99 protein-coding genes, 2 tRNA genes and 1 pseudogene (1 of these 102 only partly in view) are annotated in these 115,343 nt (G+C 55.2%); 45 read left to right on the top strand and 57 right to left on the bottom strand.

What is annotated here, in order from left to right:
• Positions 1-176 precede the first annotated feature (176 nt).
• The 3 genes from wrbA (at position 177) to AAH446_RS04265 (ending at position 2,572) form a co-directional block, all read left to right on the top strand.
• Positions 177-776: an NAD(P)H:quinone oxidoreductase gene (gene wrbA, locus AAH446_RS04255; RefSeq protein ID WP_342905454.1), complete on the top strand. Its 600-nt coding sequence runs from the start codon at positions 177-179 to the stop codon at positions 774-776.
• 20 nt (positions 777-796) lie between these two features.
• A complete protein-coding gene (locus tag AAH446_RS04260) occupies positions 797-1,027 on the top strand; it encodes a YccJ family protein (RefSeq protein ID WP_342905455.1) in 231 nt (76 codons plus the stop codon).
• A gap of 171 nt (positions 1,028-1,198) precedes the next feature.
• Positions 1,199-2,572: an NAD-dependent succinate-semialdehyde dehydrogenase gene (locus AAH446_RS04265; protein ID WP_342905456.1), complete on the top strand. Its 1,374-nt coding sequence runs from the start codon at positions 1,199-1,201 to the stop codon at positions 2,570-2,572.
• 103 nt (positions 2,573-2,675) lie between these two features.
• Here the strand turns inward: AAH446_RS04265 and agp are convergent, their stop codons facing one another.
• The 3 genes from agp to AAH446_RS04280 form a co-directional block, all read right to left on the bottom strand.
• Positions 2,676-4,367, bottom strand: coding sequence for a bifunctional glucose-1-phosphatase/inositol phosphatase (gene agp / locus AAH446_RS04270; protein ID WP_342905457.1), 1,692 nt, complete (start codon positions 4,365-4,367; stop codon positions 2,676-2,678).
• A gap of 301 nt (positions 4,368-4,668) precedes the next feature.
• Positions 4,669-4,756 (bottom strand) — tRNA-Ser (locus tag AAH446_RS04275).
• A gap of 235 nt (positions 4,757-4,991) precedes the next feature.
• Positions 4,992-5,079: transfer RNA gene (locus AAH446_RS04280), tRNA-Ser, on the bottom strand.
• A gap of 217 nt (positions 5,080-5,296) precedes the next feature.
• On the opposite strand from AAH446_RS04280, the gene yccA reads away from it, so the two are divergent.
• Together yccA and tusE are read left to right on the top strand one after the other, a co-directional pair.
• The gene (yccA, locus tag AAH446_RS04285; protein ID WP_342905458.1) at positions 5,297-5,953 is read left to right on the top strand and encodes an FtsH protease modulator YccA; all 657 of its coding nucleotides are present in this window, start codon (positions 5,297-5,299) and stop codon (positions 5,951-5,953) included.
• Between the two features lie 100 nt (positions 5,954-6,053).
• Complete coding sequence (gene tusE / locus AAH446_RS04290) at positions 6,054-6,380, top strand: sulfurtransferase TusE (protein ID WP_342905459.1); 327 nt, start codon at positions 6,054-6,056, stop codon at positions 6,378-6,380.
• Positions 6,381-6,383: 3 nt separating this feature from the next.
• On the opposite strand, the gene yccX is transcribed toward tusE, so the two are convergent.
• On the bottom strand, positions 6,384-6,662 hold the full coding sequence (gene yccX, locus AAH446_RS04295; protein WP_342905460.1) for an acylphosphatase: 279 nt from the start codon (positions 6,660-6,662) through the stop codon (positions 6,384-6,386).
• 85 nt (positions 6,663-6,747) lie between these two features.
• Between yccX and rlmI the strand changes: the two genes are divergently transcribed.
• Both rlmI and hspQ read left to right on the top strand, forming a co-directional pair.
• On the top strand, positions 6,748-7,938 hold the full coding sequence (gene rlmI, locus AAH446_RS04300; RefSeq protein ID WP_342905461.1) for a 23S rRNA (cytosine(1962)-C(5))-methyltransferase RlmI: 1,191 nt from the start codon (positions 6,748-6,750) through the stop codon (positions 7,936-7,938).
• Between the two features lie 60 nt (positions 7,939-7,998).
• Positions 7,999-8,316 carry a heat shock protein HspQ gene (gene hspQ, locus AAH446_RS04305; protein WP_342905462.1) on the top strand — a complete coding sequence of 106 codons (318 nt, stop codon included), beginning with the start codon at positions 7,999-8,001 and terminating at the stop codon, positions 8,314-8,316.
• Between the two features lie 27 nt (positions 8,317-8,343).
• On the opposite strand, the gene AAH446_RS04310 is transcribed toward hspQ, so the two are convergent.
• Positions 8,344-8,760, bottom strand: a complete 417-nt coding sequence (locus AAH446_RS04310) for a CoA-binding protein (RefSeq protein WP_342905463.1) — start codon at positions 8,758-8,760, stop codon at positions 8,344-8,346.
• A gap of 188 nt (positions 8,761-8,948) precedes the next feature.
• Here AAH446_RS04310 and AAH446_RS04315 point away from each other — a divergent pair, with 188 nt between their 5' ends.
• Complete coding sequence (locus AAH446_RS04315) at positions 8,949-9,590, top strand: YccT family protein (protein WP_342905464.1); 642 nt, start codon at positions 8,949-8,951, stop codon at positions 9,588-9,590.
• Between the two features lie 70 nt (positions 9,591-9,660).
• A complete protein-coding gene (locus tag AAH446_RS04320; protein WP_342905465.1) occupies positions 9,661-10,119 on the top strand; it encodes a methylglyoxal synthase in 459 nt (152 codons plus the stop codon).
• A 34-nt stretch (positions 10,120-10,153) separates the two neighbouring features.
• Here AAH446_RS04320 and helD read toward each other — a convergent pair whose 3' ends face one another.
• Positions 10,154-12,208 (bottom strand): DNA helicase IV, encoded by a 2,055-nt coding sequence (gene helD, locus AAH446_RS04325; protein ID WP_342905466.1) that lies wholly within the window; start codon positions 12,206-12,208, stop codon positions 10,154-10,156.
• Positions 12,209-12,341: 133 nt separating this feature from the next.
• Between helD and AAH446_RS04330 the strand changes: the two genes are divergently transcribed.
• Complete coding sequence (locus AAH446_RS04330) at positions 12,342-12,788, top strand: YccF domain-containing protein (RefSeq protein ID WP_342905467.1); 447 nt, start codon at positions 12,342-12,344, stop codon at positions 12,786-12,788.
• Between the two features lie 8 nt (positions 12,789-12,796).
• The gene (gene yccS / locus AAH446_RS04335; RefSeq protein WP_463322767.1) at positions 12,797-14,947 is read left to right on the top strand and encodes a YccS family putative transporter; all 2,151 of its coding nucleotides are present in this window, start codon (positions 12,797-12,799) and stop codon (positions 14,945-14,947) included.
• Here the strand turns inward: yccS and AAH446_RS04340 are convergent.
• Positions 14,944-15,564 carry a TfoX/Sxy family DNA transformation protein gene (locus tag AAH446_RS04340; RefSeq protein ID WP_342905468.1) on the bottom strand — a complete coding sequence of 207 codons (621 nt, stop codon included), beginning with the start codon at positions 15,562-15,564 and terminating at the stop codon, positions 14,944-14,946. The two genes, yccS and AAH446_RS04340, sit on opposite strands and share 4 nt — an antisense overlap.
• A gap of 213 nt (positions 15,565-15,777) precedes the next feature.
• On the opposite strand from AAH446_RS04340, the gene sulA reads away from it, so the two are divergent.
• Together sulA and ompA are read left to right on the top strand one after the other, a co-directional pair.
• The gene (gene sulA, locus AAH446_RS04345) at positions 15,778-16,287 is read left to right on the top strand and encodes an SOS-induced cell division inhibitor SulA (RefSeq protein WP_342905469.1); all 510 of its coding nucleotides are present in this window, start codon (positions 15,778-15,780) and stop codon (positions 16,285-16,287) included.
• 347 nt (positions 16,288-16,634) lie between these two features.
• Positions 16,635-17,705, top strand: a complete 1,071-nt coding sequence (gene ompA / locus AAH446_RS04350; RefSeq protein WP_342905470.1) for a porin OmpA — start codon at positions 16,635-16,637, stop codon at positions 17,703-17,705.
• Positions 17,706-17,795: 90 nt separating this feature from the next.
• Here the strand turns inward: ompA and matP are convergent, their stop codons facing one another.
• Complete coding sequence (gene matP / locus AAH446_RS04355; protein ID WP_342905471.1) at positions 17,796-18,257, bottom strand: macrodomain Ter protein MatP; 462 nt, start codon at positions 18,255-18,257, stop codon at positions 17,796-17,798.
• A 185-nt stretch (positions 18,258-18,442) separates the two neighbouring features.
• On the opposite strand from matP, the gene AAH446_RS04360 reads away from it, so the two are divergent.
• On the top strand, positions 18,443-20,194 hold the full coding sequence (locus tag AAH446_RS04360; RefSeq protein WP_342905472.1) for a Lon protease family protein: 1,752 nt from the start codon (positions 18,443-18,445) through the stop codon (positions 20,192-20,194).
• A 68-nt stretch (positions 20,195-20,262) separates the two neighbouring features.
• On the top strand, positions 20,263-20,781 hold the full coding sequence (gene fabA / locus AAH446_RS04365) for a bifunctional 3-hydroxydecanoyl-ACP dehydratase/trans-2-decenoyl-ACP isomerase (protein WP_338562673.1): 519 nt from the start codon (positions 20,263-20,265) through the stop codon (positions 20,779-20,781).
• Between the two features lie 61 nt (positions 20,782-20,842).
• On the opposite strand, the gene rmf is transcribed toward fabA, so the two are convergent.
• From rmf to rlmKL, 6 genes are all read right to left on the bottom strand, one after another.
• Positions 20,843-21,010: a ribosome modulation factor gene (rmf, locus tag AAH446_RS04370; protein ID WP_071995449.1), complete on the bottom strand. Its 168-nt coding sequence runs from the start codon at positions 21,008-21,010 to the stop codon at positions 20,843-20,845.
• A gap of 281 nt (positions 21,011-21,291) precedes the next feature.
• The gene (pqiC, locus tag AAH446_RS04375) at positions 21,292-21,861 is read right to left on the bottom strand and encodes a membrane integrity-associated transporter subunit PqiC (RefSeq protein WP_342905473.1); all 570 of its coding nucleotides are present in this window, start codon (positions 21,859-21,861) and stop codon (positions 21,292-21,294) included.
• Positions 21,861-23,501, bottom strand: coding sequence for an intermembrane transport protein PqiB (pqiB, locus tag AAH446_RS04380; RefSeq protein WP_342905474.1), 1,641 nt, complete (start codon positions 23,499-23,501; stop codon positions 21,861-21,863). The genes pqiC and pqiB overlap by 1 nt, the downstream gene beginning before the upstream one ends.
• Entirely contained in the window at positions 23,488-24,756 is a 1,269-nt protein-coding gene (gene pqiA, locus AAH446_RS04385; protein ID WP_342905475.1) for a membrane integrity-associated transporter subunit PqiA, read from the bottom strand. Before pqiA ends, pqiB begins: the two co-directional genes overlap by 14 nt.
• A 17-nt stretch (positions 24,757-24,773) precedes the next feature.
• The gene (locus AAH446_RS04390) at positions 24,774-26,681 is read right to left on the bottom strand and encodes an ABC transporter ATP-binding protein (protein WP_342905476.1); all 1,908 of its coding nucleotides are present in this window, start codon (positions 26,679-26,681) and stop codon (positions 24,774-24,776) included.
• A 5-nt stretch (positions 26,682-26,686) separates the two neighbouring features.
• Positions 26,687-28,801 (bottom strand): bifunctional 23S rRNA (guanine(2069)-N(7))-methyltransferase RlmK/23S rRNA (guanine(2445)-N(2))-methyltransferase RlmL, encoded by a 2,115-nt coding sequence (rlmKL, locus tag AAH446_RS04395; protein WP_342905477.1) that lies wholly within the window; start codon positions 28,799-28,801, stop codon positions 26,687-26,689.
• 134 nt (positions 28,802-28,935) lie between these two features.
• Between rlmKL and AAH446_RS04400 the strand changes: the two genes are divergently transcribed.
• Positions 28,936-30,051 carry a YcbX family protein gene (locus tag AAH446_RS04400; protein WP_342905478.1) on the top strand — a complete coding sequence of 372 codons (1,116 nt, stop codon included), beginning with the start codon at positions 28,936-28,938 and terminating at the stop codon, positions 30,049-30,051.
• A 3-nt stretch (positions 30,052-30,054) separates the two neighbouring features.
• Here the strand turns inward: AAH446_RS04400 and AAH446_RS04405 are convergent, their stop codons facing one another.
• The 3 genes from AAH446_RS04405 to pepN form a co-directional block, all read right to left on the bottom strand.
• Positions 30,055-30,597: a cell division protein ZapC gene (locus AAH446_RS04405; RefSeq protein WP_342905479.1), complete on the bottom strand. Its 543-nt coding sequence runs from the start codon at positions 30,595-30,597 to the stop codon at positions 30,055-30,057.
• A 170-nt stretch (positions 30,598-30,767) separates the two neighbouring features.
• Positions 30,768-31,778, bottom strand: coding sequence for a quinone-dependent dihydroorotate dehydrogenase (pyrD, locus tag AAH446_RS04410; protein ID WP_342905480.1), 1,011 nt, complete (start codon positions 31,776-31,778; stop codon positions 30,768-30,770).
• A 245-nt stretch (positions 31,779-32,023) separates the two neighbouring features.
• A complete protein-coding gene (pepN, locus tag AAH446_RS04415; protein ID WP_342905481.1) occupies positions 32,024-34,639 on the bottom strand; it encodes an aminopeptidase N in 2,616 nt (871 codons plus the stop codon).
• Between the two features lie 248 nt (positions 34,640-34,887).
• Between pepN and pncB the strand changes: the two genes are divergently transcribed.
• From pncB to AAH446_RS04435, 4 genes are all read left to right on the top strand, one after another.
• On the top strand, positions 34,888-36,108 hold the full coding sequence (gene pncB, locus AAH446_RS04420) for a nicotinate phosphoribosyltransferase (protein ID WP_342905482.1): 1,221 nt from the start codon (positions 34,888-34,890) through the stop codon (positions 36,106-36,108).
• 177 nt (positions 36,109-36,285) lie between these two features.
• Positions 36,286-37,686, top strand: a complete 1,401-nt coding sequence (asnS, locus tag AAH446_RS04425; protein ID WP_342905483.1) for an asparagine--tRNA ligase — start codon at positions 36,286-36,288, stop codon at positions 37,684-37,686.
• 301 nt (positions 37,687-37,987) lie between these two features.
• Positions 37,988-39,109 carry a porin OmpF gene (ompF, locus tag AAH446_RS04430; protein ID WP_342905484.1) on the top strand — a complete coding sequence of 374 codons (1,122 nt, stop codon included), beginning with the start codon at positions 37,988-37,990 and terminating at the stop codon, positions 39,107-39,109.
• A gap of 208 nt (positions 39,110-39,317) precedes the next feature.
• Positions 39,318-40,505, top strand: coding sequence for an amino acid aminotransferase (locus tag AAH446_RS04435; protein ID WP_342905485.1), 1,188 nt, complete (start codon positions 39,318-39,320; stop codon positions 40,503-40,505).
• A 56-nt stretch (positions 40,506-40,561) separates the two neighbouring features.
• Here AAH446_RS04435 and AAH446_RS04440 read toward each other — a convergent pair whose 3' ends face one another.
• The 7 genes and pseudogenes from AAH446_RS04440 to cmoM form a co-directional block, all read right to left on the bottom strand.
• Entirely contained in the window at positions 40,562-41,191 is a 630-nt protein-coding gene (locus AAH446_RS04440) for an MBL fold metallo-hydrolase (protein ID WP_342905486.1), read from the bottom strand.
• A gap of 42 nt (positions 41,192-41,233) precedes the next feature.
• Positions 41,234-41,785 carry a YcbK family protein gene (locus AAH446_RS04445; protein WP_342905487.1) on the bottom strand — a complete coding sequence of 184 codons (552 nt, stop codon included), beginning with the start codon at positions 41,783-41,785 and terminating at the stop codon, positions 41,234-41,236.
• A 184-nt stretch (positions 41,786-41,969) separates the two neighbouring features.
• Positions 41,970-43,700 (bottom strand): annotated as a pseudogene (gene ldtD, locus AAH446_RS04450) (L,D-transpeptidase); the annotation flags it as partial.
• A gap of 250 nt (positions 43,701-43,950) precedes the next feature.
• A complete protein-coding gene (mukB, locus tag AAH446_RS04455; protein WP_342905489.1) occupies positions 43,951-48,414 on the bottom strand; it encodes a chromosome partition protein MukB in 4,464 nt (1,487 codons plus the stop codon).
• The gene (mukE, locus tag AAH446_RS04460; protein WP_342905490.1) at positions 48,411-49,139 is read right to left on the bottom strand and encodes a chromosome partition protein MukE; all 729 of its coding nucleotides are present in this window, start codon (positions 49,137-49,139) and stop codon (positions 48,411-48,413) included. The genes mukB and mukE overlap by 4 nt, the downstream gene beginning before the upstream one ends.
• Positions 49,120-50,442, bottom strand: a complete 1,323-nt coding sequence (mukF, locus tag AAH446_RS04465; protein WP_342905491.1) for a chromosome partition protein MukF — start codon at positions 50,440-50,442, stop codon at positions 49,120-49,122. Before mukF ends, mukE begins: the two co-directional genes overlap by 20 nt.
• Positions 50,435-51,223 (bottom strand): tRNA uridine 5-oxyacetic acid(34) methyltransferase CmoM, encoded by a 789-nt coding sequence (gene cmoM / locus AAH446_RS04470; RefSeq protein ID WP_342905492.1) that lies wholly within the window; start codon positions 51,221-51,223, stop codon positions 50,435-50,437. Before cmoM ends, mukF begins: the two co-directional genes overlap by 8 nt.
• A 127-nt stretch (positions 51,224-51,350) precedes the next feature.
• On the opposite strand from cmoM, the gene elyC reads away from it, so the two are divergent.
• Complete coding sequence (gene elyC / locus AAH446_RS04475) at positions 51,351-52,142, top strand: envelope biogenesis factor ElyC (protein WP_342905493.1); 792 nt, start codon at positions 51,351-51,353, stop codon at positions 52,140-52,142.
• Here the strand turns inward: elyC and AAH446_RS04480 are convergent.
• From AAH446_RS04480 to serC, 12 genes are all read right to left on the bottom strand, one after another.
• Positions 52,122-53,015 (bottom strand): YcbJ family phosphotransferase, encoded by an 894-nt coding sequence (locus AAH446_RS04480; RefSeq protein WP_342905494.1) that lies wholly within the window; start codon positions 53,013-53,015, stop codon positions 52,122-52,124. The two genes, elyC and AAH446_RS04480, sit on opposite strands and share 21 nt — an antisense overlap.
• A 114-nt stretch (positions 53,016-53,129) precedes the next feature.
• A complete protein-coding gene (kdsB, locus tag AAH446_RS04485; RefSeq protein ID WP_342905495.1) occupies positions 53,130-53,876 on the bottom strand; it encodes a 3-deoxy-manno-octulosonate cytidylyltransferase in 747 nt (248 codons plus the stop codon).
• The gene (locus tag AAH446_RS04490; RefSeq protein ID WP_024967624.1) at positions 53,873-54,055 is read right to left on the bottom strand and encodes a Trm112 family protein; all 183 of its coding nucleotides are present in this window, start codon (positions 54,053-54,055) and stop codon (positions 53,873-53,875) included. Before AAH446_RS04490 ends, kdsB begins: the two co-directional genes overlap by 4 nt.
• An 84-nt stretch (positions 54,056-54,139) precedes the next feature.
• Positions 54,140-55,348, bottom strand: a complete 1,209-nt coding sequence (locus AAH446_RS04495; protein WP_342905496.1) for a winged helix-turn-helix domain-containing protein — start codon at positions 55,346-55,348, stop codon at positions 54,140-54,142.
• A gap of 52 nt (positions 55,349-55,400) precedes the next feature.
• Positions 55,401-56,390 carry a tetraacyldisaccharide 4'-kinase gene (gene lpxK, locus AAH446_RS04500; RefSeq protein ID WP_342905497.1) on the bottom strand — a complete coding sequence of 330 codons (990 nt, stop codon included), beginning with the start codon at positions 56,388-56,390 and terminating at the stop codon, positions 55,401-55,403.
• On the bottom strand, positions 56,387-58,135 hold the full coding sequence (gene msbA / locus AAH446_RS04505; RefSeq protein ID WP_342905498.1) for a lipid A ABC transporter ATP-binding protein/permease MsbA: 1,749 nt from the start codon (positions 58,133-58,135) through the stop codon (positions 56,387-56,389). Before msbA ends, lpxK begins: the two co-directional genes overlap by 4 nt.
• 34 nt (positions 58,136-58,169) lie before the next feature.
• Positions 58,170-60,434 carry a ComEC family protein gene (locus AAH446_RS04510; protein WP_342905499.1) on the bottom strand — a complete coding sequence of 755 codons (2,265 nt, stop codon included), beginning with the start codon at positions 60,432-60,434 and terminating at the stop codon, positions 58,170-58,172.
• A gap of 252 nt (positions 60,435-60,686) precedes the next feature.
• Entirely contained in the window at positions 60,687-60,971 is a 285-nt protein-coding gene (ihfB, locus tag AAH446_RS04515) for an integration host factor subunit beta (RefSeq protein WP_013201528.1), read from the bottom strand.
• Positions 60,972-61,057: 86 nt separating this feature from the next.
• The gene (gene rpsA, locus AAH446_RS04520; RefSeq protein ID WP_342905500.1) at positions 61,058-62,731 is read right to left on the bottom strand and encodes a 30S ribosomal protein S1; all 1,674 of its coding nucleotides are present in this window, start codon (positions 62,729-62,731) and stop codon (positions 61,058-61,060) included.
• Between the two features lie 132 nt (positions 62,732-62,863).
• Positions 62,864-63,547: a (d)CMP kinase gene (cmk, locus tag AAH446_RS04525; protein WP_342905501.1), complete on the bottom strand. Its 684-nt coding sequence runs from the start codon at positions 63,545-63,547 to the stop codon at positions 62,864-62,866.
• Positions 63,548-63,760: 213 nt separating this feature from the next.
• Positions 63,761-65,047 (bottom strand): 3-phosphoshikimate 1-carboxyvinyltransferase, encoded by a 1,287-nt coding sequence (gene aroA, locus AAH446_RS04530; protein ID WP_342905502.1) that lies wholly within the window; start codon positions 65,045-65,047, stop codon positions 63,761-63,763.
• A 93-nt stretch (positions 65,048-65,140) separates the two neighbouring features.
• A complete protein-coding gene (serC, locus tag AAH446_RS04535; RefSeq protein ID WP_342905503.1) occupies positions 65,141-66,226 on the bottom strand; it encodes a 3-phosphoserine/phosphohydroxythreonine transaminase in 1,086 nt (361 codons plus the stop codon).
• A 194-nt stretch (positions 66,227-66,420) separates the two neighbouring features.
• On the opposite strand from serC, the gene ycaO reads away from it, so the two are divergent.
• From ycaO to pflA, 4 genes are all read left to right on the top strand, one after another.
• Entirely contained in the window at positions 66,421-68,178 is a 1,758-nt protein-coding gene (gene ycaO / locus AAH446_RS04540; protein ID WP_342905504.1) for a 30S ribosomal protein S12 methylthiotransferase accessory factor YcaO, read from the top strand.
• Between the two features lie 366 nt (positions 68,179-68,544).
• The gene (gene focA, locus AAH446_RS04545; RefSeq protein ID WP_342905505.1) at positions 68,545-69,402 is read left to right on the top strand and encodes a formate transporter FocA; all 858 of its coding nucleotides are present in this window, start codon (positions 68,545-68,547) and stop codon (positions 69,400-69,402) included.
• A gap of 82 nt (positions 69,403-69,484) precedes the next feature.
• Positions 69,485-71,767 (top strand): formate C-acetyltransferase, encoded by a 2,283-nt coding sequence (gene pflB, locus AAH446_RS04550; protein WP_342905506.1) that lies wholly within the window; start codon positions 69,485-69,487, stop codon positions 71,765-71,767.
• A 165-nt stretch (positions 71,768-71,932) separates the two neighbouring features.
• A complete protein-coding gene (pflA, locus tag AAH446_RS04555; RefSeq protein WP_342905507.1) occupies positions 71,933-72,673 on the top strand; it encodes a pyruvate formate lyase 1-activating protein in 741 nt (246 codons plus the stop codon).
• Positions 72,674-72,757: 84 nt separating this feature from the next.
• Here pflA and AAH446_RS04560 read toward each other — a convergent pair whose 3' ends face one another.
• The 6 genes from AAH446_RS04560 to lrp all read right to left on the bottom strand — a co-directional run bounded on the left by AAH446_RS04560 (position 72,758) and on the right by lrp (position 81,959).
• The gene (locus AAH446_RS04560) at positions 72,758-73,909 is read right to left on the bottom strand and encodes an MFS transporter (protein ID WP_342905508.1); all 1,152 of its coding nucleotides are present in this window, start codon (positions 73,907-73,909) and stop codon (positions 72,758-72,760) included.
• A gap of 337 nt (positions 73,910-74,246) precedes the next feature.
• Complete coding sequence (serS, locus tag AAH446_RS04565; RefSeq protein ID WP_342905509.1) at positions 74,247-75,539, bottom strand: serine--tRNA ligase; 1,293 nt, start codon at positions 75,537-75,539, stop codon at positions 74,247-74,249.
• A 98-nt stretch (positions 75,540-75,637) separates the two neighbouring features.
• On the bottom strand, positions 75,638-76,981 hold the full coding sequence (locus tag AAH446_RS04570; protein WP_342905510.1) for a replication-associated recombination protein A: 1,344 nt from the start codon (positions 76,979-76,981) through the stop codon (positions 75,638-75,640).
• A gap of 7 nt (positions 76,982-76,988) precedes the next feature.
• Positions 76,989-77,600, bottom strand: a complete 612-nt coding sequence (gene lolA, locus AAH446_RS04575; RefSeq protein WP_342905511.1) for an outer membrane lipoprotein periplasmic chaperone LolA — start codon at positions 77,598-77,600, stop codon at positions 76,989-76,991.
• A gap of 205 nt (positions 77,601-77,805) precedes the next feature.
• Complete coding sequence (locus AAH446_RS04580) at positions 77,806-81,345, bottom strand: DNA translocase FtsK 4TM domain-containing protein (protein WP_342905512.1); 3,540 nt, start codon at positions 81,343-81,345, stop codon at positions 77,806-77,808.
• 119 nt (positions 81,346-81,464) lie between these two features.
• Positions 81,465-81,959, bottom strand: coding sequence for a leucine-responsive transcriptional regulator Lrp (lrp, locus tag AAH446_RS04585; RefSeq protein ID WP_006118610.1), 495 nt, complete (start codon positions 81,957-81,959; stop codon positions 81,465-81,467).
• A gap of 524 nt (positions 81,960-82,483) precedes the next feature.
• On the opposite strand from lrp, the gene trxB reads away from it, so the two are divergent.
• From trxB to infA, 5 genes are all read left to right on the top strand, one after another.
• On the top strand, positions 82,484-83,452 hold the full coding sequence (gene trxB / locus AAH446_RS04590; RefSeq protein WP_342905513.1) for a thioredoxin-disulfide reductase: 969 nt from the start codon (positions 82,484-82,486) through the stop codon (positions 83,450-83,452).
• A 146-nt stretch (positions 83,453-83,598) separates the two neighbouring features.
• Positions 83,599-85,368 (top strand): heme ABC transporter permease/ATP-binding protein CydD, encoded by a 1,770-nt coding sequence (gene cydD, locus AAH446_RS04595; protein WP_342905514.1) that lies wholly within the window; start codon positions 83,599-83,601, stop codon positions 85,366-85,368.
• Entirely contained in the window at positions 85,365-87,092 is a 1,728-nt protein-coding gene (gene cydC / locus AAH446_RS04600; protein ID WP_342905515.1) for a heme ABC transporter ATP-binding protein/permease CydC, read from the top strand. The genes cydD and cydC overlap by 4 nt, the downstream gene beginning before the upstream one ends.
• 32 nt (positions 87,093-87,124) lie before the next feature.
• Positions 87,125-87,817, top strand: a complete 693-nt coding sequence (gene aat, locus AAH446_RS04605; RefSeq protein WP_342905516.1) for a leucyl/phenylalanyl-tRNA--protein transferase — start codon at positions 87,125-87,127, stop codon at positions 87,815-87,817.
• Between the two features lie 361 nt (positions 87,818-88,178).
• Entirely contained in the window at positions 88,179-88,397 is a 219-nt protein-coding gene (gene infA, locus AAH446_RS04610) for a translation initiation factor IF-1 (protein WP_002211347.1), read from the top strand.
• Positions 88,398-88,531: 134 nt separating this feature from the next.
• On the opposite strand, the gene clpA is transcribed toward infA, so the two are convergent.
• Together clpA and clpS are read right to left on the bottom strand one after the other, a co-directional pair.
• The gene (clpA, locus tag AAH446_RS04615; RefSeq protein ID WP_342905517.1) at positions 88,532-90,808 is read right to left on the bottom strand and encodes an ATP-dependent Clp protease ATP-binding subunit ClpA; all 2,277 of its coding nucleotides are present in this window, start codon (positions 90,806-90,808) and stop codon (positions 88,532-88,534) included.
• Positions 90,809-90,836: 28 nt separating this feature from the next.
• Positions 90,837-91,157: an ATP-dependent Clp protease adapter ClpS gene (gene clpS / locus AAH446_RS04620; protein ID WP_024967601.1), complete on the bottom strand. Its 321-nt coding sequence runs from the start codon at positions 91,155-91,157 to the stop codon at positions 90,837-90,839.
• 319 nt (positions 91,158-91,476) lie between these two features.
• On the opposite strand from clpS, the gene cspD reads away from it, so the two are divergent.
• The gene (gene cspD / locus AAH446_RS04625; RefSeq protein WP_342905518.1) at positions 91,477-91,704 is read left to right on the top strand and encodes a cold shock-like protein CspD; all 228 of its coding nucleotides are present in this window, start codon (positions 91,477-91,479) and stop codon (positions 91,702-91,704) included.
• Between the two features lie 132 nt (positions 91,705-91,836).
• Here cspD and AAH446_RS04630 read toward each other — a convergent pair whose 3' ends face one another.
• Complete coding sequence (locus tag AAH446_RS04630; protein WP_342905519.1) at positions 91,837-93,504, bottom strand: ATP-dependent endonuclease; 1,668 nt, start codon at positions 93,502-93,504, stop codon at positions 91,837-91,839.
• A gap of 137 nt (positions 93,505-93,641) precedes the next feature.
• Here AAH446_RS04630 and AAH446_RS04635 point away from each other — a divergent pair, with 137 nt between their 5' ends.
• The 4 genes from AAH446_RS04635 to ltaE all read left to right on the top strand — a co-directional run bounded on the left by AAH446_RS04635 (position 93,642) and on the right by ltaE (position 98,548).
• The gene (locus tag AAH446_RS04635; RefSeq protein WP_342905520.1) at positions 93,642-94,541 is read left to right on the top strand and encodes a LysO family transporter; all 900 of its coding nucleotides are present in this window, start codon (positions 93,642-93,644) and stop codon (positions 94,539-94,541) included.
• A 121-nt stretch (positions 94,542-94,662) separates the two neighbouring features.
• Complete coding sequence (gene hcp / locus AAH446_RS04640) at positions 94,663-96,309, top strand: hydroxylamine reductase (RefSeq protein ID WP_342905521.1); 1,647 nt, start codon at positions 94,663-94,665, stop codon at positions 96,307-96,309.
• A gap of 4 nt (positions 96,310-96,313) precedes the next feature.
• Complete coding sequence (gene hcr, locus AAH446_RS04645; RefSeq protein ID WP_342905817.1) at positions 96,314-97,306, top strand: NADH oxidoreductase; 993 nt, start codon at positions 96,314-96,316, stop codon at positions 97,304-97,306.
• Between the two features lie 234 nt (positions 97,307-97,540).
• On the top strand, positions 97,541-98,548 hold the full coding sequence (ltaE, locus tag AAH446_RS04650; protein WP_342905522.1) for a low-specificity L-threonine aldolase: 1,008 nt from the start codon (positions 97,541-97,543) through the stop codon (positions 98,546-98,548).
• Between the two features lie 39 nt (positions 98,549-98,587).
• Here the strand turns inward: ltaE and AAH446_RS04655 are convergent, their stop codons facing one another.
• The gene (locus AAH446_RS04655) at positions 98,588-99,424 is read right to left on the bottom strand and encodes an N-acetylmuramoyl-L-alanine amidase (protein WP_342905523.1); all 837 of its coding nucleotides are present in this window, start codon (positions 99,422-99,424) and stop codon (positions 98,588-98,590) included.
• Positions 99,424-99,747 (bottom strand): heavy metal-binding domain-containing protein, encoded by a 324-nt coding sequence (locus AAH446_RS04660; protein WP_342905524.1) that lies wholly within the window; start codon positions 99,745-99,747, stop codon positions 99,424-99,426. The genes AAH446_RS04655 and AAH446_RS04660 overlap by 1 nt, the downstream gene beginning before the upstream one ends.
• 104 nt (positions 99,748-99,851) lie before the next feature.
• Between AAH446_RS04660 and AAH446_RS04665 the strand changes: the two genes are divergently transcribed.
• The 6 genes from AAH446_RS04665 (at position 99,852) to AAH446_RS04690 (ending at position 104,325) form a co-directional block, all read left to right on the top strand.
• Complete coding sequence (locus AAH446_RS04665; RefSeq protein ID WP_342905525.1) at positions 99,852-100,394, top strand: lipoprotein; 543 nt, start codon at positions 99,852-99,854, stop codon at positions 100,392-100,394.
• Between the two features lie 195 nt (positions 100,395-100,589).
• Positions 100,590-101,318, top strand: coding sequence for an arginine ABC transporter ATP-binding protein ArtP (gene artP / locus AAH446_RS04670; protein ID WP_342905526.1), 729 nt, complete (start codon positions 100,590-100,592; stop codon positions 101,316-101,318).
• 14 nt (positions 101,319-101,332) lie between these two features.
• Positions 101,333-102,064: an arginine ABC transporter substrate-binding protein gene (artJ, locus tag AAH446_RS04675; protein ID WP_342905527.1), complete on the top strand. Its 732-nt coding sequence runs from the start codon at positions 101,333-101,335 to the stop codon at positions 102,062-102,064.
• A 7-nt stretch (positions 102,065-102,071) separates the two neighbouring features.
• A complete protein-coding gene (artQ, locus tag AAH446_RS04680; protein WP_342905528.1) occupies positions 102,072-102,788 on the top strand; it encodes an arginine ABC transporter permease ArtQ in 717 nt (238 codons plus the stop codon).
• Positions 102,788-103,456 (top strand): arginine ABC transporter permease ArtM, encoded by a 669-nt coding sequence (gene artM / locus AAH446_RS04685; RefSeq protein WP_342905529.1) that lies wholly within the window; start codon positions 102,788-102,790, stop codon positions 103,454-103,456. Before artQ ends, artM begins: the two co-directional genes overlap by 1 nt.
• Before the next feature lie 128 nt (positions 103,457-103,584).
• On the top strand, positions 103,585-104,325 hold the full coding sequence (locus AAH446_RS04690; protein WP_342905530.1) for a transporter substrate-binding domain-containing protein: 741 nt from the start codon (positions 103,585-103,587) through the stop codon (positions 104,323-104,325).
• 79 nt (positions 104,326-104,404) lie between these two features.
• Here AAH446_RS04690 and AAH446_RS04695 read toward each other — a convergent pair whose 3' ends face one another.
• Complete coding sequence (locus tag AAH446_RS04695; RefSeq protein ID WP_342905531.1) at positions 104,405-104,884, bottom strand: YbjO family protein; 480 nt, start codon at positions 104,882-104,884, stop codon at positions 104,405-104,407.
• 311 nt (positions 104,885-105,195) lie between these two features.
• Between AAH446_RS04695 and AAH446_RS04700 the strand changes: the two genes are divergently transcribed.
• From AAH446_RS04700 to AAH446_RS04710, 3 genes are read left to right on the top strand one after another with little or no spacing between them, the layout of a single operon-like run.
• Complete coding sequence (locus AAH446_RS04700) at positions 105,196-105,870, top strand: nucleoside recognition domain-containing protein (RefSeq protein WP_463322782.1); 675 nt, start codon at positions 105,196-105,198, stop codon at positions 105,868-105,870.
• Positions 105,860-106,333, top strand: coding sequence for a YjiG family protein (locus AAH446_RS04705; RefSeq protein WP_342905532.1), 474 nt, complete (start codon positions 105,860-105,862; stop codon positions 106,331-106,333). Before AAH446_RS04700 ends, AAH446_RS04705 begins: the two co-directional genes overlap by 11 nt.
• Positions 106,334-106,358: 25 nt before the next feature.
• Positions 106,359-107,462 (top strand): amidohydrolase, encoded by a 1,104-nt coding sequence (locus tag AAH446_RS04710; protein ID WP_342905533.1) that lies wholly within the window; start codon positions 106,359-106,361, stop codon positions 107,460-107,462.
• Between the two features lie 81 nt (positions 107,463-107,543).
• On the opposite strand, the gene potI is transcribed toward AAH446_RS04710, so the two are convergent.
• The 8 genes from potI to AAH446_RS04750 form a co-directional block, all read right to left on the bottom strand.
• The gene (gene potI / locus AAH446_RS04715) at positions 107,544-108,392 is read right to left on the bottom strand and encodes a putrescine ABC transporter permease PotI (protein ID WP_342905534.1); all 849 of its coding nucleotides are present in this window, start codon (positions 108,390-108,392) and stop codon (positions 107,544-107,546) included.
• Positions 108,389-109,354, bottom strand: coding sequence for a putrescine ABC transporter permease PotH (gene potH, locus AAH446_RS04720; protein WP_342905535.1), 966 nt, complete (start codon positions 109,352-109,354; stop codon positions 108,389-108,391). The genes potI and potH overlap by 4 nt, the downstream gene beginning before the upstream one ends.
• 10 nt (positions 109,355-109,364) lie before the next feature.
• Positions 109,365-110,498, bottom strand: a complete 1,134-nt coding sequence (potG, locus tag AAH446_RS04725) for a putrescine ABC transporter ATP-binding subunit PotG (RefSeq protein WP_342905819.1) — start codon at positions 110,496-110,498, stop codon at positions 109,365-109,367.
• A 120-nt stretch (positions 110,499-110,618) separates the two neighbouring features.
• Positions 110,619-111,728, bottom strand: a complete 1,110-nt coding sequence (gene potF / locus AAH446_RS04730) for a spermidine/putrescine ABC transporter substrate-binding protein PotF (RefSeq protein ID WP_342905536.1) — start codon at positions 111,726-111,728, stop codon at positions 110,619-110,621.
• Positions 111,729-112,294: 566 nt separating this feature from the next.
• Complete coding sequence (locus AAH446_RS04735; protein WP_342905537.1) at positions 112,295-112,774, bottom strand: YbjN domain-containing protein; 480 nt, start codon at positions 112,772-112,774, stop codon at positions 112,295-112,297.
• Positions 112,775-112,860: 86 nt separating this feature from the next.
• Entirely contained in the window at positions 112,861-113,763 is a 903-nt protein-coding gene (gene rimK / locus AAH446_RS04740; protein ID WP_342905538.1) for a 30S ribosomal protein S6--L-glutamate ligase, read from the bottom strand.
• An 18-nt stretch (positions 113,764-113,781) separates the two neighbouring features.
• Complete coding sequence (gene nfsA / locus AAH446_RS04745; protein ID WP_342905539.1) at positions 113,782-114,504, bottom strand: oxygen-insensitive NADPH nitroreductase; 723 nt, start codon at positions 114,502-114,504, stop codon at positions 113,782-113,784.
• Complete coding sequence (locus AAH446_RS04750) at positions 114,488-114,775, bottom strand: YbjC family protein (RefSeq protein ID WP_342905540.1); 288 nt, start codon at positions 114,773-114,775, stop codon at positions 114,488-114,490. Before AAH446_RS04750 ends, nfsA begins: the two co-directional genes overlap by 17 nt.
• Before the next feature lie 193 nt (positions 114,776-114,968).
• On the opposite strand from AAH446_RS04750, the gene AAH446_RS04755 reads away from it, so the two are divergent.
• A complete protein-coding gene (locus tag AAH446_RS04755) occupies positions 114,969-115,232 on the top strand; it encodes a GrxA family glutaredoxin (RefSeq protein ID WP_342905541.1) in 264 nt (87 codons plus the stop codon).
• 110 nt (positions 115,233-115,342) lie between these two features.
• Here AAH446_RS04755 and ybjM read toward each other — a convergent pair whose 3' ends face one another.
• A protein-coding gene (gene ybjM / locus AAH446_RS04760) for an inner membrane protein YbjM (RefSeq protein ID WP_342905542.1) crosses the window boundary here: on the bottom strand, position 115,343 shows a 1-nt sliver of it. Its footprint extends 365 nt past the window's final position; only 1 of the gene's 366 nt is visible here; the start codon falls outside the window, past its right edge — the gene reads right to left on this strand; its stop codon straddles the right edge of the window (only 1 of its three bases is visible, at position 115,343).

Raw genomic sequence — 115,343 nt, forward strand, 5'->3', positions numbered from 1 at the left:
AAAGCGCCCTGACGCTAAAGACGATCCGCGCAAGGCTCCGGAATCGGGTGATAAAATGCCCCCTAAAGCGCCGTCTGAACCGGCGAAAAAATCCTGATTTCTGGCGGGCGGTGGTCAGCAATTTGCGCGGCCGCCCTCACTGATTTAACAATATTTCTGACTCAGGGAGTGGACGGATGGCGAAAATTTTAGTGCTTTACTATTCCATGTATGGACATATCGAAACGATGGCCAACGCAGTCGCTGAGGGTGCCCGTGGCGTTAATGGTGCAGAAGTCACTATTAAACGAGTGCCGGAAACAATGGATCCGGAACGCTTTGCTCAGGTTGGCGGCAAAACAGACCAGCCTGCGGAGCAGGCAAAGCCAGAAGAACTGCCTCACTACGATGCAATTTTGTTTGGCACGCCAACGCGTTTCGGCAATATGTCCGGACAGATGCGAACGTTCCTCGACCGGACCGGCGGACTTTGGGCTTCTGGCGCGCTTTATGGCAAATTAGCCAGCGTCTTCGCTTCTACCGGCACGGGCGGTGGTCAGGAGCAGACCATTACGTCAACCTGGACCACCCTGGCCCACCACGGCATGATTATTGTTCCTTTGGGCTACGGTTCAAAAGAACTCTTCGACATTTCTGAAGTGCGTGGCGGAACGCCTTATGGTGCCACCACGCTTGCTGGCGGCGACGGCTCCCGTCAACCCAGCGCAGCCGAACTGGAAATAGCCCGCTTTCAGGGCGCGCATGTAGCGAGTCTCGCAGTAAAACTCAACGGATAAACTTATTACAGGAGAGCACTATGACAACCCAACAAGCCAAAAATCATAACGTTGGAGAGTGGGCCAGCATCCGCGCCACCTCGCCTGAAATCGCCGAAGCCATTTTTGAAGTGGCGAATTACGATGAGAAGCTCGCCGAAGAAATCTGGGAGCAGCAGGGAAATGATGAGGTCCTGTTTAAGGCCTTTGATAAGACCGATAAGGACGTACTGACCTGGGACAACAAGGTTGTTGAACGCAAAAACGTCTAGCGGATACATCAGCCTGAAAGGCGGGGAAACCCGCCTTTTTTTATGCTCCGGATACGGATTCGGAGTTATCGCATCAGGAGTAACGTTGTGAAACCGGTGTTACGTCTACTACGCTTAACTCTATGTGTTACAAGCCTGAACGTCAGGCAGCTGTCCCAAAAGGAGTGAAGTATGTCTTATCAGACAATTAATCCGGCAAACAATAAACTTATTAAAAACTGGCAGGATCATAGTGAGGCCGACGTTGAAAAGGCGCTTGCTACCGCGGATGACCTTTATCATTCAGACTGGTCTAAAGGACCCGTTCAGCCCCGCCTTCAGGTCCTGAAAAAGATGGCCGATCTGATCGACAGCCGGGCAGATGAACTGGCGAAAGCAGCCAGCGTTGAGATGGGAAAACTGATTAACCAGAGCCGTGCCGAAGTACAGCTCTGTGCACAGATTGCCCGCTACTACGCCGAGAATGCCGAGCGCTTTCTTGCGCCAACCAAATACCCTAGCGAGCTGGGCGAAGCCTGGGTCGAAAACCATCCTATCGGCGTGTTAGTGGCCGTTGAACCCTGGAATTTCCCGTATTACCAGCTGATGCGCGTACTGGCGCCTAACCTGGCAGCGGGTAATCCAGTGCTGGCAAAACATGCAGCAAACGTACCGCATTGCGCCACGCTGTTTGAAGAGCTTGTCCGTGAAGCCGGTGCGCCTGAGGGGGCATGGACCAACCTGTTTGTGAGCAGCGATCAGATTGCCTCGCTGATTGCCGACGATCGCGTACAGGGTGCGGCGCTAACCGGTTCTGAACGTGCCGGGAGCGCGGTTGCCCAGCAGGCAGGTAAATATCTGAAGAAAACCACGCTGGAACTCGGTGGTAATGACGTTTTTGTCGTGCTTGACGACTGCGATCTTGAAAAGGCCGTAAAGGCGGGAGTAGGCGCACGTCTCAGCAACTGCGGGCAGGTCTGTACGGCGGCCAAACGCTTTATTCTTCATGAAAAAGTGGCTGATGCCTTTCTTGAAAAATTCACTCAGGCCTTCCGGGAAGTTAAAACCGGCGATCCGCTGGATGAGAGTACCACTCTCGGCCCGCTCTCCTCAGCCAGCGCAAGGGATACCCTCGTGAAGCAGGTCGATAATGCCGTCGCTAAGGGTGCGAAGCTTCATCTTGGTGGTAAGGCCATTGAGGGTGAAGGCTGCTTCTTTGAGCCGACAATCCTGACCAATATTACGCGTGATAATCCGGCGTGGTTTGAAGAGTTCTTTGGCCCGGTCGCGCAGGTCTACGTGGTAAAAGATGACAACGAGGCGGTCACCCTGGCGAACGACTCGCATTATGGCCTTGGCGGCGCCATATTTTCCCGCGACATTGAACGCGCGAAGAAAATGGCCTCGCGTATCGAGACGGGAATGGTTTATATCAATTCTGCCAGCGATACCTCTGCCGAACTTCCTTTTGGCGGCGTAAAACGTTCAGGCTACGGGCGTGAACTTTCCGATCTTGGCATCAAAGAGTTTGTTAACCAGAAGCTGGTGGTCGTGAGCGGCGAATAGGCGCGATAACGGGTTTTCCCATACGGGTCCCCTCTGCCAAAGAGGGGAGCTGACAGCAAAAAGGCCGGATATTCCGGCCTTTTTTATCACGTTTTACTTATGTTCAGGGCGCGTCAGGCTTATCCTCAGCGGGCGCGGGCTGCGCCACTTTCGCTTTCTCCGCCCCTGCTTCCGCTGCGTTGGCTTTTGGAGCCTCTGCATTTCCCGTTGCGGCTTTCTCTTTGCTCGTCTGTTCTGCCTGGGCTTTATCCGCGGCCGCTTTCTCTCTGGCTGCCTGCTCAGCAGCAGCTTTCTCTTTGGCGGCCTGTTCAGCAACAGCTTTATCCGCGGCTACTTTCTCTTTGGCTGCCTGCTCGGCAGCAGCTTTATCCGCCGCCGCTTTTTCCGCAGAAGCCTTAGCCTGAGCGGCTTTATCAGCGGCAGCCTGGTCTGCTTTTGCCTTATTCTCAGCGGCCTGTTCTGCCGCTGACGCCTTGCTCTCTGCCGCAGGCTGCGCCGGGGCAGCTGGGGCCGGAGCGGCAGGTTGTGCGACTTTAGCCGCTACAGGTGTTCCCTGAATCGCCTTGTTCAGTACCTGTGTGAACTGATCCCATGGACAGAATCCGTTAGCATCAGTCTGACAGCCATTCATCGCCAGCGTCACGCGCTTTGGTGGCGTTTCCAGCGAAAGAGGCGTCGCCTCACGCAGCTGTGTGCTGCTCTGGTAAACATACTCAACCTTCACCAGCTCGCGATCGTTTTTCTTGTCGTGCCAGCGCTGAAACTGAATCATACCGCCAATGGGCGTACGCTCATTCTGTTCCGGGAGCTGATAATCCTTAAAATCCAGCGCCGTCAGCAGGGAGGCGATATTGGAGTCATGACCGACCATCAGCGTCACCTTAGGTGCACTGGCTTTATCTTCGTCCACCAGCAGGCTGCGGATATAGTCGACCAGCGGTGCCGCGACGTCACGCGCCACTTCTGGTGAGGTAAAGAGAGTATTCTGGTAACCATTCTTAATGGCTGAGAGCGTTTTCCACTGTTCGGGAGTTTTGATTTGTCCCCAGGCCACCTGATTCATCGGCAACCCTTCGTAATATTGCAGCGTAAAGGCATCCACCAGCGAATTTCCGACCTTCAGCGGGCCAGAAACACCCGGCTCTTTGCCATTTTCCGCACTAAATTTATTCTGGTTGCCGCTGGAGAGATCGCAACGCTTATTTTCCTTACAGGCAGGCGAATTTTTATAATCGATAATCTTTTCCAGCTGCTGAAACGCCGGCTTCAGCGTCAGCTTTTCGCTGGCGCTGTTCATCGCGGTCAGCGCCTGCTTATTAAAAGCCTCGCTGTCGTCAGTGATGACAGGATTAAATACCGGATCCATGGTGCCCATTTCATCCTGATGTGAAACAGGAATGTCGCAGCCAGGGAACGCACCAGTGATAAAATATTGTGCCGTCGCGACCGTGCGCTGGAGGCTGTTAGCGTAGGCATAGATTGCGTCACTCGAAGGGCATTCTCCTGCCTTAATCAAGCCCTGCTGAGCCAACCATTCCCGGGTGTAATGCCCCATATAGACTTCGAGCACGCCGCCTTTAGTGGTCAGGTGGCCACCCGGTACATCCCACTCCGGCCACGCCTTGTTGGTCGCCTGCCCCAGCACGCTGCCGTGGTCGGCCAGCGGCGCGCGCAGGTTGTGGCGGCTCATCATTAACACCTGCTCAAGCTGGTAATTGTCATCGGCGGCCCAGGCGGAAATACCCGGCAGCACTGAGCAAACCGCTAACGCGCAAAGACTAAACTTTCTAATCATGTGTTTATTCCATTGATTCAAGGAGATACCACCCAGCCATGGACACGGAGGAGAGGTTCAATTACATGCACAACTGCACGGCGCTGCGTCCCGGACAAGAGGCAGGCGCAGCCATCAGTCAGGTATGAAGAGACTATAGCAGAGTAGCGCTTTTGCGATAGAGACGCATCATGAGTTTGAAAAGTAAAGGGATGTTTCTGAGGATTTTAAGCGTTTTATCGTAGCGTCAGCAGATGAAAGCAGGAAAGCAGGAAAGCAGGAAAGCAAAACGGGCCAGCATCTGCTGACCCGTCGAATTTGATGGCGGAGGAGGAGAGATTCGAACTCTCGAACGGTTTCCCGTCGCCGGTTTTCAAGACCGGTGCCTTCAGCCACTCGGCCACCCCTCCGCACTTTTACCAGTCATACCTTAAGTTTTTGACAAAACTCACTGAGCAACTGATGGCGCACAGTATAGGAGAAGACGCGGCGTTTGCCAAGCATTAATTTTCGTAGTTTATTGAATTTATGCGCTTTTATAAGTTTTTTTTTCGGGGGGATGCATCTGGGGAGGGCGTCGATGAAAAAGCGAGCTGGCGCGTTGAAACGAAAACGGGCCAGCTTTCGCTGACCCGTTAAATTCGATGGCGGAGGAGGAGAGATTCGAACTCTCGAACGGTTTCCCGTCGCCGGTTTTCAAGACCGGTGCCTTCAGCCACTCGGCCACCCCTCCGCAATGAGGCGCACTATAATCATCCTCTCAGACGATGTAAAGTGGCTTTTGAATCATATGGCTTAAAAATAGCCAATCCACCCGCAACCGGTGTTAATTTCGCCAGCCTGCTCACACAAACAGCGGCTTAACGCGTAAAGAAGGGTAAAACGTCTTTCCCCGTTTCGCTCCCTTCCTTATTCTCACAGCTAATTTGGTGACCCTGAGAGGCATTTTTATGGATCGCATCGTTTCCGGCACACGCGAAAGCTCGTTAATTTCCACCCATAAGGTTCTGCGTAATACCTATTTCCTGTTGGGGTTAACGCTGGCCTTTTCCGCGCTGACTGCCACGCTCAGTACCGTATTTGCCCTGCCCGCTCCGGGCCTGATTATTATGCTGGTGGGTTTCTACGGACTGATGTTTCTGACTTTTCGCCTTGCTAACAGCCCGGCGGGGATTCTGGCAGCCTTTGCCTTTACCGGATTTTTAGGCTATTCCCTCGGCCCGATCCTGAATTCCCTGCTCTCTGCGGGAATGGGCGACGTGATTGGTCTGGCGCTGGGCGGTACCGCCCTTGTGTTCTTCTGCTGTTCAGCCTATGTGCTGACCACCCGCAAGGATATGTCTTTCCTGGGCGGAATGATGATGGCTGGCTTCGTCGTCCTGCTGGTCGCCGTTGTCGCTAACATTTTCCTGCAAATCCCGGCACTGCACCTGGCGATTAGCGTTATGTTTGTTCTGTTCTCCTCCGGCGCCATCCTGTGGGAAACCAGCAACATCATTCATGGCGGTGAAACCAACTATATCCGCGCCACGGTCAGCCTTTATGTTTCCATCTATAACATCTTTATCAGCCTGCTGAGCATTCTCGGTATGTCCCGCAGTAACTAAACGGATACGCTGTTTATAAAGCCCCGCCTGCGGGGCTTTATTTTTTGTCGCGGCGATATTTGCTAAACTGGCCGCTTTACGGCAAGTCTGAGGCGAAACGGTGTTACTCGAAGGTAAGGAAATTGAGCGCGATGCGCAGGGTTATCTGAAATCCAGCAGCGACTGGCAGGAAGCGATGGCCCCTTTACTGGCGGCAGAAGAAGGCATTACGCTGACCGACGCGCACTGGGAAGTGGTGCATTTTGTCCGGGCGTTTTATCTTGAATTTAACACCTCCCCCGCCGTGCGCATGCTGGTTAAAGCTATGGCGCAGAAATATGGCGAGGAGAAAGGCAACAGTCGCTATCTGTTCCGCCTTTTCCCTGATGGGCCGGCTAAGCAGGCCACCAAGATCGCTGGTCTGCCTAAACCGGTAAAATGTTTGTAGCCGTTATGAGGTAGTGAAGCTTTCTGGCTCCTCGCGCAGTGAATGTGGCTCGGCCAGTACCTTATCAACCTGTGCACTGCGGGGGCCGCCCGCTCTGAGCCATTCGAGCAGGCGTTTTACCTGGCTTTCGTCTCCGCAGGCCAGCACCTCCACGCTGCCGTCGTCCAGGTTTTTAGCATAGCCCTTCAGGCCCAGGGCCTTTGCTTCCTGCTGCGTACTGTAGCGGAATCCCACTCCCTGAACCCGCCCATGCACCCAGGCACGCGTGCAAATTGTTGTCATTTTTCCTCCTGCCGATACGAGATTGCAATTTTCCGGCCAGCACCGGACAATAACGCCTGTTTTCCTGACAGTAAGCATAGCAAATATGAGTGTTCGTTTGATTCTTGCCAAAGGGCGTGAGAAGTCCCTTCTTCGTCGCCATCCCTGGGTCTTTTCCGGCGCTATCGCCAGGATGGAAGGCCAGGCCCAGCCGGGCGAAACCCTGGACGTTTGTGACAGCAACGGCAACTGGCTCGCCCGCGCTGCCTGGTCCCCTTCTTCTCAGATCCGCGCCCGCGTATGGAGCTGGCAGCAGGATGAGTCCATCGATATCGATTTCTTTATCCGTCGCCTTCAGGCCGCCCAGCACCTGCGTGACTGGCTGGCTGAACGCGACGATCTGGACAGCTATCGTCTGATCGCGGGCGAATCCGATGGACTGCCGGGGATCACTATCGATCGTTTCGGTCGTTTTTTGGTACTGCAACTGCTCTCCGCAGGCGCAGAATATCAGCGTGCTGCTCTGATCTCAGCGCTGCAAAGCTGCTACCCGGAATGCGCCATATACGATCGTTCTGACGTTTCCGTGCGGAAAAAAGAAGGTCTGCCGCTGGCGCAGGGCGTGGTACTGGGTGAAACACCGCCGGAGCTGCTGCCCATTACCGAACATGGTATGAAGCTGCTGGTCGATATTCAGACCGGGCATAAAACCGGCTATTACCTCGATCAGCGCGACAGCCGTCTCGCCACGCGCCGCTACGCAAAAGATCGCCGCGTGCTGAACTGTTTTTCATACACCGGCGGCTTCGCGGTTTCCGCTCTGCTCGGTGGCTGTAAAGAAGTCATCAGCGTGGACACTTCACAGGCCGCACTGGACGTGGCCCGTCAGAACGTCGAGCTTAACGGCCTGGACCTGGCAAAAGCGGAATTCCTGCGTGACGATGTTTTCAAGCTTCTGCGTCGCTATCGTGACAGTGGCGAGAAATTCGATCTGATCGTTATGGATCCACCAAAGTTTGTTGAGAATAAAAATCAGCTGAACGGCGCCTGCCGCGGTTATAAAGATATCAATATGCTGGCCATGCAGTTGCTCAATCCCGGTGGGATGCTGCTGACTTACTCCTGTTCAGGCCTGATGCCAACCGACTTATTTCAGAAAATCATCGCCGATGCCGCGCTTGATGCCCAGCGTGATGTACAATTTATAGAGCAGTTCCGGCAGGCGGCCGATCACCCGGTGATCGCCAGCTATCCGGAAGGGATGTACCTGAAAGGGTTTGCCTGCCGCGTGCTGTGACTTGAAAACGACGTCCCTGCCCCCATTTCGGTAGCAGGGCATGTTTCTCAGGAGGTCACGATGATTGCCAGCAAATTTGGGCTTGGCCAGCAGGTGCGACACAAGCTGCTCGGTTTTTTAGGTGTGGTCGTGGATGTGGATCCGGAATACTCTCTGGACGATCCGCAGATCGATGATGTTGCTGAAAGCGACTCGCTGCGTGAGGCGCCCTGGTACCATGTCGTGATGATGAATGAGGAAGGCGAAGCAGTCCATACTTACCTCGCCGAAGCCCAGCTTTCATGGGAGCTACAGGGGGAACATCCCGAGCAGCCCTCACTGGATGAGCTGGCTGCCTCAATCCGCGAACAGCTTCAGGCACCCCGCCTCAGAAATTAACGGAACCCCGCCTGGCGGGGTTTTTTATTATCGCTTCTCCAGCCCTAATCGGGGAATTTCAATTTTCGGACAGCGATCCATCACCACCTGCAACCCCGATTCTCCCGCCAGCACCGCCGCCTGCTCATTCACCACGCCGATCTGAAACCAGAGCGACTTCGCGCCAATAGCAATCGCTTCCTGGGCAACGCCATAAGCCGCTTCCGCATTGCGGAATACGTCGACCATATCCACAGGCTCAGGGATCTCTTCCAGCTTGCCGTAGACAAGCTGCCCCAGTAGCGTCTGGCCTGCCAGTTTGGGGCTGACCGGCGTGACTTTGTAACCCTGTGCCAACAGATAAGCCATCACGCCATGGCTGGCGCGTGCCGGTTTATCACTGGCACCTACCAGCGCAATATGGTGAGTCGATGTCAGAATATCGGCGATCGTTTTATCTTGCATAGCCTTCTCCTCAGAATGTGATTTTATTAGTTTATGCGCCCGTTTTGCGTCTGGTTAAATGGACGGTAAAAAGAGTGCCGGCAAGGGAGGTATAGCACGATTAAGTATGTTAAAATGTTAATAAGCTGCCATACTGAAAGACTTTGATACATTAGGATTTTTCGCGTTCCTGCGCATCTGGAGAAATAATGAAGCTGCGTCTGGTTATCACAGGATTGATCGCGTTGCTGGCTGCGGCCACCGCCCAGGCTACCACACTGAAACTTGCCCCTGACATCGATTTGCTGGTCCTTGATGGCCGGAAAATTTCCGGTTCTTTGCTGAAGGGCGCTGAAGGTCTTGAACTTGAGCGCGGACAGCATCAGCTCCTGTTTCGCGTGGAAAAAAACCTGCATAAACACGGCCATCCCGCCACGGCCTGGATTTCCACGCCGCTGATCGTGACGTTTACCGCTCAGGCAAAATCGATCACTATCAGATATCCCTCTTTCACCACGCTACAGCAGGGTAAAGCCTTCAACAAAAAACCCGATTTTCAGCTGGTTGATGAGAAAGGGGTTACTGTAGATAGTCAGCAGGATCGCCTGCTAAGCATCCGTAGCGAAAACTATGAACAGGCGATGGCGATCTATAACCTGAAGGGCAACGCTGCCTCTGTGCCGCGCTTTGCACAGCCTCACACCAGCAGTTCGCCCGTTAACGACAGTCCGCCCAATCTGGTCAGCGATCGTCACCCTACAGGGCGGATATTGCAGCTCTGGTATCAGCAGGTCGATGCCGCCACCCGTCAGCGTTTCGGAACGCTGATGCAGGCGCTGCGTATCAGTTGATGTCGGTGGGTACTCCGCCTAAAATCGTAGCGCACCTCTCCCCTCTTTGACGTCAACTCAGGAAGCCGGAATGGATCAAACTACCCGTAAGATTCAGGAAAAGAAACATATCGCGCTGGTCGCGCACGATCACTGCAAAACATCGCTGATGCAGTGGGTCGATACCCATAAAGAGATTCTGAAAGCGCATACGCTATACGCCACCGGTACGACCGGAAACCTGATCCAGCGTGCGACCGGCCTGCCGGTCACGGCGATGCTGAGCGGCCCAATGGGCGGCGATCAGCAGGTTGGGGCCATGATTGCAGAAGCCAGAATTGACGTACTGTTCTTCTTCTGGGATCCGCTTAATGCGGTGCCTCACGATCCTGACGTCAAAGCGCTCCTGCGCCTGGCGACCGTATGGAATATCCCCGTCGCCACTAATCGCTCAACCGCCGATTTTATTATTCACTCTCCGCTGTTTTCGCAGCAGACTGAGATTACGATCCCTGATTACCAGCGTTATCTTCAGCAGCGTCTGAAGTAATTCCTTCTGATGAGCATGCAGGCCTGCGGGCTCATCAGGGTTTACGCAACAGAGGGACACCCATCTGCCTGAACTCCTCCACAAAGGGCGAAGGATTTTCTTTATCAAACAGGAGCCAGACTTGCTGTTTCGCCCGGGTGATCGCGACGTAGGCCAGCCTGCGCTCCTCCGCATCCGGGAAATCTTCCGGCTGAGGCAGGAGCGCCTCCTCCATTACCGATTCTCTGGCGGCAGCCGGAAAACCTTCCTTTCCCGCCTGCAGGCCCAGCAGCAGAACAAAATCAGCCTGCTGCCCTTTGCTGGCGTGAATAGTGGTGAATTCCACGTTGAGCTTTGGCCAGCGCGTTTTCGCCTTATCAAGCACCCCGGGCCGCAGGTAATGATAGCGGGCGAGAATCAATATCCGCTCCTCCGGCATGGCATATCCACTGATTTTATTGAGTAAGGCTTCCAGCTGCGCTTCCGGCAGAAGGGAGATCGCTTTTTTATTTCCTTTGCTCAGGCTGTTCAGCGGTTTCTTTAACTGGTGTGGGTTACGCTGAACAAACTGATTCGCGATTTCACCGATTCGCTCATTAAACCGGTAGGTGGTATCCAGCACCTCGCGGTCGCCCTCGCCAAAGTGGTGATGGAAAGCGGTGGTCAGCGTCATCTCCGCCCCGCTGAAGCGATAAATTGCCTGCCAGTCGTCACCGACCGCAAACAGGGCAGTTTGTTTATTCTGTCTTCTCAGGGCGGCCAGAAGCGCGGCTCTCTGCGGAGAGATATCCTGAAATTCATCAACCAGGATATGTTTCCATGGGGTAATAAAACGCCCTTTGTCGAGAATATTTACCGCCTGGTGGATCAGCCCGGAGAAATCCACCGCGCCCTCTTCTTTCAGTGCCGTTTTCCAGGCTTTCATCAGCGGCGCCATCAGCTTCACGCGTTTTGCGAAAAGATCGCGGCAGTTTTCAGGCGCGGAGGCGATCATCTCCGCCTGAGTGCCGCCATGCATCCGCATCAGCCCAAGCCAGCGCTCCAGACGCGCTGCCAGCCTTTTTGCCAGCCGGTCATCCTTCCAGTAGCTTCCTTCTTCAAGCGTCCATGCCAGCTCATCCTGAAGCCACTGTCGCCAGCCGTTAGCCTGGGCCTTTTTCCCTTCGCACTGCTCCCGCCAGGCATCAATAAGCAGTTGATGCCGTTGTACCGTATCGGACTCCAGCTTGCTTATCGCCGGGGCTTTATTGCTTCCCTGCTGAATAATTTTTAGCGCAAGAGCATGGAAGGTACTGGCCTGAATTCTTTCTCCGTTCAGCCGCTCACGGATGCGGTCGTTCATCTCTTCCGCAGCCTGACGGCCAAATGCCAGCAGCAGGATTTGTTCCGCCGTGGCCTGCTTGCGCATCATCAGCCATCCCGCTCTGGCCACCAGCACTGACGTTTTTCCACTGCCCGCGCCAGCCAGCACCAGCAGCGCATCTTCGCCGTTAACGACCGCTTTCGCCTGCGAGGCATTCAGGGGGGAGGTTTCTATGCCGCTGAAAAAATCCGCATGTTGCACCAGCATTTTGTCTGTCCACTGCGCGTTATGCTGCTGACGCTGCTCGTCGCTGTTTTCCAGCCAGCGAAGGCAGGTTTGATAAGACTCACGGCAGTTATCGAATTCGTTCAGCCGTTCAAGAGGCAGCGGGAGTGACGCAAAGGCGTTCTGAATCAGGGTGCGAAAACCTGCCATATCAGCGCGTCTAAGCCATTTGTCCTGATGTCCGGAAGCGTTAAGCCTGACGACCTGTTCATCCAGCACCTGGGCCGATACAAGGCTCATTTCTTCACTCCAGCGCTGCCATGCCTGATGAAGATAATGATAAAAGCGCTGCGTCTCTTGCCACTCAGTGCCGTGCAGCCGGACAACTTTCTCCTCTGGCAGAGAGAACTCAAGCTCGCCCCAGACCAGGCCGCGCTTACACCGGATAGCTAAAAGTTGATTAAACGGAATAAGGTACTCATGCTTTTCACCACTAACCTCAACGCCAGCGGCCAGTAGCCGCACCCGGTTGTAGGGATGTTGTGCCAGATGTTTACCCAGCGACGTTGATTTCAGTTCCATGATCTTACCCTGGCTGCCGTAGTCTTCTACAGGCTGTAGTTTACCTGGCAGGAGTGTACCGCTCCAGAGTTAAAACACGGTACAATCAACCGATTGACTTATACTTTTCCGCATACCAGAAGGATTTCGATTAATGCGTACGGTTCTGAACATTCTCAACTTTGTCCTGGGCGGATTTCTGACCACCTTCAGCTGGCTAATCGCCACGCTCGCCAGCATTGTTTTTATCTTTACGCTACCGCTGACGCGATCCTGCTGGGAGATAACCCGCCTGTCGCTGCTGCCCTACGGTAATGAAGCCGTACATGTTGATATGCTCAACCCCGATAAAAAAAGCGTCATCATGAATTCCGGCGGAACAGTGCTGAATCTGTTCTGGCTGATTTTCTTTGGCTGGTGGCTTTGCCTGATGCACATAATGACCGGTATCGCTCAGTGTATTACGCTGATTGGTATCCCGGTGGGCATTGCGAACTTCAAAATTGCCGCCATTGCACTCTGGCCAGTCGGACGCCGTGTCGTTTCTGTTGAAGTGGCTAAGGCCGCTCGTGAAGCGAACGCCCGTAGCCGCTTTAACTGAGTACCCTAATGTTAAAAATGCTTACGCCGGATCTCCGGCGCTACGCTTATAACAGCGCCCTCCTTTATAACCTGCGTATTTTTATTGCGCTGGCGGGTACGGCTGGTGTTCCCTGGTGGCTTGATCAGATCGCCTGGACCATTCCCCTGACGCTTGGCGTGGTCGCAGCGGCGCTGGCTGACCTTGACGATCGCCTGAGCGGGAGATTGCGTAATCTGTTTATAACGCTCCTCTGTTTCTGCATCGCGTCGGTTTCCGTGGAGCTGCTTTCACCCATGCCCTGGCTGTTTACCCTTGGGCTGGCACTGTCAACATGGGGATTTATTCTGCTGGGGGCGCTGGGGCAGCGCTATGCGACGATAGCGTTTGGTGCGCTCCTCATCGCTATCTATACGCTACTGGGGCTGGGGCTTTTTCAGCAGTGGTATCTTCAGCCTGCCCTGCTGCTGGCTGGTGCAATCTGGTACAACTTGCTGACGCTGGCGGGGCATATTCTCTTCCCCGTCCGTCCGCTTCAGGTCAATATTGCCCGCTGTTTTGAGGGGCTTGCCGCCTACCTGGATGCAAAAGCAGGCCTGTTCGATCCCGATATGGAAGATAACGATAATGCGTCGCTGATCGATGTAGCCATGACCAACAGTCAGCTTGTCGCCACGCTCAATCAGGCGAAAATTTCTATCCAGTCCCGCCTGAAAGGCGATCGAGGCCAGCGAGGCACGCGCCGTACGCTGCACTATTACTTTGTGGCTCAGGATATCCATGAGCGCGCAAGCTCCTCCCATGCCCGGTATCAGGTACTACGCCAGGAATATCGCTACAGCGATATCCTGTTCCGCTTCCAGCGGCTGCTGACCTTACAGGCCAGAGCCTGCCGTCAGCTCGCAAACTGCATCCTGATGCGGGAAATTTATCAGCATGATGCCAGGTTCGAACGCGCTTTCCAGCATCTGAACGCCGCTCTCGAAAAACTCAGCCAGGCACAGCCTGAAAGTCCCGATCTTAAGGCAATGCATTATCTGCTCAGCAATCTCAAAGCGATTGATGCGCAGCTGGCAACGATAGAATCTGAACAAGGCCTGGCGGATAGTGATGACGAGCGTAATCGCACTCTCTCCAGCGAGGGGCTGACCGGCTGGGCGGATATCCGGTTACGCATTATCGGACACCTGACGCCCGAATCCCCCCTGTTTCGTCACGCCGTCCGCATGTCACTCCTGCTCTGCACCGGCTATGCCTTTATTCAGATCACCGGACTTGAGCACGGCTACTGGATTTTGCTCACCAGCCTTTTTGTCTGCCAGCCTAATTATAATGCGACCAAACGCCGCCTGGCGCTGCGGATAGCCGGAACGGTTGCCGGCATCATCCTGGGCCTGCCGCTGCTCTGGCTGGTCCCCTCGGTTGAGGGACAGCTGATCCTGATTGTGGTCACTGGCGTACTGTTTTTTGCCTTCCGTCAGTCTCAGTATGCTCACGCCACCATGTTTATCACCCTGCTGGTCCTGTTCTGTTTTAATCTGCTGGGTGAAGGTTTCGAAGTGGCCGTGCCGCGTATCATCGATACGCTGCTGGGATGCGGAATCGCCTGGCTGGCAGTGGCGTTCATCTGGCCGGACTGGCGTTTTCGCCGCCTGTCTGCGGTGGCGAAGCGCACGCTTAACGCCAACTGCCGCTATCTCGATGCGATACTGGTGCAATACCATCAGGGCAAAGACAACCGGCTCGACTATCGTATCGCCAGGCGCGATGCCCACAACAGCGATGCGGAACTCGCCTCGGTCGTCTCCAACATCTCTGCTGAAAAAAATGCGGGTGTGGGACTGCGCGAGAAGGCGTTCCGGCTTCTCTGCCTGAATCACTCTTTTCTCAGCTACATTTCAGCGCTTGGCGCGCACCGCGAACAACTTTCCCGCCCAGCCATGTTGCAGCTGATGGATGATGCTGTCTGTTATGTCGACGATCTTCTCCATGCCGACAGCGTAAGTGAGCAAAAAGCGGAACAACGGCTGGCCAATATCGCTGAACGCATTGCAGTGATGGAAGCCGACCCGGCAACAAAAGAGCCGCTGGTGCTCCAGCAGGTCGGCTTGCTGGTGGGCCTGCTTCCGGAACTTGCCCTGCTGAAAAAACAAGTTTCAGCCAATAACCACGCCGCTTAGTCTGCAAGCTGGGAAGGCTGAGTTGCCGCCGTGTTGTACCAGCGGCGTAACTCATCCTTAACGCTTTCAGGTAATGCTTGCTGATGGCGGCCAAGGATGGCACCTTCCAGCGCGAAAAGGACATTAATACTGAGGTTCTTATTACTCTGCCGTAGCAGGAGCCAGCACGCTCTTGCCCCCTGCTCTTTCAGCTTATCCACGCTTTCTATACCGGCCCGTCTGAGCTGCAGCTCAAGCCGCATGGAAAGGTTGGGTAAATCTTTCAGGCGTCGGTTATTCTGATGATGATGCCGCTGGCGTTGCGCGCCCGCCAGACAGAGCTGGGACAGTGCTATCAGCTGTTCGGGTTGCTGCCATAACGTTTCGTCCACGCGGTAGTAGTCCATCTCCACCGGAATGCCTCGCTTGTTGAAATGAAGCATCGCCATCTGACGCTGAATAAAATAGGGCTTAACCTGTTCACATGCCCGTAAGTAGAGTTCCCCCTCCGCAACCAGGGCAAACACCACTTTTTCGACAGACAAGCTGTACCCGCCAAACTGGCTCCGGCTGCTTATCTCCCCCAGCGCGTTAAGATACTGCTTGGCTCGTTCAATTTTCCGCTTTGAGTCACGCATTGCTTTCTCCCTTTTTTAGGCCCGTACGCCGCATACTTCCGTTTCTGTGGTTGCTGCGAAAATAGGCATTAACCGTTACGCGTTCAATGAATAAATGACGTTGCGGTCGTTTACATTGTATTTTTGCGAAGCGTTTTCAGGAAAATAAGGTTGATCTTTAGCCTACCTCCATATACTGTACATCCATACAGTAACGCAGCGAGCGAAGCCATAATGCATACCCCTTCACTGAAACCTTCTTCTGTTTACCGCCGCTTTCGTCAGGCCTCCCATAGCGCCGCGACCCAGTGCGCGCCAGCGGCCGGACTTATCAGCGAACTGATCTATCGCGAGGATCAGCCTGGTTTAACGCAAATGCTGCTTCTGCCGCTGCTGCAACAGTTAGGAACGCAGTCGCGCTGGCAGCTGTGGCTGACGCCTCAGCAGAAACTGAGCCGTAGCTGGCTGGTGGCATCGGGCTTGCCGCTGGATAAAGTGATGCAGGTACATCAGTCAGGCGCAATTACCTGCGTCGAAGCGATGATAAAAGCCTTACAAACCGGTAATTACAGTGTCGTTTTGGGATGGTTGCCTGAAGAAATTTCAGAAGAAGATCGCCGCAACCTGGAAAAAGCGGCTTCGCGCGGCCAGGCCCTGGGGTTAATTATGCGCCCCGACCGGGTCAAAATTGCCTCCTCCAGACCCTGCCATGAGCTAAAAATTCATTCTAGTTTGTATCATTAAGTAAAAATGGGAATTTTCTCACGAGGGATTTCTTTCGGAACTGTGATAAGCCTCTGATTCTACTATGACGCGCTGAGACAATGGGTTAGCGATGTTTTTGAACTTCCGTTAACAGTTATATCTCGTTTAGAAATATGAAAATGTGTGTATGAACGGCTGTTTTTTTATCCTCTCGCCTCACATCATACTTGTAAGTTTGCTGGTACGTTGTAGACTTTACGTCGCCAGGGTGCTCAATATTCACCGTTTTTTGGATGAGTCACAGTGAGCTTCATAACCCGGCGAAGGATTAAATCAAAGAGCTAATGAAAGCTCATTGCCTATTTGGATGATAACGAGGCGCAAAAATGAAAAAGACAGCTATCGCAATTGCAGTGGCACTGGCTGGCTTCGCTACCGTAGCGCAGGCCGCCCCTAAAGATGACACCTGGTATACCGGTGCTAAACTGGGCTGGTCTCAGTACCATGACACGGGTTACTACGGTAATGGTTACACTAACAACGACGGCCCAACTCACGAAAGTCAGCTCGGCGCTGGTGCTTTTGTTGGTTATCAGGCTAACCAGTATCTGGGTTTTGAACTGGGTTATGACTGGCTGGGTCGTATGCCTAACAAAGGCAACGAAGTTAACGGCGCATTCAAAGCGCAGGGCGTTCAGCTGGCCGCTAAACTGAGCTACCCTGTCATGGACGATCTGGACGTGTACACGCGTCTGGGCGGCATGGTATGGCGTGCAGACTCCACTCAGCAGGTTACTGCTACCGGCAACCGCATCAGCGACCACGACACCGGCGTTTCTCCGCTGGCAGCCGTTGGTGTTGAATACGCGCTGACCAAAAACTGGGCAACTCGTCTGGACTACCAGTGGGTTAACAACATCGGTGATGCAAACACCGTTGGTACGCGTCCAGATAACGGCATGCTGAGCCTGGGTGTTTCCTACCGCTTTGGTCAGGACGACATGGCTCCAGCCCCTGCGCCAGCGCCAGCGCCAGCTCCAGTTGTTGAAACCAAGCGTTTCACCCTGAAGTCTGACGTACTGTTCACCTTCAACAAGGCTTCCCTGAAGTCTGAAGGCCAGCAGGCTCTGGACCAGCTGTACACCCAGCTGAGCTCAATGGATCCTAAAGACGGTTCCGTTGTTGTTCTGGGTTACACCGACCGTATCGGTTCCGAGCAGTACAACCAGAAGCTGTCTGAAAAACGCGCTCAGTCTGTTGTAGACTACCTCGTTTCTAAAGGCATCCCTGCTGACAAGATCTCTGCACGCGGTATGGGCGAATCTGACCCAGTTACCGGCAACACCTGTGACAGCGTGAAAGGCCGTAATGCCCTGATCGAATGTCTGGCACCGGATCGTCGCGTAGAAATCGAAGTTAAAGGCATCAAAGACGTTGTAACTCAGCCACAGGGCTAAGTTTCCTTTGATGAAAAAACCCCGCCCTGGCGGGGTTTTCTTTTTTCTGGACTGCTGTCAGGCAGCGAAGCAAAGTTTCACGGTTTCCCGTTATTCTGCTTCCGGTTTACCTAATATCGCCTGCAAATCTTCCCGCAGAGAAGACATCTGAGTGGCGTATTTCTCTTTGCGCTCCGCATCTTCAATCAGTTGAACCACCGTTTCAGAAAGAGTGCAGTTACGCCGCTGCGCCAGTCCCGCCAGCCTTTGCCAGACGAGATATTCAAGGTCGATCGATTTTTTACGCGTGTGCTGATGCTCAGCGTTGAAATGTCTTTTACGACGGGCCCGGATCGTCTGCTTCATCCGGTTTTCCAGCGCTGGATTAATATGCTTACCTATCCAGGAAAGCACATTTGCCGGATTATTTTCCATTGCGAGTAGCTCACTAACGGCCGCCTGCGCCGCGCTGTATTCCAGATAGCAGGTGATCGATTCTCCCTCCCGGTGTTTTTTCACCAGGTATTTCCATTTCCAACCGCTCTCAAGGTTTTCCAGCTGCTGATATTTCATCGGAATCTCATGCTGACTTCATAACGGCCTTAGAATAACAGCTTTTTTTAGCCCTGCGGCAGAGAAAACGGGGCGAATATCGCAATCCCTGCCTGAACATCAGGCGAAGTGCACGTCTGCGGTGCTTAAAAGACTGAATTATTGTATAATGCCGCTTTTATTCATTTCAGAAAAATACGATAACTTTGACCAACAACAGACTTGAATGGCATGCCCTACAGCCCGTTACCGACGGATTACAGCCCCCGAACGCACAGGCGCCTGATGCCGATATCAGCTGTTTTGCGGCTGTGCAATCGCGTCTGTATAACGGTCTGACTCTCCTGCTGCAAACGCCGGCTAAACGCCCCCTGATGCTGATAAAAATGCCTGAAAATGTAGAATATCAGGCTCTACTTCAGGATGTGATGGTTGAGCTTAACGACGAGGAAGAAGCCGTATTGACCGGCGGGGCTTACGATTTCAGCGGCACCGCCGTGGATTTACAACCCGCAACGTCAGAACAGGATAATTTTGCCAGCACGGGTGGTATCCATCGCGCGGACTGGATAGAGAACGAACAGCTGTTCGGCTGCGTACGCCTCTGGAAAGAAAACCTCGTACTGGAACCCGGCCTTGTTCATAAGGCTAATGGCGGTACGCTTATTCTTTCCCTGCGCGCACTGCTGGCACAACCACTACTCTGGCTACGGCTGAAGCAGATCCTTACTACCCAGCGATTTGACTGGCACTCTCCTGACGAGACGCGGCCTTTACCCGTCACTATTCCTTCATTACCCATGAAGTTCCGCCTGATCCTGACCGGTGAGCGCGATGCACTTGCTGATTTCCAGGAGATGGAGCCGGAGCTTGCCGAACAGGCGCTCTATTCCGAATTTGAAGAAAATATTCAAATCATCGATCGGGAAGCGCTCGGGCTGTGGATGCAGTGGGTACTGAAGGTTGCGGCCAGCGAAAATGCCGGCCCCATCGACGGGGATTTCTGGCCAGTGCTGATCCGCGAAGCAGTGCGCTATACCGGCGATCAGGATACTTTACCACTCTGCCCTGCCTGGCTTACCCGCCAGCTTCAGGACGCGGCGCTACACGGCGACGGCACACTGAGCGGGGAGAGCCTGGGCACGGCGCTGGAAACCCGTGAATGGCGCGAAGGTTTTCTGGCCGAACGCGTGCGTGATGAAATTCTGCTGGACCAGATTCTGATTGAAACTGAAGGCGAAATGGTCGGTCAGGTCAATGCACTCTCCGTGATCGAGTTCCCTGGCCATCCCCGCGCTTTCGGTGAGCCTTCCCGCATCAGCTGTGTGGTGCATATTGGTGACGGCGAGTTCACTGACGTGGAGCGTAAGGCTGAACTGGGCGGCAATATTCATGCAAAAGGCATGATGATTATGCAGGCCTGGCTCATTGCTGAACTTGAGCTTGACCAGCAGCTGCCCTTCTCAGCCTCTATCGTCTTTGAGCAGTCCTATTCAGAAGTGGATGGCGACAGCGCTTCTTTAGCCGAACTGTGCGCGCTGATCAGTGCGCTTTCGGGGCAGCCGCTGACGCAGCAAATTGCCGTTACGGGCTCGGTCGATCAGTTTGGGCGGGTTCAGCCTGTCGGCGGCCTGAATGAAAAGATTGAGGGCTTTTTCCATATTTGTCAGCAACGTAGTCTGAATGGCAGTCAGGGCATAATTATGCCGGCGGCCAATGTACGGCACCTCTCTCTCCAGCAGGAAGTGGTGGACGCCGTGCGTGAAGGAAAGTTCCACATATGGGCGGTTAGCAGCGTCGAAGAAGCTCTGCCACTCCTGACAGGGGCAGAGTGGGATCGGGAAACCGGCCCTTGTTTGCTAAAATTAATACAGGAGCGCATTGCGCAAATCACTCAGCAGGATGCACGTCACCGACCGTGGCCGCTGCGCTGGCTGAACTGGTTTAACCAGAGCTGATCGGACTTGTTCAGCTTACACCTGTTCGCTAACCTTCGTGATTCACTAAAATAAGGCTTATTAACAACATGGTAGATAAACGCGAATCCTATACGAAAGAAGACCTCATCGCCTCGGGCCGTGGAGAACTGTTCGGCGCTGAAGGCCCACCGTTACCCTCCGGTAACATGCTGATGATGGACCGCGTGGTGAAAATGACCGAAGACGGCGGTAACTACGGAAAAGGCTTTGTTGAAGCCGAACTGGATATTAATCCGGATCTGTGGTTCTTTGGCTGTCATTTTATCGGCGATCCGGTCATGCCGGGCTGCCTGGGTCTGGATGCCATGTGGCAGCTGGTTGGCTTCTATCTTGGCTGGTTAGGCGCTGAAGGTAAGGGCCGTGCGCTGGGCGTGGGTGAAGTGAAATTCACCGGTCAGGTTCTGCCAACCGCGAAAAAAGTCTCTTACCGTATCCACTTCAAGCGCGTGATTAACCGCAAGCTGGTGATGGGCGTGGCAGATGGCGAAGTGCTGGTAGATGGTCACGTTATCTATACCGCAACGGATCTGAAAGTGGGCCTGTTTAAGGACACCACCGCTTTTTAAGCATCAGAAATGAAAAACCTCCGCTCAGGCGGAGGTTCTCCCTTCAGAATGAACAGTCAGATTACGTGGTAACCGTCCTGTCCTCCATGGCTTGTCGCCAACCTCCCAACCAGTGAGACTTCGCATCTATCATTTGATAGGGACACATCTCTTTAGAGCGCCCGGTAATACCGGCCTGATAACCTCTTGAATGTGCCCGTTCGAGCCGATCTCGTTTCTGTCTCTTCATCATGCCTGTAATCCCCTCTTCAGGTCAGGTGGAATCTGGTGGAAAGAAATCAGTGGTCACAGAATATGCGGCCACTCATCATATTTAGCGCTATCCGTTTTAAAAATCAACGCGCAAATTTCACGCCAATGTCATATTTCCACATCATTATGAGAGGCTTCTTAAGCTGTTAATAAAATCCTCCTGGACATAACGTGTTGTTTGAAAAACAAAAAAGCCTCTGTCTGCTCGCAGATAGTATTCTGCGGCAGACAGAGGCCCGGTAAGAAACTTAAATATAATTAATTGATGGTACGGATAACCTGCGCCATTGCACCGGCTTCCTGCTGCCATCCTTTCGCCAGCGTTCTCACTAACGCCCCATAGCCATCTTCACTTTGCGGGAGCGTCAGCGAAAATGGACGCTTAGTAATTTTACCGTCATGCTCAAGCACCCAGTCCCCCCCAATCACCACCTGCCCGTCATAACGACCGTGAAAATGGGTAACGTTAACATTTAGTTTATCCTGCTGCTCGCCAAGCGGCATTGAGGAAACCAGCCAGCCTGGCAGGGCTTCGCTCAGATTAGCCACCAGCGTCTGCTGGAGCTGCTGATCGAGCGGACTGGCCCAGAGATTATTAGCGGCAATCACATACTGTACGTCGCTGCTTTGGTATACCACGCCGTTTCCGGCGAGGTAGTCAGGCACTGAGACATGTTCCACCCATACAGCGGGCCGCAAGGTATCAGCACTATTGCTGGTTGCCGCCGCCGCATTGCTGGCGGACGGAAGCTGGTAATAGTGGGTCTCGATCGTACTGCTACAGCCGCTGACGATCAGCGCCAGCGCAACGGGGATCCATCTCATCATTATTTCGCCCTCTTCGGCTGTGGGTCCTTACCGGGTTCTGCTTCGAATATCAGTGCATTGCTCTTACTGTTCAGCGTTTTCAGTACCGGCTGAAGTTCGCGCATGACCTGATCCAGGCGCTGCATATCGCCAACCAATTTGGTATAGGCCGGAGAGCCCGGCTGAAAACCTTTCATGCTGCGATTCAGTTCACGAAGCGTTTGCTGCATATCCTGCGGCAAATCCTTCATCGACTGACTGCCGGTAATCTGGTTGATATTATCCAGCGTTTTCTGCAGTTCCCGCAGGGTTCGCTGGCTTTCTTTCAGCGTTCCCGTCGCCTGGTTCAGCATCGGGTTCAGCGGCAGATTATTAATTTTATCCAGCGCATCCATCAGTTTCTGCTGAATCTGCGCCAGCCCACCACTCGTGGTCGGGATAAGTTCAAAGCCAGCGAAGGATGACGGCCCGGTAAACGGTTTCGCACTGCTGTTAAAATCGAGATCGATATAGAGTGACCCGGTCAGCAGATTGGCTGATTTTAGCGAAGCGCGCAGCCCCGATTTAATACCGTCCTTAAGGTGCTGTTCGAAGTCGAAATCTTTGCCGAGCATACTCTGGAAACGGTCCGGCTCAATACGGATCAACACGGGGATGCGGTAGTCAGTATCAAGACGCTGGGTGATATCCCGGGTCTTAAACGGCACTTCCGCCACGGTGCCGAGACGGATACCGCGGAACTCAACCGGCGCTCCTGGCTGCAGGCCGCGAATGGAGTCATCAAAGAACATCAGGTAATCTTTGTGTACCGTGTAAAGCGAATCCTGGATGCTGCGCTGATCGTCAAAGAGCTTATATTCCGCTTTATTCTGCGCAACCTGCCCCAGCTCCCAGCCATCCGGTACGTCAAAACTGACGCCACCGCTAAACAGCGTGGTCAGCGATCCCATTTCCACACGCATGCCGGAAGCGGACATGTCGACAGCGATGCCGCTGTCTTTCCAGAAACGGACGTTGGTGGTAACCAGACGATCGTAAGGCGCACCGATAAACAGTTGATAGGTCATCATGCGCTTATCAGCGTCAAAATTACTGGTCTCAACGGACCCTACCCGGTAACTACGGAACAGAACTGGATCGCCAGGCGTCAGCTGTCCGGCTTTATTACTGTCGAGCGTGATGCGGATCCCTTTTGCATCAGGTGGCGCCAGCGGTGGCGAATCCAGCAGATCGTATCGCTCCTTCTCCTCACCTTTAGTACCAGGCTGAAGCTCGATATAAGGACCGGATAAAAGCGTTCCTAACCCGGTCACACCCTCGCGGCCAATCGCCGGCTTTACCACCCAAAAGGCGCTGTCGCCCTTAAGCAATTTCTCCATACCAGAATTAAGCCGGGCGGTGATCTCAACGTGGTGCAGATCGTCAGTCAGTACCGCACTTTCGACAACACCAACGTCCACGCTGCGGCTTTTGATGGCCGTTTTACCGCCTTCAATACCTTCGGCATTGGTGGTGATTAGCGTCACCTGCGGTCCCTGATGGCTGAAATGATAAAACAGGATCCATGCGCCGATAAGTACGGTAATGATGGGGATGATCCAGACGGTTGACCAGCGTCTTATTTTATCAACCCTGGCGACATCGTGATTATTTTCCTTCAATGCTTGGCTCCTTAAAACTTTTATCAGATTCACGATCCCATGTCAGGCGGGGGTCGAATGTCATGGCGGCGAACATGGTAAGGATCACCACCATCGCAAACAGCAACGCGCCCGCTGCGGGATAGATACTCATCAGTTGGCCCATGCGCACCAGCGCAGAAAGCACGGCGATGACAAAAACATCAATCATTGACCAGCGGCCTACAAATTCAACCACCTCGTAAATTTTATGCATCTTTTCACTGTCGTGGCGCCCCCGGCCGTTTGCATCCCAGCATAGCCAGCCTATCGCCAGCATTTTCAGCGAAGGTACCATGATACTGGCAATAAAAATGACCAGCGCCACCGGATAGGAACCATCGCTCCAGAGCAGGATGACGCCACTCATAATCGTGGATTGCATTTTATCGCCCAGCGATTCTGTCACCATTATCGGCATCAGATTCGCGGGAATATAGAGAATGAGAGAGGTGACCAACAGAGCCATTGTCCATTGCAGGCTGTGCCTGCGCCGGACATGCCCTGCCGTTCCGCACCGGGGACAGATAAACTGGTCGGCCGCCAGCACTGCCGTACAGCAGCGACAGGAGCGTAAACCCTGTCTGAGTCCGCTTACGCCGGGCTCCGGCGCGGCAGGGAGCGGTGGCACAGGCGCAATCTGCTGCCACAGCAAGCGTCTGTCGACACACTGAAAAGCGCGCAGATGCAGGAGACAGAACAGGCACCAGGGGATAAAGCTGGTGCCAGTGCCGATATCGCCATAGGCCATCAGCTTGACGAAGCTGACCAGCACGCCGGCCAGAAAAATTTCGGCCATCGCCCAGCTCTTTATCTGGAACAGCAGCCTTGCCAGGCCACGCTTCAGGGAGTGTGGCAACGGGGCATTGTTTAAAAGCAGCAGGAGAGAGACCATGCAGAACGCGGGCACGGCCTGAACAAAGACAATAAACAGCGTGGCGAGGCTGCTGTAATCCTCGGAAACCATCACCTCAGGAATACGCCAGAGGCTGATTTCACTCTTCAGGCCGGCAACATGCATAGTGACAAACGGAAAAAGATTCGCCAGAAGCAGCATAAACAGGGCTGCCAGCGCATAGCCAGTAGGCCGCTTGCGCGGCTCTACCCAGCGCGATTCCAGCGTGGTTTCGCAGCGCGGGCAGCTGGCTTTGCTGCCCGGCTTCAGTTCCGGCAACTGCGTCATCAGATCACACTGCGGGCAAAGCATCCATCTTTCAGCCTGGTGCGACGAACACATAGGTCACCTCTGACTAATTAGTCATTTTTTAACGATTCGAGATATTCCCAACGCTCAAACGCGGCTTCCAGATCCTGCTCAGCCTGTGAAAGCGCATCCAGCACCGGTTGGGTCACCTCATGAGGCTGACTGAAGAAGTCGCCGTCGGCCACTTTTGCCTGGAGCGTTTCAAGATGACTTTCCAGCTGCTCCATTTTTTGCGGCAGCTGCTCCAGCTCCCGCTGCAAATTATAGCTCAGCTTGCTGGCAGACCGCCTGGCCGGTTCAGCTTTTGCGCTCTCCTGACGCGACGCGCTGCCCGCTTTTGCCGTACTGCGGGTTTGCTTCGATGCCGCCCGCTGAAGCTGGGCATCATGATAGCCGCCAACATAAGCGCCAATTTCGCCATTGCCTTCGAAAATCCAGCATTCCGTTACCGTGTTGTCCACGAACTGACGATCGTGGCTGACCAGCAGTACCGTACCCTGATAGCCATCGACCAGTTCTTCCAGCAGTTCCAGCGTTTCCACATCCAAATCGTTGGTAGGTTCATCGAGGATCAGCAGGTTGCTGGGCTTCAGGAACAGGCGCGCCAGCAGCAGGCGGTTACGCTCTCCGCCGGAGAGCGCGCGGACCGGCGTCATGGCGCGTTTTGGGTGGAACAGGAAGTCTTGCAGATAGCCCAGCACGTGCCGCGGTTTGCCGTTGACCAACACCTCCTGCTTGCCCTCCGCCAGGTTGTCCATCACTGTGCGATCGGGATCCAGCTCGGCGCGGTGCTGATCGAAGTAGGCCACTTCCAGTTTGGTGCCGATATGCACCCGCCCGCTGTCTGCCTTAAGCTGATCGAGCATCAGCTTGAGCAGCGTGGTTTTTCCGCAGCCGTTCGGGCCAATCAGAGCGATCTTGTCGCCGCGCTGTACCTGAGCGGAGAAATCGCTGACCAGCTGCTTTTCGCCAACGCGGTAGCTGACATTTTCCAGTTCGAAAACGATTTTGCCGGAGCGGCTCGCCTCCCCCACCTGCATATTGGCTTTGCCCATCACTTCACGACGCTCTGAACGTTCGTTACGTAAGGCCTTCAGCGCGCGGACTCGTCCTTCGTTACGGGTGCGTCGGGCTTTGATGCCCTGACGGATCCAGACCTCTTCCTGCGCCAGTTTGCGATCGAATTCGGCGTTCTGCATCTCCTCGACCCGCAGCGCTTCCTCTTTACCCACTAAGAACAGATCGTAATCGCCCGGCCAGGAAACCAGCTTGCCGCGATCGAGATCGACAATGCGGGTCGCCATATTGCGGATGAAGGAGCGGTCATGTGAGATAAAGATGATGCTGCCCTGGAAGGTTTTCAGGAACGTTTCCAGCCAGTCGATGGTCTCAATATCCAGGTGGTTCGTCGGCTCATCCAGCATCAGAACGCGTGGATTACTGACCAGCGCACGCCCCAGCGCGGCCTTACGCAGCCAGCCGCCGGAGAGCGACGACAGCGCCGCATCGCCGTCCAGGCCAATCTGCTTGAGCACGTCCTGAATACGCGTTTCCAGCTGCCAGAGGTTCTGGTGATCGAGAATACTTTGCAGACGCCCCATCTCATCAAGATTCTTTTCACTCGGATCGGTCATCACCAGATGAGAGATCGCGTGATAAGCCTTCAGGTACTCCGCCTGCTCGTTTACGCCTTCAGCAACGAAGTCATAAACCGATCCCTTTACATTACGCGGGGGATCCTGTTGCAGACGTGCAATGACCAGATCCTGCTCATAGATGATACGTCCATCATCAAGCGGCTGTTCACGGTTGATGATTTTCATCAGCGTCGATTTACCGGCGCCGTTGCGCCCGACCAGACAGACGCGCTCGTTTTCTTCAATATGAAGCTCAGTGTTATTCAACAGCGGCGCATCGCTGAATGACAGGTAAGCACCATGAATACTGATTAATGACATAAAACTTATTCCTTACCGGCGTGAGTAATCAGCCAGCAGTTGTGAATATGACGGTTACGGGCAAAATCCTGCGACTGGGTTTTGGCGGTAATTTCCTGCGCGACGAGCTTCAGGCCGGCAAGGCCTTCCAGATCCATTTTGAAACCGCGCTTGTTATTGGAGAACATGACGGTGCCGCCTTTACGCAGCAGTCGCTTAAGGTCCTTCATCAGCAGCAGATGATCGCGCTGTACGTCAAAGCTCTCCTCCATACGTTTTGAATTGGAGAACGTTGGCGGGTCAATAAAGATCAGATCGAACTGCTCGTCAGACTCGCGCAGCCAGCTCAGGCAGTCTGCCTGCATCAGGCGGTGCTGGCGACCGGTCAGGCCATTCAGGCGCAAATTGCGCTCAGCCCACTCCAGATAAGTCCGCGACATATCGACGGTGGTAGTGCTGCGTGCGCCGCCGAGGCCCGCATGGACGCTTGCCGTGCCGGTATAGGCAAACAGATTAAGGAAGTCTTTCCCTTTGCTCATCTGTCCCAGCATCTTACGCGCAATACGGTGATCGAGGAACAGGCCGGTATCGAGATAATCCGTCAGGTTCACCCACATCCGGGCGTTATATTCGGAGACCTCAAAGAAATCGCCTTTTTCGCCCATTTTTTCATACTGGCTTTTGCCTTTCTGACGTTCGCGGGTCTTCAGTACCAGCCGGTTGGCCGGTAGCTCCAGCACGCTCAGCGTGGCGGAAATAACGTCAAACAGCCGCTGACGGGCCTTCGCTGGCTCAATGGTTTTAGGCGGCGCATATTCCTGTACCACAACCCAGTCGCCGTAACGGTCAACCGCCACGTTGTAATCCGGCAGATCGGCATCATACAGACGGTAGCATTCAATCCCTTCCTGCCGTGCCCACTTCTCCAGCTTTTTAAGGTTCTTACGCAGGCGGTTAGCGTAGTCTTCCGCAATCTGAGCCACATTTGCCGCCGAGTTGGCCGCCAGCTGATAATTTTTCTGTACGCAGTCCAGCGGGCCGTTCTTCGCCTTAAACTGACGATCGGCGCGCAGCTGCAGGCAGCTCAGCAGCTCCGGTGAGGCACTGAACAGGGAAAGGTTCCAGCCGCCAAAGTGGCTTTTCATCAGACGCCCCAGCTGGCTGTGCAGCGCAATCAGTGCCGGTTCGCTTTCCAGGCGTTCGCCGTAAGGAGGGTTGCTCAGCACGGTGCCGGTCTCGCCTTCCGGCAGCGGATTCGTCAGCTTCAGCACATCCTGAACGGTAAAGCTGATAATTTCCGAGAGGCCAGCATGTCGCGCATTCGCACGCGCGCGCTCAATTACCCGTGAATCATTATCGTAGCCGTAAAAGCGGGCGCTATTCTCCTGCAGGCCGCGGCGCGCGCGCACCTGCGCTTCGCTGGAAACTTCCTTCCAGAGCTCATGATCGAATTTGCTCCAGCCGGTAAATCCCCAGCGGTTACGATGCAGGCCTGGCGCACGATCGCTGGCGATCATTGCCGCTTCGATCAGCAGCGTACCTGAACCACACATAGGATCGACCAGCGGCGTGCCCGCCTGCCAGCCAGAGCGCATGACAATCGCGGCGGCAAGGTTTTCCTTCAGCGGCGCCTGGCCGGTTTGCTGACGATAGCCACGCTGGTGCAGCCCTTCTCCGCTAAGATCGAGCGCAATACTGGCGGTTTCTTTATTCAGCCAGACGTTTACGCGGATATCAGGCTGCTCGCGATCCACGTCAGGACGCGGCAGATTCTTACGCGTGAAGCTGTCGACAATGGCATCTTTTACCTTCAGGGCGCCGTACTGGCTGTTACGGATCACCTCATTCAGGCCACTAAAATGGACGGCAAAGGTTTTATCACTGCCAAACATGGCCGGCCAGTCAATAGCCTGTACGCCCAGATAAAGATCCAGGTCGCTATAGACGCTGCACTCGGTCAGCGGTAACAGGATGCGTGAAGCCAGGCGGCTCCACATCAGGCTCTGGTACATCAGACGATCGTCGCCCTGATAATGCACGCCGCCCTGGACAATGTGGCACTCCTGCGCGCCCATCGCTTCCAGTTCAGTTTTCAACAGCTCTTCGAGCCCACGCGCCGTACTGGCAAACAGAGAATTCATAGCGTCACTTATCGTCTTCAGAAAATTGCTGCGCATTATAGCTAATCGCGGGCCTATGTCATAAAGTTAGCTTCTTTTCGACCGTCTCAATTGCGCTTTTTTTCTTTCCCGACCCTATTCTGCTGGAGAGCATCATGATCGGCCTGTCTCGTCTGTTTATTCACCCTGTGAAATCGATGCGGGGAACCCAGGTCTCACACGCGCAGGCGCTTGAAAGCGGACTCGCCTTTGACCGCGTTTTCATGATTACCGACCCTGATGGCACGTTTATTACCGCGCGCCAGTATCCTGAAATGGTGCTGTTTACGCCTGCGCTAACGCCCGACGGTCTTTTTCTTGCGGCACCGGACGGCAGCAGCGCCACTATCCGCCTTGCTGATTTTCAGCAGGACGCCTCGCCAACGGAAGTGTGGGGAAATCGCTTTACTTCGCAGATCGCACCGGCCGCAATCAATGAATGGCTGAGCGGCTTTTTCCCCCGCCCTGTTCAGCTCCGCTGGGTGGGGACAGAGATGACCCGCCGCGTGAAGCGCTTCGGACAAACCCCGCTGGGATTCGCTGATGGCTATCCCTTCCTGCTGATCAATGAAGCCTCGCTGCACGATCTGCGGCAGCGCTGTCCGGCAGGAACAAAATTAACGCAGTTTCGCCCTAATCTGGTGATCGATGGTGCGGCTCCCTGGGCAGAAGATAGTTGGGCCAGCGTACGTATTGGCGACATCATTTTTGACGTCCCTAAACCCTGTAGCCGCTGCGTACTGACTACCGTGAGTCCGCAATATGGCCGCAAGCATCCCTCTGGCGAACCTCTGGCTACGTTACAAAAATTCCGCAGCGCGACCGACGGCAGCGGTGATATCGACTTTGGACTGAATTTGATGGCCAGGAACAGCGGGATCCTTCGCGTTGGCGATGAACTAGAGGTTCTGGAAACGCAAAGCCCACGTCAGTATGGCGCTGCTGCCGTGACGGAAACGCTTGATGTACGCCGCGATGCCGAAGAGCGCGTTTCTGTTGCCTGGGAGGGTGAAGAGTTTAGCGGAAACAATCAGCAGGTGCTGCTGGAGCAGCTGGAGATGCAGGGGTACAAAATCCCCTATTCCTGCCGCGCGGGTATTTGTGGCAGCTGTAAGGTCAGGCTGATTTCCGGCGAGGTGCAGCCAATGAAGCAGGGCGCAGTACGCGATGACGGAACAATCCTCAGCTGTAGCTGTATTCCGGCGGGCGATCTCGTTCTGATGGCAAAATAGCGATCAGACGGCCGCTGCGAAGGAAAAGCGCTCTTCCCGGGCGAAAGGCTGAAGGCGGTCGTGCATGATTTTGATAGCATCCCCCAGCGCCATACTGCGTCCGGCGAGGCTCAGCTGAGGCTGCGCCAGCAGGCAAAGCGCGGCGTTTTCACCCGCTTCCACCACCAGCAGGCAGGCTGTTTCACCCGTTTCACACAGCGTTACGCTGACCAGCTCTCCGGCGGCGGGAGGATGGCCCGAAGGACGCGTTTCAAAATGCCAGCTTTTTGGCATCAGCGGTTTGAGAAAGCGGCTCGCAACCAGCGCATTCAGCACCAGTTCAGCCCGCTGATCGGCGTTCAGTTCGCAGCGACGGCAGCTCTCTTCAAAGCTGAAAAAGAGCGCGGCATCATCCACACAAAAGCCGGAAACGGTGAAGGCGTCCGGCGTCAGCATCTTGCGGGAGAAACGTGAGCGGAACAGCATCCCGTCAGCCAAATCAAGCATCATGCGGTCATATTCGGCGTCATAAAGCCAGCGCCAGCTGTCGTCGGGTTTAATCCTCATGATCTGTCCTGTTATCTGCAAGCCTGACTGCACGCTAATCCGCCATTCAGGCCAAATTTTACGGCGTTTCCCGGGAAATTATCCTGCTCAGGATAGTTTCCAAACAGGACAAAATATAAACGAGCCAGAGGCGAAAATAAAGCCCCTGGCATATTTATGTCGATACTGGCTCAGATATGGGTCACAATTTCTTTTATCAGCGGTGGCCCTTTATAAATAAAGCCGGAATATATTTGTACCAGCGAAGCACCTGCGGCTATTTTTTCCCGGGCGGAGACCAATGAGTCGATGCCGCCCACGCCTACGATCGGCAACCTGCCCTGGAGTTCGGCTGAGAGACGGCGAACGATCTCCGTACTGCGCGACTGCACGGGGCGACCACTTAATCCTCCCGCTTCTCCGGCATATTTAAGTCCACTGACAAGAGAACGATCAAGCGTCGTATTTGTGGCAATGACGCCATCAATTTTATGACGAACCAGACTATCGGCGATCTGTATCAGCTCTTCTTCAGAAAGATCGGGGGCAATTTTTACCGCCACGGGAACATATTTATGATGCAGCTGCTCGAGCGTCTGCTGTTTTTCCTTTATCGCCATCAGCAGATCATCAAGCGCTTCGCCATATTGCAGTGAGCGTAAACCAGGCGTATTAGGCGACGAAATATTCACCGCAATATAACCGGCATAAGGATAAATTTTTTCCATGCAGGTTAAATAATCATCTTTTCCCTGCTCTACCGGCGTGTCTTTATTTTTCCCAATATTAATACCCAGTATGCCGTCAAAATGTGAGCGCTTAACGTTTTCAACCAGGTTGTCCACGCCAAGATTATTAAATCCCATCCGGTTAATGATCCCTTCCGCTTCCAGTACGCGGAACATTCTGGGCTTATCATTACCAGGCTGGGGACGCGGCGTGACGGTGCCAACCTCCACGAAGCCAAACCCCATTGCGCCGAACGCATCAATGCATTCGCCATTTTTATCCAGACCGGCCGCCAGACCCAGCGGGTTTTTGAAGGTCAGCCCCATGCAGTTAACCGGCCTGAACGGCAGCGTCTGTCGTATCAGATGAATAAGCGGCGTACCGGAAATACGATGAAGCTGCTGTAGCGTAAGCTCATGCGCGCGCTCCGCATCGAGCTGGAAAAGCGCCTTTCGAACGAGGGGGTAATACATGAAGGCTCCTGAATGCCTGAAGGGATCGGGAATAACGTGGACAGAAAGGTAAAGTCCTTTTCCCAAAAAGTAAAAGGAATGACGTCAATTATCCCGCTTCATTGACTTCGATCCTGCTTTTCAGCCTGCTCTGAACGGTGGGCTGCCTGTGCTTTTAAGTGGCCGTTTTACCGCAGCGCATAAAAAAAGTGGGCTGAAATCGCCCACTTTTTGCCTTCACGCGTGGTTAAGCCCAGGCCTTAACGTCAGGCATTCAGCGCCTTGGTGATTTTCTCATAGAGATCGCCCGAGAGATTATCCAGCCCTTTCAGCTGCTCCAGCGCATCGCGCATCAGCGCCTGGCGGTTTGTATCGTAACGCTTGAGGCGGATCAGCGGTTCAATCAGCCTTGCCGCCACTTGTGGATTACGGGTATTGAGATCGGTCAGAATCTCCACTAAAAAGCGGTAGCCGCTGCCATCTTCTGCATGGAACGCGGAAGGATTAGCGGAGGCAAAAGCGCCGATCAGCGCACGGACGCGGTTCGGGTTGCTGAGGGTGAAGGAGCGGTGATTCATCAGCGCACGGATACGTTCCAGCACGTCGGCAGCCGGGCTGGTAGCCTGTAGCGCGAACCATTTGTCCATGACCAGACCATCCTGATGCCAGCGTTCGTCAAACGCTGCCATCAGCGCTTCCCGGCACGGCAGCTGCGCCGCTACCGCCGCAGACATGGCCGCCAGGGAGTCGGTCATATTATCTGCTTTAGCAAACTGCGCTTTCACCAGTTTGTCAGCCAGCGCCTCGTCGCCAAAGGCCAGGTAGCCGAGGCAGACATTTTTCAGGGCACGTTTGCCAATATCAGCATGTTCGATACGATATTCTTTGCACTGGTTTGCGTGATAAACCGCCAGCCATTCGTCGGCCAGTTCGGTTGCCAGCAAGCCGGTCAGCGCATGACGGACTTCAGCGATCGCCTGCGGATCGATCTGCTCAAAGAGTTCGGCAATTTCATTCTCGCCAGGCAGCGAGAGGATCAGCGCCATCAGGGCCGGATCGCTGTTCTCCTCCAGCAGCACGGCGCGGAACGCATCGGCAACGTGCAGCGGAACGGAGAGCGGTTGACCCTGCTGATAGCGGGCGATATTGAGTTTGATATGCGTTGCGAGCAGGCTTTGTGCCGCATCCCAGCGGGAGAAGTCGTTACGTGCGTGCCGCATCAGGAAGGTAAGCTGCGCATCGCTCCAGTTATAGTCCAGCTTCACCGGCGCGGAAAATTCACGCAGCAGAGAAGGGACCGGCTGGTAATAGACATTATCAAAGATGAAACTCTGGAACTCTTCAGTCACATTCAGCACGTTGTGAACAGGATGGCCGTTATGCTGTAAAGGAATGACGTTGCCTTCACCGTCATAAAGTTCGATATCCAGTGGGATATGCAGCGGACGCTTCTCTTTCTGATCGGCCGTTGGCGGCGTCATCTGCGTCACATGGAGCGTGTACTGCTCAAGTTCGGGATTATAATCATCACGAACGGAAAGCACAGGCGTGCCGGACTGGCTGTACCAGCGACGGAACTGGGAGAGATCGACGTTAGAGGCGTCTTCCATCGCCTGAACAAAGTCATCGCAGGTGGCCGCGCTGCCATCATGACGCTCAAAATAGAGCTGCATGCCTTTCTGGAAATTCTCTTCTCCCAGCAGCGTATGCAGCATGCGGATCACTTCAGAACCTTTCTCATACACCGTCAGAGTGTAGAAGTTGTTCATCTCAATGACCTGCTCAGGGCGGATAGGGTGCGCCATCGGGCTGGCATCTTCCGCGAACTGCGCGCCGCGCATAATGCGGACATTATCAATACGATTTACCGCTCGCGATCCGAGATCGGAGCTGAACTCCTGATCGCGGAACACGGTCAGGCCCTCTTTCAGGCTCAGCTGGAACCAGTCCCGGCAGGTAACGCGGTTACCGGTCCAGTTGTGGAAGTATTCATGCCCAATCACGGCTTCAATACCGAGATAGTCTTTGTCCGTGGCGGTTTCAGCCCGGGCTAAAACGTATTTAGAGTTAAACACGTTCAGACCTTTATTTTCCATCGCGCCCATATTAAAGAAATCGACGGCAACGATCATGAAGATATCAAGGTCATACTCCAGACCGAAACGCTCTTCATCCCACTTCATGCTGTTTTTCAGCGAGGTCATCGCCCAGTCGGCGCGATCGAGGTTACCGCGGTCGACAAAAATTTCCAGCGCCACGTCGCGGCCAGAGCGGGTAGTAAAGCTGTCGCGCAGCACATCAAAATCACCCGCGACCAGCGCAAAGAGATAGCAAGGTTTTGGAAAAGGATCTTCCCACTTCATCCAGTGGCGACCATCTTCCATCTGACCGCCATCAACCCGGTTACCGTTGGAGAGCAGATAAGGATAACGCGTCTGTTCAGCGATAATAGTGGTGGTAAAACGCGCCAGAACGTCAGGCCGATCGAGATACCAGGTAATATGGCGGAATCCTTCTGCCTCACACTGGGTACAGAGGGCTTCACCGGACTTATAGAGGCCTTCCAGCGCGGTGTTTTTATCAGGATGGATCTCGTTGACGATCTTCATCGTGAAGGTTTCAGGCAACTGCTCAATAATCAGAGCATCCTTTTCCAGCCGGTAGTGCTGCCAGGGCTGTTCGTCGATTTCCAGTGAAATCAGCGTCAGATCGCCGCCATCCAGACGGAGTACGGCATCCGCCGGGCCCAGACGTTTGACGCGGCTGATGGCGGTCACCTGCGTGGTGCTGGCATCCAGATTAAACGTCAGATCGATGTCGGTGATAGTGTAATCCGGCGCACGATAATCGTGGCGATTCTTGGCTTGTGGCAGTTGCGTCATAAGTCCTTCTCACGTCAGTAATTAGTTATCCGTTTCAAGTCTATTCCTGTTAGCGTTATGTTGCCACGTCGAATCGCACCGGGGCCGGGGAAAAGGCTAAAAAGCTACATTGCATTAACAAGCGCACAGATTGCCCTCGACCTGGCGCGCTGATGTATGCTGAGATCAAGTACAATCACACCGTATTCGAGTTATACTCCTGCGACTTTTTCTTTTATTTAACCAGGGATAACGCTCTTCGCCAGAGGATGCTGAAACGCACCATGACACGACATGCTACCCCGATACTGACCACGATGCTGGACACCGACGCCTATAAGCTTCATATGCAACAGGCGGTGTTTCATCGCTACCAGAAAGTCAATGTCGTAGCCGAGTTTCGCTGCCGGGGCGACGACCTGCTGGGCATCTATGCCGATGAGATAACGGCGCAGATCGCCATGATGCAGTCGCTGGCGCTGACGGACAACGAGGCGGACTATCTTGCCACCCTGCCCTTCTTCAAGGCTGACTATCTCACTTTCCTGCGTCAGTTCCGTTACGATCCGGCTCAGGTTGAGGTGCGCAATCATCAGGGAAAACTGGATATCCGCATCAGCGGACCCTGGCGTGAAGTGATCATGTGGGAAGTGCCGCTTCTCGCGCTGATCAGTGAAGTGGTTCATCGTCATCGTTCACCCCAAATTGGGTCCGGGATGGCCGTTGACCGGCTGCAAAGCAAGCTTGCTGACTTCAGCAAACTGACCGCCGATCTGGATATGTCACGCTTCAAGCTGATGGACTTCGGCACCCGCCGGCGCTTCTCGCGTGAAGTACAGAACGCCATTGTCACCACCCTGAAGCAGGATTTTCCCTGGCTTATCGGGTCAAGTAACTATGATATTGCCCGCCGCCTCAATATTGCGCCTGTCGGCACCCAGGCCCACGAATGGTTCCAGGCGCATCAGCAGATCAGCCCGGTGCTGGCAAACAGCCAGCGGGCAGCGCTTCAGGCCTGGCTGGAGGAGTATCCCGACAGTCTGGGGATAGCCCTGACCGACTGTATTACCATGGATGCCTTCCTGCGCGATTTCGGTCAGCATTTTGCCAGCAGCTATCAGGGGCTGCGCCATGACTCCGGCGATCCGGTTGAATGGGGAGAGAAAGCCATTGCCCATTACCAGACGCTCGGCATCGATCCGCAAACCAAAACCTTAGTCTTCTCTGACAATCTGGATCTGGATAAAGCGCTGGAGCTTTACCGTCATTTTGGTCAGAGAGCTAATGTCATTTTTGGGATCGGCACCCGCCTGACTTGTGATATTCCCGACGTTAAGCCGCTGAATATTGTTATTAAGCTGGTGGAGTGTAATGGCAAGCCGGTAGCGAAACTCTCCGACAGTCCGGGCAAAACCATCTGCCAGGATAAAGCCTTTGTCCGTGCGCTGCGTAAAGCCTTCGATCTGCCGCTGGTAAAAAAAGCCAGTTAGTCCCAGCTTTAAAAGAGAAGAGGCTAGCCCTCTTCTCTTCTTAACACGGCTCAATATCTGAATAAATCTCCCGCAGAACAACGAATTCTTCTTGTGTCTCGCCTGCCTGCAAGTAACATAGCACTACCCCGAATCCGGGGTAACATTTTCCATTCTGATTAATAGTGAGAGACTTTTATGAGCGTTGTGCCTGTAGCGGATGTACTGCACGGCCGTGTCGCGGTTGACAGTGAAGTTACCGTACGCGGCTGGGTTCGTACCCGAAGAGATTCAAAAGCCGGTATTTCTTTCATCGCCGTCTATGACGGTTCCTGCTTTAATCCCGTCCAGGCTGTCGTCAATAATTCTCTGAATAATTATCAGGATGAAGTGCTGCGCCTGACTACCGGCTGCTCGGTTGCTATTACCGGCAAGGTCGTGGAGTCGCCGGGTGAAGGCCAGAGCTTCGAAATTCAGGCCACCGCCGTTGAGGTAGTGGGCTGGGTTGACGATCCTGATACCTATCCTATGGCAGCCAAGCGTCACAGCATTGAATACCTCCGTGAAGTTGCTCACCTGCGTCCGCGCACGAACCTGATCGGTGCGGTCGCGCGCGTTCGTCATACGCTGGCACAGGCGCTGCATCGCTTCTTCGACGAACAGGGTTTCTTCTGGGTTTCCACACCGCTGATCACCGCATCAGACACCGAAGGCGCGGGCGAGATGTTCCGTGTCTCAACGCTGGATCTGGAAAACCTGCCGCGCACGCCGGAAGGTAAAATCAACTTTGATGAAGACTTCTTTGGCAAAGAGGCGTTTCTGACCGTTTCAGGTCAGCTGAACGGTGAGACGTACGCCAGCGCGATTTCTAAAATCTACACCTTTGGACCGACCTTCCGCGCCGAAAACTCCCATACCAGCCGTCACCTGGCGGAATTCTGGATGCTGGAGCCGGAAGTGGCCTTCGCCGATCTGGAAGATAATGCCGCCCTGGCGGAAGCGATGTTGAAATATGTGTTCAAAGCGGTGCTTGAAGAGCGCGCTGATGATATGGCCTTCTTTGCTGAACGCGTTGATAAAGATGCCGTCTCTCGTCTGGAACGTTTTGTGACGACGGATTTTGCCCAGGTGGACTACACCGATGCTATTGAGATCCTGAGCGCCTGCGGTGAAAAGTTCGAGAATGCGGTCTCCTGGGGTATCGATCTTTCTTCCGAACACGAGCGCTATCTGGCTGAGAAGCACTTCAAAGCCCCGGTCGTGGTAAAAAACTACCCGAAAGATATCAAGGCATTTTATATGCGCCTGAACGATGACGGTAAAACCGTTGCCGCCATGGACGTACTGGCGCCAGGCATCGGCGAAATTATCGGTGGATCGCAGCGTGAAGAGCGTCTGGATGTGCTGGATGCCCGCCTGGCTGAAATGGGGCTGAATAAAGAAGATTACTGGTGGTACCGCGATCTGCGCCGGTACGGCACCGTACCGCATTCCGGCTTTGGCTTAGGTTTTGAAAGGTTAATTGCCTACGTTACCGGCGTACAGAATGTCAGGGACGTTATCGCCTTCCCGCGGACGCCACGCAACGCCAGCTTCTGATTTATCGCATTAAATATAAGAAATTCATATATATATTAAAGGTCAGCTTAGCTGGCCTTTTTTTATTTTTGGAAATTATGAGGTATCTCACAAAGTTCCGTAATTTTTACATTTTGTAATACATATTTTCCTCCTGTAACCAGAATAAGAGATTAGTAGCATTTTCGGGCTAGATTAACGGCGCTACGAATGGAAAGATGCGTGCAGACACAGGAAGACACCAAACTCTCTTCAGGGTTCTGTAAAGAATTGTTGACGGCAGTGGCAGGTGTCCAAATAACTCCAATGAGGGTAATAAATAATGATGAAGCGCAACATTCTGGCACTGGTAATCCCAGCACTGTTAGCAGCTGGTGCAGCCAATGCAGCAGAAATTTATAATAAAGACGGCAACAAGCTGGACCTCTATGGTAAAGCCGTTGGTCTGCATTACTTCGCTGATAATGATGGTTACGCAACTGATGGCGACAAGTCATACGTGCGCTTTGGTTTCAAAGGTGAAACCCAGATTAACGATATGCTGACCGGTTACGGCCAGTGGGAATATAACGTTCAGGCTAACCACTCTGAAGGCGGAAATGACTATCAGGTTGGCAACAAAACCCGTCTGGGCTTTGCCGGTCTGAAATTCGGCGATGCCGGTTCTTTCGACTATGGTCGTAACTACGGTGTTGTTTATGATCCAATGAGCTGGACCGATATGCTGCCTGAGTTCGGCGGTGATGCTGCTTATTCAGATAACTTCTTTGTAGGTCGTGGTAACGGCTTCGCGACTTACCGTAACACCAACTTCTTTGGTCTGGTTGACGGTCTGGACTTCGCCGCACAGTACCAGGGTAAAAATGAAGACGGTGTTCAGGCAAACTCACGTAGCATCGACAAGGCAAATGGTGACGGCTACGCGATGTCCGCTACCTATACCCTGCCAGTTGGTATCGCTATCTCTGGTGCTTATGGCTCCAGCGACCGTACTAACGGCCAGGTGAACTCTTTCTTCGGTAACGGTGGAGACCGTGCTGAGCAGTGGGCGACCGCACTGAAATATGATGCCAACAATATCTATCTGGCAGCCATGTACAGCGAAACGCGTAACGCTACCTTCGTTGAAGATAATTCTGTAGGAAACCTGACTTCAGGTAGCGTCGGTTTTGCTAACAAAACTCAGCAGATTGAGCTGGTTGCACAGTACCAGTTCGACTTCGGTCTGCGTCCGTCCATCGCTTACGTGCAGTCTAAAGCGAAAGACATTGAGGGCGTGGGTGATGTTGACCTGACTAAATACTTTGAAGTGGGCGCAACCTACTACTTCAACAAAAACATGTCTACCTATGTTGACTACATCATCAACCAGATCGACGATGACAACCGTCTGGCTGTGAACTCTGGTGACACTGTAGCAGTTGGTCTGGTTTACCAGTTCTAATTGCCTGCCGGGGTGAGCCTTCACCCTCGCGCAATCCTGAAACGGGGCTTCGGCCCCGTTTTTGTTTTCAGCACTTCCCCTTCTCTTACTCCGTTGATCTTACCCCTGCTTTCACGCATTTTTTTAACGCAAACGGTTGGCAATTTGTGCGTCGTGGCGGTAACCTGAGGCTTCACTTCGCTTCAGATTACGCTAACGGACTTCGACTATGTTTGAACGCATTGCAGCAGCACCTGCCGACCCTATTCTTGGTTTAGCCGATCTTTTCCGCGCTGATGACCGCCCTCATAAGATTAATCTTGGCATCGGCGTCTATAAAGATGAAACCGGTCAGACGCCGGTGCTGACCAGCGTTAAAAAGGCTGAGCAGTATCTGCTGGAAAACGAAACGACCAAGAATTACCTGAGCATTGATGGTCTTGCGGACTTTGGCAAATGCACCCAGGCGCTGCTTTTTGGTCAGAATAATGCGATTAACGGTACGCGGGCGCGCACGGCCCAGACGCCTGGCGGCACGGGCGCACTGCGCGTTGCTGCCGACTTCATTGCCACCCAGACCAGCGCAAAACGCGTCTGGGTCAGCAATCCAAGCTGGCCAAACCATAAAAACGTCTTTGAGTCTGCTGGTCTGGAAGTGTGTGAATATCACTATTACGACGCGGCCAGCCATTCGCTGGACTTTGACGGCATGGTGAAGTCACTGGGTGAGGCTCAGGCAGGCGATATCGTGTTGTTCCACGGCTGCTGCCATAACCCAACCGGCGTTGACCCTTCTGCTGAGCAGTGGGCCGAACTTGCCAGGCTTTCACTGGCCAGCGGCTGGCTGCCGCTGTTTGATTTCGCCTATCAGGGCTTTGCCCGTGGGCTGGAAGAGGATGCTGAAGGACTGCGTATTTTTGCAGCAGCACATCAGGAACTGCTGGTGGCCAGCTCCTATTCAAAAAACTTCGGCCTGTATAATGAGCGCGTCGGGGCGCTGACTCTGGTCGCCGCTGACGCCAGCATTGCCGATAAGGCTTTCAGTCAGATTAAATACACCATCCGCGCCAACTACTCCAACCCACCCGCACACGGTGCGGCAGTAGTAGCCACTATTCTTGGTAACAGCGCACTGCGCGGCATCTGGGAGCAGGAGCTGACAGATATGCGTCAGCGTATTCAGCGTATGCGCCAGCTGTTCGTTAACACGCTGCAGGAAAAAGGCGCAAAAGGTGATTTCAGCTTCATCATTAATCAGAACGGTATGTTCTCATTCAGCGGCCTGACCAAAGATCAGGTGGTGCGTCTGCGTGAAGAGTTCGGCGTCTACGCCGTCAACTCGGGGCGCGTCAACGTCGCGGGAATGACACCGGACAATATGTCGCCGCTGTGCGAAGCTATTGTGGCCGTTCTGTAACGGTCATTCTGATAAAAAAAGCCTGCATACGCAGGCTTTTTTGTGGGTGCATCCGGTTACTGAAGAAAAGGATTGGAGATGCGTTCGCGACCCAGCGTGGAGGCAGGCCCATGTCCCGGCAGGAAAGCAACGTCATCGCCCAGCGGCAGTAATTTATGCTTAATCGCGTGGATCAAATCGCTGTGGCTGCCCTGAGGGAAATCGGTACGCCCCACTCCGCCGCTAAAAATAACGTCACCGGAAACCAGTAGCCGGTCAGCGCGACTGAAGAAGACGATATGTCCTGGCGTGTGGCCTGGGCAGAGCAGGATTTCGAACAGAATCTTGCCGACCTGGACGGTATCTCCTTCATTCAGCCAGCGATCCGGCGTAAGCGGCGCGCATTCCGCAAGTCCAAACATCCGGCTTTGTTCTGGCAGTCCTTCAAGCCAGAACGCATCGGCCTTGTGCGGTCCCACCACCGGCACAGCGTAAAACGCCGCCAGCTCAGCCGCCGCGCCTGCATGATCAAGGTGTCCGTGAGTCAGCAGGATCTGCGTTACCGTCACCGCCTTTTCGGCCACCTGCGCTTTGATTTTTTCCGCATCGCCACCGGGATCGACAATCGCGGCCTGCCCGGTTGCCGGGCACCAGATCAGGGAACAATTCTGGGCAAACGCCGTCACCGGTATAACTTGATATTCCATAACGCTCCGTTACCGGCTCGCTCTACGCTCACCGGGATTTCACTATGCCCAGCTGCGGACCGGGCCGGTATCTATGTGCACAAAGTTGCTGCGTGGATAGTATCCCACGCCGCCCGCCCGCAGCGAAAGGGCCGCTTTGCGTACATGACTCAAGGAGATACCTTCAATGTGAAAATCCATCGCCTGGCCCAGCGTATGGTAGCTGTGTTTGGCTACGCCGCTGCTGCGGGAACGAAGCGCGTTATTAGTGGCGAGGCAGCGGTAACCAGAAATAAGCTGAACGGGTTTGTGCGTCTCTAACATCGCCTGAAGACGGAAAAGCTGATCGAACAGATGAGGATCGATACTGGTGATCTTATTTGCCCGGTAATCACGGAAAAAATGGTTCAGACGCGACAGTTCAGCTTTGTCATACCGCTTGCCATCAAAGAACTCGGTTTTAAGCTTTTCACCGGTATGCAGGTTATTGAGCGTTAATACCCGGGGACGGGAGGTGGAACGTGAAGCGAAAGCCTGGCCTGGAAGGAGCGTGAGGCCGAGAGCAGCGCCACCCAGGGTAAGCAGCTTACGGCGGTGAGAATCGAAATTATCCATTAATCTGAGTTACCTGACGAAATGTTCATAAATGTACAAAAAAAATACTGTTGCGAACCTTAACCAGGTAAATATGCTGAGTCAACCCACCAGAAAGCGCGGGCGGGCGAAAAAATTAACCTGCCCGGCATTGGGGATTATCCGGGCAGGCTGTTTCACCAGGGAAAGGCAGATTAATCAATTGTTAGAGAAGCAACTTTCCTGCTTCAGTCAGAACCTGAGCGCCGGAACGGGCGGTGGCATCGTAATTGTAAATATCTGTACGATACTGCGGCTGACCGTCATCAGCGACCCAGGCGGTCAGATAATAAAGGTTAACGGGGATGCGGTGGCGGACCGGCACGTAACGGGTATTACCCTCTTTAAGCGTGCCGGAGATACGCGTGTCGTTCCATCCCGCATCCTGCAACAGCAGATTCGCCAGATCGGACGCTTTGTTGACGCGAACGCAGCCGGAGCTCAGCGCGCGAATGTCCTTCTGGAACAGATTATGGTTAGGGGTATCGTGAAGGTAGATGGCATCCGAACTGGGCATATTGAATTTGTAACGTCCCAGCGAGTTACCTGCTCCCGGCGCCTGCCGGATACGATAAGGAAAGGAGGCCGCCGAAACCATGCTCCAGTCAATCATGCTGGGGTCGATCACCTCGGCATCATTGCTCCAGCCGGACAAGAGCGTGTAGTTATGCTTGTAGAGATAGGTTGGATCCTGTTTCACCTTAGGCACAATATCCTTACGTACCAGGGTGGTTGGCACATTCCATGGCGGATTCAGAACCACATTATTAAGGGCGCTGCGCATCAGTGGCGTTTTCCGATCTGGCCGTCCCACAATCACCCGGGAGGAAAGGATCCGATCGCCGTTAAGGTAATAAATCAGCGAATAGTTGGGAATATTTACCATGATGCCGTTGTGCATATCATCCGGTAACAGGCGCAGCCGCTGAATATTTAACGCCAGCAACGCAGCGCGCAGCTGTGGCGAAACGTTAAGCCATTCCCGCGTGCGGGGGCCTATCGCGCCATCCGTTTCCAGCCCCTGCCAGTGCTGAAAGCGCTTCACGGCCTCAACCAGATCGGCAGAGTAGATAAGGGTTGGGTTAGCAGGCGCGGCGGTCACTTCTACGTTGCCGGCAATATCTGGCGTACTGGCCTCCGTACTGTCAGGCAGCGATGTCGCAGAAGGGCTGATGACAACAGCATCATTGTCCCTGGTAACAGGCAGACTGTTTCCTGCTATCACATCCTCATCAGGCGTGGGGGACGGCGTCTCCTGCGTCATCATCCCGGTGCGCTGAAGGATTTCTCTGAGAGCCGGAACGTCATCGCTCAGCTGGCCCGGACGCAGCGTCTGTTTATCAGTCAGCTGAGGCCATGGCTGCGTATCCGATAGCAGCCCCTTAAGCGCTTCGTGCATGCGGCTGTACTGCGGATGACGCGGTGCCAGCGAGGTGATAAAGGTGCTGGCGGCGCCCTGCTGAAGCGCGTTTTGCCACTGATTGATCACCGACATGGCGGGCAGTTCCAGCTTATAAGGCACGTTGCTGTAGAGCCAGGTTTCCCCTTTCGCAGGAACGGTTGAGACAAACTGCAGGTAACCAAGCATGGCGTCGGACAGCACGACATCACGCGCCAGTCCGGTCACGGCCGGATCGGTCAGCAGCCTGACCCACTGCGTAAACTGAGGCTGAACGCCGGAGATAGCCACTTCCGCCAGCTGCTGCTGAAACTGCTGCACCGCTGTCCGGTCCTGCCACATGGGCTGCATGTCGCGTGTCGCATAGAGCGAAGCCAGCGCAGTAAGATAATGGGGACGGTAGCCGTTGGGGAAAGCGGCTAGCAGCTGTGACTGTACCTGTTGAATCGTGGGCTTTACCGCCACTGGCGCTGAAACAGGAGGAATACCCGCCGCGGCCGGCACCGCCTGCCCAAGGGTCATGGCCAGAAAGCAGCCCGGAAGGATAATTTTTGCGAATTTCGAATTTGTCAGCAACATCCCTTGCCTCCTGTAAGTGACTGAACAGACGAAAGCCATCTGCCGACGGTCATTGTTATAAGTATAGAAAAGAAAACGGCATTAGCCTGTAAAGCAGCCAATGCCGTTGCGTAGAGTAATCCGCCACCGCTTATTTTTCCATATACGGCAGTGGATATTTTCGCTCAGCTCAGGATGAAATCTGCTGGGCTTCTTCCTCCGTCACGACGTTTGCCGCGACCGGATCGGCACCAAAGCCGCGCAGGCCAACGACGTGAACGTGCTCAACGTTGTTAACGACCTTACGGACCAGCTTATAGGTAGTGCCTTTTTCTGGGCTGATATTTTCCGGCGCCGCAATGATCAGCTGCATTTCAAGACGATCGCAGAGCTCAAACAGCGTGGCGATTGACTTGGCATCCAGGCGCGCCGCTTCATCAAGGAATAGCAGACGACATGGAGAAATATCCTTCCCGCGCAGCCGTCGTGACTCCTCTTCCCAGCTCTGCACGACCATCACCAGAATGGACATCCCGGTCCCGATCGCCTCACCGGTTGAAAGCGCGCCGCTTTCTGCACGCAGCCAGCCATCCGAGCCACGGTTAACCTCCACCTCCATCTCCAGATAGTTGCGGTAATCCAGCAGCTCTTCACCGATAGTTTGCGGCGTACGCTGCCCCATATCGATTTGCGGATTCAGGCGCTGATAGAGCTTAGCCAGCGCTTCAGAGAAGGTCAGACGGTTGCTGTTGAACAGATCCTGGTGCTGCTCATGCTGCTCAGAGAGCACATCCAGCAGCGTGGCGTGGGACTCGCGCACGTTGACATTGAGACGTACGCTTTTCACCTGGCCGAAGCTGACGGTCTGTAGTCCCTGGTTCAGCTGGCGGATACGGTTCTGCTCGCGCTGGATCGTTTTGCGGATGATGTTCGCCACGCTGCGGGTGCTTATCGCCAGCATCTGCTCACGGGCGGTAAGCTCCTCGGTCAGGCGACCCAGTTCAATCTCCATCTGTTCGATCGCCTCTACCGGATCGTCAGTGCGGATAATATCCTGGCGGATACGTTCGCGCAGATGCTGGTAGACGGCAATAAAGAACTGAATTTTACGCTCTGGTCGTTTCGGATCTTCCGATAAGCGCAGCACGTCGCGCAGGTGTTCGTTATCGGCCACCGCAAGACGCAGCGCCCCCAGCGCCTTATCCGACATTGAGCGCAGCTCATCGCCGCTGAGATAAGCAAATTCGCGCCGGTGCAGCCTGCGCTCCACGCCGTTATCTTTCACCAGACGAAGTACGGTCACCCATCCCGCCTTGGCATAAACAACCTGCTCACGGCTCTGGCGGTAATCACGCTCAACGCGCTTCAGTTTTTTCTGTAGCGCATCCATCTCGGCCTCGCAGAAGGTCAGCTGCTTCTCAAGCTGATTACGGCGGGCGCGGTTGTTGCTGAGCGCAGAATAGAGTTCATCGCGGCGCAGCCGGGCGCGCTCCTCCGCGCTGGCATCGGCCTGAACGCCAATATCCTGCATCTCCTGCTGAAGCTCTTTCAGCATGTCGCGTTTGGCATCCCAGGAGCTTTTCAGTGAGGCGAGCACCTGAGAATACTGGGTAAGCTGAGCCTGGTGAGAGCGCAACTTCTCGCGGGCGCGGGCGCGTTCAGCCCCGGCGTGCTCAAGACGCTGGCGCAGTTTTTCGTTCAGGTCGCTGTTGCCATCAAGCATCCCGGCGGAATCCACATAACCGAAATGGGCGCGGCGCTGGACGACTTCAGTAATGGCAAAAGCCTGCTGACGTGCATCACGCTGTGCCTGACGGGCCTGCTCATAATCGAGCTTAAGCTGCTCGTGCTGCTCAGGATCGCTTTGCAGCACGGCAACAATTGGCTCAAGTTTTATCAGCTGCTGTCCGTGCTGTTGCAGGAAGCGGGCGGCTTCCTGCGCTTCATCCAGTCTTTCCAGCAGTTCGTCATAGCGATCCTGCAAGGTTTCATCCTGCAGCAGGCTGACACGCGGCATTAGCCTGTTGAGCTGGGAGACGCCCTCTTTCGCCTGGTCAAACTGCTGACGCTGCTGCTGGTTTTCACTGTCATGCGCGCTGAGCGCCCGTTCCAGTTCGCCGCGGCGGCCATTAAGCTGGCGGATTTCCGCTTCCGGATCCGGCTCAAAGGCCACGCCCAGATGCGTACCGATAAAGCGGCTGAAGGATTGATGCAGACGCTGCGTTTTCTGGACATCAAACGACAGGGTTGCGTAGCGCTCCGCCAGCGTTTCCCGTTCGGCATGAAGCTTTTCCAGCTGATTTTCGCGCGCCGCACGGCCAAACAGAGGGACTTTCGGAAACCGGGAATAGCGCCACTGACGATCGCCCGATTTCACAACCACCGCTTTTTGCAGCTCTTCAACGTTGAACACGCTGTCATCAAAAGACTGCGGATCTCCCTCGATCAGGTAAAGATCCTCAGGGCACTCTTCGAGCCCGTCGAGGTGCTCGCGCACCAGCGACAGATCGGGCACAACGATAGCGTGACGCGATGGACCATAGAGCGCCGAGAAGTAAGGCGCATCGTCCAGGCTGACATCGTCGTAAATTTCAGAGAGCAGTACACCACCGAAACGCTCCGCCAGGGTGTTCAGGCGGGCGTCACCCGCGCCGCCCGGCTGGCTCAGACGCTCGATTTGCCTTTCCACGCTGCGCTTGCGGGCGGCGACTTCATCACGCTCGACGCTCGTTTCGCGCTCGCGCTCCAGCAGCAGCTGCATATATTCCGTTACCTGCTGACTGCTTTCCAGCGCCTGCCCGGTCTGTTCGCTCAGCTGACTGAGAATTTCCTGCGCCGCCAGCCAGTGAGGCGCCTGCCGGGTCAGAAGCGCAATGCGATCGCGGATCTGCTCCAGCTCCTGACGTAGCGCCATACGGCGCTCACCGGCGTCAGCGACGCTTTCGGAAAGCTGCTCAATCCGAGCTTCCAGTTCAATCTGTAGCGCTTCCAGCTCATCGGGATCGTACTGCTGCCCCTGCCGTTTGCAGAACTCATTCAGCAGGCGTTCGGCATCCTGCTGCTCCCTGAGACGCTGCTCCATTTCGGCAACACGCGAACGCAATGACTGAAGCTGTTCGGCGTGATAGCGCTGATTGCCCGCATCGCGCAGCAATTCACGTCCGGTCTGGTAAGCTTCGCTGCGGCTAACGGAACCGGCAATGCGGGTTACCAGCTCAAACGCCTGTTCGAACTGACCGTGCGCCGCGTCGGCCACGCTCATTTTCTGTTCGAGCATCAGCAGGCGCTCGGTCGCCTCCTGCTCTTTCGCCTGGAAAGTTTCCTGCCAGCTTTCGGCATTGTCACTGTTCAGATCGGGGATCTGGCAGAGCGCCTGAGCACGTTGCAGCGCCTGAAGTGCCTGCTGATACTGGATAGCACGCGTCTGCTGCACGTCCAGCGCCTGCTGGTAGTCCGCCAGCTGGCTTTTCAGCTCATCAACTTCCAGCTCGGCCGCTTCGGCACGGGCTTCATTCTCTTCGTGGATCTCACGCGCTTCCGCCACGACTTCGCTCTGCTCTTCCAGCCGGTAGGTAAGCTCCTCGATGTCACCTTCGTAACGTTCGATCTTCTCCTGCTGGCGCATCGCCGTCTGCACCAGGTTCAGATGATCGCTGGCGCTCTGGTAGTCGGTTTCAAGATCGCTTTCCGCGCCGCTGTGCTCAGCCAGCTCCCGCGCCATCTCGACGTGGCGATACTGCTCTACCGCCAGCTGTTTACGGCTTTCAAACAGATCGCTGCGATGAAGCATGGCGCCATCAAGATGAATCCGCCGCTCGTTGGCATGCCGCATATAGTCCGCGGCCACGTAGCTGGTGGCTTCAGAGATCAGATGCTTAAAGAGATCGCGATCGGACTGGGTAACGCGGATCGCCTCCAGCGTCATCCGGTTTTCGCGCAGCGCCGCTTCCATATCCTGGAAAGCTTTACGTACGCCGCTATTCTCCGGCAGCAGATAGTCACGCAGCGAGCGGGTGATAGCGCTGGAGATCCCGCCGTAGAGCGAAGCCTCGATCAGGCGATAGTATTTGCTGCGATCGGAAGCTGAACGCAGCCGGCGCGCCACGATGCCCAGGTCGAACATCAGCGAGTGGTAATCGGTGATGGAATTAAACTGTCTGAACTGGACGCTTTCCATCGCCTCGAACTTCTCTTTCAGTTCGCTGAGCGGCAGCACGCGCGCCTGTCGCGCATTCACGGTTTCAGTCAGAATTTCCGTTGGGTTGATGCTGGTTGGCAGGCCGTGAATACTGAATGGCTTGATGTCCACTTTGCGATCGCGGCCGGCAACCTGCTGCAGGCGTACGCCGACGATCACGCGCTGATGCAGCGAGTTGACCACGTCCAGCGCCGCATAGCAGACGCCCGGACGCAGTTTGCCGTGCAGGCCCTTATCCCGCGAGCCTGATGTCGCCCCCGCTTCCGTGGTATTACGGAAGTGCAGCAGCGTCAGATCGGGGATCAGCGCCGTAATAAATGCCGCCATGGTGGTAGATTTACCGGCGCCGTTTCCTCCGGAGAGCGTGGTCACCAGCTCATCCAGATCGAAAGTCCGGGCAAAAAAGCCGTTCCAGTTAATCAGCGTCAGCGAGCGAAATTTTCCGCGTTCAATCATGCCTGTTCATCCTCCGCGTTACCGGACGGGCCGCTTTGCGCCTCGCCCTCTTCTTCGCTTTCATCATTCAGCGCCAGGCCACTTTCCAGAGACATCGCCTCGCCATCCCTGATCATTCTTAGCTGTGCCTCAAGCGGATCGTCACCGCTACGCACGTCGGCGCCGAAACGGAACACCGATTCGATGATGCGGAACTTGCTGTTGTCATTGCCCATAAACCACACCATGCCAAGACGGCGCAGGCGATTCAGCGACGCGCGAATTTTTTCCTGAAGCTTCTGGTGGTCAAGGTCGGAACCGGTTGAACGCTGGTTTACCAGCTTCAGCAGCTTGTTCTCGTCAGCCAGAGAGAGCAGCTCATCGTAAAGCTCCTGCTGGGTGAAGATGCCTTCGTTCGCCAGTCTTTCCGGGCTGAGATAGAGATAGCAGAGAATTTTTCCCACCATCATATCCAGCTCGGAGAGCACCGATCGCGGGATCAGGGTCGTGGATCGCGGCCGCAGATAGAAAAACCCCTCCGGCGCGCGAATTAATTCCACATTGTAACGCGCATAAAATTCTTCCAGGAACTCCTGGTAATCCATCAGAAAAGCGTGATTATCCAGCTCTTCAATGCCCACGTGGCGGCCGGCGCGCAGCTGGCTATCCAGCGCCGGAAAAAGCGGATTAGCCAGCGCCTGTGCCAGCTTGACCGGCATCACTTGTTCAATATTTATCGATGACATGCGCCTGTACCTTGGCTCCGTAATCATTAATGACCTGCCACTCTGCGGGCAGGCCGGAGAAATCTGCTTCGGCCACGCCCAACCGCACGGCCTGATCGACAACGATGCGCGCCACGTCAAAATGACGCGCCCGCGGATACTGCGCCAGATAGTCACGCATCACGGCACCCAGATTGAGCGGCTTTTGCTGCGCTTTATAGATCGCCAGCGCTTCTTCAATCATCGCGGCAAGCTGCTCGCGAATTTCGTTAAACTCTTCATACTCCAGCTCGGCCGGCAGTTCGCCCGTCACCTCTTCGTTACGCAACGTCAGTTCTTCATCGCGCACGTCAAAAAGACGCTCTGCATTCGCATGGGTGAGCGTCCAGGGGTGATCAAAGTAGCTCTGCACAGACTGACGAAGACGCTGGGCAAACACCCGGTTTTTATCCATATCGATGGCGGTACGGATAAATTTATGCACGTGGCGATCGTAACCGATCCAGAGATCGATGGCCTGCTGTCCCCAGCTGATAATGCGGTCCAGCTTGTTTTGCAGGTCGAAAACCAGCTTATCGACAAAGCCCAGATCCGGGCTGGTCATGGTGGCGTCCTGAATGCGCAGCAGGTTTGCCTGAAGCTTGTCGCCAGCCGCCTCCAGCGTATCCTGCAGCTCGCGCAGCGTACCTGAGGTTTCGTTAAGCAGCAGCTCACAGCTTGAGATAGCCGCGCGCCAGTCTTTGTTCAGCAACTGCGCGATATCATCTTTTACCGCCTGCTGCTGCTCATCCATAATGCGCTGCGTAATATCGATGCTGTCAAAAATTTCCGCTACGGAGTACTTGAGCGGGGCAAAGACGTTGCGGTGCCAGTGGAACTCGTCACCGTTTTCCACGGCGGCATCTGCGGCACGCTTCAGCTCACCGGCCACGATGGAAAGTTGCATTGAAAGCCGCAACGTTGAGAATTCGCGCTGGCGGATATAGTAATCGGTGATGCCGATAGCCAGCGGCGTCAGACGATAGATGGCGTTGCCTTCAGAAAACTCACTGGTGAAGCGGTTGATCAGGCGCTGGCGCACCATGTCGTTGATGGCGTTGTTGGCTCGGATCAGAACGGTTTCGCTGGTTTGTTCAAACCCTTCACTGACGTGGCGGAAGGCGTCGATCAGTTCGCCTTCGCTCATTTCGCCATCCATGCGCTCCCCGTTTAGGGTGGCTATTGCCAGCAAGAACGCCAGACGTTCGGTGGGCAGCGAGACGGAAAAGTCATTTTTCCGTGCCCAAGCCACCAGTTCCGGTACGGTCTGGGAAAATTCACTCATGGTTCGTCCTGGTTATGGGCTTCCGCGCGGTAACGTGGATATATCGGCCCAAACTTAAAAATGGCTCCTGGCGACAGAAACGTTTCTCCAGCGCCAGAACTTCCTCAAAACGTTCAGTCTGCTTTTGCTTGTCGCGCATATAATCGTGGAATACGCGGATGCCTGCTTTGCGCTCAATCGTAAAACCTGTTTTCTCCAGCCAGCGGTAGACTTGATCCGGCTCGCGGGGGAAATCTGGCGAGAGCGTTTTTCGTTTCCGCTTGCGCAGGTCCGCCTGCATATAGCCAAAATTGCCCAATACCAGCGTCTGCATCATCAGGCCGTTGACGTTATAAAACATCAGGGAGAGCACGCCGCCAGGGGCCAGCGCGTCATACAGGGCCGCCAGCGCGGCTTCGGGGTCGGCGACCCACTCAAGCACCGCGTGAAACAATACCAGATCGGCAGGCTTATCCAAATGTTGCGCGGCCGATTGCGCGCTAATTTGTTTGAATTGCATGTTTTCGCTCACACCTTTTTCGGCGGCGTGCAGGCGGGCGCGCTGGAGCATTTCCTCAGAAAGATCGCACAGCAACACCTGATGCCCTTTAGCCGCAAGGCCGCAGCTGGTCTGCCCTTCACCCCCACCCGCATCCAGCACCTGTAACGGGCCTTCCGGCAAGGTCGCCAGAATCTCATCCAGCTCCTGCCAGACGATAGCCTGCCGGATACGGCCTTTAGTGGTACCGTAAATATTCTTTGCAAACTTCTCGGCGATATCATCAAAGTTGCGATCCTGCATCGTGCGGCTCCGGCTGGTCGGTGGGTGATTCCGGGCGCTATTTTGACATACACTGGAGGAGAATGAACCTTTCCGTCACCGCCTTGCTTTTGGGTGGCGTTTTTTCAGACAAAAGGAAGCCTTTCCCATGCTTTTCACCCTCAAAAAAACGCTTGGCGGGCTGCTGATGCCCCTGCCTCTCCTGCTTATTATTATGGCAGTGGGGCTTTTGCTGCTCTGGTTCAGCCGCTGGCAGAAAACGGGTAAAATAGCGATTTCCTGCGCCTGGCTTTTGTTGCTGTTACTGAGCCTGCAGCCCGTAGCCGATCGTCTTCTGGCACCCACAGAAAACCGTTTCCCTACATGGCAAAATCAGCAGAAAGTCCGTTACATCGTGGTACTTGGCGGGGGTTATACCTGGAACGATCGCTGGGCGCCCAGCTCAAATATGATCAATAACAGCCTGCCCCGGCTGACAGAGGGCGTCCGCTTATGGCGGGAGAATCCGGGCGCGAAAATGATTTTTACCGGGCGAGCGGTGGCAGATAACCCGCTCAGTTCAGCCGAAGTAACTTCACGCGTCGCCCAGTCGCTGGGCGTGCCGGCCACGGCGATTATTACGCTCACCAAACCAAGAGATACTGAACAGGAAGCGCGCGAGGTGGCAAAAGTGATTGGCGACCAGCCTTTTTTGCTGGTGACATCTGCCTCTCATCTTCCACGGGCCATGATCTTCTTTCAGCGTCAGGGGCTTCATCCTCTCCCTGCACCGGCTAACCAGCTGGCGATCACTTCTCCGCTGGGCTTTCTGGAGAAGGCGCTGCCCGCTGCATTCTGGCTGGGTCACAGTGAGCGGGCCATCTATGAATCACTGGGACGACTCTGGCAGCAGATCAAGCCTGCTGGCAAACCGCTGCCGTCAACAGAGCCAGGGAAGTAATGCCTGCGCTGCCGCCCGGAAACGGGCGTGTTCAAACTGGCCGCCGTTAATCAGCCGATCGATTTGCTCCCACATCAGGTAAAGCCAGCGCCGCGCGACGAAGCCCTCCGCGACCGGCGCCCGGCTGAGGTAGTGGTAAAGCAGCGATTCGGGGAGTCCGGGTTCAGAAAGGCGAAAAAGCTCATATTCACGCGGCGCCCAGAGAATAATGCCCGGATCGATCATCCCCAGCAGTTCGTCGCTCCGGACCGCTTTATGCATGCTTCTTAACGATAAATTACCGTGTATAAGGACGCAGGGATCGTTGAAATCCGCCAGCAGATTGCCAAGATTTTCCCTGCTGCGGTAGAGCACACGATGGTCCTCCATCGACAGGACTCGCGGGCGTAAAAAGCCCAGCGTAGACCAGAGCACCTCCACTTTTTGCGCATACCACGCCGGCCAGTGGTTTTCCTGCGTGCTGTCTACGGTACCGACCAGCCCGTGGCTCTCCAGCCGGTGCCAGCCCAGCAGCGCATCGACGATCTGATCCTGTAGCCTGAGCCAGTGCGCCGGCGTTCTTGAGGGGGCTTCAACCGGGATGCCGCCCATCCGTTCAATCAGCAATACTTCATGCTGCGGCAGCTGCTGGCTGATAACCAACCCGTAGACGGCGGGCAGACGGACGGCGCTGTCGCGCGCCAGCATGGAAATTTTAAAGGCTTCCTGAGCCGCCATGCCCCTGACGTTAAAATACTTCGCCACGACAGGCATAGCATGGCCTTTCCCGTCATAGAGGGAATAGAGACTGGCGTAAGGTTGCTCGCTGATGCATTCAAGGCGGCTCAGCGGTTCGCCAAGCACCAGGGAGAGTTCTGACTGAAGTTGTTCCATCTCCTCCTCCTTTACCGACTCTGATCATCATGGACCGGGGAGCAAGTTTTACCGCGAGTCAGATCAAAGTTGGTTAAGAAAAGCGAAACAGGGGCGAATTGGCCCCCGTAGAGATTACTTCATGGCTGCACGAACGCGCACGAGATCTTCCTGCGTATCAACGCCCACGCTCGGGATAGCCCGGGCAACGTCAACGTGGATTTTTTCGCCATACCAGAGCACCCGCAGCTGCTCCAGCAGTTCAATCTGCTCAAGCGGACTCGGCTCCCAGCTCACGTAGCGGCGGATAAAACCAGCCCGGTAACCGTAGATGCCAATATGGCGCAAAAAAGTTTCGCCGATGGTTTCGCGGGAGGTCGCAAAGCGTTCACGGTCCCACGGGATCGCAGCGCGTGAGAAATAGAGCGCATAGCCTCTGGCATCTCTGACCACCTTGACCGCGTTGGGATTAAAGGCTTCTTCCGCTGATTCGATCGGTACAGCCAGCGTGGCCATCCCCGCCTCGCTTTTCACCAGATTATCAGCCACCTGACGCACGATGACCGGTGGGATCATCGGCTCGTCGCCCTGCACGTTGACAATAATGGTCTCATCTGAAAACTGATAGCGTTCAATAACCTCAGCCAGCCGTTCAGTCCCGGAGTGATGATCGGCGCGGGTCATACAGACTTCGCCACCTGCAGCCCTGACCGCTTCCGCCACGGCTTCACTGTCGGTCGCCACAATCACGCGGTCGGCGCCCGACTCCAGCGCCCTTTCCATCACATGAACGACCATCGGTTTACCGTGGATATCAACCAGCGGTTTACCTGGCAGACGCGTGGAGGCAAAGCGTGCCGGGATGATGGCAACAAAATTCATGGGTGGCTCTCTTCAAGCGTCAGGGCCCGGGATTCTGTCTCCAGCAAGACGGGGATGCCGTCGCGGACAGGCCATGCCAGACCATCGGGTTTGCAGATAAGTTCCTGCTGATCTTTGATGTAATAGAGCTTGCCGTGGCAAACAGGACAGGCAACGATTTCAAGTAAACGATGATCCATGGTTTCTCCCTGGTGGACCCGGACAGACAGAGCAGTAGAATATCATAGCTCAGGCGAGAGCCGCTAACCCCCATGATAAGCTGCTTAAACGCGCCAGCCGTTTAGCCATATTTCGGCCAGTTCGACAGGTTGTTTATCAATCACCAGGCTTTCCGCGCCCTGCCAGCGGGCGAACCGGGTCAGCGCCAGCTGAACATCATCGGTAAAGCGCTGACTGACGCGTACTCCCGGCTCAAGCCAGATCTGCCGGATTTGCAGCACCTTCTCCTTGCGCTGCATTTTGGCATCCAGCCGCCCTTTCAGCGCGCCCCTGTGCAATAGCGGCAGGACAAAATAGCCATACTGCCGCTTTGCTTCTGGCGTATAGCATTCCAGGCGATAGTCGAAACCGAAAAGCTCCAGCGCACGCTTACGATCCCAGACCACGGGATCGAAGGGAGAGAGAATTGCCGTATGCGTAGCGGTGGGCATCTTTTCCAGGTAAGGCATCAGGGAACGGTGCAGATAGCATTTGCCCAGTGATTCCACTTCCGTGGCGATAACTTCGCCGCTTTCAAGCCAGCCCAGCACGGTCTCTTCTACCGGTGCCCGCTTAAGCCGGTAATAGTCTGACAGCCAGGCGGTGCGGAACAGACCAAGGCTCTGTGCGCTGTTCCGCAGCATATGCTGTACGGCCTCCTTCTCGTCAAGCGCATGAAGAGCGTCATCCCATTCCGGCAGTACACGCTGGCGAAGATCGTAGACCCGCTGAAAATTATGTCGCCCAATCACCATCAGTTCACCGGCGGAAAAAAGATTCTCCAGGTGCCGCTTGTGGGGTTTCCAGGCCCACCAGCCCGGTTTTTGTCCTGCAGGTGCCTTGAAATCAGCAGACCTGACCGGGCCATGCAGCTCAATATGCCTGAGCAGTGCCGCAATTTCCGCCTGCCAGGTGTGCATCCATGCCTCGTTATATTTCCAGCCAAGGTGCTGGGGATTGAGCATTCTGTGGCGCAGCAGCGGATAATCTTCTGTGGGAATGAAGCAGGCTTCATGTGCCCAGTACTCAAACAGCTCCCCGGCGGAAAGCGCCTCCTCCAGCCAGCGTTGGGGATAAGCGCCAAGGCGACTGAACAGCACCAGATAAGGACTGCGGGCAACAACATGGATAGTATCAATCTGTAACAGCGACATCTGACGGAGCGCGGCGAGCATATCCGCAAATTGTGCTTTACGCGCTGGCGGGCGCAGCAGACCCTGGGCTGCCAGATGAAGATGGCGGGCCTGCTTCAGCGAGAGTTGAGGTAAAGGCATGGTGCACCTTTTGAAGAAAGATGCAGTGAGTTTAGCGCGTTTTTTCTGCGCGCTAAGGACGCCGCTGGGAAATGAGCGAAGTAATACGCTCAAGCAACGCGCTGGCCTCCGGTTCAGGAAGCACCGCATCAACCGGCAGATACCACCAGTTTTCGTGCGCAAAGTGGCGGGCTTTAACCGCGTCTTTCTCCGTCATCAACAGCGTTTCACCCGGACCGGACAAACCGGCAAGCTGGGCTTCGCTGTAGTTCTGATGATCGGCGAAGGGAACTTCCCTGACTGGCCTGACCCCTAACTGCGTCAGGGTGGTAAAGAACCGCGGCGGATGGCCGATGCCGGCCATCGCCACCACATTATCAAGCGTGCTGACCGCACGGGTCTGGCCAGTTTTAAGGTTAACAGCCTCACCCGGCACCAGCCGCATCGGCAGTTCATTCTCTGCGGCGACACCGCCATTGGTGATTACCGCATCCACGCTTTTCAGCCTTTCAGCCCGCTCGCGCATCGGCCCGGCTGGGAGCCACCAGCCGTTGCCGAACCGGCGCACGCCGTCCACCACCACAATCTCAACATCCCTGGCGAGCGCGTAGTGCTGAAGTCCGTCGTCGGTGATGATGAGATCGATACCGCCCTTTTCCACCAGCGCCCTTACCGCATCGCCCCTGACGGGAGAGACGGCGACGGGAGCCCCGGTGCGCTGAGAGATGAGTACCGGTTCGTCTCCCGCCTCGCGCGGCAGGGTTTTATTATTCAGTACCAGCGGATAGCGCGCAGCACTGCCGCCGTAGCCCCGCGAGACGACGCCTGGCCGATAGCCGCGCTGCTGGAGCGCCTCAACCAGCCAGATAACCACCGGCGTTTTACCGTTTCCGCCTGCGGTAAGGTTGCCCACAACCACAACCGGCAGCGGCGAACGCCACGCTTTACGCCAGCCCCACCGGTAGCTGAGGCGGATCAGATTACTGATCGCCCCATACAGCCAGCTCAGCGGCAGCAGCAGCAGATAAAGCGGCGAGCGGCCGCTCCAGATGCGTTCAATCATTGACCAAACTGCATTTTATGCAGCTGCGCATAAGCGCCCCGCTGCGCCAGCAGATCGCTGTGGGTGCCGCGCTCAACGATATAGCCATCTTCCACCACCACGATTTCATCCGCTTTTTCTATGGTTGAAAGGCGGTGGGCGATAACCAGCGAGGTGCGGTTTTTCTGGAGTTCATCCAGCGCGGACTGTATCGCGCGTTCAGATTCCGTATCCAGCGCGGAAGTTGCCTCATCAAGGATCAAAATCGGGCAGTCGCGCAGCAGCGCGCGGGCAATGGCGATACGCTGTCGCTGGCCGCCGGAAAGCAGCACGCCGTTCTCCCCGATCATCGTGTCCAGGCCGTTATCCATTTTATTGATAAAGTCCATGGCGTGAGCCATTTCGGCCGCTTTTTCAATGTCTTCACGGCTGTACTGCTCACTGCGCGCGTAGGCGATATTGTTCGCAACAGTGTCGTTGAACAGATGTACATTTTGCGATACCAGTGCAACCTGGTTGCGCAGGGACCTGAGGGTATATTCCCGCAAATCATGACCATCCATCAAAATCTCACCCTGCTGAACGTCATAGAAGCGGGTCAGCAGGCTGGCAATAGTCGATTTACCTGACCCCGACCGTCCGACCAGCGCCACCGTTCTGCCTTCCGGAATCGATAAATTAATGTTATGCAGCGCAGGCGTATCACGTCCCGGGTAGGTAAAGGTCACGTTGCGGAATTCAATATTCCCTTTCGCACGTTCAATTACGCGGGTGCCTTTGTCCTCTTCCTGCTCGCTGTCAAGAATGGAAAACAGCGTCTGGCAGGCCGCCATTCCGCGCTGGAACTGCGCATTCACGTTGGTCAGGGACTTTAGCGGACGCATCAGCGCAATCATTGCCGAGAAAACAACGGTGATGGTACCGGCGGTCAGCGTTTCCATTACGCTCGGGAAGCTGGCGGCAAAGAGAACGAACGCCAGCGCCAGCGAGGCGATAAGCTGGATAATAGGATCGGAGATAGAGGAGGCGGAAACCAGCTTCATACCCTGCTGTCGCATGCGATTACTGACGCGGCTGAAGCGCTCGCTTTCCACGTCCTGACCGCCAAAGATCAGCACTTCTTTATGCCCTTTCAGCATCTGCTCTGCGCTGGTGGTGACGTGGCCCATCATGTTTTGCATGTTTTTGCTGATATTGCGAAAGCGCTTCGACACCAGGCGGATGGCAAAGGAGACGATGGGTGCCAGCACAATCAGGATCAGCGAGAGCTGCCAGCTGTAATAGAACATCATGATAAACAGGCCGATAATCGACGCGCCCTCGCGCACAACCGTCACCAGTGCGCTGGAGGAAGAAGAGGCGACCTGCTCAGAATCATAGGTAATGCGCGAAAGCAGCGTCCCGGTAGACTGCTGATCGAAGAAGGCGACCGGCATCCCCATCATATGGCTGAACAGACGGCGACGCATCCCCATGACCACGTTACCGGAAACCCAGGATATACAGTAGCTGGAGATATAGCTGGTGACGCCGCGAAGCAGCATCAGGCCGATAACGGCCAGCGGCATCCAGACCAGTACGGAAGAGTTCGCATTGCCGAAGCCTTCATCAAGCAGCGGTTTCAGCAGTGACAGCATGAAGGTATCACCCGCCGCGTTTATTACCAGCGCTATCGCTGCCACAATCAGACCCGTTCTGAATGGCACAATCATCGGCCAGAGTCGGCGGAATGTTTGCCAGGTGGAGAGATCTTTATCCTGATTCATTATTTACCAGCGTTGAATGAAATAGCCGCTCATTCTACCTGGAATCACGTGGGACGCCAAACCACTGATGGTACCATCGGGGCATTATTTCCCCTCTCATACCGCTAACCTGCCAGTTCTGCTGGTAAAATTTCACGCTGATCTGCCCCTCAACCGCGGTGTCATGCCATTTATAGTGATTTTCTCTGTAACGTTTGATTACCCTTAATGCGGGAAGCCGCCATGCGCTGTAGCGTGCGGCAGAAGCCAGTGCGGCCTGACCCGCCACGGCTCTGAGGAATGGCGGAGTTGAAGAGGTTCCACTGCCATGATGCGGAACCTGCACTATATCCGCACGCAGTTCATGCCGGTACAGCCTGACCAGTTCCAGCTCCGCCGGCGCTTCGATATCGCCGGTTAACAACACTCGCCAGCGTCCGTCGCTGACTGCGACAACACAGGACTGATTATTGCCGCTTTTTGTCTCCCCGCGTTCCGGCCACAATACCTGGAAAGTCAGGTTCTGCCAGCGCCAGTAATTTCCCCGCAGACAGGGCTGATTCGCCTTTACCCCTGCACTGCTGTGAATGACCGCTTTGGGAAAAGCAGCCTGCACGCTTTCCAGCCCGCCGATATGATCAAGATGGCCATGGCTGAGGATCAGATGCCTGACGCTCAGGCCCTGCCAGCTCAGCCAGGGAAGAATATAGCTTAAGGCCGCATCACCCCCTTGCCAGCGGTTGCCGGTATCGTAGATCACGGCCTCTCCTTGTCTGGAAATAACGACGGCCAGCCCATGTCCGACATCCAGCATATCCAGGCGCCATTCAGGTCGGGCAACATTGAGCCGCCAGCAAAACAGAGAGGCGCAAAGCGCCATAAGAGTGAAAGGTGACGTGCGGAACCAGGTAAGCCGCCAGGCGATGACTACCAGCCAGACCAGCAAACTGACCGCTGGTGCCAGCTGGTTGACGGCGATCCATCCGGAGGGAAGCGCTTCAAGCGGGAAAAACAGCAGCGCCAGCGTCCGGTCTACACACCACCAGATAAACTGGCCTGCCGGCGTAATAAAATTAAGTAACAGAGCGCAAAAAATAAGTGGAACGGTAAGCAGCGTAACGACAGGTACCGCCCATAAATTAGCCACCAACGCAGTAAAGCTGATGCCGTGAAAAATGAACATTTGTACCGGCATCAGTAGCAGCAACAGGCCGAGCTGGAGATGAAGGAGTCGCAGGATCAGCCAGCGTCTTTTATGTGTAAAGCGGGCCGGCAACGGAAAACACTGATACCAGAAAAGCAGACCCGCCACGGCTGTTGCAGAGAGCCAGAGGCTGTCTGAAAGCGCGCTCAGCGGGTCAAAAAACAGGATGGCACCAATGCAGAGGCTCCAGACCTGCCAGTGAGAGCAGCACCATCCTTTTAGCCGGATTGCGCTCCATACGCTCAAAGCCACTATTGCCCTTGTCGCAGGCGGATTGCCGCCGGAAAGCCAGCCATAGATCAACGCCACAAGCAGCCCCAGCGCGAGTGGGAAGCGGTAGCCAATCCAGCGGGCCGGGAAGAAGAGTTGTAACAGCCTGGCAATTAGCCAGCCCAGCGTGGCGGCCAGACCAGTATGCATGCCGGATATCGCCATCAGATGTGCCGTACCGGTTTCACGCAGTAGCTGAGTTATCTCCCGGCTCACCTCGTCACGTTCGCCAAATGCCAGTCCGGAGATCGGCGCCTGCCACGGCAATTCGCCATAGTTTTTCCGGCTGCTGCTGATGATACGATCCCGCCAGCTGCATGCCGGATTAAGCAGTACCGGCACACTCATCCTGCCAGCGAGCGGGGTCCGGGTGGCGATAGCGAAGCGCTGTGCGTCAAATCCCGCCTCATTTAACCGCGCATGAACCGGTTTCAGCCTGAGCGTCATTCGCCAGCGCTGACCACGGCAAACAGCGTCAGAGAACTTTTGGCCAGAGAGCAGCGCAAAAACGGGGGGGAAAACGGGCTTACCCGCCCGGCTGACAATACGCACCTTCACCCTTTCTGACTGCGGCAGAATTTGTTCGATACGCACTTCCGCCGTAACGGGCCCTGAAGAGAACAATGCTATCTGTTTTTCAGTCTGCCGCCCGGCCTCCACGCTCCAGAGAAACAGCAGCAGAACGACTGCGATATCCGTCGTAGCCCGTTGTCCGGCGATCAATAGCGCGCCCGCAACACAGAGGATCCCCAGGTTATATCCCACAGGGGGAAGATGAGTCAGAACATTCAGAGGCAACGCCGCCGCGATTGCGGCGATTGCCAGCCGGACAAGAGGGTAAGGCATGTCAGCTCTCCATTTTCTGCGGAGAGTGTGCCGTTAAATACCGTCTCTGACAGCAGGCAGGATTGAAAGTCCGGGGCAGTCCGGCAGACTTTCGCTGCAAGTTAATGGTTACCTGAATGCTTTGGAAGCAGGCCCGTAACTTTAGCGGAATGAGAGGGCGTGGCGGATGGCGATAATGTCAGAGGAATGCCTGCAAAAAAAGGGCAAAAAAAAACGACGCCGGAGCGTCGTTTTATTGCGTTCTGAACAGCCTTAACCGTAGATATTTGCACGGTCGCGCAGCTCTTTACCCGGCTTGAAGTGTGGAACATACTTTCCTTCCAACTCCACTTTGTCACCCGTTTTCGGGTTACGGCCGGTTCGGGGCGCACGGTAATGCAAAGAAAAACTGCCGAAGCCCCGGATTTCAATGCGTTCGCCCTGGGCCAAAGTGGTCGCCATGTGCTCAAGCATCTCTTTAACCGCATCCTCAACGACTTTCGCCGGAATATGAGAGTGCTGGCCAGCAAGTCTTTCAATCAGTTCTGACTTGGTCATAAATCCTCCGGTTATTTCCATCTGGAAAAACTTTGACAGTAACGGCAGCGTCAGGGCAGCTTACGCCGCCCTGACAGCAGGGGCTATTACTCGCCTTTAGCTGCTTTGAAAGCTTCAGCCATAGCGTTAGAGAAGTTGCCTTCTTCCTGCTTGGTGTTAACAGTGTTGATAGCTTCTTTCTCGTCAGCCTGGTCTTTAGCGCGAACAGACAGGCTTACAACGCGGTTCTTACGGTCAACGCCGGTGAACTTAGCTTCAACATCGTCGCCTACGTTCAGAACCAGAGTCGCATCTTCAACGCGGTCAATGGAAGCTTCTGAAGCACGCAGGTAACCTTCAACGCCGTCAGCCAGCTCAACGGTAGCACCTTTAGCATCAACAGCAGTCACTTTACCGTTAACGATAGCACCTTTCTTGTTCAGAGAGATGTAGTTGTTAAACGGATCTTCTGCCAGCTGCTTAACGCCCAGGGAGATACGCTCGCGCTCTGCGTCAACCTGCAGAACCACGGCTGCGATTTCGTCGCCTTTCTTGTATTCACGAACTGCGTCTTCTCCGGTAGCGTTCCAGGAGATGTCAGACAGGTGAACCAGGCCGTCGATACCGCCGTCCAGGCCGATGAAGATACCGAAGTCAGTGATTGACTTGATTTTACCTTCAACGCGGTCGCCCTTGTTGTGGGTTTCTGCGAACTGCTGCCATGGGTTAGATTTGCACTGCTTCAGACCCAGGGAGATACGACGACGTTCTTCGTCGATGTCCAGAACCATAACTTCAACAACATCGCCAACGTTAACAACTTTGGACGGATGGATGTTTTTATTGGTCCAGTCCATTTCTGAAACGTGTACCAGGCCTTCAACGCCTTCTTCGATTTCCACGAAGCAGCCGTAGTCGGTCAGGTTGGTTACACGGCCAGTCAGACGAGTGCCTTCTGGGTAGCGCTTAGCGATAGCGACCCATGGATCTTCGCCCAGCTGCTTCAGACCCAGAGAAACACGGGTACGCTCGCGGTCGAACTTCAGAACTTTAACGTTGATTTCATCGCCAACATTCACGATTTCGCTTGGATGCTTAACGCGTTTCCATGCCATATCAGTGATGTGCAGCAGGCCGTCAACGCCGCCCAGATCAACGAATGCACCGTAGTCAGTCAGGTTCTTAACGATACCTTTAACTTCCATGCCTTCCTGGAGGTTTTCCAGCAGCTGATCGCGCTCTGCGCTGTTCTCAGATTCGATAACAGCACGACGTGAAACAACAACGTTGTTGCGCTTCTGATCCAGCTTGATGACTTTGAACTCAAGCTCTTTGCCTTCCAGGTGCAGCGTGTCGCGCACTGGACGCACGTCAACCAGTGAACCTGGCAGGAACGCACGAATGCCGTTCAGCTCAACAGTGAAGCCGCCTTTAACTTTGCCGTTGATAACACCGGTAACGGTTTCAGCGTCTTCGTAAGCTTTTTCCAGCGTGATCCAAGCTTCGTGACGTTTAGCTTTCTCACGGGACAGCAGGGTCTCACCGAAGCCGTCTTCCACTGCATCCAGTGCAACGTCAACTTCGTCACCCACCTGGATTTCCAGCTCGCCGGCTGCGTTTTTGAACTGCTCTGCAGGAATTGCAGATTCAGATTTCAGGCCCGCATCAACCAGAACAACGTCTTTGTCGATAGAGACAACAACGCCGCGAACGATGGAACCCGGACGGGTTTCGATAGTTTTTAGGGATTCTTCAAATAGTTGAGCAAAAGATTCAGTCATATTGATAATCTTATGGATTCTTCAATTTAACGTCCACCTGACATCCTGACGGGTGGGGTTGTTTCACATGCCCCATGACATCCTTGTCACAGGGTTAATAAAAACAGTCGGGCCACGAAGGCCCGGTATCCGTTACGGCAGAGAAAGTTTTTCACGCGCATAATTGAGAGCAGTTTCAATCACTTCCTCAATTGACATGCTGGTCGAATCCAGCACCAGCGCGTCTTCTGCCGGTATTAACGGTGCGATGGCACGATTACGATCGCGCTCATCACGCTCCTTTATCTCAGATAAAAGGCGCTCAAAGTTAACACTAAAGCCTTTATCCTGCAACTGTAGCATACGGCGGTGGGCGCGCTCTTCCGAGCTGGCATCGAGGAAGATTTTTACCGGAGCGTCCGGAAAAACCACTGTCCCCATATCCCGTCCGTCAGCGATCAGGCCAGGCGCATCCCGGAAGCCGCGCTGACGTCGCAATAACGCCTCACGCACTCGCGGAAACGCGGCCACTTTTGACGCCGTATTACTGACATCCTGCGTACGGATTTCGCCCGAAACATCTTCCCCTTCGAGGATCACTTCCATTTCGCCATTGGTCGAGACGAAGCGAACGTCAAGGTGAGCAGCAATCGGCACCAAAGCCTCTTCCGAAGTGATATCCACCTGATGATGCAGTGCCGCCAGCGCCAGTACGCGATAGATCGCGCCGGAGTCCAGCAGATGCCACTGTAGCGCCTCAGCCATTGCTTTACACAAGGTCCCTTTACCGGCACCGCTTGGGCCATCAATCGTGATCACCGGGGCTATAGCCGTCATGTCGTTCTCCTGTCGGTAGGATGCCTGCAAAAAATCTGCGCAGACAAATATCGACGCACATTATACGCTGCTACAGCTTCGATCGTTACCCCTTAAGCATAGTCGGCCTGAATAAATTCAGCCATTTCAGACAAATTCCGGAAGGCGACTTCGGTAAAGAGCGTGACGTAACCGACAAATACCGCTGCGTTGTCACGCAGCGGGAATGTGGCTTCAGGCAGGCTGGCTAATGCGGGCGAGCTGTTCGAAATAGTCAGGGAAGGTTTTGGCGGTGCAGCCCGGATCGAGAATGGTTACCGGCGTACTGGAAAGGGCCACCAGCGAAAAGCACATCGCCATACGATGATCGTTATAGGTGCCAATCTCCGCGTACTGAATTTTCTCCGGAGGCGTGATGCGAATGTAATCATGCCCTTCTTCAACCTCAGCGCCAACTTTACGGAGTTCGTTCGCCATCGCCGCCAGACGATCGGTTTCTTTTACGCGCCAGTTATAGATGTTGCGCATAACCGTGGTGCCGTCAGCAAACAGCGCGGCCGTGGCAATCGTCATTGCCGCATCGGGAATATGGTTCATATCCAGGTCAACAGCCTTCAGCTCGCCTTTAGTGCAGGCGATGTAGTCATCACCCCACTCAATAACCGCGCCCATTTTTTCCAGCACGTCGGCAAAGCGGATGTCGCCCTGTACGCTGCTGCGTCCAATGCCGGTGACTTTTACCGTGCCGCCCTTAACGGCAGCGGCCGCAAGGAAATAAGAGGCGGAGGAAGCGTCGCCTTCTACCAGATAATCGCCCGGCGCACTATAGTGCTGGTTACCGGCAATACGGAACACGGCGTAATTGTCGTTTTCAACGGTGACGCCAAATTTCTGCATCAGGTTGAGAGTGATATCGATATAAGGTTTAGAAACAAGTTCGCCTTTAATCAGGATCTGCGTATCGTTTTGCGCCAGCGGTGCCGTCATCAGCAGCGCGGTGAGGAACTGGCTGGAGACGCTGCCATCGACCGTCACTTCGCCGCCGGTGAAACCGCCTTCCAGACGCAGCGGAGGGTAGTTTTCCTGCTCCAGATAGTGGATGACCGCCCCGCCCTGACGCAGCGCGTCCACCAGGTGCCCAATTGGACGCTCTTTCATCCTTGGCTCGCCGGTCAGCACGATATCATTCCTGCCCAGACAGAGCGCGGCAGCCAGCGGGCGCATCGCCGTGCCGGCGTTGCCGAGAAACAGTTCAAGGGTTTGCTCAGCATGCAGCGGACCGCCCTGCCCGGTGACTTCGCACACCGTCCGGTCGGCGGATAGCGTGTAGTGAACGCCCAGCGCCTGAAGCGCATTAAGCATATGGCGAACGTCATCGCTGTCCAGCAAGTTGGTCAGCCGGGTGGTGCCCCGGGCCATGGCGGCCAGCAGCAGTGCGCGGTTTGACACGCTTTTTGAGCCGGGCAGGTTAACGGTGCCGTCCACCAGGGCGACAGGTTGTAAGGTCAGGGAATCCTGCATCTGAAACATCTTCTCCAAAAAAAATTACAGTGAAACCCCGCAGCCCTGCAGGGTTTCAGTGGGTAAATTTATCTGCACCGCGTCACAACTTATTCAGCCGTGGCGGCGCTCAAAATCGGTCATAAAGTCGGTCAGCGCCTGCACGCCCTCAAGCGGCATCGCATTATAAATTGAAGCGCGCATCCCGCCCACCACACGGTGCCCCTTCAGCGCATGCAGCCCGGCCGCCAGCGACTCTTCCAGAAACAGGTTATCCAGCGCCGCATCAGCCAGCTGGAAAGGAACGTTCATGCGTGAACGGTTGCGGGGAGCGACTTCATTACGGTAGAAACTGCTCGTATCAATAGTGCGATAGAGCAGATCTGCCTTGGCCTGATTCCGTTTATCCAGTTCAGCAATCCCGCCCTGTTCTTTCAGCCATTTAAAGACCAGACCGGAAAGATACCAGGCGAACGTCGGCGGAGTATTAAACATGGAGTCATTGTCGCTCAGCACCTGATAATCCAGAATCGAGGGCAGCGCCTGCTGCGCTTTACCCAACAAATCTTCGCGCACTACGACCAGCGTCAGACCAGCAGGGCCGATGTTTTTCTGCGCGCCAGCATAGATGACGCCGTAGCGGCTGATATCGATCGGACGGGAGAGAATGGTGGATGAGAGATCGGCGACCACAACTTTGTCGCCAAAGTCGGGCTCTTCATCAATCGCAATACCGTCGATGGTTTCATTTGGGCAATAGTGCACATAGGCAGCCTGCTCCGAGAGCGTCCATTCGCTCATAGGCGTCAGCGCGCGCAAACCGTCAATCGTCGTTTTCGCATCAATAACGTTCGGCTGACAGTATTTCTGCGCTTCTTTAATGGCGCTATGCGCCCAGTAGCCGCCGTCAACGTAATCAGCGGTCGTTTTGTCGCCCAGGAGATTCATCGGGACTGCCGCAAACTGCCCGCGTGCGCCGCCGTGGCAAAAAAGGACTTTGTAGTTTGAGGGGATCTTCAGCAGGTCGCGAAAATCCTTTTCGGCTTCGCCAGCCACCTTGAGAAATTCTTTGCTGCGGTGGCTGATTTCCATCACCGAGGTACCTGAACCCTGCCAGTTGCACAGTTCCTGTTCCGCACGACGCAGTACTTCTGCCGGCAGCATCGCCGGGCCGGAGCTAAAATTGAAAACCTGACTCATTTCCCCTCACCACTCTCTGAATAATCGTTTCGATTCAGCTATCGGTTTTATCATTGCCACCCCTCTGCTGCAATGTTTTATCCTGTCAGCCGACCAGTGGGCAAACGCATGAAATTCCGGCAGCCGGATAGCGATTCAGAGAGAAACCCCGTATCATTGCGCCCTTTCGGCACAACCCCAACCGAGTGGGCCCTATGACGCAAACTTATATTCCAGGCAAAGATGCCGCGCTGGAAGATTCCATCTCACGCTTTCAGCAAAAATTGCAGGATCTGGGCTTCAATATTGAAGAAGCGTCCTGGCTGAATCCGGTTCCTAACGTCTGGTCCGTCCATATCCGTGACCGCGACTGCCCGCTGTGCTTTACCAACGGGAAAGGCGCCAGCAAGAAAGCCGCTCTGGCTTCGGCGCTGGGCGAGTACTTTGAACGTCTGTCGACCAACTATTTTTTCGCCGATTTCTGGCTGGGCAAGCAGATCGCCAACGGGGAGTTCGTCCACTATCCTGACGAAAAATGGTTCCCGTTGCCGGAAGATGACAGCTTGCCTGCCGGTATTCTCGATCCGCGCCTGAAGGACTTTTACGATCCGGAAAACGAAGTCAGCGCCAGCGATCTGATCGATCTTCAGTCCGGCAATGCCGATCGCGGCATCTGTGCCCTGCCCTTCACCCGTCAGTCCGATCGACAAACGGTCTATATCCCGATGAACATTATCGGAAACCTGTATGTTTCAAACGGCATGTCCGCTGGGAACACCTCTGACGAGGCGCGCGTACAGGGGTTGTCTGAAGTTTTCGAACGTTATATCAAAAACCGCATTATCGCCGAATCGATCAGTCTTCCTGCGATTCCACAGGCAGTACTGGATCGCTATCCGGGCGTAGTTGCTTCCATCGCCAGTCTGGAAGCGGAAGGTTTCCCGATCTTCTCTTATGACGCCTCGCTCGGCGGTAAGTATCCGGTTATCTGTGTGGTGCTGTTCAACCCGCAGAACGGCACCTGCTTTGCCTCTTTTGGCGCGCATCCGGACTTCGGCGTGGCGCTGGAAAGAACCGTGACCGAACTGCTCCAGGGCCGCAGCCTGAAAGATCTGGATGTTTTCACGCCGCCAACCTTTGATGATGAGGAAGTCGCTGAGCACGCCAATCTGGAAACACATTTCATCGACTCCAGCGGTCTGATCTCCTGGGATATGTTTAAAGACGATGCGGATTATCCTTTTGTGGACTGGCGTTTCGACGGCACCACCCAGGAAGAGTTCGCCACGCTGATGGACATCTTCAAAAAAGAAGATAAAGAAGTGTACATCGCTGACTACCAGCACCTTGATGTTTACGCTTGCCGTATTATTGTTCCCGGTATGTCTGACATCTATCCTGCGGAAGATCTGCTGCTGGCAAACAACAGCATGGGCGCCTACCTGCGCGAAACGCTGCTGTCGCTGCCGGAAAGCAGCTGGGAGAAAGCGGACTATCTGGCGCTGCTCGAACAGCTCGACGAAGATGGCCATGATGACTTTACGCGCGTACGCGAATTGCTTGGCCTGGCGACAGGCAAAGATAATGGCTGGTACACCCTGCGTATTGGCGAACTGAAAGCGATGCTCGCGCTGGCCGGTGGCGACACTGAGCAGGCCCTGATCTGGACTGAATGGACCATGGAGTTCAACGGTTCCCTCTTTACACCTGAGCGGGCTAATTACTATCGCTGCCTGCAAACGCTGCTGTTACTTAGCCAGGAAGAAGAGCGCGATCCGGTGCAGTACCATACCGCCTTTGTGCGGATGTATGGCCAGCAGGCGGTTGAAGCCGCTTCAGCCGCGATAAGTGGTGAAGCGCCTTTCTTCGGTCTGCAGGCCGTAGATGATGAACTGATGGCATTCCCGGCGCATCAGTCACTGCTGGCGGCTTATGAAAAGCTGCAGCAGGCTAAACGCACTAACTGGAAATAAATTATTGGGGTTTATCGCGCTTATTTCGGGCAGTAAACCCCTTATTTTCTTTCCGGGATGCAAAGATTTTTCTGGAAAGTTAAATAAAACGATCCATTAAAATTTCCTTTTAAAGGTTCGTCACAATTCTGATACAAACACCTGCCATAATTTACTTTCCCCCGCCGCCTCCCGTCCAACAATTCAAATGTTTTTTGGGCTTTTAAAAAATATTTAATCCTTTATTATCAAGAAGATGAATATAAAAACCCTATAAATTACAGTGCTTTAGCGGGGTTTAACCCGGCCATTTATGATCCATATCAAATTCTTCCCTATACTCCTTTGTTAGTATCACTCCGATGAAAAATTTTGGGAGACGTTAGTGTGAAAACTGGCAGCCCGTTTGACCTGCTTCTACCGTCGGAAATGGCTAAAGTAGCCGAAGAAGCCGGTGTCTATAAAGCAACTAAGCACCCCTTCACCACATTTTTCCTGGCCATTACCGCTGGGGTATTTATTTCCATTGCCTTTGTCTTTTATATCACCGCCACCACCGGCGCCGGAGCGCTCCCCTATGGGATGACTAAGCTGGTGGGCGGATTATGCTTTTCGCTGGGACTGATGCTGGTCGTGGTCTGCGGTGCCGATCTTTTTACTTCTACCGTGTTAACCATGGTCGCCAAGGCGAGCGGGCGCATTAGCTGGCGTCAGCTAACCTGTAACTGGATTAACGTTTATATCGGGAATTTTTTTGGCGCTATGTTCTTTATCGCGCTGATCTGGTTTGCAGGCCAACCTATGGCAGCGAATGGTGCATGGGGGTTAAATGTTCTGCAAACGGCTGACCATAAAATGCACCATACTTTTCTTGAAGCCGTCTGTCTTGGCATTCTGGCAAATCTGATGGTCTGCCTGGCGGTCTGGATGAGCTACTCCGGCCGTAGCCTGACGGATAAAATGTTTGCGATGGTGCTGCCGGTCGCCATGTTCGTTGCCAGCGGCTTCGAACACAGTATCGCTAACATGTTTATGATCCCGCTGGGCATCATCATTAAAGACTTCGCCTCTCCCGAATTCTGGCAGTTAACCGGCACCACTGCCGCGCAGTTTTCGCAACTGACCGTTAAGAACTTTGTTATTGATAATCTGATCCCTGTCACCCTGGGCAACATTATCGGTGGCGGATTGCTGGTAGGTTTGACGTACTGGGTGATCTATCTGCGGGACGGCGATCACCGTTAAGCCCCGCACTGCATTTGGCACCTGCGGCCGCTACAGGGTCGTGGGAACTGAAAGAACTCCACGTAATTAAGGTAGGTATCAAATGAGCGAGCACAATGAAAAACAGGCTGTTGCCTGGGCAGGCTTTGCAGAAGGCGAATGGCAGAACAGCATCAACGTTCGCGACTTCATTCAGAAGAACTACACCCCTTATGAAGGGGATGAATCGTTCCTGAGCGGCGCAACTGAAGCCACTACCGCCCTGTGGGACAAGGTTATGGAAGGCATCAAGCTGGAAAACCGCACCCATGCGCCGGTCGATTTTGATACCGACCTGGCCTCAACCATTACCTCTCACGATGCCGGCTACATTGATAAAAAACGCGAGACCATTGTTGGCCTCCAGACGGAAGCGCCGCTGAAACGCGCGCTGATCCCGTACGGCGGCATCAAAATGGTTGAAGGCTCCTGTAAAGTTTACGGTCGTGAACTGGATGCCGGCCTGAAAAAAGTCTTTACCGAATACCGTAAAACGCACAACCAGGGCGTGTTCGACGTTTACACCCCCGATATCCTGCGCTGCCGTAAATCTGGCGTGCTGACCGGCCTGCCGGACGCTTATGGTCGTGGTCGTATTATCGGCGACTACCGCCGCGTTGCGCTGTACGGCATCGATCTGCTGATGAAAGATAAGTTTGCCCAGTTCGCTTCACTGCAGAGCGATCTGGAAAACGGCGTCAACCTGGAAGCCACTATCCGTCTGCGTGAAGAGATCGCCGACCAGCATCGTGCGCTGGAGCAGATCAAAGAGATGGCGGCGAAATATGGCTGTGATATTTCCGGCCCGGCCAAAAATGCTCAGGAAGCCGTGCAGTGGACCTACTTTGGCTATCTGGCAGCGGTGAAATCCCAAAATGGTGCGGCCATGTCCTTTGGACGCGTCTCCACCTTCCTGGACGTTTATATTGAGCGTGACCTGCAGGCCGGTAACATTACCGAGCAGGACGCCCAGGAACTGATCGATCACCTGGTGATGAAACTGCGTATGGTTCGCTTCCTGCGTACGCCGGAATATGACGAACTCTTCTCCGGCGACCCAATCTGGGCCACCGAGTCACTTGCCGGTATGGGTGTCGATGGCCGTACGCTGGTGACCAAAACCAGCTTCCGTTTCCTGAATACGCTCTACACCATGGGGCCTTCACCAGAGCCAAACATGACCATCCTGTGGTCAGAGAAGCTGCCGCTGAACTTCAAAAAATACGCGGCGAAGGTCTCTATCGACACCTCATCCGTTCAGTATGAGAATGACGATCTGATGCGCCCTGACTTCAACAACGATGACTATGCCATCGCCTGCTGCGTCAGCCCGATGATCGTGGGTAAACAGATGCAGTTCTTTGGTGCGCGCGCCAACCTCGCGAAAACCATGCTTTATGCCATCAACGGCGGCGTGGATGAAAAACTGAAAATGCAGGTTGGCCCGAAAGAAGCGCCAATGATGGATGAGGTGCTGGATTACGATAAAGTGATGGCGCGTATGGATCACTTCATGGACTGGCTGGCCAAGCAGTATGTGACTGCGCTGAACGTTATCCATTACATGCACGATAAGTACAGCTATGAAGCGGCGCTGATGGCACTGCATGACCGCGACGTTTACCGCACAATGGCCTGCGGCATCGCCGGTCTTTCCGTTGCGGCTGACTCCCTGTCCGCCATCAAATATGCCAAAGTCTCCACCATTCGTGATGAAGATGGTCTGGCCGTTGACTTCAAAATTGAGGGTGAATATCCGCAGTTTGGTAACAATGATGCCCGCGTCGATGATATCGCCTGCGATCTGGTTGAACGCTTCATGAAAAAAATTCAGAAGCTGGAAACCTACCGCAATGCGGTACCAACGCAGTCCGTACTGACCATCACCTCTAACGTGGTTTACGGTAAGAAAACCGGTAATACCCCGGATGGTCGTCGTGCCGGCGCACCTTTCGGTCCGGGCGCTAACCCTATGCACGGACGCGATCAGAAAGGGGCCGTTGCCTCACTGACCTCGGTAGCCAAACTGCCGTTTGCCTACGCGAAAGACGGCATCTCCTATACTTTCTCCATCGTGCCGAACGCGCTGGGTAAAGATGATGACGTGCGTAAAGCTAATCTGGCAGGCCTGATGGACGGTTACTTCCACCATGAAGCCAGCATCGAAGGCGGTCAGCATCTGAACGTGAACGTGATGAATCGTGAAATGCTGCTGGATGCGATGGATAACCCGGAAAAATATCCGCAGTTAACCATCCGCGTCTCCGGCTACGCCGTTCGCTTCAACTCGCTCACTAAAGAGCAGCAGCAGGATGTGATTACGCGTACCTTCACAAGCGCCCTGTAAGCCCCTTCTGAGCCTGAAAGGCTCCGCTCTGGCGGAGCCTTTTTCCAGCCTCTTTTGCCAGCCACCTCCCTCTGCACTTCCCGGGCCGCTGGCAAAACAGACTTAACGCAGCTTAAAGACTGCGTCCTGCCAGCGCGGCAGGTCTACTATGGAGAATTCATCGCAATGTCAGTTAAAGGTCGCATTCACTCATTCGAATCCTGCGGGACCGTAGACGGCCCCGGCATCCGTTTTATCACCTTTTTTCAGGGCTGCCTGATGCGCTGCCTCTACTGCCATAACCGGGATACATGGGATACCCACGGCGGTAAAGAGATCACCGTTGAAGAACTGATGAAGGACGTGCTCTCTTACCGTCATTTTATCAACGCTTCCGGCGGCGGCGTGACGGCGTCCGGCGGCGAGGCGATACTCCAGGCAGAGTTTGTTCGCGACTGGTTTCGCGCCTGCCGCACTGAGGGCATTCATACCTGCCTGGATACCAATGGATTTGTGCGCCGCTACGATCCGGTCATTGATGAACTGCTGGAAGTGACCGATCTGGTCATGCTGGATCTTAAACAGATCAATGATGAGATACATCAGATTCTGGTTGGCGTCTCAAATCACCGGACGCTGGAGTTTGCCCGCTATCTGGCGAAGAAAAATATCCGCACCTGGATCCGCTTTGTGGTGGTGCCGGGCTATTCTGACGACGATGACTCTGCGCACCGGCTCGGTGAGTTTACCCGCGATATGGGCAACGTTGAAAAAATTGAGCTTCTCCCCTATCACGAGCTGGGTAAACATAAGTGGATAGCGATGGGAGAAGAGTACAAGCTGGAAGGCATTCACCCGCCTAAAGCGGAAACGATGGACAGGGTCAAAGGCATTCTTGAAAGCTACGGCCACAAAGTCATGTACTAAAAACAGCAATGCCGGTCAGAAGACCGGCATTTTTTTCGCTGTATACGCCGTCCAACGCGACGAACAATCTCCCCGACAATTTAATCAGGCGTGCGCCACCGGCGTTGCATGCCTGTCCGCCTTACGCAGCAGCATGACCAGATAAACAAATGCCACGGCGGCAATCATTAAAAACAGTACGCGATCGGAGTAGTTCTGCATCAGCATTGAGGTCATGGCCGGTCCGATCAGGCTACCGATGGTATAGCTGAGCAGCAGGGCCTGGTTCATGGCGACCAGCTCATGATGGGCAACGGTTTCACAGGCCCATGACATCGCCAGCGGATAGAGCGTAAACCCGGCGCAGCCGAGAATAAACAGCGCGGGAGCCATTGCGGCATTGCCCAGCATGGCAAGGGCGCCAAGGATCACCACAAATACCTGAACGCGCAAAACTAATAAGCGTCCGTAGCGATCGGCGAGACGCCCGACGGGCCACTGTCCGACAATACCGGCACTGACCAGCAGCGCCATCCAGTAGCCCACCGTGGCGTCACTCATACCCTGATGGGAGAGGTAAAGCGGCATCAGGCCATAAAGCGATCCCAGCAGAATACCGGAGATAATGCAGCCGTTAATCCCCAGACGCGCATTGCGGCGACGCAGCATCGGCCACATCCTTCCCGGCGCCGCCTCCTCATCATCCCCTTTCGCCGTGATCCGGGTAAACAGCAGCGGAAGAATGGCGCAGAGCACAATCGCCGTCGCCCAGGGCAGTACCTGCATCAGGCCGGTAGGGACTTTACTGACCAGCAGTTGCCCCGCGACCGTTCCCATATAATAAACGATCATATAGGCGGCAAGGAGCTGACCACGATTACGCAGCGTGCCGCTACACAGCAGCGCGCTTTCCACCACAACCCAAATCAGCGCGCAGCCAATCCCCGCCATAAAACGCCACAGGGTCCATGCCCAGAAGCCGCTTTCCAGCGCCAGCGCGGCAGAGGCCAGCGCAAAGACCAGTGAGGCGGCGTAGTAGCTTCGGTTAAAACCGAGGCGCTTAATCACTATACCGGCTACCAGGGTTCCCGCCAGATTTCCCGCATAGTAAGAGGAGCTGACCACGCCAACCTGCCAGGTAGGCAGTGCATCATGGGTAAGCCAGAGCGGAACCAGCGTATTTAGCGCGGCGATAGAAATCGTCATCAGCAAAAGGCCGCAGAGCAGCACGATAACAGGGCGGGACCAGGTGGACATGTGGGAGATGCAACCAAAAAAGGAAAGATTTTGCGCGCATATTGCCACCGGAATAATGAAAGTCAATGTCTCAAAAAAGCGCCCAGCACGATTTGCTGCGAAGCGATTAAAATTTTTTATCTACAAAGGGTTAGCGGAACAAACGAAACGGTAGCGCGCCGCATTATCTCTATGAAAAGTGACAACTTTACGCCTTAGCCCTCTCCTGCTCACGATAACTTTTATTTTTAGAAGTTTTCCTGACGGCGCAGCCAGAGTGAGTCCGCTTTCGGCCGTATGTGCGGGCGAAAAAAAACCTGCGGGGGAAGCCGCAGGTTCTGTAAGGAATGGATGGTGATTAACCGATAAATTCCAGTCCCTTCATGTAAGGGCGCAGCACCTCAGGGACGGCGATACGACCGTCAGCCTGCTGATAGTTTTCCAGCACGGCCACCAGCGTACGGCCAACAGCCAGTCCGGAACCGTTAAGGGTATGCACCAGGCGAGGTTTTTTCTCGGTCTTACTGCGGCAGCGGGCCTGCATGCGGCGCGCCTGAAAATCGCCCATATTGGAGCAGGAGGAGATTTCGCGATAGGTTTCCTGGGCGGGCAACCAGACTTCAAGATCGTAAGTTTTGGTTGAGCCAAAGCCCATATCGCCCGTGCAGAGCAGCATCTTGCGATAAGGCAGGTTCAGCAACTGCAGCACTTTCTCGGCGTGGCCTGCTAACTCTTCCAGCGCCTGCATGGAGTCTTCAGGACGGGTAATCTGCACCATTTCCACTTTGTCGAACTGATGCATACGGATCAGGCCGCGGGTATCGCGTCCATAGGCGCCCGCTTCAGAACGGAAGCAGGGAGTATGGGCGGTAAACTTCAGCGGCAGGGATTCCTCTTCCAGGATTTCATCCCGCACCAGATTGGTCAGCGGCACTTCTGAAGTCGGGATCAGCGCATAGTCGCTGCTGGAAGCTTCTTCTTCCAGAGGACGCGTGTGGAAAAGATCTTCGCCGAATTTAGGAAGCTGGCCCGTGCCATACAGTGAAGCATGGTTAACAAGGTAAGGCACGTAGGTTTCCAGATAACCATGCTGTTCAGTATGCAGATCGAGCATGAACTGGCTGAGCGCGCGATGCATCAGAGCAATCTGCCCTTTCATCACGACGAAGCGCGAACCGGTCAGCTTGGTGGCCGCAGCAAAATCGAGTCCGGCCGCCATTTCTCCCAGTTCAACGTGATCGCGTACCGCAAAATCATATTTTAACGGCTCACCCCAGCGGCTGACTTCCTGGTTATCGCTGTCATCTTTGCCCGCAGGCACTTCATCGGCAGGGATATTCGGGATCGACAGCGCCACGTCACGGATGGCGTTTTGCAACGTATCCAGTTCCGCTTTGGCGGCGTCAAGACGTTCACCCAGTGCGTTCACTTCCTGACGCAACGGCTCGATATCTTCCCCACGTGCCTTGGCCTGGCCGATAGATTTGGAGCGGGAGTTGCGTTCTGCCTGCAGCGTTTCAGTTTCGACCTGCAAGACTTTACGACGCTCTTCGTGAGCGCGCAGCGTATCAACGTCCAGCTTATAGCCCCGGCGTGCCAGTTTTTCAGCGACTGCGTCTGGCTCGTTACGCAGCAGATTGGGATCGAGCATGCTTGTCCTGTGCTTAGTATGATTGAGTGAATAAAGAGGGGACGCATCCGACCTGCGAATGCGTTGAATTCCTTGCTAACCTTACCGCAACGCCACTGTCAGCGATAGCGTTTTGTCGGGCTATTTTGATCCTGCGCGGCGAGCCAGGCGAGCTTTTCACCGATCTTTCCTTCCAGCCCCCGGGCGGTGGGTTGATAGTAGCGGGTATGCGCCATTTCGCCGGGGAAATAGCTCTCCCCCGCCGCGTAGGCATTCGGTTCATCGTGCGCATAGCGATATTCCGCCCCTAATCCCATCTCTTTCATCAGTTTGGTTGGGGCGTTACGCAGATGTTCCGGCACATCATAATCCGGGTTATCCCGCGCATCACGCATCGCGGCTTTAAAGGCGGTATAAACCGCGTTGCTCTTAGGCGCGCAGGCCAGGTAGACAATGGCCTGCGCAATAGCGCGCTCACCCTCGGCTGGCCCCACGCGGGTAAAGCAGTCCCAGGCAGCGAGGGCAACCTGCATACCCCGGGGGTCCGCATTGCCAACATCTTCCGATGCGATCGCCAGCAGCCGCCGGGCGACGTATAAAGGATCGCCGCCTGCGGTAATGATTCGGGCATACCAGTAAAGGGCGGCATCGGGTGCAGAACCGCGAACCGATTTATGCAGTGCTGAGATCAGATCGTAATAGCGGTCGCCTTTGTTATCAAACCTGGCGCTGCGCTCGCCGGAGACTTCATTCAGCAGCTGGCTCGTCAGCGCCCGCTTGCCGTCGCCGTTTACTTCCGCCATATCCGCCATCATTTCCAGCGTATTCAGCGCCCGACGGGCATCGCCGTTGACCAGTTCCGCAACCATCCTGCGGGTATTTTCCGGCAGGACAATATTGTCTTTACCGTAGCCGCGTTCGCCATCCTGCATCGCCTGATCCAGCACGCTCTCTATATCCTCGCTGGTTAACGACTTCAGAAGATATACGCGGGCGCGGGAGAGAAGTGCTGAGTTGAGCTCAAACGAAGGGTTTTCCGTTGTGGCACCGATAAAGGTGATGGTGCCATCTTCTATATGAGGCAGGAAGGCATCCTGCTGGCTCTTGTTAAAGCGATGGACCTCATCCACAAAAAGAATGGTCCGGCGGCCAGCGCTGCGGTTCTGCCGCGCCCGTTCAATCGCTTCGCGAATATCTTTTACGCCGGAGGTCACCGCTGAAATGCGCTCAACATCCGCCTTACCGTAGTGGCCAATAATTTCTGCCAGCGTGGTCTTTCCGGTGCCTGGCGGCCCCCAGAGGATCATGGAATGCAGATGGCCAGCCTCAATGGCGCGGGGCAAAGGTTTACCGGGTGCCAGCAGATGCTGCTGGCCGATATATTCGGCCAGCGTGCGTGGCCGCATACGGGCGGCCAGCGGTTGAAACTCGTTGTGGGAGAAATCCAGAGACAGATTACTCACGCTAACCTCACTTACGCTGATCGTCCAGCGTGACGCCCTGCGGCGGCGTGAATGTGAATTTGGCGGCATCAATGGTGCCATTCTGCTGGTTTTTCAGCGTATAGCTGCTGCGTTGACCGTCCTGCTCAATGGCGCTGAACTGGTTGATGGTGCCACTGGCCGAAACATTAAGCGTGAACTGCTTGAGGTTGCCGTCGGCAGACTTAGGCCTCAGCTCGAATTTATCACCCTGCTGGCTGATATTATACTGCTGCCAGTCACTACTCTGGTTACGGGCAATCAGCATAAAGGGCGTGTTGCTGGTGGCATCTTTCAGCCAGGTAGCGCTGACCTGCTCGACAAATGGATTGTAGAACCAGAGGGTTTTGCCGTCGGAAATCAGAATACTTTCGTCCGGGGCCGTCATATGCCAGTTGAAAAGATTTGGACGTTTAACCCAGAGCTCGCCTTCGCCTTCCTGAACGGACTGCCCGCTGCCGTCGGTCACCTTCTGGTCAAAGGTGGCATGAAAGCTTTTTACTTTGTCGAGACGCTGCTGCAAAGCGGATGAGGCGTCAGCCAGCGCACCGGCAGAGGTAAAAGCGGCAAGCAGACAGCAGGAGATCATTAATTTTTTCATTACGGCATCCTTATTGAAACTTTTTTATCCCGGGAAGCGGGGAAGCATTCATGGATAACTGTAGCCAGGCGACACCCCTGTCAACAGAAGATTAGGCTGAATAATGTGGCCAGTGATAAGAGATATGGGGATAAACCCTATAAAACTCAACGGGCCGGGTCGCCCCGGCCCGTCAGTAACGGTAATACTTTGTCAGGTTATGCCGCTACATTTCATGGGGCGGCGGTGAAAGCACCTCGCGGTTGCCGTTATGACCCGGCGGAGAGACAATGCTTTGCGCCTCCATCTGCTCAATGATCCGCGCCGCGCGGTTATAGCCTATGCGGAACTGACGCTGCACGCCCGAAATCGAAGCCCGTCGTTTTTCAACCACAAATAACACCGCCTGGTCGAAGAGCGGATCGAGCTCTTCATCACCATCCAGTCCCAGACTGCCGTTTTCGCTCTCTTCGCCCGCCGTGATGCTCTCAATATACTGAGGACGGCCACGCGCTTTCCAGTCCTGAACAACCGCATGGACTTCCTGATCGCGGACAAACGCACCGTGAACACGCACCGGCATTGAGGAGTTAGGCGGCATATAGAGCATGTCCCCCATTCCTAATAAGGATTCCGCCCCGGCCTGGTCGAGAATAGTGCGCGAATCGATTTTGCTGGATACGGTAAAGGCTATACGCGTCGGGATGTTGGCTTTAATCAGGCCGGTGATAACGTCAACCGATGGACGCTGCGTGGCCAGCACCAGATGGATCCCTGCCGCACGCGCCTTCTGCGCCAGTCGCGCAATAAGCTCTTCCACCTTTTTGCCCACCGCCATCATCAGATCGGCAAATTCGTCGACCAGCACCACAATGTAAGGCAGTTTTTCAAGCACCGGCGGCGAGGTTTCCATGCTGTCGCCTGGCTTCCAGAACGGGTCGGGAATAGGACGCCCCATCGCTTCCGCCATCTCCACTTTCTCGTTATAACCGGCGAGATTACGAACGCCCAGTGCCGACATCAGCTTGTAACGACGCTCCATCTCGCCCACGCTCCAGCGCAGAGCGTTAGCCGCGTCCTTCATATCAGTAACCACTTCCGTTAACAGATGAGGGATACCTTCATAGACGGACAGCTCCAGCATTTTTGGATCGATCATAATAAAGCGCACTTCTTCCGGCGTGGCTTTATAGAGCATGCTGATAATCATGGCGTTGACGCCGACCGACTTACCGGAACCGGTGGTACCGGCAACCAGCAGGTGTGGCATTTTCGCCAGATCGGCCACCACAGGCTGTCCGGCAATATCCTTACCTAACACCACGGCGAGAGGAGAAGGATTGTCACGGAACTGAGGGCACTCCAGCACTTCGCGCATATAAACGGTCTGGCGATGTTTATTAGGCAGCTCCAGCCCCACATAAGGTTTACCCGGGATCACTTCCACAATACGCACCGCTACCGCTGACAGGGAGCGCGCCAGATCGCGGGAAAGATTGGAAATACGTGCGGCTTTTACACCCGGTGCCAGATCCAGTTCAAAGCGGGTAATCACCGGGCCTGGCGAGATGCCCACCACTTCCGCCTTAACGCGGTAATCCGCCAGGCGTGATTCAACGAGGCGGGCCGTCTGCTCAAGCGCAAACATATCCACCGGTTCAGCCTCTTCCGGCGGCGCCGAGAGCAGATCCAGCGTCGGCAGCGGCGTAGTCGGCCGCTCCAGCGGCTGCTCATGGCGAACCAGGAAGGGATGGAACAGGCTGTCTGCGGCAGGCTGCGGTGGCTGCGGTGGCTGCGCAACGGTAGCCTGAGCAGGTTGTGCCGGTGCTGTATACTGGGAAGCTTGCTGTGGTGTGGCCGCCACCGGTGGTGCAACCGGCTCCGCCTGCCAGGGCGTTTGAGCAGCAGGCCCGGACGGTTGCTGCGGCGCCGGAACTGGTTCTGTCAGCCCCTGAGGCATTTCTTCCTGTATCGCGCCGGACGGCGCAAAGCTCGCCTGTGGCTGGCTGGCGTGTTCCTGCCAGGCTGGCGCTGTCACCGGAGGTGCAACCACATCCTGAGAGGGCTGGCTTTGCTGCCACTGCGGTTGAACCGGAGGTTGCTCAGGTTCAGGCGTGGCGGAAAGGGTAAACAGTGGTTCGCCCGGACCTTCATCAACCAGATCGTCCACAGGTGAAAAATTAAATGCGTCAGCTGTATTCAGCGTGAGCGATGGCGAGGCAGGCTGTTCCGGCTCTTCACCATAGCGCTGACTTTGCTGCGCGGCAAACTGCCGCGCCAGGCTGGCCTGCTGCAGCGCCTCTTCGTCCTCTTCAGCAAACTCTTCGCCATAGCGCGCCTGCTGTTGAGCCATAAAGGCTTCGCGGAGATGGGCTTCGTCCTGCGCTTCCCTTCCCTCATCCTGCCGTGTAGCAGCACGATCGTCAGAGGGCTGTTCCTGCTGACGAAGCTCTTCCTCTTTCGCTTTTTCTTCAGCCATACGCTGCGAAGGCAATTTAATTCCGTAAGAAGCCAGTTCGCGGCGGGTAGGAAGCTTAACCGGGTTAGGCCGCGGCAGCGCCGGGCCAATTCCCTGCTTCACCTGCGGGTTGGCGCTCTCCGGCGTAACGCCGGGTGCCAGCGCTGCCGTAGTGGCCGTGACTGCTGCCAGCCTGGCTGCGTCGCCGCCGGTCAGCGCGCCCGCCGCTTCTGCTGGCTGAGGTGACGATGGTGCGGCAGTGCCAAATGGCGACGACGTAGTGTTTTCCTGCCAGCTGACAGAACGCGGCATCGCCTCTTCTGTAACAGGCTGCTGAGCAGGTACAGGCGTTTCTGGCGGCATCTCAAAGTGGTAAAGCTCAGGCTTCTCCTGCGTTACTGCAGGTTCAGAAACCGCGGGTGCCGCAGAAACAAATTCTGGTGCAGGCGACGCTGCTGCGAAGGGCACTTCCTGAACGGCCACTTCAGGCGCAGCAGCAGGCTGCTGACGTGGTTCGGCCGCAGGCGAAGGCGTGACGTAAGAAGCGGGCTGGCTTAACAGCGGATCGAACTCTTCTTCGTGGGGCTTGTCTGTGCCTGCCAGCAGCACATCCTCTTCCCCAACTTCGGCGCTCTGCTTCAGATGGGGTTCGGCATACGTGGGTTCCTCATCCTGCCAGCGCTCCTCATTACGGGAGCGGTTGCTGGCAAAGGTCAGCACGCCCATCACAGCAGCGCCAATCTTCTCAGCGATCGTCAGCCAGGACCAGCCGGTATAGAGGGTCAGGCCGGCGGCCCAGATACAGAGCAGCGTCAGCGTGCCGCCAGCGCCGTTGAACCAGGGCGCCATCGCGTTGCTGAGCAAGCTGCCGATCACGCCGCCGGAGGCAAAGTACCAGATATCATCCGCGTTGAGCGCGGCAAGACCACAGGTGGTGACTACCAGCGCCAGTACGCCAATCAGCCGCAGCGACACGGCAAAATAGTCGATGTAGTCCTGCTCGTGACGCTGGCGGAACGTGATCCAGCACAGGCCCAGAATGACCGGAGGGATCGCATAAGCCATCACGCCGAAGACGAAAAACAGCGTATCCGCCAGCCAGGCGCCCACGCCGCCGCCGAGATTATGAATAGGCTCATGCCAGGCGGTCTGTGACCAGCTGGGATCGGAAGGATTGAAGCTCATCAGAGCGACCATCAGATAGACGGCGAACAGAGCAACAACAATCAGCAATGCTTCCAGCAGGCGACGCCCACTGCTCAGCGGTTGCAGGGAAACTTCTTTATCTTCTGTGTATTCCTGGCTCAAGAGTTCTCTCCAGGTGCCCGTAAACTATGAAGGCAACAGCGCCGGGCAAGCCCGACGCTGAACCTGTATGAATTCACAGGAGTGTACCCAAATCCATCAGGTTTTGCACCTGCCCTGTGTTACCGCGTTTTAATGACCAGGCGGTTGCTCTGTTTCACTTCTTCCATCACCACATAGGTCCGCGTATCGTTCACGCCCGGCAGGCGCAGCAGGGTCTCACCCAGCAGCTTACGGTAAGCGGACATATCCGGTACGCGCGTTTTCAGCAGATAGTCAAAATCGCCCGAAACAAGGTGACACTCTTGAGTTTCCTCAAGTTTTTGCACGGCGGCATTGAATTGCTCAAAGACGTCGGGCGCCCCGCGATTCAGAGTAATCTCAACGAATACCAGCAGAGAAGCATCAAGATAGTGCGGATTCAGCTGCGCGGTATAGCCAAGGATAAAGCCCTGTCTTTCAAGACGGCGGACGCGCTCCAGGCAGGGCGTTGGCGACAACCCTACCCGTTTGGAAAGCTCAACGTTGGAAATGCGACCATCCTTTTGCAGTTCGTTCAGGATGTTGCGATCGATTCTGTCGAGATCTTTACCCGGTCGTTTCTTATTGTCTACCATTATTATTGTCTCTCTTAATGCCTTCCCTTTACCTGCCATACCCTGAACCGGTTCAATGTTACAGGACTGATTGAGGTGAAGTCTTAAGCCTGCTGCGGTTTGAAACGCCCATCCGTCTGACGCATGTTGTCTGTCCACACCATGCGTCATGACCAATGACAGACCGAGTTTATCCGTACGAATGCGCAAAGCCGGTTAAAAAACCTGCTCTGGTCGCCTGAATACGCTCTGCTTCCCACACTGTTTTCGCAAAAGACCAGCCGATTGTCAAAGCAAAACAATCAAAATCAGTACAACATGCCAGAAGTGTCGCTGCGTGACTGTTTTTAAATGACTATTTTCCCTTATCTGCACGCTCAGGCAGCAGCCTTGCCCCATTTTAGCGCAGCCGGTTTACCTCATGTTGAGGGTGATCAATTGGTCAGACCGCTTGAAGATATTGTTAACAACATTGGAGAACGCTTTTTTTGCGTCAGCAAATTCCCTACAATCACACAAAAGTTGCCAGTAAAAACGAGGGTGTCATGGACACGGTCAAACACAGTAAATTACTCATTCTGGGCTCAGGTCCAGCAGGCTATACCGCTGCTGTCTATGCAGCACGCGCTAACCTGAACCCGGTTCTGATTACCGGCCTTGAAAAAGGGGGTCAGCTGACCACCACCACCGACGTGGAAAACTGGCCGGGCGACCCGCACGATCTGACCGGACCCGGACTGATGGATCGTATGCAGGAGCATGCCGAGAAATTTAATACGGAAATTATTTTTGACCACATCCATACCGTCGATCTGCAAAACCGGCCGTTCCGGCTGACCGGCGACAGCGGTGAATACACGGCGGATGCGCTGATTATCGCAACCGGCGCCTCCGCACGTTACCTCGGGCTGCCATCCGAAGAGGCATTCAAGGGCCGTGGCGTTTCCGCCTGTGCAACCTGCGACGGTTTCTTCTACCGCAATCAAAAAGTGGCGGTGATTGGCGGCGGCAATACGGCGGTGGAAGAAGCGCTTTATCTCGCCAACATCGCCTCTGAAGTTCATCTTATTCACCGTCGCGACAGCTTCCGTGCAGAAAAAATTCTGATCGATCGGCTGATGGAAAAAGTGCGCAGTGGAAATATCGTGCTGCATACTAACCATACGCTGGATGAAGTAATGGGCGACCAGATGGGCGTAAGCTGCCTGCGCCTGCGCTCTGCGCTGGATAACGAGCAGACAAAAGAGCTGGAAGTTGCCGGTCTGTTTGTCGCGATTGGCCACAGCCCGAACACCGCCATTTTCAAAGATCAGCTGGCGCTGGAGAATGGCTATATCAAGGTGCAGTCCGGCCTGCATGGTAATGCCACCCAGACCAGCATACCTGGCGTGTTTGCTGCTGGTGACGTAATGGATCATATCTATCGTCAGGCTATCACTTCTGCCGGCACGGGCTGTATGGCCGCGCTGGATGCGGAACGCTATCTGGATGGTTTAGTTAAAAACTCTCAGTAACTTGTTAAAACATTGAGTTAATCTCGCCAAAGGCGGCCTTCACAGGTCGCCTTTTTGCATTTCGCAGGGTAACATTCCCGCTAAATTCTCCCACTGAAGGCAGGGATGTTGTGGCCAGGCCATATCTCCCCTGGGTAATGGCGGCTATGGACAAAACACGGCAACAACAGTTACTTCGCTGGCTGAAAAGCCAGAATATTCAGGGTAAGCGCTGGCTCCGGCTCTCGCAGGGCCTGGGCATGCTGAGCGCCGTGATGATTCTCCTCCAGGCCTGGCTGCTGGCTTCGCTGTTACAGGCGCTTATCGTTAACAACACGCCGCGTGAAGCCCTGCTCCCCTCGTTTATTCTGCTGTTTCTCTGTTTTGCGGTACGCGCTCTGCTTGCCTGGCTACGCGAAAAGGTCGGCTTTGAATATGGCAAGGCGATTCGCCTCGCGCTGCGCCGGACGGTACTGGACAGGCTAAATGCGCTCGGCCCGGCGTGGATTCAGGGCAAACCGGCGGGAAGCTGGGCAACTCTGCTGCTTGAGCAGGTTGAAGATATGCAGGACTATTACGCGCGCTATCAGCCACAGATGATGCTGGCCGCCTTTATTCCGGGCCTGATTTTACTGACCCTTTTTCCCGTCAACTGGGCGGCAGCACTGATCCTGCTGGTGACAGCCCCGCTAATCCCGCTGTTTATGGCGCTGGTAGGGATGGGTGCTGCCGATGCCAACCGGCGCAATTTTAAGGCGCTGGCCCGCCTGAGTGGTCACTTTCTCGATCGCCTGCGCGGACTGGAAACGCTGCGGCTGTTTCATCGCGCCGGCGCTGAGACAGAAGCTATCCGCCAGGCGTCTGAAGATTTTCGCAGCCGCACGATGGAGGTGCTGCGTCTGGCCTTCCTTTCCTCGGCCGTACTGGAATTTTTTGCTTCGCTCTCCATCGCCGTTGTGGCGGTTTACTTCGGTTTTTCCTATCTCGGGGAACTTAATTTCGGCCACTATGGCGCTGGCGTGACGCTTTTCGCCGGTTTTCTCGCGCTGATCCTGGCACCGGAGTTCTTTCAGCCGCTGCGTGATATGGGGGCGTTTTACCACGCCAAAGCGCAGGCCGTCGGTGGCGCTGACGCACTGGAGGCATTTCTGAATGGCGCAGGGGAGCCCCCCCCGCAGGCTGGCGAACAGACGATTGATACAGCTCAGGGCGTGACGATTTGTGCCGAAGCGCTTTTTGTCACCAGCATAAGCGGAACCGTGCTGGCTGGGCCGTTAGACTTTACGCTTAAGCCAGGCATGCGCGTTGCGCTGGTCGGACAGAGCGGCGCGGGTAAAACTTCGCTGCTTAATGTTCTGCTGGGCAATCTGCCTTATCAGGGATCGCTGCGGGTGAATGGCGTTGAACTCCGGGAGCTACAGCCTGACTTCTGGCACCAGCAGCTGGCATGGGTTGGACAAAACCCGCATCTTCCTGCCCGGACCCTGCGGGAAAATATCGTGATGAACGGCAACGATTCCCTCCAACAGCTTGAACAGGTAATGACGCTTGCTGGCGTGACGGAGTTTGCCTCACGCCTTCCTCAGGGGCTGGAGAGTGAAACCAATGAACAGGCGGGGAACCTTTCTGTCGGACAGGCACAGCGTATTGCGGTGGCGCGTGCGCTTTACCGGCGCTGTAAACTGCTGTTGCTTGATGAACCCGGAGCCAGCCTCGACAGCCAGAGCGAACAGCGCGTTGACGAAGCGCTGCTGAAGGCGTCGTTCAGTCAGACCACCCTGCTGGTTACCCACCAGCTCGACCGCCTGGAGAGCTGGGATGAAATCTGGCTGATGCGCGAAGGAAAAATTATTCAGCGTGGCCCCTATACCAGACTGCGCAGCGAACCCGGCGCATTTGCAGAACTGGCGTCCCGCCGGCTGGAGAGAGTTGAATGAAAATTCTTGCCCCCTATTTAGCCCTCTACCGCCGCCACATCTGGCGGTTGTCACTTGGCGTTGTGCTGGCGATTGTCACTCTGCTGGCCAGTATTGGCCTGCTGACCCTGTCAGGCTGGTTTCTTGCCGCCTCCTCACTGGCTGGCGTAGCGGGTCTTTACAGCTTCAATTATATGCTTCCTGCGGCTGGCGTACGCGGTGCGGCGATTATCCGCACCGCCGCCCGCTACTTTGAGCGGCTGGTCAGCCACGATGGGACTTTCCGTGTGCTTGAGCATCTGCGCGTTTTCACCTTCAGCCGGCTTATTCCACTCTCTCCCGCGGGTCTCGCGCAATATCAACAGGGCGATCTGCTTAACCGTCTTGTCGCCGATGTGGACACGCTCGATCATCTTTACCTGCGGGTCATCTCCCCGCTGGCCGGCGCGCTGGTCGTGATCGTTACGGTAACCCTGGGCCTGAGCTGGCTTGACTGGCAGCTTGCTGTCACGCTGGGGGGACTGATGCTGCTGACTTTACTCCTGTTGCCGCCGCTATTTTATCGCGCGGGCCGTCCTGCTGGTGAAGCCCTGACGGCACTGCGTGGGCAATACCGTATCCTGTTGACCGCCTGGCTGCGGGGGCAGGCAGAGCTGAAACTTTACGGCACGGAGGCACGTTATCGCGCGGCGCTGGATGAGACGGAGGCGCAGTGGCAACGGGCACAGCGGCGACAGGCCAGCCTGACCGGCTTTTCGCAGGGACTGCTGATGCTGATTACCGGCTTCACCGTCGTGCTTATCCTGTGGCTCAGCGCGAGCGGGCTGGGGGCAGATACCCACCCCGGCGCGCTGATTGCGCTTTTCGTCTTCTGTGCGCTCGCCGCGTTTGAGGCGCTGGCGCCCGTTGGCGGCGCTTTCCAGCATCTTGGCCAGGTATTGGCCTCGGCCAGCCGGGTTACGCAAATAGTGCAACAGCAGCCAGCCGTGCGCTTCTCTGAAGCAAAAATTCATCCCGGCAAAAATATTTCTCTGAGTATTAAAAATCTCAGTTTCAGCTACGGTAGCGGCGACCCGGTACTGCATAATTTTTCACTTGAGGTTGCAGCTGGTGAACATATCGCGCTGCTGGGACGGACAGGCTGTGGAAAGTCGACGCTGCTACAGCTGCTTACCCGCGCATGGGATCCGCAGGCGGGTGAGATTGCTTTTAATGATATACCGCTGAAAAGCTGGGATGAGGCTTCCCTGCGGGCAGCCACCAGCGTCGTCACCCAGCGTGTGCATCTGTTCAGCGGTACGCTTCGCGATAATTTACTGCTTGCGGCACCGCAGGCCAGCGAGGAGCGCCTTGCACAAGCGCTGCGCCAGGTAGGTCTGGAGAAGCTACTCGATGACGGCCAGGGGCTGAACGCCTGGCTGGGCGAAGGCGGCCGTCAGCTTTCAGGCGGTGAACTGCGGCGGCTGGCGATTGCAAGGGCCGTGCTGCATGAAGGGCCGCTGATGCTGCTTGACGAGCCGACCGAAGGGCTGGATGCGGAAACGGAGCAGCATATCCTTGCGCTGCTGCGCCAGGTCGGCCAGGGAAAAACGGTAATCGTGGTCACCCACCGTCTGCGGGGACTGAGCGACTTTGATAAAATTTGCATTATGGACGGCGGACAAATTACCGAGCAGGGACGCCATGCCGAATTAATCTCAAAACGCGGTCGCTACTGGTCTTTTCACCAGCGGTTTACGCTATAGTCATAGCCTCGCGATCGAGAGAGATTGTAAACATGCGTTTGATTCAACTCGCCAGAGATTCCCTGCTTTTCCCGCCGCCGGAAATGGCGCTGAGAGAGCCGAATGGGCTACTGGCCATGGGGGGCGATCTCAGTCCCGCACGCCTGCTCAGCGCCTATCACCGCGGTATTTTCCCGTGGTTTTCGTCCGGCGATCCTATTCTCTGGTGGTCTCCCGATCCGCGGGCGGTACTCTACCCTGAGAAATTTCATCTCAGCCGCAGCATGAAGCGCTTTCATCAGCGTTCACCCTATCGCGTGACGCTGAATCAAAGCTTTCAGGAAGTCATTGAAGGCTGCGCCAGCGATCGTGAAGAGGGAACCTGGATTACCAATGAAGTTAAGCGCGCCTGGCTGCAACTTTACGACGCCGGGCACGCCCAGTCGGTTGAGGTCTGGCTTGGTCAGACGCTGGTGGGAGGGATTTACGGACTGGCGCTGGGTCAGATCTTCTGTGGGGAATCGATGTTCAGCCGCAGTGAAAATGCCTCCAAGACCGCTCTGCTGGTCTTCAGCCACTATTTTAAGCGACAGGGCGGCAAACTTATCGACTGCCAGGTGCTGAATCCGCATACGGCCTCGCTGGGCGCGGAGGAGATTGCGAGGGCAGATTATCTTAATCAGGTGAATTTGCTCGCTTCCCAGGCACTCCCTCCCCAGTGCTGGCAACAACAAACCCTTTTTTAGCGCTATTTTTGATGTTTTCCACGCAAGAAAGCTTAAGAGTGATATAATATGCGCGTTTGGTAAGTCGTCCGCCCTTCGCCCTCTGTTACGGGCGAGCCGGGATTGGCCTGGCTGGGAATATTACGCACCTTGTTACTCTGGTTTTGATCGCGCATGAGCGGATTGTAAACCCATTCTTAGCCCACAATCCCCCACGCGTTGACGTCATTACACTACTCGTTTTAAACGTGAGCCCCTCTGCGCTGTACGCGTAATAGAGGGTCTGATGCTGGTGAAATCACCAACAATTCTTTACATAATACTTGAAATTCGGCATTATCTTGCCGGTTCAAAACTAAGGTTGTAACACCTAGAGGATTCGATGGCCAAAGAAGACAATATTGAAATGCAGGGTACCGTACTGGATACGTTGCCTAACACCATGTTCCGCGTTGAACTTGAAAACGGTCACGTGGTTACCGCTCACATCTCCGGTAAAATGCGCAAAAACTATATCCGCATCCTGACGGGCGACAAAGTCACTGTAGAGCTGACCCCGTACGACCTGAGCAAAGGCCGCATTGTCTTCCGTAGTCGCTAAATAGCATTCTGCCGTGCTGCCGCTTCTGCCGCAGCATCTGTAAAAAAGGCCGGAGAATATTCTCCGGCCTTTCGCATTTTACGACGCCTGCTCTGCCCTGACGTTCAGCAGATTGAACGCCAGAGGTAGAGAGATTAATGCACCGTACCTTCCGTCTTACGCTTCGCCGCGCTCAGAAACTGATAGGTAAGCTGGTTATTTTCTTTATCCAGCGCTACCGACACGGACCCGCCGTCCACCAGTGAACCAAACAGCAGTTCGTTCGCCAGCGGTTTTTTCAGGCTTTCCTGCACGGTACGCGCCATCGGACGGGCACCCATCGCTTTGTCGTAGCCTTTCTCCGCCAGCCAGTCGCGCGCTTCGTCGCTGACTTCCAGCGAAACGCCCTTCGCATCCAACTGCGCCTGGAGTTCGACAATAAACTTGTCCACTACCTGATGAATCACCTCAGTATCAAGGTGTTTGAACCAGATAATATTGTCGAGACGGTTACGGAACTCAGGCGTAAAGATCTTCTTGATCTCTTCCATCGCATCGGTGCTGTTATCCTGATGTATCAGGCCGATAGACTTGCGTTCGGTTTCCCTTACGCCCGCATTGGTGGTCATGACGACAACCACATTGCGGAAATCGGCTTTACGACCGTTATTGTCGGTCAGCATGCCGTTATCCATCACCTGCAACAGAAGGTTAAAGACATCCGGGTGCGCTTTTTCGATCTCATCCAGCAGGACGACGGCATGAGGATGTTTGATAACCGCATCCGTCAGCAGACCGCCCTGATCGAAGCCGACATAGCCCGGAGGCGCACCGATCAGGCGGCTGACGGTATGACGCTCCATATACTCCGACATATCGAAACGCAGCAGCTCAATGCCAAGCGCTTTCGCCAGCTGAACCGTCACCTCCGTTTTACCCACGCCCGTTGGTCCGGCAAACAGGAATGAGCCGACAGGTTTACGATCCTGTCCCAGACCGGCACGGCTCATTTTGATCGCTTCCGTCAGCGCTTCAATCGCATTGTCCTGACCAAACACCAGCATTTTTAGGCGATCGCCCAGCGTTTTCAGCGTGTCACGATCGGTGGCGGAGACGCTCTGCTCCGGAATACGCGCAATACGCGCGACCACAGATTCGATATCCGCCACGTTGATGGTCTTCTTACGCTTGCTGACCGGCATCAGACGCGCCCGCGCCCCGGCCTCATCAATCACGTCAATGGCTTTATCCGGAAGATGGCGATCGTTAATGTACTTAACCGCCAGCTCGACCGCAGCGCGTACCGCTTTCGCGGTATAGCGCACGTCATGATGTGCCTCATACTTCGGCTTCAGCCCGTTCAGGATCTGCACCGTTTCATCAACGGAAGGCTCAGTGATATCGATTTTCTGGAAACGACGCGCCAGGGCGCGATCCTTTTCAAAGATATTGCTGAACTCCTGATAGGTGGTGGAGCCCATCACGCGAATTTTGCCGCTGGAAAGCAGCGGTTTAATCAGGTTAGCCGCATCAACCTGGCCGCCTGAGGCGGCGCCAGCGCCGATAATAGTGTGGATCTCATCAATAAACAGGATGCTGCTGTTATCCTGCTCCAGCTGCTTCAGCAGGGCCTTGAAGCGCTTCTCGAAGTCGCCACGGTATTTGGTACCGGCCAGCAGCGAACCAATATCCAGTGAATAGATGGTGGCATCTTTCATCACTTCAGGGACGTCGCCCTGCACGATGCGCCAGGCAAGCCCTTCAGCGATGGCGGTTTTCCCCACGCCGGACTCACCCACCAGCAGAGGGTTATTTTTACGGCGACGGCAGAGCACCTGAACGGTGCGTTCCAGCTCTTTGTCGCGCCCAATCAGCGGATCGATTCCGCCGACGCGAGCAAGCTGATTGAGATTGGTGGTGAAGTTTTCCATACGTTCCTCCCCGCCTGCTTGCTCTTCGTTAACCGGATTTTCCGATCCTGATGCAGGACCGGGTTCATCTTTACGCGTGCCGTGGGAAATAAAGTTAACCACGTCAAGGCGGCTGACCTCATGCTTACGCAGCAGATAGGCGGCCTGGGATTCCTGCTCGCTGAAAATAGCGACCAGCACGTTTGCGCCTGCCACTTCACTGCGACCCGATGACTGCACATGGAATACGGCACGTTGCAGAACGCGTTGGAAACTGAGCGTAGGTTGCGTATCACGCTCTTCTTCGCTGACCGGCAAGACCGGGGTGGTTTGTTCGATGAAGGCTTCGAGCTCCTGCCGGAGAGCCACGATATCTACGGTACAGGCTTCCAGTGCCTCTCTGGCCGACGGGTTACTGAGCAGCGCCAGTAACAGATGCTCGACGGTCATAAACTCATGACGGTGCTCGCGCGCTCTGGCGAAAGCCATGTTTAAACTGAGTTCCAGTTCCTGATTGAGCATTGGCACCTCCCCAAATAGATCGCCTTATTCAGACTTTTTCCAGCGTACACAGCAACGGATGCGCATTCTCCCTCGCGTACTTATTTACATGAGCGACCTTGGTTTCTGCCACTTCGGCAGTAAACACTCCGCAGATCGCCTTTCCCTGGTAATGAACAGTAAGCATCAGTTGCGTTGCACGTTCAACATCATAAGAAAAGAACTTTTGCAGTACGTCAATAACAAATTCCATAGGTGTATAATCGTCATTATTTAAAATAACTTTATACATTGAAGGCGGCTTGAGTCCTTCACGCAATTTGTCATCTGCAAGTTGTTCAAAATTAAGCCAGTCGTTAGTGTTTCCCATACGTACCCAGTTTGAAAACGTTACCGTGCTGCGTCAGTCTGGCTTCTTTAAGCGTATGTTTAATACGACCAGAATGTGGACTCACGCCGATGAAATTTTGCTGCAAACTGTTGCTACGCGACCTTCATCACAAAATTTGCAATAGCGTTAACTGCCTCAAATTTTGATGATTTTCTCGCCACACGGCGCGCCCAATAGCTTGACGCTTGATGCCATTTCTTTACAGTACGTGCATAAGCTGATGGCGTTTTAACCAGCTTAGAGGCTATACGCCTCGTCACCTCACTCAATTTGAATGTCTTGCGAGGGATGTAGAAGCATGGAGACGGGTACTGTTAAATGGTTCAATAATGCCAAGGGCTTCGGCTTTATCTGTCCTGTTGATGGCGGTGAAGATATCTTCGCCCACTACTCAACAATTCAGATGGATGGCTACAGAACGCTGAAAGCCGGGCAGCAAGTCCAGTTTGATGTGCATCAGGGACCGAAAGGCAATCATGCCAGTCTTATCGTTCCTGTGGAAATGGCAATGGCCGTCAGTGCCTGACCTTTCCTTCACTCATTCTGACCAACCCTACTGCAAAATGCCAGCCACGCAAGCTGGCATTTTTATGGTTTTCCGTGACGATACCAGTAAGATTGGGCTGCGCGCCCGATTTTCAAGCGGTCGAAATCAGAATTACGCCCCGCTTCGCCGGGCGAGTTCCTGCAGGCGATGAAACATTTCTCTCAGCAACGGCGGTACGGATGCCACACCCCGTTCTGCCGCTTCGGTTGCCACGGCCACAGCCAGCTCCGGTTTCGATGAATGCTGGATCGCTTTGGCGATAATGCGCCGCATATTCATTGGCACCTTTGACGGCAGACGTGCAGTACGATGATAAACCTCTGCGAATCCCTGCTTGTACAGAAAATGCTCCATATCCAGTGCGGGTAACTGCGTCAGACGATCGCGCTCATCTGGCGACCCCGAGCGCAGCTGGCTTTTCGCCGTTGCGGCATATTTGTTTCCCGCCTCGTCCCCATCGGTCAGCACGTGCCACTCAATCCCCATTCTTTGCGCAAATTTCAGCAGCGGCCTCAGCCCCGACTGGGCAAACTCCACCACTTTGATCCCCTCAGCCGCAAAATGGCAGCCGCACTGCCGGGCAAGTTCATTCATCACCCAGACCTCCGTTTCGCCTTCGACCAGCAGCCAGCAGCGCGCAAAGAGCGCAGAGGGACGGTTAACGCAGATATGAAAGGCTATCCGGCGGCTCTCATCGGCACTCATCCCTGACGGCCCCAGCCGCCATACGTCCACGCGATTTTCCTGCCTGATCAGCCGGCAAACGTCACCCACCGGCACCTGTGAAAGAAGTTCGCCCGAATTGGTTGTAGTGATTTTTTGCAGCGGCAGCAGAGTGAGGAGCCCCCATGCCACCGATAACATTATGGGATGTAGCCGGGTTTCCGGGTCCTCAATCAGCAGCAGAGGCCGGGCAAGCGGATCAAGCTGATAAGCCCCTCTTGCCTGCACCAGCAGCGCAAACATCCGCAGCAGGATAAGCTGCCTGCTCTCACTATCCGCCGCCGCAATAAGATGATTGAGGCTATCCAGATAGCGCCAGCCTTTTGGCGACTGCCGGCGGGCGGGATCCGATCTCTCCGCAGGCGTCAGCCGGGCCGAAGGCTGTACGGAAAAATAGTGCTCAAGCAGTTGCTGCATCGTCTGCAACCCCTGCCGGATTGCCGGCTGAGCGAGCCGCTGAGGCCTGGACGTCAAATCGCGCGTCAGTTCATCAATCTGACTGACCAGCGATGCCAGTTCGTTATCATTGGGGGTGTTACGCGCTTGTGGGGATAGCCGCTGGCTGAAACGCGCGTCGCGCAGCCGCAGTACCGGTTGAAGCCGCGTCAGCATAGTAGCGAGAATCGTCTGTTCATCTGCCCCCGCAGGTCCGGCTTCAGACAGGGGAAAGTGCCAGCGCGTCTTAACAGGTCTGTCATTTACTCGTACCCCTTCAACCCGGCAGACGAGCTGAGAATAGCCCTGGGTACTCTGATGCCAGAGCGCCGCCAGCGGCAGAAGGCGGGGTGTGCGCGCTTCATCAACTTCACTTTCGCGAAAGGTAAACTCTACAGAGAGACGTTGCCGGCGATCCTCTGCAGCGCCGGAAGGGCTATGAAAATCCTGCGGCACAAACTGGTAGAGCGTTTCCGCTGGGGTCAGCAGCAGCGTCAGGGCATCCAGGAGCGTTGATTTCCCCCAGGTATTTTCGCCAATCAGTACGTTACCCTGCTCCAGCGGCAGAGAAAGCTGGCTGATGCCGCGAAAACCGCTAATGGCGATATGCTCCAGTATCATCAGGATTTCCTGTGGTTTTTATTGAGAATGGCCCGCATACCCACAACGGTCAAGCGGCGGACGGGAAGAGCGCTTTACTAAGGTTGAATATTTCGCTAGCTTGTCGCCTCAACTTTTGCCCATGGACGACCCGCCACATGTATTCAGGACTGTTGATCATTATCTTACCGCTGATTGCTGGCTATCTTTTGCCTGCCAAAGCCCCCTCGCTGCAAAGAGCGGTCAACAAACTGCTGAGCTGGATGGTCTACGTCATCCTCTTTTTTATGGGCATCAGCCTGGCGTTTCTGGACGACCTGGGGCGCAATCTCCTTTCGATAGTAAACTACAGCCTGATCAGCGCAGCCTGCATTCTTATCGGTAATTTGCTGGCGCTGCGCCTGCTGGAGCATCTCTATCCCTGGACGCATAACCACCGCCAGCAGAAGCTGCCTTCACGATTGCATATGGCACTGGAGTCGCTGAAGCTTTGTGGCGTGGTGATTGCCGGCTTCCTGCTCGGTCTCAGCCACTGGCCGCCGCTGAAGTTTGCCAGTGAAGCGGGTGAGTATGCGCTGCTGTTTCTGCTCTTCCTCGTCGGCCTGCAGCTGCGCGGCAGCGGCATGACGCTGCGTCAGATCCTGATTAACCGTCGCGGCATGATGGTGGCCTTCGTGGTATTTATCAGCGCGCTGGCTGGCGGCGCTATCGCCGCTCTGATCCTGGGACTGCCGTTAAAAACCGGTCTGGCAATGGCTTCCGGTTTCGGCTGGTATTCCCTTTCCGGCATCCTGATGACGGAATCTTTTGGTCCGGTGATAGGCAGTGCAGCCTTCTTTAACGACCTGCTACGTGAGCTGCTGGCCATTATGCTTATCCCGGCGCTGATAGCCCGCCACCGCTCAACGGCGCTCGGGCTGTGCGGCGCCACCTCAATGGATTTCACCCTGCCCGTCCTTCAGCGCAGCGGCGGCACGGAAATCGTTCCCGCCGCTATTGTCCACGGCTTTATGCTGAGCCTGCTCGCCCCCATTCTGATCGCTTTTTTCGCTGCCTGAGGGCAGCATGTTTGCGTCAGATCAATGAACACTGCGTTTTAAAGCACAACGTCTTTGCAACCCTCGCCTTTGCTCTTAGCATAAAGATGTATTTTAAATGCAACTTTAAAAAGGCCGTGCTATGTTCTGTATTCAATGTGAGCAAACTCTTCACACGCCAGCCGCAAACGGCTGCGCCTATGCCCAGGGCATGTGTGGTAAAACCGCCGAAACCTCCGATCTTCAGGATTTGCTGATTGCCGCCCTTCAGGGGCTGTCTGCCTGGGCCGTTGAAGCGCGCAGGCACAATATCATCGAGCACAAAATTGACAGCTTCGCCCCGCTTGCGTTCTTTTCAACGCTGACCAACGTTAACTTCGACTCGGAACGCATTGTCGACTATGCCCGTACTGCCATTGCATACCGTGACCAGCTGAAAGCACGCTGCCTTCAGGCGCAGTGCCCGCTTTCTCTCGCTCATCCGCTGGCCGATCTGACGCTGGCGAGTGACGATATCGCTACGCTTCAGGCGCAGGCCGCTGATTTCGCGTTAAACCGGGGCGATGATAATGAAGATATTCTTGGCGTCCGTCTGCTTTGCCTGTATGGCCTGAAAGGCGCGGCGGCCTATATGGAGCACGCCCATGTCCATGGACGCTTCGATAACGGCGTGTATCAGCAGTATCATGAGATCATGGCGTGGCTGGGAACGCAGCCAAACGAGATGAACGATCTGCTGGAGAAAGCCATGCAGATCGGCAAAATGAACTTCACTATTATGGCGATGCTGGATGAAGCCCAGACCACCACCTACGGTAATCCGCAGCCGGTCGCCGTTAACGTCCGTCCCGTCGCCGGCAAAGCTATTCTGATCTCAGGTCACGACCTGAAAGATCTGCAAATGCTGCTTGAGCAGACCGCCGGCATGGATATTCATGTTTATACCCATGGTGAAATGCTGCCGGCTCACGGCTATCCGCTGCTGAAACAGTATCCACATCTGATCGGTAACTACGGCAGCGGCTGGCAGAACCAGCAGGAAGAGTTTGCCCGTTTCCCTGGGCCAGTAGTGATGACATCCAACTGCATCATCGACCCTTTCGTCGGCAATTATCAGGATCGTATCTGGACACGCAGTATCGTCGGCTGGCCCGGCGTCAACCATCTGGAAAACGATGACTTTTCGCCCGTTATTGCTCAGGCACAGGCGCTACCCGGCTTCCCGTGGAGTGAGATCCCGCATGAGATCACCGTCGGCTTTGGCCGTCAGGTTTTACAGGATGCCAGCGATACCATCATTGATCTGGTGGCGGCGAAAAAGCTGCGCCACGTTTTCCTGATCGGTGGCTGCGACGGCAGCCGTGAAAAACGCAGTTACTTTACCGACCTGGCCACTTCTGTGCCGAAAGACTGCATGATTCTGACGCTCGCCTGCGGCAAATATCGTTTCAATAAACTCGATTTTGGCACGCTGGAAGGACTGCCGCGATTGCTGGATGCGGGACAGTGTAACGACAGCTACTCCGCCATTATGCTGGCCGTGAAGCTGGCAGAAAAACTGGAGTGTGGCGTGAACGATCTGCCGCTGTCGCTGGTGCTTTCCTGGTTTGAGCAGAAGGCTATCGTCGTCCTGCTGACGCTGCTGGCGCTCGGCGTAAAAAATATCCGCACCGGCCCGACGCCGCCGGCATTCCTGAGCGAAAACGTGCTGGCGCTGCTGCAAAGCGAATTTGGCCTGCAGCCTGTCACAACTGTCGAAAACGATCTCGACGCTATGCTGCTCGCCTGAGGAGATAACCATGCAGACAAACCCATTATGTTCCTGGCGGATGCAGGTTCATCACGTTACGCAGGAGACGCCCGACGTCTGGACTATCGCGTTAATTAACCATGATTTCTACCGCTGGCAGGCGGGCCAGTTTGCGCTGGTGCAGATTGGAAAATCGGCGCAGCTTCGCGCCTACACGCTCTCTTCAACGCCTGGTCAGAGCGAATTTATAACGCTGACCGTACGCTATATCGACGGGGGACAGGGCTCTGGCTGGCTGACCCGGCAGGTGAAACCGGGCGACTATGTCTGGCTTTCCGATCCGCAGGGCGAATTCAGCTGCGAACAGCATCCCGCAGAGCGTTATCTGATGATGGCGGCTGGCTGCGGTATTACTCCCGTCATTTCAATGTGTCGCTGGCTGGCGATCCATCGCCGTGAATGCAGCGTGACGCTCTGTTACAGCGTACGATCGCACCAGGAGGTGATTTTTGCCGCAGAGCTGGCTGCGCTACAGCCCTGGCTGAATTTGGTTATCGTGGCCGAGGACAGCCCCACGGCGGAAATGCCAGACGGGCGGCTGACGCTTGAAAAACTCAGCGCCCTGGTGCCCGATATGGCCAGCCGTACCGTCATGATTTGCGGGCCTGAAGGCTATATGCAGCAGGTTGAAGGATTTGCCCGAGCGCTGGGTGCGCAGGATCTGTGGAAAGAGCAGTTCACGCCCATGCAGGCTACGGATACTTCGGACCAGGGTCAGCCGTTTGCCCTGCGCGTCAGCGGCGCGAAGAAGGCAGGCACTTTCACATCCGGCTCGACGCTGCTTGAGGCGATGGAGAAAAATGCGGTTGATATCGTCGCCGCCTGTCGTTCCGGCGTATGCGGCTGCTGTAAAACCCGGATAGTAAGCGGTGACTACACTACCAGCAGTCTTCAGACGCTGAGTAAGGAAGAGATCGCCGCTGGCTACGTACTGGCATGCAGCTGCAAACCCGTCAGCGATATTGTCCTCGCCTGATCCTTCGTCCGTGCGGGAGGCCCGATCCCTGCCGCACGGTTTTCCCGAAGCCCTCTTTCCAGCCCGCATTATCCTTTTCCCTCCGCCTGTAATGTACGATTAGCGCAGATATATCCGCCATCTTCAGGGCATATAACGATCGCCTCCTGCGCTGGTAAAACCGCATGGGCTGCGGTAAAACATCTCAAAGACATTGACGACGCTGGGGCGTTTTCAGAGAAAAGGAGCGCAAGTGTGATTGATTTACGCAGTGATACTGTAACCCGGCCAGGTGCCGCCATGCTCACAGCCATGATGTCAGCCGACACCGGCGATGATGTCTATGGTGACGACCCGACGGTCAATGCGCTGGAAGCCGAAGCCGCCCGCCTCAGTGGTAAGGAGGCTGCCCTCTTTCTGCCCACCGGCACCCAGGCTAATCTGGTCGCGCTGCTTTGCCACTGCCAGCGCGGGGAGGAGTATATTGTTGGGCAGCAGGCGCATAACTATAAGTATGAAGCTGGCGGCGCGGCGGTGCTGGGCAGCATTCAGCCTCAGCCTATTCCGGCTGCGGCTGACGGCACGCTGCCGCTCGACCTGGTCGCCCAGTTTATCAAGCCTGACGATTTTCATTTCGCGATCACGCGTCTGCTCAGCCTGGAGAATACTCATAATGGCAAAGTATTGCCGTTAAGCTATCTGGCGGAAGCCTGGGATTTCACGCGGGAGCGTGGCCTGGCGCTGCATATCGATGGTGCCCGCATTTTCAACGCCGCCGTGGCGCTTAACGTTGAGCTGGAGGCGATTGCCCGCTACTGCGACACGCTGACGATTTGCCTCTCTAAAGGGCTGGGCGCGCCGGTTGGTTCGCTGCTTTGCGGCAGCGCGGAGTATATTCAGCGCGCCCGCCGCTGGCGTAAAATGACCGGTGGGGCGATGCGCCAGGCGGGCATTCTGGCGGCGGCAGGACAGTATGCGCTGCAGCATAACGTGGCGCGCCTGCAGGACGATCACGATAACGCCGCCTGGCTGGCTGACCAGCTGCGTCAGATTGATGTGGATGTCTCAAGGCAGGATACCAACATGGTCTTTGTCCGCGTGCCGGAAGCGGAGATCGGGCCGCTGAAAGCCTGGATGCATGAGCGCGACATTTTACTGAGCACCGGTCCGGTAACGCGATTAGTCACGCACCTTGACGCCGATCGCCATGCGCTGGAAACGCTGGTATCGCACTGGAAAGATTTTTTGCACGCCCGTCACTAACCACGTTTTCCCGCCTTACTGAGAGCTTCAGTAAGGCGATTACCCTGCATCCTGGCGGGAGCCATATTTCTCAAGCAGCGCCTGTGCAACGGCTTCGCTCCCGGCATCCGCCAGGCCCCGGTAGTCTGCCGGCCGGAAATGCATCTGAAAGGCAGCTATTACCTTCTGCTGCTGCTCACTACTCATCCCCGGTGACACCTCATAACCATAGCGCGACAGCAAACTCAGCAGTTTTTTGCTCTCCACCGCAAGGCCCGGCGGCCTGCCCGCCAGATAAAAAGCGACACGCGCCTCGTCAGGCCAGGCACCCACGCCCTGCTCCGCCAGCCAGCGCCAGGGAAACAGCGGACCGGGATCCTGCTTACGCTGAGGGGCAATGTCGCTGTGACCAACCACGTTCTGCGCAGGGATCGCGTAACGCTGGACGATATCACGGGCCAGCGGCCTGAGCGCCGCCATCTGTTGAGCAGTGAAGGGGTACCATGTCCGCCCGCCCGCCGTCCGCGTGTATCCCGGATTCTCAAGCTCGATGCCGACGGAGGTGTCATTCAGCCGGGTGGCGCCGCGCCAGAAGCTGGGACCGGCGTGCCAGGCCAGTTGAGACTCCGGCACCAGCCTGAACAGGGTGGGACGCTCGCTTTTCTCAAGCGGCACGGCGGGGATGAGATAGTGGGCGCTAACCTCGCGTGCAGTGAGCGTGGCAAGCGCCTCAGGAAATTCCTCCGCCGTATAGTGGATAACAAGCACCTTAACGCGCGGCCTTGCACCCCAGGCAGCATGCTGCGTATCCACTACATAACCCTCGTGCCGTTCAAAGCCGGACGACGTACAGGCGCTGAGCAGCAGCGCTGCGGCGGCAGCTCCCAGCCTGCGCATCAGCCGCGAATTTTAACGGCGGTGCCGGTAACGCTGACCATCAACATGCTGGCATCTTTACCGACGGTCTCATAATCAATATCAATGCCCACCACGGCATTCGCGCCCAGCGCCTTCGCCTGCTCTTCCAGTTCTTTAAAGGCGATCTGCCGGGCTTTACGCAGTTCCTTCTCATAGGCTCCCGAGCGGCCACCGACGATATCGCGGATGCCCGCAAAGAAATCACGAAAAATATTGGCGCCAAGAATGGCCTCGCCCGTTACCACACCGCAATAGTCGGTGATAACCTGTCCTTCAAGCGTTGGGGTCGTTGAAAATTTCATTCGGTTCTCCTTCGCTGCCCTTTGCGGATGCAGCTTTAGCAGCTAACGTGATTGATAGGGGTTTATGCTAAAATAGATCATCCAGAAACAATAAGGAAATCAAGATGAAATACCAAGCGATTGCTGCACTGGCTCCACTGGCACTGCTGTTAAGCGCCTGTACCACGGTAGAACCCGCCTATAAGGATATCGGTACGCGTATCGGCCCCTGCGTTGAAGGCGGTCCGGACTCTGTTGCGCAGCAATTTTACGATCTTCATATTGAACAGCCTTCCAGTGGCATCCCTGACGCCACTTTGCTGGCCAAATACCGTCCCTACCTCAGCGAGAAACTTTACCAGACGCTGCTGAAGGCGAACGCCAATACGGATCAAGAACCTGCGCTCCGCCAGGGCGATATTTTTTCAAGCCTGGCTGCAGGTCCGACCTCTGCCAGCGTGGCAGATTCCTCAACGATCCCAAATACGGATGCCCGCAACATTCCACTGCGCGTGAAGTTAACCCGCGAGGGCGACAAAACAGCGGAATGGCAGGATGAGATATTAATGGTGCGCGAAGGCACCTGCTGGACCGTCGATGACGTCCGCTACCTGAGTCAGACTCCGCATCTGAACGGCGGCTCCCTGATCCAGCTGCTGCTTCGCTAGGGTTTTCGTGCCGCCAGCGTGCGGCACGCTTTATCTCAACGGCGGCCTTAACCCAAATTAGCGGTTAAGCCGCGATATGTTGTGCCGTCATTTCACTAATATGCCGCATCTGGACTCATTTTCACGCACGATGATTGCATAACTATGCCGTCAACGTTAAGATTCGCGGCATCAATTGCTATTCACTTTTTGCGCATGAGTATTCAACTTAACGCTATTAACTGCTTTTACGGCGCCCATCAGGCGCTGTTCGATATCCAACTGGCGTGCCCCGAGGGCGAGACGCTGGTTCTGCTGGGGCCAAGCGGCGCCGGTAAGAGCTCGCTGCTGCGCGTACTCAACCTGCTGGAGATGCCGCGTTCCGGCACGCTGAGCATCGCAGGCAAGCAGTTCGACTTCAGCAAGACGCCATCAGACGCGGCCATCCGCGAGCTGCGGCAGAACGTGGGTATGGTCTTTCAGCAGTATAATCTCTGGCCGCACCTCACCGTCAGGCAGAATCTGATTGAAGCGCCCTGTCGCGTTCTCGGTCTCAGTAAAGATCAAGCGCACGCCAGGGCGGACAAGCTGCTGGAGCGCCTGCGCCTGACCGCCTTTGATGACCGCTTTCCGCTGCACCTTTCCGGCGGGCAGCAGCAGCGCGTCGCCATCGCCCGGGCGCTGATGATGGAGCCGGCCGTCCTGCTGTTTGACGAACCGACCGCCGCGCTCGATCCGGAAATCACCGCCCAGATCGTGGCGATCATTCGTGAACTGGCGCAGACGAATATCACTCAGGTTATCGTCACCCATGAAGTGGAAGTGGCACGGAAAACCGCAAGCCGTGTGGTCTATATGGAAAACGGATACATCGTCGAACAGGGTGATGCCAGCCGCTTTACACAGCCGCAAACCGACGCGTTTGCCAATTATCTCTCGCACTAACGCAGGATATCCTCATGAAAAAACTCGTACTTGCCGCACTGCTGGCCAGCCTTAGCCTGAGTGCAACCGCCGCGCAAACTATCCGCTTTGCCACGGAAGCGTCCTATCCGCCGTTCGAGTTTGTCGATTCGGATAACAAGATCCAGGGTTTTGATGTCGATCTGGCGAATGCGCTGTGCCGCGAAATGAATGCGACCTGTACCTTTACCAACCAGGCCTTCGACAGCCTGATCCCCAGCCTGAAATTCCGTCGCTTCGACGCGGTAATGGCCGGCATGGATATCACGCCTGAGCGTGAAAAGCAGGTGCTGTTCTCTAAAGCCTACTACGATAATTCCGCCCTGTTCATCACCCAGAAAGACAAAGTAAGCTCGGTTGCGGCGCTGAAAGGAAAGCGGGTTGGCGTTCAGAACGGCACCACGCATCAGAAATACCTGTCTGAGAAACTGAAAGACGTGACCACCGTGCCTTACGACAGCTATCAGAACGCCATCCTCGATCTGAAAAATGGCCGTATCGATGCCGTTTTTGGTGACACTGCCGTGGTCAACGAGTGGCTGAAGCAGAACGCCAACCTTGCCCCGCTCGGCGAGAAAGTGACCGATAAAGCCTACTTCGGCACCGGTCTCGGCATTGCGGTGCGTAAAGGCAATACCGAGCTACAGAGCCAGTTCAACGCCGCGCTGGATAAAGTGAAAGCGGATGGCACCCTGGAAAAAATCTACGGCAAATGGTTTCAGCAGTAATTAACCAATGAGCGAACTTTATCCTCTTGCAAGCGCCGCCGGAATGACCGTCGGCCTTGCCCTTTGTGCGCTGGTGGCGGGGCTGATTCTGGCCATGATTTTTGCTGGCTGGGAGTCGGCGCGCTGGCGGCCGCTGGCCTGGGTCGCTACCGGTCTGGTGACCCTGTTTCGCGGCCTGCCGGAGATTCTGGTGGTGCTGTTCGTCTATTTTGGCGCCTCGCAGCTGCTGCTGACCTTGTCCGACGGCTTCTCCCTTAATTTCGGCCTGTTCGCCATTCCGGTGCAGATCGATATTGAAAATTTTGACGTCAGCCCGTTTCTGTGCGGCGTGATTGCGCTTTCGGTGCTTTACGCTTCTTACGCGTCGCAGACGCTACGCGGCGCGCTGCAGGCGGTACCGGTGGGACAGTGGGAATCTGGCCAGGCGCTGGGCATGAAAAAAACGGCGATCTTCTTCCGGCTGATTATGCCGCAGATGTGGCGCCATGCGCTGCCGGGTCTGGGCAACCAGTGGCTGGTACTGCTGAAAGATACCGCCCTGGTCTCGCTGATTAGCGTAAACGATATTATGTTGCAGACCAAAAGCATTGCCGCGCGGACTCAGGAGCCTTTCACCTGGTATATGATCGCAGCGGCTATCTATCTGGTTATCACCCTGCTGAGCCAGCAGGTCCTGAAGCACATTGAGTCCCGCACGACCCGCTTTGAGCAGGGGAATCACTGATGCTGAGCTATCTACCCGAACTTTTAAAAGGGCTGCATACCAGCCTGACGCTGACGCTAGCTTCGCTGCTGCTGGCTCTGGTACTTTCGCTGCTGTTTACCGTGATTCTGTCGCTGAAAGTGGCGGTGCTGAGCCAGCTCGTTCGCGTCTACATCACGCTTTTTACCGGCACGCCGCTACTGGTACAGATTTTTTTGATCTACTACGGGCCGGGGCAGTTTCCGGCCATTCAGGCGGTTCCGTGGCTGTGGCATCTGCTTTCTCAGCCCTGGCTCTGCGCGCTGCTGGCCCTGTCGCTGAACAGCGCCGCTTACACCACCCTGCTTTTTTACGGGGCCGTGCGGGCCATTCCTGCCGGACAGTGGCAATCCTGCTCGGCGCTGGGCATGGATCGCAAAAGCACACTGCGTATTCTGCTGCCCTACGCATTCAAGCGCGCCCTCTCCTCTTACTCCAATGAGGTGGTGCTGGTTTTCAAAAGCACCTCGCTGGCCTATACCATCACGCTGATGGAGGTGATGGGACACGGACAGCTGCTTTATGGTCAGACCTATGATGCTGCCGTTTTTGCTGCGGCTGGCCTGATCTACCTCTGCGTAAATGGTCTGCTAACGGTGATGATGCGTCTGGTAGAGCGGCGGGCGCTGGCTTTTGAAAGACGTAGCTGATTGACCGGCGGAGGGTCGCTCCGCCGGGATCCCGAAGAGAGAGCCCTTGTTTTGCAGCTAATCTGCGGATAGACGTGCGTCACATCACTGGATAATAGGCCGGTTATCTGACGCAAGGATTGTCTGTCATGCTCATGCCTCTGTTTTTTGTTTTACTCTCCAGCCTCAGCCTCAATGCTCTGGCAGCTGAGCCGCTTCGCTTTGCGACCACGGCCAATAATCCCCCTTTTGAGTTTTATAATGCCCGTAACGAAATGGTCGGTTTTGATATCGACCTGGCGAAAACGCTCTGCAAAAGGCTGCAAAGAGAGTGTGTTATCACCAATAACAGCTTTGAAATGCTGCTGCCTTCGCTAAAGTTTCTTCGCTACGATGCGGTTATTTCCAGCCTGAATATTACGGCTGAACGCAAAAAGCTGGTTGATTTCACCGATCCTTATCAGTCCAGTTCCAGCCTGATGGCGGTGACAAAAGGCCGCTACGATGAGATTGAGCAGCTGAAAGGTAAGCGCGTGGGCGTGGGCACGGCAACGACCCAGCAGGCCTGGTTAAACGCAGTCTGGCCCGGCATTGTCGCCGTGACCTATGATAATTATCAGAATGCGTTGCTGGATATGCGTAGCAGCCGCCTGGACGGAATTTTTGGCGATACGCTCGCCGTGCAGGCGCTGCTACAATCCCATCCGCAGCTGGAAAAGATCGGTAGCCCGGTCAAAGACAGTCGGTATTTTGGCAATGGGCTGGCTATTGCGGTGCGCAAAGGCAACAGCGAGCTGAAAGCGCAGTTCAATGAGGCGCTGAAGGTTATGCAAGCTGACGGTACGCTGGAGACGCTTAGGGCGCGCTGGTTCGGCCCTGATGATAGCTGAACGGTACAGCAGTATAACTCCCCGGCAGGCGCTCTGCCTGCATCCTGCCGGCCGCGCGCGCCAAATCATCACGCCATTATTAACGCGGATGATAAAAGCGACGGCTGCTTGCGGGCACAAACAGCAGCAATACTATTATCAGGTCAGGCAGTTTTTGCACCATGAGCTGGTGGAAAATATGCATATTGTTGGCACCGCTAACGCTGAATATTTCCGGATAAATCCAGCCCATAGAGGCAATACTCATATAAATCAGCACCACCAACTGTGACAGTGCGTACCCCACCCGGCCCCAGTTTTTACCGCGCATTAGCGCAATGGCACAGCGCAACTCAATAAAAAACAGCAGCTGGCTGGCAATAAATATGAGCGTGGAGTCCCAGGCTTGCGCGCTGCGGTGAAGGAAATTCCTCAGCTCTTCAAAACCTAACTCATGAATTTGTAAAGCAACACTCAGACAGCGGATTGCAATGATTGCGATACCCGCCACCAGAACCGGAACGGGGATCGCTGACGGCGATTGCAGGACAGCCCGTCCTTCTCTGAGCACTTCTGACATGGCCCTTACCCTCCCTGATACATTTCCGCTTCATTATAGTGCAGCCGCGCCAGTCTGGGGTACCAGCATAAACCGCCCTCAAAAACACCGGCTAATTAATAAACACTATTGCGTTGGTGAATGGCAACTCCGCAATTAAAACCGCGCCAGTTCATAACGCAGGCTGAATAACAGAATTCCCCGTCATTGATACAGCCTGGCACGATCCCTGCAACTGTTACAGCGAGCCATGTGCTTTCGATTAAGGCCAGTCAGGGGAATTCGTTATCCCCGATACGCTTATTGCTTCGTTTTTTTATTATGGGGAGGCTATTTTGATTCATGAAAGCGAAACCAGTTCGGACAGAAAGTGGTCGCCGGGACCGGGGGCTTATCTGGCGCTGATTGTGGCCATTCTCTTTTTTTCCGGTTTATTCTTTAAACGGGAGGGGATGGCCTGGCTCGGCGCGTTCGACTTCACCACGCTCGGCGGCCAGTTCGGGAGCATTACCGACGCGGCAAACAGCACCTTTGTCGGCAAAGGCGGCCTTGGCGCGAAGGCGGGTTTCCTGTTTGCCCTGTCGCTGGTTCCCACGGTTATGCTGGCGCTTGGGCTGCTGGAGATCTTTACCCACTACGGCGCTATACGTGCCGCACACCGGCTGCTGACGCCGCTACTGCGACCCATTTTAGGCATTCCGGGCCGTACCGGCCTGGCGCTGATAACCGATCTGCAAAGTACCGACGCCGGTGCAGCCCTGACGAAAGAGCTGTATGACGATAAGCAAATAACCAAAAAGGAAGTGGTGATTATGGCCGCCTGGCAATATTCCGGTGCCGGCCTGATCAATAACTATTTCGCCATTGGTTCCGCCCTCTTTATTTCGCTTTCCCTGCCGGTGCTGGTGCCGCTGCTGGTGATGTTTGTCCTTAAATTTGTTGGCGCCGCCTTTGTCCGTCTGGTGCTGAATACCCTTTATCAGCGAGATTTCCCTCATGCAAAATAAGCCTGAAACCCTCATTTCGCACAATCCCTTTGATATCTTTGTCATCGGCGCCCGTAAGGGATTCCATATCGCTATTCATAATCTGATGCCCAATGTGGTGATGGCTTATGTGATTGCTGAAATACTGAACCTGCTGGGGGTAATGGGTTTTATCGGTCAGCTGTTCGCGCCGCTGATGGGATTATTTGGTCTGCCGGGCGAGGCGATTACCGTGCTGCTGACGGCATGGCTCTCCTCCTCTGCCGGCACCGGCGTGGCGGTCAGTCTGCTTGCCAAAGGCGTGCTGACCGGCGGGGAGATCACTATTTTAACCCCGGCCATTTTTTTGCTGGGCTCGCAGCTACAGTATATGGGCCGCCTGTTGGGCGTCGCCGACGTGCCGAAAAAGTACTGGCCGCTACTGATGCTGACCAGCATTCTTAACGCGACTGTCGCCATGTTGATTATGCGGTTCGTTGCCTGATTTTTTGTCAGAGGGAGAAATTGACGTGCTAAACGTTTTTGAGCATTACGCCAGTCTGCATGAAATTCCCGAACTGGGCTTTCAGGAATTTAAAACTTCAGCCTATATCAGCCGCCACCTTAAAGCTGCTGGCTTCAGCGTTGAGGATAATTTCAATGCCACAACGGGCATCGTCGCCGTACTGGAGAGCGGCCAGCCCGGTCCTACGCTGGCCCTGCGTGCGGACATGGATGCGCTGGGCCACATTATTAACGGCGAGCCCTGCGCGCGACATACCTGTGGGCACGATGCGCACTCTTCCGTGGTGCTGAGTGCCGCCCAGGAACTGATCGCTGAAGGCGCGGTAAAACGGGGGCGCCTGAAGCTCATCTTCCAGCCCGCTGAGGAGCTGGGCACCGGCGCCCTGGCGATGATCGCAGGCGGCGCGATTGATGATGTGGATATGATCCTCGGCTTCCACCTTCGTCCGGCAGAAGAGTGCGCCGTGGGGACAGCAATCCCGGCAGTGCGTTATTCAGCTTGCGTAACGCTGGAAGCGACGATCCGTGGACTGACCGCACACGCGGCGCGCCCCCATCTCGGCATCAATGCGCTGGATGCCGCAGTAAGTGCGGTACAGGCGGTGAATGCGGTTCACATGGCGCCAGGTAAAAGCTGGAGCGCCAAGGCGACCCGCTTCCTCTGTGATGCTGGCGTAACCAACTCCATACCTGATGAAGCGCGTGTGGTCTTCGATCTGCGGGCGGGTGAGAATGAGGAGATGGCGCAGCTTCAGGAACGCGTGGAGCGGGCCATTAAAATGAGCGTGGCGGCCAGTGGCGCAACGGCAGAAGTGATGCTTCTTAAGGCGATGCCCGCCGCTGAAATTAGCGAGGAGATGACCGCCCTGATTGCCGAATCGATCGGCGAGGTGCTGGGTGAGGAAGCGCTGATGCCCACCCGGTCAACGCCCGGCAGCGAAGACTTTTTCCATTATGCCGTGCAGCGTCCGGCGGTGAAATCGGGCTTCTGGGGGCTGGGAACCGGACTGACGCCTGGTCTGCATCATCCGGAGATGCGCTTCGATCTCAACTCGCTGCCGATCGGCGTTAAAATTTTTAAAACCTGTGTGGTGAAAGTGCTGGGCTGAAGAGAGGTAAGCTGAGCCTGTAGAGGATGTTGAAGAAAGCCTGTCCCACATGCGGACAGGCTTTCTTTTTGTACAGATTTATCAGTGGCCCCCGCGCCGCGCCTTCTGAATATCCTTCAGCCGCTGCTTCTCTTCGTGGGCCATAAAGCGCCAGGCGATAAATCCCACGATACCCACCACAAAAAGAATCAGCGATGCCAGCGCGTTAATCTCCGGATTCACGCCGCGGCGCACCGTAGCAAAGATCTGCATCGGCAGCGTGGTGGCGCCCGGCCCGGTAACAAAGCTGGCGATCACCAGATCGTCCAGCGAAAGCGTAAACGCCAGCAGCCAGCCGGTTACGATAGCCGGGGCGATCATCGGCACGGTAATGACAAAGAACACCTTCAGCGGCGTGGCGCCGAGATCCATTGCGGCTTCTTCAATGGAGCGATCGAGTTCGCGCAGGCGTGAATTGATCACCACCGCCACATAGGCAGTGCAGAACGTCACATGCGCCAGCCAGATGGTCAGCATGCCACGCTCGGCAGGCCAGCCAAAGGCGTTCCCCATCGCCACAAACAGCAGCAGCAGGGAGAGGCCGGTGATCACATCAGGCATTACCAGCGGTGCCGTCAGCATAAAGGCGAAACCGGTGGAGCCTTTAAAGCGCCCAAAGCGCACGATGATCACCGCAGCAATGGTGCCCAGCACGCAGGCCGCCGTCGCCGCCAGCGCGGCGATAGACAGACTCAGCGTAACGGCGCCGATCATCGCTTCATCCTGGAACAGCACTTTATACCAGTGCAGCGAGAAGCTTTCCCAGGCGGCCAGCTGTGATGAGTTAAATGAATAGACGACCAGCAGCAGCATCGGGGCATAAAGGAAGAAAAAGCACACCGCAAGAATGACGATGCGCCACGGCGAACGGACTGTCGGTAATGTGCTCATCCCTTCTCTCCTGTTTCCCGGTTCTGATGCTTATGAAACCAGATGATGGGCAAAATAAGGATCAGCAGGATAATCACCGCCAGCGCGGATGCCACCGGCCAGTCACGGTTATTAAAGAACTCCTGCCAGAGCACGCGGCCAATCATGATGCTGTCCGGTCCGCCAAGCAGCTCAGGGATAACGTATTCGCCGACTGCCGGAATGAAAACCAGCATGGAACCGGCAATAATGCCGCCCTTAGTCAATGGCACAATCACGCTGAAAAAGGTCTTCAGCGGACGCGCGCCCAGATCCAGCGACGCTTCCACCAGCGAATAATCGATGCGGGTCAGCGCGGTATAAATCGGCAGCACCATAAATGGCAGATAGCAGTAAACGATACCGATATAGACCGCCAGATTGGTATAAAGGATCGCCACGGGCTGATCGATAACGCCGGTCCACATCAGGAAACGATTCAGAATGCCGTTATTATTCAGGATGCCCATCCAGGCATACACGCGCACCAGAAAGGAGGTCCACGATGGCAGGATCACCAGCAGCAGCAGAATATTGCGGGTGGAGGGCGCACTGTGCGCAATGGCCCAGGCCAGCGGATAGCCAATCAGCAGGCAGATCAGGGTCGAAATCGCCGCCACCTGGATCGAATGCAGGTAGGCCTCCACATAAAGCGGATCCTCCGTCAGCGTCAGATAGTTGCCGAAGTTCATCACCATCGTCAGCTGTCCGTCAGCCCAGGAGAGCAGATCGGTATAGGGCGGGATCGCGCGGGCTATATCGGCAAAGCTGATTTTCAGCACGATCAAAAACGGCAGTAAGAAGAGGAGGATCAGCCAGAGATAAGGCAGCGCAATCACCAGCTTTCGCCCCTGCCTCATTTGCAGGCGGCCAAAAAACGCGGCGAGCGGCCCCACGGCGCGAGCGCGCGGTGGAGCCTTGGTGTCAGAAGAATGTTGACTCATGGTTCCCCCACTACACCGTCAAAACCACACAGCTGTCCGCATCCCAGCAGAGACGCACTTCGTCTCCCCAGGTCGGGGCACCTTTGCGGAAACGGTGGGCGTTTTGCAGCTGGGCGCTGATCATCTGGCCGCTGTGCAGCCGGACGTGATAGATAGAGAGATCGCCCAGATAGGCGATATGCACCACTTCGCCTACGGCAAAATTGCAGCCGTCCGCCGGAACGTTTTCACACAGCATCACTTTTTCAGGACGCAGCGCAACGTGAACCGGCACGCCGTCCGCTACCGCCGCGCTGAAATCGACCTTAAGAGGATGAATAAGGCCGGGGCTGTCAATAATCAGCGCCTCTTCCTGGCGTTCGCGCAGCAGCCCTTCAAACAGATTGACCGAGCCGATAAACTCCGCGCTGTAGCGCGTGGTCGGATTCTCGTAAATCTCTTCCGGTTCGCCAATCTGCACAAATTTCCCACGGTTCATAATGGCGATGCGTCCCGCCATCGTCATCGCTTCTTCCTGATCGTGCGTGACCATCACACAAGTCGCGCCGACACGCTCAAGAATGTCCACGACCTCAAGCTGCATACGATCGCGTAGCTTTTTATCCAGCGCGCCCATCGGCTCATCCAGCAGCAGCAGTTTAGGCCGCTTGGCCAGGCTGCGCGCCAGCGCCACGCGCTGCCGCTGACCGCCGGAAAGCTGATGCGGCTTACGCCGGGCGTACTCCTGCATATGTACCAGCGTCAGCATCTCCGCCACACGGCTGGCAATTTCCTCTTTGGGCAGGCGATCCTGCTTCAGGCCAAAGGCAATATTCTGCTCAACGGTCATATGCGGAAACAGCGCATAGGACTGAAACATCATATTGATGGGGCGCTGGTAAGGAGGCACATGAGAGAGATCCTGACCGTCGAGCACGATCTGGCCCGAGGTCGGCGGCTCAAAGCCCGCCAGCATACGCAACAGCGTGGACTTTCCACAGCCTGAAGCGCCCAGCAGCGCGAAAATCTCGCCTTTGTAGATCGTCAGATTGACATCATCAACCGCGTGCTGACCTTCAAAAGATTTGGTCAGATTGCGGATCTCAAGCAGAGGCGTCAGGGCCTTACCCGCTTTTTGCTGCGGACGGGGGATCGCGTCGTTCACTACCATTATTCTCCGGCGCTTAACGGATGACGGCCCACAGGCCGTAAAAAAGACAAAACAGAGGCCGGTCACTGCACCTCTGTTGTTTAGTCAACAGCGAGCCGCGCCCGCTCTGGTCAGTTACTTACCACTTTTAACTTTAGTCCATGCGCGCGTACGCACACGATCAAGTTTGGGCGACTGCACTTTCAGGACGAACAGCTTCGACATCGCATCCGGCGTCGGGAAAATGCCGGGGTTGTTGCGAATATCCTCATTAATCAGCGGCACTGACGCCTTGTTGCCGTTAGCGTAAAACGTCCGGTTAGAGACATCGGCTATAACCTTTGGCTCCATCAGGTAGTTGAGGAACTGGTAGGCCTCATCAAGGTTTTTAGCATCTTTAGGAATGGCCATCATGTCAAAGAACGCCAGCGCACCTTCTTTAGGAATGGTATAGGCGATATTGACGCCATTCTTCGCTTCCACCGCGCGGTTTTTTGCCTGCAACACATCTCCTGCCCAGCCGATCGCGACGCAGGTATTACCATTAGCCAGATCGTTGATGTACTGAGATGAGTGGAAGTAACGAATGCTCGGACGCAGCTTCATCAGCAGATCGGTAGCCGCGCCGGTATAATCTTTGGCATCCTCGCTGTTGGGATCTTTACCCAGATAGTTAAGAACGGTGGCGAAAATCTCTTCCGGGGCATCCAGGAAGGAGACGCCGCAGCTTTTCAGCTTCTCCAGGTTTTCCGGCTTCAGCACCAGATCCCAGCTATCTACCGGAGCGTCTTTACCCAGCGCCGCTTTTACTTTCTCGACGTTATAGCCGATACCGGTGGTGGCCCAGAGGTAAGGGATGGCATATTTATTCTCTGGATCGTGCTGTTCCAGCTTTTTCATCAGCTCAGGATCGAGGTTTTTATAGTTGGGCAGCTTACTCTTATCGAGCGGCTGAAACACGCCGGACTGGAGCTGGCGCGCCAGGAAGCTCGACGAAGGCGCCACGACATCATAGCCCGTGCTGCCGGCCATCAGCTTACCTTCCAGCACTTCATTGGAATCAAAGACGTCATAAACGACTTTTATACCGGTTTGCTTTTCAAAGTTTGGCACGGTGTCCGGCGAAATATAGTCGGACCAGTTATAAACGTGCAGCGTTTTATCAGCAGCCGCTGCGCCGGCGGAAGACGCCATCAGCACACCCGCTACCACAGTAGATAACCATTTTTTACGTTGGCTGAACATCTTCTCTCTCCTCCAGAACTGAGATTATTTACTACCGATAAGCAAACCGGCTGCCGGCCGCACTAAATCACTGCTGTACAATGAATGTTTATTCATCCAGCGGTAAACTAAAAAACCGCGCCTCCTGCAACAGCCCGCGCTGCAGAAAAATGCCAGGCCTGTAAACGCCCTGATGCATTAAGGGAGATACTGTCGCGCTAAGCACCTGACGTTCAGGCCGCTGTAGCCTTAAGTATAACGATTCTCTCTCTTTCGCAACGATGCACGTTGAATGCAGACCCGCAAGGATAGCCCCCCACGATGATTGAGGCCAGATCCCGGCGTAAAAAACGCCTTTTAGCGATTATTTATGCATTTTACCTGTAGTGAAAGGCCAGAGTGGCGCGAAAACACGTTGAATATCTGGCAGTATGGGGGTTAACACAGGATAAAAAGTGGTTGGACGGCGGCGCGTACCGGTGAATAACGCCGTATCCGGCAAGACAGGGAGTCAGATACCAACAGGTAAGTGAAGGGAAAGGGAAAGCAAAGGCGGGCCAGAGAGATGACCCGACAGCGAAAGGACGTTAATGCAGCAGCGAGTGGGCGCTCACAGCGGCGGGACGCTCTTCTTCCTCGCCCGGCACCAGCAGATGATTAGCAAAGGCTTCCAGCACCACCATCGAAATCTGCTCTTCGCTCTGCTTCATAAAGTGGACGAACTGCCCGTAGGTCAGCCCGGCGGTCACGCAGAACGACTGGCAGACGATCAGCTTCGGCAGATTATCATCCTGAATGTCCACAAATGCCTTCACGGTCAGCGAGCTGGCGTTTATCAGCGACAGATCGCCCACCAGGGGGATCAGCGCCGTGGGCTTCACTTCAGCCAGCGCGGAAAACAGGATGACATCATCAACCAGATCGAGCTTGGCATCGAACACCCCGTCAAAATTTTGCATATGCGGCAGGTGAAGGGCCTGACAGGAGTCACACTCAAACCAGGTAATGCTTTGCTGATCCAGCCAACGTCGTATTACGTCAATATCTGGAACGACGAGTGAATCCATGTACTTTATCTCATGCCGCCTTAAAATTGCGCTCTAGCTTACGGAAAAAAGGGGGCGAACACCACGCCTGCAGGATAAATATGACCTCAACCACCCGTTTTCAGACTGAAGCCAGGCTGCGCATGCGCTTCTGTCCAGGCGATCATCATTGAGGCGATATCCAGCCCCGTGGTCTTTTCAACGCCTTCCAGACCCGGCGAGGCGTTAACCTCCATGACCAGCGGGCCACGGCTGGCGCGTAAAATATCCACCCCGGCCACATCAAGTCCCAGCGTGGCCGCCGCCGTCACGGCAATGTGTCGCTCAACGTCGGTAATAGTGACCTGGCGGGCGGTTCCGCCGCGATGCAAATTGGAGCGGAAATCCCCCTCTTTTGCCTGCCGCTCAATGGCCGCCACCACGTTTCCGCCGATGACCAGGCAGCGAATATCCCGCCCCTGCGCCTCCTTGATATATTCCTGAACCAGGATCTGCGCATTCAGCCCGCGAAAGGCGTCAATGACGCTCTCGGCCGCCTGCCGCGTTTCAGCAAGCACCACGCCTATGCCCTGCGTGCCCTCAACCAGTTTGACCACCAGCGGCGCACCGCCCACCATCTCAATCAAATCGCGGGTATCATCCGGTGAATGTGCGAACCCGGTGACCGGCATGGCAATCCCCTGACGGGCAAGCAGCTGGAGCGATCGCAGCTTGTCCCTGGCTCGGGTAATCGCCACCGACTCGTTCAGGGGGTAGCTGCCGCACATCTCAAACTGGCGTAGCACTGCCGTCCCGTAAAAAGTTATTGCCGAACCGATACGGGGGATAACGGCATCAAAGCGTGCCAGCTGCCTGCCTCGATAGTGTATCGCGGAGGCGCCTGGATTGATGTTCATATAACAGGAGAGAGGATCGATCACCTCCACGCTGTGGCCACGCGCCCTTCCCGCCTGGAGCAACCTTCTGCACGAGTAAAGGGAACCGTTACAGGAAAGAATCGCAATTTTCACCAGATGCCCCCGGAAAACTTAACGCGTGGCCCAGCCCTGTTTATGCAGATAGTCCAGCATGAAGGGGCGGCTCTCCCTGATGATCGTCTTCTGAATATGCTCGCTCCAGCTTTCGCGGCGCTGATTACTTCCCCGGTTGAGGTAATACTCTTCATGCTCGCGGTCGTAGGCGGCCAGAACCTGCGGATCGACTGGCTGGTAGTGATTCTCATGCACCAGCATCGCGGCGGGCATACGCGGTTTTTTCTGCGGCGACTGTGCGGGCCATCCAATGCAGAAACCAAACAGCGGCAGGACATATTTTGGCAGGCCGAGCAGCTCGGTCACCTCAGCAATGCTGTTGCGGATGCCGCCAATAAAGACGCCGCCGAGGCCGAGCGACTCGGCGGCGGTCATGGCATTCTGGCCCATTAACGCGGTATCCACGCAGCCCAGCAGCAGCTGCTCAGCCAGGCCAAGCTGTGCTTCCGGGCAGATTTGCTGAAGGCGGTTAAAGTCGGCGCAGAAGATCCAGAACTCCGCCGCCTCTGCCACATAATGCTGTCCGCCGGTAAGGGTGACCAGCTTTTCACGCAGCTGCCGGTCTGTGATACGGATAACCGAAGAGCACTGAAGGAAGCTGGAGCTGGAAGCTGACTGCGCAGCGGCAAGAATCGCTTCGCGCTGCTCATCCTCAATGGCCTTGTCGGTAAAGGCGCGAATGGATCGGTGAGAGCAAAGCAGCTCAATGGTCGGCGTCATGGTTATCTCCTGGTCTGTTTTTATCATGCGGTCTGTCCATACTAAACAACTCCGGCGCCAGTGCTTTAGCCGTTCGCCACATCATCAGCGCAGCGGCCGGAAGCATCAGGGCAATGCCGGCGAATACCAGTATTGTGGCGGTCAGCGGGCCGGCAAAAGCTGCGGGCAAGGGTAGCATCTGATGCAGCACCAGGTAAGAGGCAACCAGCATTATTACCCCGAGCGCCTCCATGATCAGCACCGGTACGGGTAAGCGAGTAAATGCACGCAAGAGAAGGCTCCTTAAAAAGTGATGCTGCTCTGCCCCCGGAAGTGAGCAGAGTCGTTTTCTTCGCATAGTCTTCACGAATCAGACCAACAGGTAATTCCTTCTTCCCATTACAGGTCGAAGCGGGCATCATAATCGCCAGCTACGCTTAACATGTGACGCAAGTCACAAAAAATCGCACTTTGAGGAGAAACCTATGTTTGCAGTGATTTTCGGACGTCCTGGCTGTCCTTACTGTGTTCGCGCAAAAGAACTGGCTGAAAAACTGACCGAAGAGCGTGAAGATTTTAACTTCCGCTACGTGGATATCCACGCTGAAGGCATCACCAAAGCCGACCTGGAAAAGACCGTGGGCAAACCGGTTGAAACCGTACCGCAGATTTTCCTCGATCAGGACCACATTGGCGGCTGTACTGAGTTTGAAGCCTATGCCAAAGAGAACCTGGGTCTGTTCCAGTAATCTGCACGCTTCCCGGCACGGCCTTTTTCGCCGCCTGCCACAGCAAAAAAAGCCGACGCGTTGTCGGCTTTTTATTGTCTGCTACGCAGACCCCCTCTGTTTGTGCAGCGT

The sequence above is a fragment of the Erwinia psychrophila genome (assembly GCF_039023475.1).
In the GTDB taxonomy this organism is placed as follows: Bacteria; Pseudomonadota; Gammaproteobacteria; order Enterobacterales; family Enterobacteriaceae; genus Erwinia.

Bases quoted from the DNA above. Each gene is read 5' to 3' on its own strand.
- clpA (WP_342905517.1), bottom strand. From the start codon at position 90,808: ATGCTCAATCAGGAACTGGAACTCAGTTTAAACATGGCTTTCGCCAGA.
- AAH446_RS04635 (WP_342905520.1), top strand. From the start codon at position 93,642: ATGTATTCAGGACTGTTGATCATTATCTTACCGCTGATTGCTGGCTAT.
- rlmI (WP_342905461.1), top strand. From the start codon at position 6,748: ATGAGTGTTCGTTTGATTCTTGCCAAAGGGCGTGAGAAGTCCCTTCTT.
- mukB (WP_342905489.1), bottom strand. From the start codon at position 48,414: ATGATTGAACGCGGAAAATTTCGCTCGCTGACGCTGATTAACTGGAAC.
- AAH446_RS04490 (WP_024967624.1), bottom strand. From the start codon at position 54,055: ATGGATCATCGTTTACTTGAAATCGTTGCCTGTCCTGTTTGCCACGGC.
- trxB (WP_342905513.1), top strand. From the start codon at position 82,484: ATGGACACGGTCAAACACAGTAAATTACTCATTCTGGGCTCAGGTCCA.
- AAH446_RS04310 (WP_342905463.1), bottom strand. From the start codon at position 8,760: ATGCAAGATAAAACGATCGCCGATATTCTGACATCGACTCACCATATT.
- artJ (WP_342905527.1), top strand. From the start codon at position 101,333: ATGAAAAAACTCGTACTTGCCGCACTGCTGGCCAGCCTTAGCCTGAGT.
- AAH446_RS04400 (WP_342905478.1), top strand. From the start codon at position 28,936: ATGATCGGCCTGTCTCGTCTGTTTATTCACCCTGTGAAATCGATGCGG.
- lpxK (WP_342905497.1), bottom strand. From the start codon at position 56,390: ATGATTGAACGCATCTGGAGCGGCCGCTCGCCGCTTTATCTGCTGCTG.
- AAH446_RS04695 (WP_342905531.1), bottom strand. From the start codon at position 104,884: ATGTCAGAAGTGCTCAGAGAAGGACGGGCTGTCCTGCAATCGCCGTCA.
- AAH446_RS04440 (WP_342905486.1), bottom strand. From the start codon at position 41,191: ATGGAATATCAAGTTATACCGGTGACGGCGTTTGCCCAGAATTGTTCC.
- AAH446_RS04435 (WP_342905485.1), top strand. From the start codon at position 39,318: ATGTTTGAACGCATTGCAGCAGCACCTGCCGACCCTATTCTTGGTTTA.
- pncB (WP_342905482.1), top strand. From the start codon at position 34,888: ATGCTGAAACGCACCATGACACGACATGCTACCCCGATACTGACCACG.
- yccS (WP_463322767.1), top strand. From the start codon at position 12,797: ATGTTAAAAATGCTTACGCCGGATCTCCGGCGCTACGCTTATAACAGC.
- aat (WP_342905516.1), top strand. From the start codon at position 87,125: ATGCGTTTGATTCAACTCGCCAGAGATTCCCTGCTTTTCCCGCCGCCG.
- artQ (WP_342905528.1), top strand. From the start codon at position 102,072: ATGAGCGAACTTTATCCTCTTGCAAGCGCCGCCGGAATGACCGTCGGC.
- rpsA (WP_342905500.1), bottom strand. From the start codon at position 62,731: ATGACTGAATCTTTTGCTCAACTATTTGAAGAATCCCTAAAAACTATC.
- pqiC (WP_342905473.1), bottom strand. From the start codon at position 21,861: ATGATGAGATGGATCCCCGTTGCGCTGGCGCTGATCGTCAGCGGCTGT.
- yccA (WP_342905458.1), top strand. From the start codon at position 5,297: ATGGATCGCATCGTTTCCGGCACACGCGAAAGCTCGTTAATTTCCACC.
- hspQ (WP_342905462.1), top strand. From the start codon at position 7,999: ATGATTGCCAGCAAATTTGGGCTTGGCCAGCAGGTGCGACACAAGCTG.
- infA (WP_002211347.1), top strand. From the start codon at position 88,179: ATGGCCAAAGAAGACAATATTGAAATGCAGGGTACCGTACTGGATACG.
- hcp (WP_342905521.1), top strand. From the start codon at position 94,663: ATGTTCTGTATTCAATGTGAGCAAACTCTTCACACGCCAGCCGCAAAC.
- rmf (WP_071995449.1), bottom strand. From the start codon at position 21,010: ATGAAGAGACAGAAACGAGATCGGCTCGAACGGGCACATTCAAGAGGT.
- rlmKL (WP_342905477.1), bottom strand. From the start codon at position 28,801: ATGAATTCTCTGTTTGCCAGTACGGCGCGTGGGCTCGAAGAGCTGTTG.
- msbA (WP_342905498.1), bottom strand. From the start codon at position 58,135: ATGAATCAGGATAAAGATCTCTCCACCTGGCAAACATTCCGCCGACTC.
- serC (WP_342905503.1), bottom strand. From the start codon at position 66,226: ATGAGTCAGGTTTTCAATTTTAGCTCCGGCCCGGCGATGCTGCCGGCA.
- AAH446_RS04390 (WP_342905476.1), bottom strand. From the start codon at position 26,681: ATGTCATTAATCAGTATTCATGGTGCTTACCTGTCATTCAGCGATGCG.
- kdsB (WP_342905495.1), bottom strand. From the start codon at position 53,876: ATGAATTTTGTTGCCATCATCCCGGCACGCTTTGCCTCCACGCGTCTG.
- AAH446_RS04405 (WP_342905479.1), bottom strand. From the start codon at position 30,597: ATGAGGATTAAACCCGACGACAGCTGGCGCTGGCTTTATGACGCCGAA.
- AAH446_RS04560 (WP_342905508.1), bottom strand. From the start codon at position 73,909: ATGTCCACCTGGTCCCGCCCTGTTATCGTGCTGCTCTGCGGCCTTTTG.
- AAH446_RS04320 (WP_342905465.1), top strand. From the start codon at position 9,661: ATGGATCAAACTACCCGTAAGATTCAGGAAAAGAAACATATCGCGCTG.
- serS (WP_342905509.1), bottom strand. From the start codon at position 75,539: ATGCTCGATCCCAATCTGCTGCGTAACGAGCCAGACGCAGTCGCTGAA.
- sulA (WP_342905469.1), top strand. From the start codon at position 15,778: ATGCATACCCCTTCACTGAAACCTTCTTCTGTTTACCGCCGCTTTCGT.
- potH (WP_342905535.1), bottom strand. From the start codon at position 109,354: ATGAGTCAACATTCTTCTGACACCAAGGCTCCACCGCGCGCTCGCGCC.
- ompA (WP_342905470.1), top strand. From the start codon at position 16,635: ATGAAAAAGACAGCTATCGCAATTGCAGTGGCACTGGCTGGCTTCGCT.
- ihfB (WP_013201528.1), bottom strand. From the start codon at position 60,971: ATGACCAAGTCAGAACTGATTGAAAGACTTGCTGGCCAGCACTCTCAT.
- helD (WP_342905466.1), bottom strand. From the start codon at position 12,208: ATGGAACTGAAATCAACGTCGCTGGGTAAACATCTGGCACAACATCCC.
- AAH446_RS04495 (WP_342905496.1), bottom strand. From the start codon at position 55,348: ATGCCTTTACCTCAACTCTCGCTGAAGCAGGCCCGCCATCTTCATCTG.
- AAH446_RS04690 (WP_342905530.1), top strand. From the start codon at position 103,585: ATGCTCATGCCTCTGTTTTTTGTTTTACTCTCCAGCCTCAGCCTCAAT.
- potI (WP_342905534.1), bottom strand. From the start codon at position 108,392: ATGAGCACATTACCGACAGTCCGTTCGCCGTGGCGCATCGTCATTCTT.
- pflA (WP_342905507.1), top strand. From the start codon at position 71,933: ATGTCAGTTAAAGGTCGCATTCACTCATTCGAATCCTGCGGGACCGTA.
- AAH446_RS04330 (WP_342905467.1), top strand. From the start codon at position 12,342: ATGCGTACGGTTCTGAACATTCTCAACTTTGTCCTGGGCGGATTTCTG.
- nfsA (WP_342905539.1), bottom strand. From the start codon at position 114,504: ATGACGCCGACCATTGAGCTGCTTTGCTCTCACCGATCCATTCGCGCC.
- pflB (WP_342905506.1), top strand. From the start codon at position 69,485: ATGAGCGAGCACAATGAAAAACAGGCTGTTGCCTGGGCAGGCTTTGCA.
- AAH446_RS04510 (WP_342905499.1), bottom strand. From the start codon at position 60,434: ATGCCTTACCCTCTTGTCCGGCTGGCAATCGCCGCAATCGCGGCGGCG.
- AAH446_RS04315 (WP_342905464.1), top strand. From the start codon at position 8,949: ATGAAGCTGCGTCTGGTTATCACAGGATTGATCGCGTTGCTGGCTGCG.
- cydD (WP_342905514.1), top strand. From the start codon at position 83,599: ATGGACAAAACACGGCAACAACAGTTACTTCGCTGGCTGAAAAGCCAG.
- pyrD (WP_342905480.1), bottom strand. From the start codon at position 31,778: ATGTATTACCCCCTCGTTCGAAAGGCGCTTTTCCAGCTCGATGCGGAG.
- wrbA (WP_342905454.1), top strand. From the start codon at position 177: ATGGCGAAAATTTTAGTGCTTTACTATTCCATGTATGGACATATCGAA.
- pepN (WP_342905481.1), bottom strand. From the start codon at position 34,639: ATGACGCAACTGCCACAAGCCAAGAATCGCCACGATTATCGTGCGCCG.
- artP (WP_342905526.1), top strand. From the start codon at position 100,590: ATGAGTATTCAACTTAACGCTATTAACTGCTTTTACGGCGCCCATCAG.
- aroA (WP_342905502.1), bottom strand. From the start codon at position 65,047: ATGCAGGATTCCCTGACCTTACAACCTGTCGCCCTGGTGGACGGCACC.
- AAH446_RS04265 (WP_342905456.1), top strand. From the start codon at position 1,199: ATGTCTTATCAGACAATTAATCCGGCAAACAATAAACTTATTAAAAAC.
- cspD (WP_342905518.1), top strand. From the start codon at position 91,477: ATGGAGACGGGTACTGTTAAATGGTTCAATAATGCCAAGGGCTTCGGC.
- potF (WP_342905536.1), bottom strand. From the start codon at position 111,728: ATGTTCAGCCAACGTAAAAAATGGTTATCTACTGTGGTAGCGGGTGTG.
- AAH446_RS04755 (WP_342905541.1), top strand. From the start codon at position 114,969: ATGTTTGCAGTGATTTTCGGACGTCCTGGCTGTCCTTACTGTGTTCGC.
- AAH446_RS04660 (WP_342905524.1), bottom strand. From the start codon at position 99,747: ATGAAATTTTCAACGACCCCAACGCTTGAAGGACAGGTTATCACCGAC.
- AAH446_RS04445 (WP_342905487.1), bottom strand. From the start codon at position 41,785: ATGGATAATTTCGATTCTCACCGCCGTAAGCTGCTTACCCTGGGTGGC.
- asnS (WP_342905483.1), top strand. From the start codon at position 36,286: ATGAGCGTTGTGCCTGTAGCGGATGTACTGCACGGCCGTGTCGCGGTT.
- AAH446_RS04705 (WP_342905532.1), top strand. From the start codon at position 105,860: ATGCAAAATAAGCCTGAAACCCTCATTTCGCACAATCCCTTTGATATC.
- yccX (WP_342905460.1), bottom strand. From the start codon at position 6,662: ATGACAACAATTTGCACGCGTGCCTGGGTGCATGGGCGGGTTCAGGGA.
- AAH446_RS04655 (WP_342905523.1), bottom strand. From the start codon at position 99,424: ATGCGCAGGCTGGGAGCTGCCGCCGCAGCGCTGCTGCTCAGCGCCTGT.
- ompF (WP_342905484.1), top strand. From the start codon at position 37,988: ATGATGAAGCGCAACATTCTGGCACTGGTAATCCCAGCACTGTTAGCA.
- cydC (WP_342905515.1), top strand. From the start codon at position 85,365: ATGAAAATTCTTGCCCCCTATTTAGCCCTCTACCGCCGCCACATCTGG.
- lrp (WP_006118610.1), bottom strand. From the start codon at position 81,959: ATGGTAGACAATAAGAAACGACCGGGTAAAGATCTCGACAGAATCGAT.
- lolA (WP_342905511.1), bottom strand. From the start codon at position 77,600: ATGAAAAAATTAATGATCTCCTGCTGTCTGCTTGCCGCTTTTACCTCT.
- elyC (WP_342905493.1), top strand. From the start codon at position 51,351: ATGCTTTTCACCCTCAAAAAAACGCTTGGCGGGCTGCTGATGCCCCTG.
- AAH446_RS04665 (WP_342905525.1), top strand. From the start codon at position 99,852: ATGAAATACCAAGCGATTGCTGCACTGGCTCCACTGGCACTGCTGTTA.
- cmk (WP_342905501.1), bottom strand. From the start codon at position 63,547: ATGACGGCTATAGCCCCGGTGATCACGATTGATGGCCCAAGCGGTGCC.
- cmoM (WP_342905492.1), bottom strand. From the start codon at position 51,223: ATGCAGGATCGCAACTTTGATGATATCGCCGAGAAGTTTGCAAAGAAT.
- AAH446_RS04480 (WP_342905494.1), bottom strand. From the start codon at position 53,015: ATGGAACAACTTCAGTCAGAACTCTCCCTGGTGCTTGGCGAACCGCTG.
- agp (WP_342905457.1), bottom strand. From the start codon at position 4,367: ATGATTAGAAAGTTTAGTCTTTGCGCGTTAGCGGTTTGCTCAGTGCTG.
- AAH446_RS04340 (WP_342905468.1), bottom strand. From the start codon at position 15,564: ATGCGTGACTCAAAGCGGAAAATTGAACGAGCCAAGCAGTATCTTAAC.
- fabA (WP_338562673.1), top strand. From the start codon at position 20,263: ATGGTAGATAAACGCGAATCCTATACGAAAGAAGACCTCATCGCCTCG.
- AAH446_RS04630 (WP_342905519.1), bottom strand. From the start codon at position 93,504: ATGATACTGGAGCATATCGCCATTAGCGGTTTTCGCGGCATCAGCCAG.
- matP (WP_342905471.1), bottom strand. From the start codon at position 18,257: ATGAAATATCAGCAGCTGGAAAACCTTGAGAGCGGTTGGAAATGGAAA.
- artM (WP_342905529.1), top strand. From the start codon at position 102,788: ATGCTGAGCTATCTACCCGAACTTTTAAAAGGGCTGCATACCAGCCTG.
- AAH446_RS04735 (WP_342905537.1), bottom strand. From the start codon at position 112,774: ATGGATTCACTCGTCGTTCCAGATATTGACGTAATACGACGTTGGCTG.
- clpS (WP_024967601.1), bottom strand. From the start codon at position 91,157: ATGGGAAACACTAACGACTGGCTTAATTTTGAACAACTTGCAGATGAC.
- mukF (WP_342905491.1), bottom strand. From the start codon at position 50,442: ATGAGTGAATTTTCCCAGACCGTACCGGAACTGGTGGCTTGGGCACGG.
- ycaO (WP_342905504.1), top strand. From the start codon at position 66,421: ATGACGCAAACTTATATTCCAGGCAAAGATGCCGCGCTGGAAGATTCC.
- pqiA (WP_342905475.1), bottom strand. From the start codon at position 24,756: ATGTGTTCGTCGCACCAGGCTGAAAGATGGATGCTTTGCCCGCAGTGT.
- AAH446_RS04260 (WP_342905455.1), top strand. From the start codon at position 797: ATGACAACCCAACAAGCCAAAAATCATAACGTTGGAGAGTGGGCCAGC.
- mukE (WP_342905490.1), bottom strand. From the start codon at position 49,139: ATGTCATCGATAAATATTGAACAAGTGATGCCGGTCAAGCTGGCACAG.